The 115,343-nt window shown below is 57.9% G+C and carries 84 protein-coding genes, 2 pseudogenes and 1 riboswitch (1 of these 87 running past the window's edge); of the genes and pseudogenes, 31 read left to right on the plus strand and 55 right to left on the minus strand.

The annotated features are described in order from the left end of the window. Together ACYVHC_RS20160 and ACYVHC_RS20165 are read left to right on the plus strand one after the other, a co-directional pair. Positions 1–811: sodium:solute symporter family transporter (locus ACYVHC_RS20160; RefSeq protein ID WP_460615535.1), on the plus strand; the 811-nt coding region annotated here is incomplete at its 5' end. 408 nt (positions 812–1,219) lie between these two features. Next, entirely contained in the window at positions 1,220–1,444 is a 225-nt protein-coding gene (locus ACYVHC_RS20165) for a hypothetical protein (RefSeq protein WP_460615536.1), read from the plus strand. Between the two features lie 155 nt (positions 1,445–1,599). On the opposite strand, the gene ACYVHC_RS20170 is transcribed toward ACYVHC_RS20165, so the two are convergent. From ACYVHC_RS20170 to ACYVHC_RS20200, 7 genes are all read right to left on the minus strand, one after another. Then, the gene (locus tag ACYVHC_RS20170; protein ID WP_460615537.1) at positions 1,600–2,292 is read right to left on the minus strand and encodes a ferritin-like domain-containing protein; all 693 of its coding nucleotides are present in this window, start codon (positions 2,290–2,292) and stop codon (positions 1,600–1,602) included. Positions 2,293–2,565: 273 nt separating this feature from the next. Further along, positions 2,566–2,781 (minus strand): hypothetical protein, encoded by a 216-nt coding sequence (locus ACYVHC_RS20175; RefSeq protein WP_460615538.1) that lies wholly within the window; start codon positions 2,779–2,781, stop codon positions 2,566–2,568. 260 nt (positions 2,782–3,041) lie between these two features. Next, positions 3,042–4,919 (minus strand): pyruvate kinase, encoded by a 1,878-nt coding sequence (locus tag ACYVHC_RS20180; protein WP_460615539.1) that lies wholly within the window; start codon positions 4,917–4,919, stop codon positions 3,042–3,044. Positions 4,920–5,020: 101 nt separating this feature from the next. Then, the gene (locus ACYVHC_RS20185; RefSeq protein ID WP_460615540.1) at positions 5,021–6,013 is read right to left on the minus strand and encodes a 2-hydroxyacid dehydrogenase; all 993 of its coding nucleotides are present in this window, start codon (positions 6,011–6,013) and stop codon (positions 5,021–5,023) included. Between the two features lie 143 nt (positions 6,014–6,156). Next, positions 6,157–6,978, minus strand: coding sequence for a universal stress protein (locus ACYVHC_RS20190; protein ID WP_460615541.1), 822 nt, complete (start codon positions 6,976–6,978; stop codon positions 6,157–6,159). Between the two features lie 480 nt (positions 6,979–7,458). Then, positions 7,459–10,026, minus strand: a complete 2,568-nt coding sequence (locus ACYVHC_RS20195) for an ABC transporter permease (protein ID WP_460615542.1) — start codon at positions 10,024–10,026, stop codon at positions 7,459–7,461. After that, a complete protein-coding gene (locus tag ACYVHC_RS20200; RefSeq protein ID WP_460615543.1) occupies positions 10,023–10,724 on the minus strand; it encodes an ABC transporter ATP-binding protein in 702 nt (233 codons plus the stop codon). Before ACYVHC_RS20200 ends, ACYVHC_RS20195 begins: the two co-directional genes overlap by 4 nt. A gap of 145 nt (positions 10,725–10,869) precedes the next feature. On the opposite strand from ACYVHC_RS20200, the gene ACYVHC_RS20205 reads away from it, so the two are divergent. Beyond that, the gene (locus ACYVHC_RS20205; RefSeq protein WP_460615544.1) at positions 10,870–11,577 is read left to right on the plus strand and encodes an arylesterase; all 708 of its coding nucleotides are present in this window, start codon (positions 10,870–10,872) and stop codon (positions 11,575–11,577) included. A gap of 58 nt (positions 11,578–11,635) precedes the next feature. Here ACYVHC_RS20205 and ACYVHC_RS20210 read toward each other — a convergent pair whose 3' ends face one another. From ACYVHC_RS20210 to ACYVHC_RS20235, 6 genes are all read right to left on the minus strand, one after another. Then, positions 11,636–14,674 carry a PAS domain-containing protein gene (locus ACYVHC_RS20210; protein WP_460615545.1) on the minus strand — a complete coding sequence of 1,013 codons (3,039 nt, stop codon included), beginning with the start codon at positions 14,672–14,674 and terminating at the stop codon, positions 11,636–11,638. A gap of 354 nt (positions 14,675–15,028) precedes the next feature. Further along, the gene (locus tag ACYVHC_RS20215) at positions 15,029–15,457 is read right to left on the minus strand and encodes a hypothetical protein (protein ID WP_460615546.1); all 429 of its coding nucleotides are present in this window, start codon (positions 15,455–15,457) and stop codon (positions 15,029–15,031) included. A 93-nt stretch (positions 15,458–15,550) separates the two neighbouring features. Next, positions 15,551–15,850 carry a hypothetical protein gene (locus ACYVHC_RS20220; protein WP_460615547.1) on the minus strand — a complete coding sequence of 100 codons (300 nt, stop codon included), beginning with the start codon at positions 15,848–15,850 and terminating at the stop codon, positions 15,551–15,553. 370 nt (positions 15,851–16,220) lie between these two features. Further along, positions 16,221–17,219, minus strand: coding sequence for a type IV toxin-antitoxin system AbiEi family antitoxin (locus ACYVHC_RS20225; protein WP_460615548.1), 999 nt, complete (start codon positions 17,217–17,219; stop codon positions 16,221–16,223). A 120-nt stretch (positions 17,220–17,339) separates the two neighbouring features. Beyond that, positions 17,340–18,767 carry an IPT/TIG domain-containing protein gene (locus ACYVHC_RS20230; protein ID WP_460615549.1) on the minus strand — a complete coding sequence of 476 codons (1,428 nt, stop codon included), beginning with the start codon at positions 18,765–18,767 and terminating at the stop codon, positions 17,340–17,342. Positions 18,768–18,835: 68 nt separating this feature from the next. Beyond that, positions 18,836–21,718: a TonB-dependent receptor gene (locus ACYVHC_RS20235; protein ID WP_460615550.1), complete on the minus strand. Its 2,883-nt coding sequence runs from the start codon at positions 21,716–21,718 to the stop codon at positions 18,836–18,838. Positions 21,719–22,362: 644 nt separating this feature from the next. On the opposite strand from ACYVHC_RS20235, the gene ACYVHC_RS20240 reads away from it, so the two are divergent. After that, positions 22,363–22,563: a hypothetical protein gene (locus ACYVHC_RS20240; RefSeq protein ID WP_460615551.1), complete on the plus strand. Its 201-nt coding sequence runs from the start codon at positions 22,363–22,365 to the stop codon at positions 22,561–22,563. Here the strand turns inward: ACYVHC_RS20240 and ACYVHC_RS20245 are convergent, their stop codons facing one another. The 4 genes and pseudogenes from ACYVHC_RS20245 to ACYVHC_RS20260 form a co-directional block, all read right to left on the minus strand. Then, positions 22,564–23,889, minus strand: coding sequence for a chloride channel protein (locus ACYVHC_RS20245; protein WP_460615552.1), 1,326 nt, complete (start codon positions 23,887–23,889; stop codon positions 22,564–22,566). It abuts the gene before it with no gap. 58 nt (positions 23,890–23,947) lie between these two features. Then, positions 23,948–24,020: riboswitch (Fluoride riboswitch) on the minus strand. A gap of 103 nt (positions 24,021–24,123) precedes the next feature. Further along, a pseudogene (locus ACYVHC_RS20250) lies at positions 24,124–25,059 on the minus strand (MFS transporter); the annotation flags it as partial. A 15-nt stretch (positions 25,060–25,074) separates the two neighbouring features. Further along, entirely contained in the window at positions 25,075–25,320 is a 246-nt protein-coding gene (locus tag ACYVHC_RS20255; RefSeq protein ID WP_460615553.1) for a hypothetical protein, read from the minus strand. A 344-nt stretch (positions 25,321–25,664) separates the two neighbouring features. Then, the gene (locus tag ACYVHC_RS20260; RefSeq protein WP_460615554.1) at positions 25,665–26,576 is read right to left on the minus strand and encodes a bestrophin family protein; all 912 of its coding nucleotides are present in this window, start codon (positions 26,574–26,576) and stop codon (positions 25,665–25,667) included. Between the two features lie 497 nt (positions 26,577–27,073). Between ACYVHC_RS20260 and ACYVHC_RS20265 the strand changes: the two genes are divergently transcribed. Then, positions 27,074–27,472, plus strand: coding sequence for a hypothetical protein (locus ACYVHC_RS20265; protein WP_460615555.1), 399 nt, complete (start codon positions 27,074–27,076; stop codon positions 27,470–27,472). 384 nt (positions 27,473–27,856) lie between these two features. Next, positions 27,857–30,172 (plus strand): PAS domain-containing sensor histidine kinase, encoded by a 2,316-nt coding sequence (locus tag ACYVHC_RS20270; protein ID WP_460615556.1) that lies wholly within the window; start codon positions 27,857–27,859, stop codon positions 30,170–30,172. A gap of 98 nt (positions 30,173–30,270) precedes the next feature. On the opposite strand, the gene ACYVHC_RS20275 is transcribed toward ACYVHC_RS20270, so the two are convergent. After that, positions 30,271–31,503: an NADP-dependent isocitrate dehydrogenase gene (locus ACYVHC_RS20275; RefSeq protein WP_460615557.1), complete on the minus strand. Its 1,233-nt coding sequence runs from the start codon at positions 31,501–31,503 to the stop codon at positions 30,271–30,273. 530 nt (positions 31,504–32,033) lie between these two features. Between ACYVHC_RS20275 and ACYVHC_RS20280 the strand changes: the two genes are divergently transcribed. From ACYVHC_RS20280 to mobV, 3 genes are all read left to right on the plus strand, one after another. Then, positions 32,034–32,996, plus strand: coding sequence for a site-specific integrase (locus tag ACYVHC_RS20280; RefSeq protein ID WP_460615558.1), 963 nt, complete (start codon positions 32,034–32,036; stop codon positions 32,994–32,996). Between the two features lie 11 nt (positions 32,997–33,007). Continuing rightward, entirely contained in the window at positions 33,008–33,478 is a 471-nt protein-coding gene (locus ACYVHC_RS20285) for a sensor histidine kinase (protein WP_460615559.1), read from the plus strand. A gap of 602 nt (positions 33,479–34,080) precedes the next feature. Continuing rightward, positions 34,081–35,724 (plus strand): MobV family relaxase, encoded by a 1,644-nt coding sequence (gene mobV / locus ACYVHC_RS20290; protein WP_460615560.1) that lies wholly within the window; start codon positions 34,081–34,083, stop codon positions 35,722–35,724. 66 nt (positions 35,725–35,790) lie between these two features. Here mobV and ACYVHC_RS20295 read toward each other — a convergent pair whose 3' ends face one another. From ACYVHC_RS20295 to ACYVHC_RS20315, 5 genes are all read right to left on the minus strand, one after another. Next, the gene (locus ACYVHC_RS20295; protein WP_460615561.1) at positions 35,791–36,297 is read right to left on the minus strand and encodes a hypothetical protein; all 507 of its coding nucleotides are present in this window, start codon (positions 36,295–36,297) and stop codon (positions 35,791–35,793) included. Positions 36,298–36,711: 414 nt separating this feature from the next. Continuing rightward, positions 36,712–36,972 (minus strand): hypothetical protein, encoded by a 261-nt coding sequence (locus tag ACYVHC_RS20300; protein ID WP_460615562.1) that lies wholly within the window; start codon positions 36,970–36,972, stop codon positions 36,712–36,714. A gap of 496 nt (positions 36,973–37,468) precedes the next feature. Further along, a complete protein-coding gene (locus tag ACYVHC_RS20305; protein ID WP_460615563.1) occupies positions 37,469–38,791 on the minus strand; it encodes a serine hydrolase domain-containing protein in 1,323 nt (440 codons plus the stop codon). A 513-nt stretch (positions 38,792–39,304) separates the two neighbouring features. Continuing rightward, entirely contained in the window at positions 39,305–39,541 is a 237-nt protein-coding gene (locus ACYVHC_RS20310) for a response regulator (protein ID WP_460615622.1), read from the minus strand. Between the two features lie 195 nt (positions 39,542–39,736). Beyond that, positions 39,737–40,126: a RidA family protein gene (locus ACYVHC_RS20315; protein ID WP_460615564.1), complete on the minus strand. Its 390-nt coding sequence runs from the start codon at positions 40,124–40,126 to the stop codon at positions 39,737–39,739. Positions 40,127–40,562: 436 nt separating this feature from the next. On the opposite strand from ACYVHC_RS20315, the gene ACYVHC_RS20320 reads away from it, so the two are divergent. Beyond that, positions 40,563–40,718: a hypothetical protein gene (locus tag ACYVHC_RS20320; RefSeq protein ID WP_460615565.1), complete on the plus strand. Its 156-nt coding sequence runs from the start codon at positions 40,563–40,565 to the stop codon at positions 40,716–40,718. A gap of 153 nt (positions 40,719–40,871) precedes the next feature. After that, positions 40,872–41,468, plus strand: coding sequence for a Crp/Fnr family transcriptional regulator (locus ACYVHC_RS20325; protein WP_460615566.1), 597 nt, complete (start codon positions 40,872–40,874; stop codon positions 41,466–41,468). A gap of 142 nt (positions 41,469–41,610) precedes the next feature. On the opposite strand, the gene ACYVHC_RS20330 is transcribed toward ACYVHC_RS20325, so the two are convergent. The 5 genes from ACYVHC_RS20330 to ACYVHC_RS20350 all read right to left on the minus strand — a co-directional run bounded on the left by ACYVHC_RS20330 (position 41,611) and on the right by ACYVHC_RS20350 (position 47,782). Beyond that, complete coding sequence (locus ACYVHC_RS20330; RefSeq protein ID WP_460615567.1) at positions 41,611–42,372, minus strand: SDR family NAD(P)-dependent oxidoreductase; 762 nt, start codon at positions 42,370–42,372, stop codon at positions 41,611–41,613. A 171-nt stretch (positions 42,373–42,543) separates the two neighbouring features. Then, on the minus strand, positions 42,544–43,473 hold the full coding sequence (locus ACYVHC_RS20335) for a helix-turn-helix domain-containing protein (RefSeq protein WP_460615568.1): 930 nt from the start codon (positions 43,471–43,473) through the stop codon (positions 42,544–42,546). 80 nt (positions 43,474–43,553) lie between these two features. Further along, positions 43,554–43,967: a hypothetical protein gene (locus ACYVHC_RS20340; protein WP_460615569.1), complete on the minus strand. Its 414-nt coding sequence runs from the start codon at positions 43,965–43,967 to the stop codon at positions 43,554–43,556. Between the two features lie 545 nt (positions 43,968–44,512). After that, on the minus strand, positions 44,513–47,116 hold the full coding sequence (locus tag ACYVHC_RS20345) for a hypothetical protein (protein ID WP_460615570.1): 2,604 nt from the start codon (positions 47,114–47,116) through the stop codon (positions 44,513–44,515). A 27-nt stretch (positions 47,117–47,143) separates the two neighbouring features. Continuing rightward, entirely contained in the window at positions 47,144–47,782 is a 639-nt protein-coding gene (locus ACYVHC_RS20350; protein WP_460615571.1) for a T9SS type A sorting domain-containing protein, read from the minus strand. A gap of 362 nt (positions 47,783–48,144) precedes the next feature. On the opposite strand from ACYVHC_RS20350, the gene ACYVHC_RS20355 reads away from it, so the two are divergent. From ACYVHC_RS20355 to ACYVHC_RS20365, 3 genes are all read left to right on the plus strand, one after another. After that, the gene (locus tag ACYVHC_RS20355; protein ID WP_460615623.1) at positions 48,145–48,417 is read left to right on the plus strand and encodes a DNA/RNA non-specific endonuclease; all 273 of its coding nucleotides are present in this window, start codon (positions 48,145–48,147) and stop codon (positions 48,415–48,417) included. A gap of 204 nt (positions 48,418–48,621) precedes the next feature. After that, on the plus strand, positions 48,622–48,927 hold the full coding sequence (locus ACYVHC_RS20360) for a hypothetical protein (RefSeq protein ID WP_460615572.1): 306 nt from the start codon (positions 48,622–48,624) through the stop codon (positions 48,925–48,927). Positions 48,928–49,058: 131 nt separating this feature from the next. Then, positions 49,059–49,586: a GAF domain-containing protein gene (locus ACYVHC_RS20365; protein ID WP_460615573.1), complete on the plus strand. Its 528-nt coding sequence runs from the start codon at positions 49,059–49,061 to the stop codon at positions 49,584–49,586. Here the strand turns inward: ACYVHC_RS20365 and ACYVHC_RS20370 are convergent. The 11 genes from ACYVHC_RS20370 to ACYVHC_RS20420 form a co-directional block, all read right to left on the minus strand. Next, positions 49,519–50,073, minus strand: a complete 555-nt coding sequence (locus ACYVHC_RS20370; RefSeq protein WP_460615574.1) for a hypothetical protein — start codon at positions 50,071–50,073, stop codon at positions 49,519–49,521. The two genes, ACYVHC_RS20365 and ACYVHC_RS20370, sit on opposite strands and share 68 nt — an antisense overlap. Positions 50,074–50,233: 160 nt before the next feature. Beyond that, positions 50,234–50,881: an alpha/beta hydrolase gene (locus ACYVHC_RS20375; RefSeq protein ID WP_460615575.1), complete on the minus strand. Its 648-nt coding sequence runs from the start codon at positions 50,879–50,881 to the stop codon at positions 50,234–50,236. A gap of 21 nt (positions 50,882–50,902) precedes the next feature. Further along, a complete protein-coding gene (locus ACYVHC_RS20380) occupies positions 50,903–51,247 on the minus strand; it encodes a sensor histidine kinase (RefSeq protein WP_460615576.1) in 345 nt (114 codons plus the stop codon). Between the two features lie 162 nt (positions 51,248–51,409). After that, positions 51,410–51,697 (minus strand): DNA-binding transcriptional response regulator, encoded by a 288-nt coding sequence (locus tag ACYVHC_RS20385; protein WP_460615577.1) that lies wholly within the window; start codon positions 51,695–51,697, stop codon positions 51,410–51,412. Between the two features lie 41 nt (positions 51,698–51,738). After that, the gene (locus tag ACYVHC_RS20390; RefSeq protein WP_460615578.1) at positions 51,739–53,709 is read right to left on the minus strand and encodes a KUP/HAK/KT family potassium transporter; all 1,971 of its coding nucleotides are present in this window, start codon (positions 53,707–53,709) and stop codon (positions 51,739–51,741) included. Positions 53,710–53,757: 48 nt separating this feature from the next. Continuing rightward, complete coding sequence (locus ACYVHC_RS20395) at positions 53,758–55,527, minus strand: HAMP domain-containing sensor histidine kinase (protein ID WP_460615579.1); 1,770 nt, start codon at positions 55,525–55,527, stop codon at positions 53,758–53,760. 195 nt (positions 55,528–55,722) lie between these two features. Next, positions 55,723–57,069, minus strand: coding sequence for a sigma-54-dependent transcriptional regulator (locus tag ACYVHC_RS20400; protein ID WP_460615580.1), 1,347 nt, complete (start codon positions 57,067–57,069; stop codon positions 55,723–55,725). Positions 57,070–57,348: 279 nt separating this feature from the next. Beyond that, positions 57,349–58,629 carry a hemolysin family protein gene (locus ACYVHC_RS20405; RefSeq protein WP_460615581.1) on the minus strand — a complete coding sequence of 427 codons (1,281 nt, stop codon included), beginning with the start codon at positions 58,627–58,629 and terminating at the stop codon, positions 57,349–57,351. 175 nt (positions 58,630–58,804) lie between these two features. Then, positions 58,805–61,057, minus strand: a complete 2,253-nt coding sequence (locus ACYVHC_RS20410) for a xanthine dehydrogenase family protein molybdopterin-binding subunit (protein ID WP_460615582.1) — start codon at positions 61,055–61,057, stop codon at positions 58,805–58,807. A 32-nt stretch (positions 61,058–61,089) separates the two neighbouring features. Next, on the minus strand, positions 61,090–62,142 hold the full coding sequence (locus ACYVHC_RS20415; RefSeq protein WP_460615583.1) for an FAD binding domain-containing protein: 1,053 nt from the start codon (positions 62,140–62,142) through the stop codon (positions 61,090–61,092). A gap of 15 nt (positions 62,143–62,157) precedes the next feature. Continuing rightward, positions 62,158–63,189, minus strand: a complete 1,032-nt coding sequence (locus tag ACYVHC_RS20420) for a 2Fe-2S iron-sulfur cluster-binding protein (RefSeq protein ID WP_460615584.1) — start codon at positions 63,187–63,189, stop codon at positions 62,158–62,160. 1,720 nt (positions 63,190–64,909) lie between these two features. Between ACYVHC_RS20420 and ACYVHC_RS20425 the strand changes: the two genes are divergently transcribed. Next, positions 64,910–66,478 carry an OmpA family protein gene (locus tag ACYVHC_RS20425; RefSeq protein WP_460615585.1) on the plus strand — a complete coding sequence of 523 codons (1,569 nt, stop codon included), beginning with the start codon at positions 64,910–64,912 and terminating at the stop codon, positions 66,476–66,478. A 689-nt stretch (positions 66,479–67,167) separates the two neighbouring features. Next, positions 67,168–67,812: a class I SAM-dependent methyltransferase gene (locus tag ACYVHC_RS20430; protein WP_460615586.1), complete on the plus strand. Its 645-nt coding sequence runs from the start codon at positions 67,168–67,170 to the stop codon at positions 67,810–67,812. A gap of 2 nt (positions 67,813–67,814) precedes the next feature. Here ACYVHC_RS20430 and ACYVHC_RS20435 read toward each other — a convergent pair whose 3' ends face one another. The 3 genes from ACYVHC_RS20435 to ACYVHC_RS20445 all read right to left on the minus strand — a co-directional run bounded on the left by ACYVHC_RS20435 (position 67,815) and on the right by ACYVHC_RS20445 (position 72,091). Continuing rightward, positions 67,815–69,554, minus strand: a complete 1,740-nt coding sequence (locus ACYVHC_RS20435) for an APC family permease (protein ID WP_460615587.1) — start codon at positions 69,552–69,554, stop codon at positions 67,815–67,817. 323 nt (positions 69,555–69,877) lie between these two features. Further along, positions 69,878–70,264 (minus strand): response regulator, encoded by a 387-nt coding sequence (locus ACYVHC_RS20440; RefSeq protein WP_460615588.1) that lies wholly within the window; start codon positions 70,262–70,264, stop codon positions 69,878–69,880. Positions 70,265–70,270: 6 nt separating this feature from the next. Next, complete coding sequence (locus ACYVHC_RS20445) at positions 70,271–72,091, minus strand: sensor histidine kinase (protein ID WP_460615589.1); 1,821 nt, start codon at positions 72,089–72,091, stop codon at positions 70,271–70,273. A 570-nt stretch (positions 72,092–72,661) separates the two neighbouring features. On the opposite strand from ACYVHC_RS20445, the gene ACYVHC_RS20450 reads away from it, so the two are divergent. Further along, the gene (locus tag ACYVHC_RS20450) at positions 72,662–74,605 is read left to right on the plus strand and encodes an LTA synthase family protein (RefSeq protein WP_460615590.1); all 1,944 of its coding nucleotides are present in this window, start codon (positions 72,662–72,664) and stop codon (positions 74,603–74,605) included. 56 nt (positions 74,606–74,661) lie between these two features. Here ACYVHC_RS20450 and ACYVHC_RS20455 read toward each other — a convergent pair whose 3' ends face one another. The 10 genes from ACYVHC_RS20455 to ACYVHC_RS20500 all read right to left on the minus strand — a co-directional run bounded on the left by ACYVHC_RS20455 (position 74,662) and on the right by ACYVHC_RS20500 (position 86,619). Further along, positions 74,662–75,093: a hypothetical protein gene (locus ACYVHC_RS20455; protein WP_460615591.1), complete on the minus strand. Its 432-nt coding sequence runs from the start codon at positions 75,091–75,093 to the stop codon at positions 74,662–74,664. Between the two features lie 241 nt (positions 75,094–75,334). After that, entirely contained in the window at positions 75,335–76,405 is a 1,071-nt protein-coding gene (locus tag ACYVHC_RS20460) for a 3-oxoacyl-ACP synthase III family protein (RefSeq protein WP_460615592.1), read from the minus strand. 224 nt (positions 76,406–76,629) lie between these two features. Continuing rightward, on the minus strand, positions 76,630–78,201 hold the full coding sequence (locus ACYVHC_RS20465) for an OmpA family protein (protein WP_460615593.1): 1,572 nt from the start codon (positions 78,199–78,201) through the stop codon (positions 76,630–76,632). Positions 78,202–78,463: 262 nt separating this feature from the next. Next, positions 78,464–79,696, minus strand: a complete 1,233-nt coding sequence (locus tag ACYVHC_RS20470; RefSeq protein ID WP_460615594.1) for a replication initiation protein — start codon at positions 79,694–79,696, stop codon at positions 78,464–78,466. A 1,087-nt stretch (positions 79,697–80,783) separates the two neighbouring features. After that, positions 80,784–81,485 carry a hypothetical protein gene (locus ACYVHC_RS20475; RefSeq protein WP_460615595.1) on the minus strand — a complete coding sequence of 234 codons (702 nt, stop codon included), beginning with the start codon at positions 81,483–81,485 and terminating at the stop codon, positions 80,784–80,786. A gap of 187 nt (positions 81,486–81,672) precedes the next feature. Then, positions 81,673–82,785, minus strand: a complete 1,113-nt coding sequence (locus ACYVHC_RS20480) for an efflux RND transporter periplasmic adaptor subunit (protein WP_460615596.1) — start codon at positions 82,783–82,785, stop codon at positions 81,673–81,675. 49 nt (positions 82,786–82,834) lie between these two features. Continuing rightward, on the minus strand, positions 82,835–84,076 hold the full coding sequence (locus ACYVHC_RS20485; protein ID WP_460615597.1) for an ABC transporter permease: 1,242 nt from the start codon (positions 84,074–84,076) through the stop codon (positions 82,835–82,837). 11 nt (positions 84,077–84,087) lie between these two features. Then, entirely contained in the window at positions 84,088–85,329 is a 1,242-nt protein-coding gene (locus ACYVHC_RS20490; RefSeq protein ID WP_460615598.1) for an ABC transporter permease, read from the minus strand. Positions 85,330–85,403: 74 nt separating this feature from the next. After that, a complete protein-coding gene (locus tag ACYVHC_RS20495) occupies positions 85,404–85,910 on the minus strand; it encodes a hypothetical protein (protein ID WP_460615599.1) in 507 nt (168 codons plus the stop codon). 40 nt (positions 85,911–85,950) lie between these two features. After that, a complete protein-coding gene (locus tag ACYVHC_RS20500) occupies positions 85,951–86,619 on the minus strand; it encodes an ABC transporter ATP-binding protein (protein WP_460615600.1) in 669 nt (222 codons plus the stop codon). Between the two features lie 457 nt (positions 86,620–87,076). On the opposite strand from ACYVHC_RS20500, the gene ACYVHC_RS20505 reads away from it, so the two are divergent. The 14 genes and pseudogenes from ACYVHC_RS20505 to ACYVHC_RS20570 all read left to right on the plus strand — a co-directional run bounded on the left by ACYVHC_RS20505 (position 87,077) and on the right by ACYVHC_RS20570 (position 107,574). Further along, a complete protein-coding gene (locus tag ACYVHC_RS20505) occupies positions 87,077–89,875 on the plus strand; it encodes a substrate-binding domain-containing protein (protein WP_460615601.1) in 2,799 nt (932 codons plus the stop codon). Positions 89,876–90,273: 398 nt separating this feature from the next. Continuing rightward, positions 90,274–93,441 (plus strand): SusC/RagA family TonB-linked outer membrane protein, encoded by a 3,168-nt coding sequence (locus ACYVHC_RS20510; protein WP_460615602.1) that lies wholly within the window; start codon positions 90,274–90,276, stop codon positions 93,439–93,441. A 21-nt stretch (positions 93,442–93,462) separates the two neighbouring features. Then, positions 93,463–95,184, plus strand: coding sequence for a RagB/SusD family nutrient uptake outer membrane protein (locus tag ACYVHC_RS20515; RefSeq protein ID WP_460615603.1), 1,722 nt, complete (start codon positions 93,463–93,465; stop codon positions 95,182–95,184). A gap of 318 nt (positions 95,185–95,502) precedes the next feature. Next, positions 95,503–96,828, plus strand: coding sequence for a sugar porter family MFS transporter (locus ACYVHC_RS20520; RefSeq protein ID WP_460615605.1), 1,326 nt, complete (start codon positions 95,503–95,505; stop codon positions 96,826–96,828). Between the two features lie 85 nt (positions 96,829–96,913). Beyond that, positions 96,914–97,828, plus strand: coding sequence for a carbohydrate kinase family protein (locus ACYVHC_RS20525; protein WP_460615607.1), 915 nt, complete (start codon positions 96,914–96,916; stop codon positions 97,826–97,828). Positions 97,829–97,922: 94 nt separating this feature from the next. Continuing rightward, a complete protein-coding gene (locus ACYVHC_RS20530) occupies positions 97,923–99,455 on the plus strand; it encodes a glycoside hydrolase family 32 protein (RefSeq protein WP_460615608.1) in 1,533 nt (510 codons plus the stop codon). A 272-nt stretch (positions 99,456–99,727) separates the two neighbouring features. Beyond that, a complete protein-coding gene (locus ACYVHC_RS20535; RefSeq protein ID WP_460615609.1) occupies positions 99,728–100,078 on the plus strand; it encodes an ArsR/SmtB family transcription factor in 351 nt (116 codons plus the stop codon). Between the two features lie 31 nt (positions 100,079–100,109). Next, positions 100,110–100,577, plus strand: a complete 468-nt coding sequence (locus tag ACYVHC_RS20540; RefSeq protein ID WP_460615610.1) for a DUF6428 family protein — start codon at positions 100,110–100,112, stop codon at positions 100,575–100,577. 85 nt (positions 100,578–100,662) lie between these two features. Beyond that, positions 100,663–101,436 (plus strand): metallophosphoesterase family protein, encoded by a 774-nt coding sequence (locus ACYVHC_RS20545; protein WP_460615611.1) that lies wholly within the window; start codon positions 100,663–100,665, stop codon positions 101,434–101,436. Between the two features lie 39 nt (positions 101,437–101,475). Further along, entirely contained in the window at positions 101,476–102,027 is a 552-nt protein-coding gene (locus ACYVHC_RS20550) for a GNAT family N-acetyltransferase (RefSeq protein WP_460615612.1), read from the plus strand. Then, positions 102,014–103,087: pseudogene (arsB, locus tag ACYVHC_RS20555) on the plus strand (ACR3 family arsenite efflux transporter). Before ACYVHC_RS20550 ends, arsB begins: the two are co-directional and overlap by 14 nt. A 642-nt stretch (positions 103,088–103,729) precedes the next feature. Next, positions 103,730–104,494, plus strand: a complete 765-nt coding sequence (locus ACYVHC_RS20560) for a ParA family protein (RefSeq protein WP_460615613.1) — start codon at positions 103,730–103,732, stop codon at positions 104,492–104,494. Then, positions 104,487–105,071 carry a hypothetical protein gene (locus ACYVHC_RS20565; protein WP_460615614.1) on the plus strand — a complete coding sequence of 195 codons (585 nt, stop codon included), beginning with the start codon at positions 104,487–104,489 and terminating at the stop codon, positions 105,069–105,071. Before ACYVHC_RS20560 ends, ACYVHC_RS20565 begins: the two co-directional genes overlap by 8 nt. Before the next feature lie 352 nt (positions 105,072–105,423). Beyond that, positions 105,424–107,574, plus strand: coding sequence for a glycoside hydrolase family 97 protein (locus ACYVHC_RS20570; protein WP_460615615.1), 2,151 nt, complete (start codon positions 105,424–105,426; stop codon positions 107,572–107,574). Positions 107,575–107,832: 258 nt separating this feature from the next. On the opposite strand, the gene ACYVHC_RS20575 is transcribed toward ACYVHC_RS20570, so the two are convergent. The 3 genes from ACYVHC_RS20575 to ACYVHC_RS20585 form a co-directional block, all read right to left on the minus strand. Beyond that, positions 107,833–109,506, minus strand: a complete 1,674-nt coding sequence (locus ACYVHC_RS20575) for an alpha-N-arabinofuranosidase (RefSeq protein WP_460615616.1) — start codon at positions 109,504–109,506, stop codon at positions 107,833–107,835. Between the two features lie 414 nt (positions 109,507–109,920). Then, positions 109,921–114,465 (minus strand): PKD domain-containing protein, encoded by a 4,545-nt coding sequence (locus ACYVHC_RS20580; RefSeq protein WP_460615617.1) that lies wholly within the window; start codon positions 114,463–114,465, stop codon positions 109,921–109,923. Between the two features lie 53 nt (positions 114,466–114,518). After that, on the minus strand, positions 114,519–115,343 hold the 3' portion of the coding sequence (locus ACYVHC_RS20585; RefSeq protein WP_460615618.1) for a DNA/RNA non-specific endonuclease. Its footprint extends 480 nt past the window's final position; the window shows 825 of its 1,305 coding nt (coding positions 481–1,305); its start codon lies off the right edge, out of view; its stop codon occupies positions 114,519–114,521.

A 115,343-nucleotide genomic window follows, 5' to 3' on the forward strand; every position in this document is an offset into this window, starting at 1 on the left:
TGCCGGCATGCTCAAGCTGCTGATGCCCGTGATTGTGATGCTGCCCGGTATTGCCGCCTATGTGCTGCACAAAAATGGCTCGTTGCAAGCAGAAATGGCCTCCACCGGCGCCTTCAACGCTGATAACGCCTATTCGGCCATCCTTACCTTTTTGCCCAACGGCCTTAAAGGCCTTTCGTTGGCGGCCCTTACGGCCGCCATTGTAGCCTCGCTGGCGGGTAAAGCCAACTCCATCTCCACCATCTTCACGCTTGATATTTACAAGCGCTACCTTAAGCCCGGCTCCGATGAAAAGCAGCTGGTGTGGGTGGGCCGCCTCACGGTGCTGGCTGCCATGGTTATGGCCATTCTGCTTACCTGGAAAGACTTGCTGGGCATTGGTGGCGAGGGCGGCTTTACCTACATCCAGAAGTACACCGGCTTCATCTCGCCCGGCATTGTGGCTGTGTTTGTCCTAGGGCTGTTCTGGAAGCGAACCACGGCCCAGGCCGCCATTGCCGGTATTCTGTCCGGCTTTATTTTGTCGGTGTTCTTCAATAACTACGCGCCTTCCGTTTTCGGCAACGAAACGCTGTTTTACACGGCCTTCCCGAACGGAAAAGGCGGCTACGAAATCCCGTTCCTGATTTGTATGGGCTTGTCTTTTGCCTTCACCTTTGTGCTGATGGTAGCCATGAGTCTGGCCGGACCTAAGGTAAACCCACGCTCTATTCCCATTGAGCCCGGCATGTTTAAAGTCAGCCCGCAAACTCTCACGCTTATTGTCCTGACGCTGCTGATGATTACGGCGCTGTACGTCAAGTTCTGGTAGCCGCTCCGCGAGAGGCTAATTTTTACGGGAAAAGCCTGACATCCAGCACTGGGGGTCGGGCTTTTTTTAATGTAGAAGCTGAGCAGCCATGCTTTTTTAGAAATAACGCTTACGTGCCGGACACGGCACCACGCCACCCAGGTTTGTTAGGTGAGGCAAGCAGACACCCTAGGGCGCAGGCGTTTTACGACTCTGGGCCACCTAGCAGGCGGCTTGTCCTGCGCCGAGCTGAGTTTACTTCGGGTATTTCTCAGGCTTAAATTTTGTTCTTTGTTAATAATTAAATAGATTATCGGAAGTAAGCTCCTAAGGTTTTGTGGCGATTATGCCGTAACAACAACCTCGAGCTTAGCGCAACGTTGTATACGGCGAAAGCAGGCTGCTGCTTTCGGCATTACCTCTTGTACTATGGCCAGCCCCTACTTTCCTACCCCACCTGCTTCCCTTCCCGTCTCTGACCAGCAAGGTTGGTTTTCACGCCTGCAGCACGCCGAAAAACTGGTCGGCATTACGGAGGCGGGCATACCACAGGTTAGCATGGAAACCTTGTCGTTGATGCAGCGCTACGTCCTCGGTGAGCTGACGCTTGATCAGGTCCTGATTCTGCAGTGCCGCCGCTTACAGGTGCGTTAGCGTAAGGCCGCGTTTCACTTAATACTACTACCCCTGCTAAGGCCTCAAACCCATAGAGAAGGGCGCGTTGCTAGCCAACGGAACACAAACAAAAATCCCCTCGGGTTGGCCAATAAGGCTTTCCCGAGGGGATTTTAAAGCTCTATAGCTACCGGTTATTGCTGTTGGGCCTGCAGGCTTTTCAGCTTATCGTAGGTTTTTTGCGACAGAGCATACTGCCGCTCCACGGCCTCCAGAATATCGCCGGAAAGCTGGCCTTTGGTGAGGGCATCCTGGTAGGCTTTCAGGGCCCACTCTTCGCCGAAAATGTTGGAACCCAGAATGGCTTTTTCATCCTGGCCGGTTACGGCTGCTTTGGCATCCATCCAGCGACGGTAAAGCTTGCCCTTGAGGGTAGTACCGGTCTGGCGGGATCCGCCTTCTTCGCGCAGAGCAGCATTCAGCTCATTGGAAAACTGCTGGCTCTGGCTTACCAGCTGCTTGTAGTAGCCGCGCAGCTCCGCATCGGTGCTTTCGGCTACCGCCCGCTGATACCCTTCAATGCGGTCGTTGATAAACAGGAGCAGCTCCTGCAGGGTGTTTGCTTGTCCGTCGGAGCTAGTAGTAGCGCTGGCTTTACCGCGGGTTGAGAAATAGCCTACCCCCAGTACTAACAAGGCACCGCCCACAATTTTTTGGGTGGTGCTGAGCTTGTTAAACTGAGCGGTTGCCTGCGTGCCTACATTTTTAAGGGCCGGCGACAAGCCGCTGAGCAAATCAGATACACTGCTTTGCGACAGCCACTGCTGAGCCTGGTCAGAAAGAGAATCGTTCGAGTTCGAGGAGGAAGTTGTGGAATAGCGCGTCATGACAAAAAGCGTAGTAGTGAAATATGCCTTGTGATACGGCAGTACGCTTCATTCGTTTGGCACAGCTAGTAAACAGCTTCCGTCAAGCACAAGAATAGATTAATGTAACTAGTTGATTTACTGAGGTAAATAGTAGTTGCTTTTCTTTTGTCTATCGCGCGAGTTACTCAGCCCCTGAGTGCGCCAAGTGCCTGTGCAAACGAAAGTAACCCTGGTAACACCATGTTACCTCTTATGCGGAAATGGGGCCGCTGCCAGCGGGCGCCTTGTCTATTAGGCTTGTTCGTTCTCGCGCAGATAGGCGAGCATGTGGCCGAGGGTAATCTCCTGATGCGCCACCATATTCAGTAGGCTTCGCTCGTAAGGCGGTAGCGCACTGTCTACATCCAGGGAAAGCGCTAAGGCCGCGGCTATCACCTGTTGCGTCCCTTCGTCAGTTGCTAGCAGAGAAGGGTTCTGACTCAGCCATAAAAGAAGAAAGAAGTTCATTCCTAAAAATCGGAATATGGCAGTCCGCATCCAAGTCGCCAACCAGAGTCCTATCCGAATGGCTGCCTATACCCCACGAACAGCTTAAAATCATCGACCTACGTGGTTACCACAACGGTACCTGCGCAAGAAAACGATGACGGTAACCTTGGGTGGCTGTGGTGTAAACGGTAGGTGACCCTAGTCCTGGATGCCTCAGGTGATAGTACCTTATCATCCTGGTTAGTTTGGAGCAGCTGCAGGGCTAGTAAATGCCGGGCCTAGCTCCAGGAAGCAGATTGCGCTACGTGTAGGCGCCGGAGCTGGGCACTCTTTTTATGCTGGTGGGCCTGCATGCGCTTCAGAATTCCTCCTAAAATCTGGACGGCTTCCAGCACCCGCGGCCCTTTGTTGAGCATCACGCACTCGGCCCGGTCGCCCATGGCAGCGTCCGTAATTTCGGCTCGGGACGGCATACCGCCGCGGGCCAGGCTTTCCAGCACCTGAGTGGCCCAGATAACAGGCACGTGGGCCGCTTCACACAGCCACAGAATCTCTTCCTGCACTTCCGCCAACCGTTCAAACCCGCACTCTACGGCTAGGTCGCCGCGGGCAATCATTACCCCGCAGCTGCTGGCTTTCATGGCCGATAGCAGCAGGGCCGGCAGCTGCTCAAAGCCGCGGCGGGTTTCAATTTTAAGCAGTATCGGCAGTGGCCGGTCCGTAAGGTCGTGCAGGCGCTTTTGCAGCAACTCCACTTCCTCTACACTATTCACAAACGAGAGGGCCACCATATCGGCGTGTTTGGCCACAAACGCCAGATCGTGGCGGTCTTTTTCCGTGAGGGCCATTACGGGCAGGGCAGTATCGGGCAGGTTGATGCCTTTGTCGTTGCGCAGCTTTTCGCCCTGGGGCCGGGCCTGGGTAATCTGAATCAGCAGCGAATCGGGGCTGGCCTCCCGAACTACTCCGCCAATTTTGCCATCATCAAACCAGATTTTCTCGCCCGGGCGCACATACGCCAATACCTCCGGCAGCGTACACCCGATTTGAATTCGGGTGGGGGCTAGTGCGGGCCAGGAGTTGCTGACTCCGGACGTAAAGGGAACGGGCCTGATTAGCTCCACTTCATCGCCGGGGCGCAGCACCACATACGACTCCAGATGCGGGAGGTGGTGTGGGTTGGCGCCGCCCCCAGGAGCGATGAATAAGGTGGCCGGCGTCAGGTACGCCGTTTTGAAGAGGTGCGCCCAGCATCCGTGCGGGCTCGTGCTGAATACCTGCAGCAAGCGGGTAGAGCCTCGCGCATCCACTAGGGAAATGGTATCGCCGGAGTTCAGGCTTAGTAGCCATTCTGCGGGAAAAGGAAGGATTGCAAAGGCAGGGTTGGGCGGGGCCTGGGGTCGGTCCTGGCTAGTAAGCCACAGCCGGGCCGGCGCCAGCACCTGCCCGAACACATTGCGCTCCGGTTTTACCTTGAGCACGGCCGCGCCGGGCGGCAGGCCTGTAGTGCGCAGCTTGGGACCCGCCAGGTCCATGCTCACCCGGCATGATTTGCCCAGTTTCTGCTCGGCTTGCCGGAGGTGCTGGATCATCTTGCGCCAAGCCCGTACGTCATCGTGGGCGCAGTTGATGCGCATGCAGTTCATGCCAGCCCGCAGCAGATCCTCTATCAGCGTATAGTTACGGGCACCTTCGCTGGAGATAGTAACCATGATCCGGACGTCATGCTCGGGCGGCTCAGGCCCCAGTACGGTTGCGCTGTGCTCGGCCAGCAGGCGGGCACCCGTCCGGAAGTCAGGCGCTAGTTCGGCGGGCGGGGTAGGCTGTGGCTCAGCCAGATCAGCTGCTTCGAGCACCCGCGCCAGCACGGCATCGAGCGTGGCCAAGGCATGTGCCTCCGCCCTTCCCAACGAGGAAAGGCCTAGCGAGGAGAGCTCCAGCTGCAAGGAGCGCAAATCGTGCTGCCGCAGGGCCAGATAGTGTAGTAGGTTGCGGGCGCTAAGCTGGAAAGTAGGATGCACTGCTTCCAGCCGGGTTGCCGCCTGCGCCGCTGCACTCAGCATATCCTGCCGGATAGCCATAAGGCGGTCGAAAAGCGCTCGGATTTCCACTTGACCCGACGCAACAGGCACAGGCAACTGGTTGAGCTTAGGCATACGTAAAAGCTGATCCGGTGCGATGTTGAGCGCCGCTGTGTCTAAGTATTAGAAAGATTAAGATACTAAACCTGTAATAAATTGTAAGGTATATATGCTGACTAAGGACGTACCTCGTTTACTAGGTTCTGCTGCTGCTCAAAGGCCGTGATGTTCTGGAGCGTGGTGTGGGCAATGTTGCGCAGCGCATCGGCCGTGAAAAAGGCCTGGTGCCCGGTTATCAGCACATTGTTGAACGACATCAGGCGCATAAACACGTCGTCCTGAATCACCTGCCCCGATAAATCCTCAAAGAACAGGTGGCTTTCTTCCTCATACACATCCAGCCCCAAGTACTTTATCTTTCCGGATTTCAACCCCTTAATAACCGCCTCGGCCTTAATAATGGCCCCGCGGCTGGTGTTAATCAGCATCACCCCGTCCTTCATCTTGGCAATGGATTCCTCGTTGATGAGGTGGAAGGTTTGGGGCGTGAGCGGACAGTGCAGGGAAATGATGTCGGATTGAGCGTAGAGAAAATCAAGGCCGGTTTGCTCCACGCCGATTTCGGTGGCCTCTGTACTAGGGTTAATGTCGTAGCCAAGTACCCGGCACCCAAACCCCTTCAGGATACGGGCAGTTACCAGCCCAATGGTGCCTAGCCCGATCAGGCCCACGGTGCGGCCGTGCAAGTCAAAGCCCATCAGGCCATTGAGCGCAAAGTTGCCTTCCCGTACCCGGTTGTAAGCCCGGTGCGTGTTGCGGTTCAGGGTCAGGATGAGGGCCAGGGTGTGCTCGGCCACGGCATACGGCGAGTAGGCGGGCACCCGCACCACTTTCAGGCCCAGCTCCGCGGCCGCCTTCAGGTCCACATTGTTGTAGCCCGCGCACCGCAGCGCCACTAGCTTCACGCCTTCCTGGGCCAGCGTCTGGAGCACGGGTGCGCTCACCACATCGTTAACGAACACGCACACGGCCTGCGCCCCCTGGGCCAGCGAGGCGGTGGTTTCGTTCAGGGGGACATCCAGAAACTGCAGCTGGTGCCCGCTCTCCTGGTTAGCTTCCGTAAAGAACTGCCGGTCGTAGGGCTTGGTGTTGAAAAAGCTGATGGTCATGGAGTTGCGATAATAAGAAGAGCCACACGCGAGTTACGCCGGCCGGCCCCACTTCCGGCCGTGCAGCTACACACGTGCAGCTACACAGCAACCGGCGTGGGGCCAGAGGAAACTGATGCGGTAAGCTAGCGAATCCGGGGCGGCTAATCCTCGGCAGGCAGCACCAGCACCGGCACTGGGCTTTCCTGAATAAGCTGGGCCGTAACGCTGCGGTGGAACATGCTGCCGAGCAGGCTGTGGCGCCGGGCCACCACCACCAGCATATCGGCCTCCTGGTGCGCAACTTCCTGCAGAATCCCGCCGGCCACATGCGGCTGATACACTTCATGCAGGTGTGCTTCGGAAGGTGCCGTCACGAGGTCGTTGGCAGTGATGGTCTGGAGGACAGCGGCCTTATCGGCCCGCGGGTGCTCATCATCGGTCACGTGTACCACCTCGAGGGTGCCCTGTACGGCCGTAAGTAGGCGGCGCAGCACATCCTGGTGCGGAAATAAAGTAAATGGCTGCCCATCTACGGCCATTAGTAGCCGGGTTGGGGCAGCAAGATCCCAGCCCACGGTGGGTACAATCAGCAAGGGGTACGGAGAGTGCCGCAGCAAATCCATGACGGTGCTGGTTACCACTTCATCGGGCATCGAGGCCGAACCGGGCCGCCCCAGTACCACCAGCAGCGGACGGTGCCGGGCTACGCTTTCCTGAATGGCCTCGGTCAGAAACTCATCCGATACATCCACTGCCGTGGGCACGGGTTGCTGGGCGGCCAGCTGCTGCAGCGAAGGCGAAGCGACGGGTTGGCTGGATTGCGCTTGCCGGCTGTAGTACTCCTCGGGCGAAAGCAACCCATCGTGGCGCAGGTGCAGGAGCACCAACTGGGCCTGAAGCGGTACTGCCAGCCCCGCCGCATACGAAATGGCGTGGTTGGATACGGCAAAGAAATTCGTGAGAACAACAAGGGAAGTATTCATAGCGAAGCGGAGAAGAGTACCGGTGAAATCACTAGGGTAAGCAGCGCGCCGAAACCACAGGAAGCCCAAAGCCCCCAGGTGCCTGAGGCTGGCGCCTGGATTGCGGGCGACCCTAGGTAGCACCGCAAACCGCTTAGGCACCTAAGGCAGCCTAGTAGCACTTAACAAAAGGCAGCCGCCAAACGGCGCTTACGTCCGCTGGGGCCGCCGTATACCACGCCGGTACACCCCGGACAGGGCCAGGGCGGTCAGCAGCAGAATCGGGAACAGAAAAGCAAAAGGTAGCACGGCATCAAGGGGAAAAAGTACAGACCAGGAACAAGTCAGATATTTATATGAATATCGGCATATTCCGGGAGTAAGCCCCTGACGATGATTAACTTATTTGCTGACGTTTGTCATGTTGGGCGGTTTGACTGCGTGTGTTAAGTGGCCCTGCGGCTTTACTACCCCACCCGCGGCAGTGAACCGATTGGTGCATCAGCCGGCCTCGTTGCGCAGTACTTCCAGGGGTGGGCGCGTGAGTACGTCGCGGCTGTTGAGCAGGCCAATGAGCACTGTGAGCACCATGGTAACCAGCGCCAACGCCAGCAGCGGGCCCGGGCTCGGGACAAATGCCACCTCAAACACCCAGATGGCCAGCGCCCACGCCGCTATACCCGCCAGCACCAGCCCGGCCAACGCGGCCAGAATCCCGAGCAGGGCATATTCTACCAGCGTGATAAACAAGATCTGGCGCCGACTGGCACCTAGCGTGCGGAGCAGCACACTTTCCTGCACCCGTTGGTACCGGCTCACCACCACCGAGCTAACCAGCACCAGCAAACCCGTAGCCATGCTGAATAAAGCCATAAACCGAATGACAAAGGAAATCTTGTCCAGAATGTCTTCCAGCGTTTTAAGAATCAGGCCCAGGTCAATGGCCGAGACGTTGGGAAAGCGCTGCACCAGCTCCCGTTGCACGGCGCCCAGCACGGTGTTGTTGGGTACGCGCGTGATAAGGGCAAAGAATTGCGGCGCGCCTTCCAGCACCCCCTGCGGAAACACCACCAAAAAGTTGGTTTGCACCTGGCTCCAGTCTACCAGGCGGGTGCCACTCACGATGGTGTTCATGGGCACGCCCTGCACATTGAAAGTAAGCGTGTCGCCCAGCGTTAGTTTCAGCCGCTTGAAATAGCCTTCCTCAATGGAAATGCGCGGAATGCCATCGGCCCCCAGCATGGGCAAGGTGCCGGTATCCTGCTTTTCTGAGCTGATGAGCTTATTACGGTAGGTTACGCGGTACTCGCGCCCAAAGGCCCACTTCGGTACGCCCCGGGTGCTATCCTGGCGGAAAGCGGCTGCCGTCCGGCCATTGATAGCCGCCAGCCGCATTGTTACTACGGGTACCTGCTGGATTACAGGCAGCTGCTGCCCCCGAATCAGCTGCTCCACCTGCTGGCGCTGCCCGGGCTGAATGTCAAACAGCACCAGGTTGGGCTGCTGGCCTCCGCCGGCCACCTCTACCCGGCCTAGCAGCAAGCCCTGCAGCATATACAAGGTTGCCAGCAGAAATACCCCTAGTCCAATGGAAATAGTTAGCGTGATGGTCTGGTTATTGGGCCGATACAAATTCGCCAGCCCCTGCCGCCATACGTAGCTCCAGGAGGAAGGAAAGTAGCGCCTCACCAGCAAGCGCAACAGGCTCCCTAGGCCCGCCAGCGCCGCAAAGGCCACCAGCAAACCCCCGCTAAACCCCAGGGTGAGAAGTACGTCGCGAGTCTGGAGGTACGCAAAGCCGGTGATGAAAAGCACGATCAGGGCATACACGGCCAGCCGGAGCGGATCAGGGCGGGTGGTGTCTTCCTCGTAGCTGGCGCGCAAAGTCCGAAGCGGCGAGATACGCCGGATTTTCAGCAGCGGCAGCAGGGCAAACAGCACGGCCACTAATACACCCGTCATGATGCCCTGCGCCACAGCGGGCCACGAAACGGCTACCTGCACATCGACGGGCAAAAACCCGGCAAAAACCCGGGGCAGCAGCACCTGCATGGCAGAGCCAAGCGCCGCGCCAACCACGGCTCCCACTAGCCCCATCAGGGCGGTCTGCAGCAGATAGATCAGGAGGGCCTGACGGCCGCTGGCCCCCAAACAGCGCAGCACGGCTACGGAGGCCACCTTTTCGCGCACATACAAGCTCACGGAGCTGGCTACGCCCACGCACCCCAGCAGCAAGGCCACAAACGCCACTAGGTTCAGGTAGCGGGTAAGGTCGTTGAAGGAGCGGCCGGTGCGCTTCTTGCGGCTGGCTACGGTATCGGTGTCAATATTGTCTTCATCGAAGCGCGCTTCCAGAGGCTTGATCAGGCTTTCTACATCGGTGCCAGAAGCCAGCTGGTAGTAGCGGCGGTACTGGATGCGGCTGCCGCGCTGCACTAGCCCGGTTTGGGGCAGGAAGGCACCCGGAATGAAAACGGTGGGCGCCACCGCGGCACTGAGCCCCGACTGGCCCGGCGTTTTACGCACCCGCCCGGCAATCCGGAAGGTGAGCTTACCTACTTTGATGGAGTCGCCGGGTTGGGCGTTGAACTGCAGGAGCAGGGCATCATCTACTAGGGCTACCTGCTGGCCCAACCCCGCGGCCTCCCGAAAAGTGGCCAGCGCACCTGCTGGTTCCAGCTCCCAGGTGCCGTAGTACGGGAAGTTGCCCGTGAGGGCGCGCACCTGCGCCAGCCGCACGCCCTGCCCGCGGGTAAACTGCACCAGCGAGCCAAACGACACCTCCTGGCTCCGCTCCGGACTCAGGGCATCAAGCCTGGCCTGAAGTTTGGCACCTAGCGGCTGCGTCGAGGATACTACCAAGTCGGCGCCCACCAGCTCCCGGGCCTGCTCATCGATGCTGCGGGAAAGGTTGTCGCCAAACCCATTGATGCCCACCAGTGCCGCTATGCCCAGCACAATGGTAGAAATAAACAGCACCAGGCGGGAGCGGCTGCGCCTTGAGTCGCGCCAGGCCATGCGCCACAGCCAACCCATACCGGGCCGGGCCTGCGGAATTTTAGTGCTCATGATAGGGGAGCGGCCGCTGCCGTACGGGAAGCCTGCGAATCAGAAATAACGGCCCCGCTCTTAATCCGGATGATGCGCTGGGTTTTGGCCGCCAGCTCCAGATCATGGGTAACTAACACCAGCGTGGTACCAGCTTCGCGGTTGAGCTCAAACAGCAGCTCCACAACCCGGGCGCTGGTGTCGGAGTCGAGGTTGCCGGTAGGCTCGTCGGCAAACAGTATTTTAGGCCGATTGGCAAAAGCCCGCGCCAGGGATACGCGCTGCTGCTCACCCCCGGAAAGCTGGGTAGGATAATGATGGCCGCGCCCGCCCAAACCTACGCGTTCAAGCAACGCCTTGGCAATGGGCTGGCCGTCCTTCACGCCGCGCAGCTCCAGGGGCACCAGCACATTTTCCAGGGCCGTGAGGGTGGGCAGCAGCTGAAAGTTCTGGAAGATAAACCCCACGTTTTCGTTGCGCACCGCCGCGCGCTGGTCTTCGCTGAGTTCATCCAGCCGGATGCCGTTCAGCCACACGCTGCCAGCCGTGGCCCGGTCGAGGCCGGCGCACAAACCCAATAGGGTGGTTTTGCCGCTGCCGGAAGGGCCAACAATGGAAAAGGTATCGGCGGGTTGCAGCTCGAAACTAACGGACTCCAGCACCGTGAGCGTCTGGCCGCCACTGGTGTATGATTTGGTGAGGTTTTCTACTTTCAGCATGAAATCAAAGCGTGTAACCAATTGGTTGGAAGGGCAGCCGCGTGCGCCACCGGGGTGGCGCACCGACTACGGCTATCGTAACAGACGCACTAGCCCCTGTGGTACTTTCTACCGTACGGCATAAAGCACAAAAAATAGATTCCGCATGAAAACAGTCTCGTTCCTACTAAGTTGCTGCCTGCTGCTAGGCCTGGGTGCCTGCGACTCCACCACCCCGCCCGCCACCGAAACGGCTGCCGCGGGCCCAGCCGTGGCTGAGGCACCAACGGCCCCGGCTGCAGCCAAGCCGGTACTGCTTTTTTTCGGGAACAGCCTCACGGCCGGCCTGGGTGTGGAGCCGGAAGAAGCGTTTCCGGCTCTGATTGGGCAGAAGCTGGACTCCGCGCGCCTCAACTACACCGTGGTGAATGCGGGGCTGAGCGGGGAAACCACGGCCGGTGGCCGCAGCCGGGTGGGGTGGGTGTTGCGCCAACCGGTAGCCGTATTTGTGCTGGAGCTGGGCGGCAACGACGGCCTGCGCGGCGTGCCCCTCTCCGATACCCGCCAGAACCTGCAAGCCATTATTGATACGGTGCGCCGGCGCAGCCCCCAGGCCCGGATTGTGCTGGCCGGCATGCAGCTGCCGCCTAACCTCGGGATTGAGTACGCCACGGAGTTCAAGCAGCTATACCAGGAGTTGGCCCAAAAAAACAACCTAGTCCTGATTCCGTTTCTGCTGGAAGGAGTGGGCGGCGTGGCGCGCTTCAATCAGCCCGATGGCATCCACCCAACGCCCGCCGGCCACCGCATAGTAGCCCGCACCGTGTGGAAAGTATTGCAGCCCGTGTTGCAAGAGGCAGTACCAGCCAGCTGACCCAGAGCACTGCTAGGGGCAGTGGTGCCACAAACCCCAACGCCCTAAAGGGGCTAGGTTAGCGCGGGAAGTAAACCGAGAAGGTGGAGCCGGTGCCTAGCTCGCTTTGCACCTGAATGTGGCCGCCCGCATTTTCTATCATACGCTTCACCATGTACAGGCCCACGCCGGAGCCCTCTACGTGGGTATGAAACCGCTGAAACATGCCAAACAGCTGCCGCTCACGAGATAAGTCCAGGCCCAGGCCATTGTCCTGCACCTCCAGCACATAAAAGTCCGGCTCCGCCCGGGCCCGCACCTGCACCCTGGTTGGCCGGTCAGGGTGGTGGTACTTGAGGGCATTGCTGAGCAGGTTATAGACTATTGAGCGCAAGTTTTTCTCCGGGAATAGGATCCGCGGTACCGCCAGCACATCCACGCTCATGCGCGCCCCCACTTCCTGCAGCAACGGGGCCAAATCCAGCCGCACTTCTTCAATTACGTGGGCCAGGGACACTTCATACGCCGGTTGGTCGTGCTCTTTTTGCAGCTTCGAGACGTCGGTGAGGTGGTCAATCGTTTTTTTGAACCGCTCCACCGAGTCCTGCATCAGATCCAGGATATAAGAAACCTCCCCGGCCTGACTTTGGGGCGGCATTTCGGCCTGCAGCGTGTGCAGCAGCCCCTCAATGTTGGTAATGGGGGCTTTCAGATCGTGGGAGGCGGTGTATATGAAGTTGTCGAGGTCGACGTTGGTGCGCGTAAGCTTTTCGTTGGTAGCACTTAAGGCGGTGGCCAGGGCGTGCGCCTGCTGGGCGCTGCTTTCGGCGGCGCGGCGGGCTTCTACCTGCTCGGTTACTTCAAAGGCAAACACCAGCACACCGTTTATTTGCTCCTGGTCGTCGTGGCGGGCCTGGTATACAAAGCTGAAATAGCGGTCTTCCAGCACGCCATCGATGGGCCGTGCTATGGGAACTAGCATGGCCTGCTCCTCGTGGGTTTGGCCGGTGTGGTACACCTTCTGCAGCAGCTGCTCAATGTGGGTGCCGGCTATTTCGGGCATGGCTTCCAGGATTGGCATCCCCAGAAATAAGCGGCCGGGAATCAGCTGCTGATAGCCTGGGTTCACAAATTCATACACCAGATCAGGCCCATCCAGAATGCAGATGCCGGCCGGGGCTTGCATAAATAGGCTGTGCAGGCGCTGCTGCTGGGTTTCGCGGTGCTGGCGGGCTAGTACCTGCTCCGTCACATCGTGGGCAAAGATGGAAACGCCGGCAATGTTGTTCTCTTCCCGATACGCTTGGTAAGTAAAGGTGAAGTACATATCCTGGGGCGGAAGCCCATTGGGCTGCTGTACCAGGAGTGGCAATTCCGTTCCGAAAAACGTTTCACCAGTATGATATACCCTATCGATGAAGGCGTCGAAGCCCTGTCCTACAATCTCGGGCAGCGCTACCGTCACGGGCAGGCCTAGCAGCTGGCGCCCGGGAAACAGCTGTTGATACGCCGCATTGATGTACTCAAATGTGTGCTCCGGACCGCGCAGCAAAGCAATACAGGCCGGCGTCTGCTCAAATACTTGGTAAAATGTTTCCCGCTCCCGGACCTGGCGTTGGGCCACTTCCAGCAACGCCTGCTGGGTTTGGGCCAGCTGCGCATGGTTAGCACGCAGTTCTTCGTTTGACGCCTGCAGTTCCTGGTTAAGCGTCTGTACTTGTTCGCGCGCCTCTACCTGATCCGTGATATCGGCTACCAAGCTGTAAAACCCTATCACAGCACCATCCCGAATATCAGGTACGTAGCTGGTTTGGATGGAGCGAATAAAATCCTGCCGATACGGCATCAGGGACGTGAAATCGAGCCGCTCCCCGGCCAGTGCCCGCTGCATATAGCCTTGCACCTTCTGGTACGCTGCCTCCCCAATAACCGCGCCCACCTGCTTACCGATTATCTGCTTGGCCGGAATATGAAACCAGGATTCATAGGCCCGGTTAGCAAACTGATAGGTTTCAGATTGGTCTATGTAGCTGATCAGCACGGGCAAGGCATCGGTAAGCAACTCCAAGCGGCGCGTGGAAGCCTCGCTTATCTGGCGGGCTTGATGCTGCTGCTGCTGGGCCACCACCTGTTCGGTTACCTCGAAGGCAAACACTAGAATGCCGTCTATCTGGCCCTGCTCATTGAAGCGCGCCTGCTGAATGTAGTTAAAGTACCGGTCCTCCAATACCCCATCTGCCGCCCTCATTAGCGGAATCAGCATGCTCAGCTCCTGGTGGGGAATACCCGTTTTGTACACCTGCCGGAACGTACGGTACACCTGATGGTTTTCCAGTTCTGGGAGGGCTTCGAGCAGTGGCTTGCCTAGTAATTTTCGCTCCGGAAACAGCTGTTGGTACCCCGGGTTCACCAGCTCAAATACCAGCGCAGGGCCATCAAGAATGCAGATAGCGGCCGGAGCCTGCAAAAACAGCTCTTCCAGCCGCTGCCGCTGCCGTTCCACCTGCTGCTGTACCTGCTCTAGCGCCAGCGTGCGCTCCCGGACTCTGGCGTCCAGACCTTGGTTAAGCTGCTGGAGCTGGTGCTGGGTGTCGAGCAGCTCGGTATTCAGTTCCTTGCGTTGCTCGTTGTTGGTGTTGAGGGTGCGGTTGGCCGTGTCCAACTCCTGGTTTAGTTGCTGCACTTGCTGCCGGGCCTGCACCTGCTCCGTCACATTCACCACGCAGTGCAGAACATGGTGCACCTGCCCCTGCTCATCACTAACCGGTATGTTGCGCGGCAGCCAGAATCGCTCTAAAAATAGTCCCGGGTTGTCTTGATCCCGAACGTCGTATCGCTGCAAGGGCATTTCGTGCGGCTGGCCCGTGCTCAGGACTTGCAGCAGAGAGCTGCGCAAATTATCCACGGCCTGGGCCTCCGGCGCCATGGGGTTGTCCGGAAACGCCTCAAACATAGGATGCCCCAGGAGCTGTTCGCGCCGGCTGGCAGTAGCAGCCAAGTACTCGTTGGAAACGGCCTGAATAATTAGTTCCGGCGAAAGCAGCAGGTAAGCCCCGGGCAACACAGTGAATACGGACAACAGTGCTGGCAAATCAGACCCCGGGAAAGCAGAAATCATACGTGTTTGGTACGCCGGAAATGGCTGGTATTGGACAATTATGCCTACAAACTGCATCAAGCGAAGATCCACCTGCGTGCCGGGAGGCTACCCCACCCACGAACCAGCTTTTAGACTGGGAAGATAGCAACACTTTTCGGCCCTGCCAGCATACTAGGGGCACACCTTGGCCTGTTATCTGGTAGCGGCAGGAAATAGTAAACTGGCAACTAGCCCATCCGTAAATCGGCAAGGTACGCTGTACTTTCGCCGCATTAGGGCTGTAAAAGGAGAGCCAATTGACAAGGCAAACCGGTAAGCTGCGGGGCTAGGTTGGCTGTGTTTTGTCCTTAGGGGTTTAGTTTCAGCAGCGGGCTAGGCATTGGTGGGAGCAGTGCGTTGCGCTACGCGCAGCCATTCCTGGGCACCTTCAATTTCGTTGAACATGCGCATGTACAGGCGGCCGCCTACGCCTAGGTGCATGGCCTCCGCAGACGGGGCCGCCATAGAAGCCGGGTTTACTACGTGCGCGAAATGCGTGAGGCCCAGCTTACTGGCCCGCGGTGCCCAGTCCTGCACAATCCAGCTTACGGCGTGGTCCCAGGGGCCAATCACCTGACGGTTGTCGTTCAGCAAGTACGGACAGGAGTGTTTTTGCACCAGCTCCAGGCACGCATCTGCGCCACTCACCACATCAGCGTAGGTTTGGTAGCCAATCCAGTTATTATACACCCAGTGATGCCGCACGTCGTATTCGGAAGTGAAATACACTTTGCCGAAGCTATTGGTTAGTTGCGTAGCCATGGAAGCGTAGGGAAAGAGTACAAGCAGTCCAAAAGCTGGGGAGCTTCGGCAAAAGTAGCGGCGCAGGCGGCCAGACGGTCGACCGCGCCTGAGTCAGGCTTTGTGGGCCAGGGTAATGGCGCAGGCCTGCCATAAGGAGGAGTGCACCAGCTGCCACATGTTGTCGCCTTCCAAAATATAGTCCTGGTCCCGGATGGACTGCTGCAACATCTTCAACTGTACTAGCCTAAACCGCTGGTTTAGGGAAAGGGGCTCTAGCAGCAACAGGCTCTCAATCGTGGAGGATAGGATATCTAACAAGCGCTTCTTGCTGGCCACTGAGTTTGAGCGTTGGCGTAAGCCAGCCAATAACTGCTGGTTGTGCGCAAAGCGTGTTAAAATCTCACGAGTCATACTGGCAGGAAAAATAAAATGGTTGCCGTAAGACGAGACGGTTACTTCACGTAAGCAAAGTAGTCATTTCACACGTGAAAAGCACCTGCACCCCAGGCAGCACGGGCACCCGCTTGGTCCCCGACCATATCAGAAGCTATGGTTTAGGACTTTAACTGACCAAGTAGGTTGTGGTTAAAATAAAATAAATAGTTGTATGTCAGATATATAAGTAGTTTGATGGCACTGGATCAGCACGCAACGTTCATCCGTTGCGGTATTGAAATACTTCTATCACCTGCCGCAAAATTCAATGCGTGCTGACTAGGCATACTGTGACCGCAAACCGACCGCCCGCACCGGTTTAGCATGACGCATTTGGTGCTACCGGCTACAGAAGTTTGGGTAGAAATTGCCTGCGGAGTGCTGTGGCCATAGCCTGGCTTACAGAGGACTCACTAAGCAAAAGGTCAGAGTGAATCAGAAACGGGTCCACGCATTGGCCGTACGCAGCCGACAATGGTACATCGGAAAAGAAGGGGTTCAGTACTTCCACGTTGCCCTTGCTGTGCGGAATAAGACCCATGCGCTCCGCCAGATTGGGGCGCGGCTGGCGAGTATAGAGGATGTAAGCGGTTGGCGACACGGGCTGCCCGAGCAACTGGCCGGCGGCCACTTCCCCGCTCCACCAGCTGCCGGCTGGCAAAGCCTGGGATTCCAGCATTTTGGTAGCCATGGCCGGGTCGCGCCAGCGGTAGCGTTGGGGGTTGAGGCGGTTGCGCAGGCTAGTAGCATATTGCTTTTGCCAAGCCTGCGCTAATTGCGGCAGCGAGTCCAGCCGGTGCTGGTCATCCAGGTGCCACAGCCCTTGGTGCTGTAAGTTTGAAATGAAGCGCTCCACCAGGGCCAGCTTGATGCCCGAAATGGATGATAAGGCCTCGGCGGTGTGGGCATAGGGTTGGGGGCCGGTAATAAGCTGGAAGGCAAACCGCATCTGGGTGGCTACAATAGAAGCACTAACCGGCGCCGTTGCGGCGCGGTGGGGCGGGTTGCCTTGCAGATGCACCAGTACCTGGGGCTGCGCGCAACACAACCAGGCATTGCCGGCACTGTCCGCATAGCAAATGCGGGCGGCCCGCAGTTGCTCGCCTATCTCTGCCGATACAAACTCTGTAACCAATAATTGCCGAGGGTGCTGGTGGGCGTAACGGGCTATCTGATGAGCCGACAGGCAGGAGCAGGCTCGCACATGAAAGGCTACGCTGGGCTCCCAGAACCAGTGCTGCTCTACCTCCGAAGCTACATCAGCCGCTTCCTGCACTCGGATGGGTACGCCTAAGGTGTGCGCTAGCTTCTCCCGAACCTGCGTCAGGAGGGAAACGGTAGCCATAGGTAAAACAGATGTTGCCAAAGCTGCTGCGCGGTATCACTACCGGATTATGATACAACAGAAAGGCCGGAGCTATCGCCAGCTCCGGCCTTTCCTCGAATAAGTGAGCTAGTAGGGAGCTTAGTACGCCGTGTTCTGGGGGTCGAAGTTGGTCCAGCCCTGGGCCCAGTTGTCGGTGCCGTTAAAGGCCCCGCGGTAGCTTACCTTATCAAAGAAGTTGTCGGCGGCTTTGCCCGTAAACACAGCGCCGGTGAGCAGGGGTGAGGAGCTAGAAAGCAGGAAGCCTGGCGTCCCCAAGGTGAAGGTGTTGGCGTTCAGCCCGAGGGTACCTAGCTCGGCATTGGGCACCACCAGGTTGTTTTTACCGGCGCCGTTAAACCAGGTTTCTACGTCGGCATCGGTGAAGGCGCCGGTGTTGTTGGCGGCCCGCAGCGGACGCGTGGTGTTGGCCAGCACTACTCCGTTCAAATCCAAGCCCCCGCCCTGCAGGTTGCTCCAGGTAGAGGCCCCGTCAAGGCGCAGCCCCTCAGGGTAGCCCACGAATACCGAGTTGTAAACGCTGGTAGACGTGTTGCGGCGCAAGTGCAGCGCCGACTGGAAGCTACCGCTACCCGACTGCTGGGAGGCAGGGGGCGTGCCGCCGGTAACCATAATACTAAAGTTGCTGAATACCGGTGCCGTCAGGGGCAGGCCGGCGTTATCGCCCGTGGCGGGCGTGCCGGGGTTGAAGTTGTCGGACTCAAACCCGTTCGAGCCCGATTGGTCAGCATACTGCGGGTCACGCAGGGAAAGCCCGTACTGGAGTTTACCCGTGAAGCCAAAGTCGGTGTCGAAGTCGTCATCGAAGCCGCGGTACGCTACCAGGTGCTTGGCATTCACGGTGCCACCAAACCACTCATAGGAGTCATCACCCGAGTACGATACCTGCACGTAGTCAACCTTAGTTCCGCTGCCCACGCCGTACATAGTCAGGCCATTGATTTCGCTGTTTGAGCCCGAGGAAAGCGGAATGCCAGCAAACTCAATGCGCACATACTTCAGGCTGCCCGAGTTATCTTCTTTGTTAGTGCCGCCAAAGGTGCCCCCGATGCCGCCTTCCGGCTGCGTGCTCAACGACTGGTTAATGGGGGCCGAGCCGATCAGTACTACCCCGCCCCAGTCGCCATACCCGCGGCTGCCCGCGGCCTTAGCTGACGTGAAAACGATGGGGTTGCTCTGGGTTCCTTCGGCCATGATCTTGCCGCCCTTGTCAATGATCAGCGTGCCCTTGGTGGCCTGGTCGCCGAAGATTTTGGTGCCTGGCTCAATGGTCAGCGTAACGCCATTGCGCACATACACAAACCCCTGCAGCAAGTACTTCTCATCGGCGCGCAGGGTCCGGTTGGCGGTGATGTCGCCGCTCAGAATAACCCGGCCCGCGTTGTCGGTAGGGCCGCTGGGCTGCTGAATTTCAGGTGCGTTGTCGTTGTTGTCTTCGCAGCTGCTCAGCGAGGTGGCGGAAGCGGTAGCCAGCAAAGCCAGCAAAAACAAGTTGGAAATGCGTTTCATGAAAAGGAGATAGGGTGAAATGAGCAAAGGTTGAGGGCCAGCAAGGGGGTAGTCTGAAAAGCGGTAGGCTACCAGGTGAAAGTCAGGCCCAGCGTGGTGTTGGAGCCGCGGCGGAACGTGCGCACCGTCTGGTCGCCCCCGGAGTACTTATCGTTGCGGTCCGTGTCCTGGACTAGCTTTACCGGCTGGTTAAACACGTCCTGCCAGGCGGCGCGCAGCTCCCAGTGCTTGGCCAGGCGTTTGGTGGCTACCAGGTCTACCACGTTGCGGGGCGCTTCGTACACCGTGGGATTTACTACCGTGCCCACCGCGTAGATACGCGGACCGGCCACGTTGTAGAGGGCGCTGATTTGGGTGCCTTTTTCCTCGTTGGCATAATAGGCGCCCAGGTTCACGAGGTAGGGCGACTGGTTTTGCAGGGGGCGACGGCGGGTTTGGGTGTCGCTTACATTCTGGGCTTCCACCCGGCCGCTGGCGTCGGGTACGTTCACCGTCTCGCCCAGGTCAATCTGACTAAAGATGTAGGAGGCGTTGCCGACCAGCGAGAAGCGGCGCAGGAAAGCCGACTCGGAAATAGAAGCCAGGCTTTTGCGGATTTCAATTTCGGCGCCGTAGTTCTGGGCTGACTGCGTGTTCACAAAAGCATAGCTCAGGCTGTTGGCGCCGGTCGCCGTGGTCAGCAGATAGTTTTCGATGGGGTTGGTGAAGTGCTTGTAGAAGGCGCCCACTGTAATCTGCTCCCCGCTGGTGGGGTACATTTCCCAGCGCAGATCCAGGTTTTGCACGGTGGCCGTTTGCAGGGCATAGTTGCCCTGGATATCCGCGTTCAGGTTGAAATCATAGAAGCGGAAGGGGGCCAGCTCCCGGAACTCGGGCCGGTTGATGGTGGAGGCGTAAGCCGCCCGCACCAGCATCTGGTCGGTCAGGTTATAGGAGACGTTCAGCGAAGGCATGGGGCTGAAGATCCGGCGTCCGCCGTTGGTCAGGCCGCCCCCGCGCAGCTCACTGGTTACCTGCTGGTCGTTGTATTCGCCGCGGAAGCCCAGGGTGCCCGTAAACTTGCCCAGGGGCAGGGTTAGGCTGGCGTACCCCGCGAGCAGCGTGTTGTTAGCCGCGTAGGAGTCGTTGGGGTCCGTGCCTTCCTCCAGGGTAAAGCTGCCGTCGCGGCCCGTCAGGTTCTCCGGGGCAAATACTTGCTCTACGGGCAAGGTGCGCGTGATGCTGGTGTTGCCTACGCTGCCGTAGCCAAAGAAGCGGGCGCTAAAGTCGCGGTCTTTGCGCTCAGCATAAAGGCCAGCCTTCAGCTTGATGCCGCCTTCTTTGTTGGTCGAGTCACGGGTAATTTGTTGCACCACGTTCAGGGCTACCGTTCCCACGCGCTCATTTAGCTTGGAGAAGTACCGGCCCGATTCCGTCAGACTTGGGTCGTTGGGCGTCGAAACTCCGAAAGGTGCCGGCTGCCCGTCGCCATTCATGGCTCCGATGGGGCGGATGTAGCGCACGCGGCGCCAGTCCGGCTCGGTACGGTGGGTGTTGGAGAAGCCGCCTACCCAGTTAATGGATGTTTTGTCGTTGGCTAGCTCGTGGTTACCCAGCAACTGGCCCGAGTAAATGCTGCGGCTCTCGAATCGTTGCGAGTAGGCCCGCACGTCGTTGCTGGTTTGGGTAATGTCCTGGCCTTCGCGCACCACCGTTTCGGCGGTGCCTAGCTGATTGAACAGGTTTTTGAATTCCAGGGTGCTCCGGCCGTTCAGCCGCAGCCAGAAGTTCTGCACCAGCCCGAGGCGAACCTCGTTGCCGTATACCCGGTCATTGTAGTAGGAGGCCAGCTGGTTGCGGTCGGCGCCGTTTTCGTAGAAACTCAGGCGGGCATCCGTAGCCTGCTTGTAGTTGCCATAGTTCACGCTAGTCAGGGTGCCTACCTGCTTTTCGCCCAGCTCAAAGCGACGGCCCATGTTAAAGGACAGGCGCAGATCAGGGGCAGCCTGCAGGGACTTTACGCCCCAGCGGTTGGGCAACTGGCGGGCATAGGCCGCCCGCATGGCGCTGGAATATTCATCACTCAGGCGGGCCGGCCAGTTGTTGGGGATGGTACGCTTGCCGCTGTCAAAGCCGAGCCAGTCGTACTTGCCGCCTTCGGCCTGCTGCACTTGCTGGCCCGTGGTGCCGCTGCGGTAGCCGCTGAGCACGCTTAGGTTGGTGAAGTTTTCCTCGGGAGCTCGCTTAGTGTATACTTTAATTACGCCGCCGGCAAAGTCGCCGGGCAGTTCCGCCGAGCCCGATTTGAAAATCAGCATCCGGTCGATGACGTTGCTCGGAATCATGTCGAAGGCAAAGGCCCGCGTGTCTACTTCCGAGCTGGGCGTGAGCACATCATTGAGCATCACGGCATTGTAGCGCTGGGTAAGGCCGCGCACCAGCACAAAGCGGTTGTCCTGAATGGAGACGCCGGGTACGCGCCGGGCAATTTGGGCTGCGTCGCGGTCCTGGGAGCGCACAATCTGCTCGGCCGATACTCCGACTGCTACCAGCTGGGCGTTGCGAACCTCCGATATAACGGCCACTTCGGTGTTGGTCCGGCGCTGGGCCGTAATGACTACCTCCCCCAGGGCGGCCGAAGCATCGGCCAGGCTGGTGTTGATGACAACTACTTTGCCGGCTTCTACCTGCAGGGCGGGCAGGCTTTTTGACTCGTAGGAAACCGAGCTGATGCGGAGCGTGTGGGTGCCGGTAGGTACTTTAACCAGGGCAAATGTGCCATCCAGGTCGGTGGAGGCGCCGATGGTGGTGCCCACTACCCCTACGCTGGCCCCAATAATGGGCTCTTTGGTTTTCTGATCGAGGACCGTACCGCGGATGGTGCCGGTGGCGGCTTGCCCGAGAGCGGTTAGGCTGCTCACGAGCCCTAGTAAAACCAGGAAAATCTGAAGCTGTAAACGTGCGACTGACATAGTAGAGAAGTATGCCGCAAAGCTCCGCTTCTACTATGTCCTCAAGTTGTAGGAATCATTATGTAATTGTTGCCTTCATATAAAAAGCGGTATACCAAGATATTTTCAACGGGTGAGAATACACACTTACCACTCCTCAGAAGCCTAGGGCCTGGAGGAGTATCAATCGGTACTGATGAGGCTGGCGGCCAAGCCCCCAGCTCTAACAACTGTAGGTAGCACACATCCAGGAGCTTAACCTTATCTATGCGGCCTTCAAACGGCGTTTCCAGCTCCAACGGGTGGGCTATAACAGCGAATTTATCCTAGCCATAGCTCTAGCTGTGACTGCCGGCGTCAGCGGGGCTCAGCCCGCGGGTAGAGTTAGCGTGGCGCGGTTGAAAAAGATCTGCGCGGCTTGATCAGTACCCGATTGCCAGCCGCAGATGCTCTAGCCTAGAAAGCAATAACGTTGCCCGATAGGTAGTCATATTCCTAGGAAAAACGCAGGTTACGCCTACCATAGTACGCTTGTCAGAAAGCTGGCGCGTGTAGCTTAATTCTGCGAGGTAGGGTGTATCATGAGCAAAGGCCGAAGTCAATACCTGATCAATGCGGTTAGTGGAAGCTGATGCGAAGTTGTTTATGCGCACAGTGGCTGAAACTTGCGTCACGCAATCCAGCGGCACATTCAGGATGATGGTCGGCGTGAAGTCAGTGAGCGTCTGGCTTTCCGGGCCACCTTCCACAGCACTGTGGTCACTATCCAGAGAGTAGTAACGCGACAGGATGGCAATTTCCGTTTTGTTGTGGTTGAGGAGATAGGAGCGGTAGTGTCGGGAGCCTCGAAAGCGTTAGTGCTGTAACTAGGTGGTTGGGCGGGTGCGGGAATTTTGGCGGCTAGTGGAAATATCGCCGAGGGTACGGCCCCGGTCCCGGCCAGAGCGCAAATGCTTGGCGTGACCTATTATCTGGGCGGAATATATGCCTGAGTGCCCCGAAAATAGGTACGCCGACACACAGGCCAGTCCCAGATATACGCCGACCTGCGCTCCAAACAATTCCATGCCCATCAGGGTGCACGCCAACGGCGTATTGGCGGCCCCCGCAAACACCGCTACAAAACCCATAGCCGCGAGCAGGGCCACCGGAAGTGGCAATACTAAAGCCAGGGCCGAGCCCAGAGCGGCGCCAATGAAAAAGAGGGGTGTAACTTCGCCGCCTTTAAAGCCGCAACCTAGCGTCAGGGCCGTGAGGGCCAGCTTTAGCAGGAAGTCTTGCGGGGGTAGCGGGGCTTGGAAGGCCGCTACAATGGTGGGCACCCCCAGCCCAATGTATTTGGTGGTGCCTAATGCAGCTACGGCCAAGGCTACGAGGGCCCCACCCAGCACGGGCCGAAGCGGTGGGTAGGATACGTGCTTGAACCACTGCGTAACCTGGTGGGTGAGGCCGGCGAAACTCCGCGCCGTGAGACCACACAGAATCCCAACCCCAACGGTAAGCAGCAACCCGAGGATGGTAATAGGTTCAGCATCTAGCTGGGGGTAGTGGGTGTGCCCCACACCCCAGCTTCGCGTTACCAAGTCGGCGCTGATGGCGGCCAGAAAGCTGGGCAGAATAGCATCGTAGCGAATAGCGCCGAGCAGAAAGACTTCCAACCCAAACACGGCACCAGCCAGCGGCGTCCCGAACACGGAGGCAAACCCAGCGCTGATACCGGCAATGAGCAGCAGTTTCCGGTCGCGGGGGCGCAAGCCCAACAGCCGGGTAAGCTGATCGGCCAGGGTGCCGCCCATCTGCACGGCCGTACCCTCGCGGCCCGCCGAGCCACCAAAGAGGTGAGTTGCTAGGGTAGTAAACAGCACTAAGGGTGCCATTTGGAGCGGAACTACCTTGCTGGGGTTATGAATCTCGTCTATCAGTAAGTTGTTGCCCTTTACCACCCTCTGGCCCAGGTAATGGTAACTGGCACCCACCACAAAGCCCGCCACCGGCAGCAGCCATATTATCCAGGCATGAGCTTCGCGCCAGGCCGTAACCCAGTCAAGGGCCAGCAGGAAGAAAGCGGAGGCCGAGCCTACCAGTACTCCAATAACGGCGCAAATCAGCAGCCAGCGGCTTAGAAACAGGAGGTGAGAGGTTTGCTCAAGGGCCATTACTGACCGGAATACGCGCGAAAATCGAGAAGCCACAAGCAGGAAAGTGTAAGCTCATAAAAAAACCTACGCGCCGCGGACTAGGAAGCCCGTAGGTTGCGTAGGAATCATCAGCTCAAAGCCAGGACTTTGGCGGTTACAGGTGGAAATCCATCACCTACTATGCAAGCAAATATAGAGAGTTTGCCCAGATGTCAAACCAGCGGATAGGCTTTGTTTGCGCTGGTCGTCAGGGCAACTGCATTGCGTTTGCTGATCACTTAGAATAGGTTATGCTGGCGCTTTATTAGCAGTAACCGGCACGCGGGCCAGGTAACCGGCCACACCCAACGCCACGGCGGCCGCCAGCCCAAACGTGAGGCCCGCGCCCTGCCACTGCCACAGCAGCCCCGCGCCCGCGCTGGCACCGAGCGCGGCCAGACTGCTCAAGCCCCCGAAGGTACCCAGGGCGGCGCCCGTGTCGGAAGGTGCGCACAGAGTGCTGATCCAGGCTTTGCCCACGCCTTCCGTGGCGGCCGCGTACAGTCCGTAACAGGCAAATAACAGCCCAAACATCCAACCATCCTGCGCCAGAGCCATGCCGCCATACACGCCCGCAAATACCACTAGTCCGCCGGTTAGCAGCTTGCGAGGCCCTAGGCGATCGGAGAGGTGGCCCAGCGGCCAGGCGCTAAGCACGTACACTATATTATACAGGATGTAGAGGGCAATAACCTGCGGACCGGAAAGGCCTCGTTGGCGGGCCAGCAGCAACAGAAAGGCATCGGAGCTATTGAAAAGGGCAAACAAAATCAGCCCGCCCACCACTCGTCGGTACGCGGGCGGGGCTTGGCGCCAGTAGCGAAACGAGGCCCAGAATGGCAGCACCGGCCGCCCCGAGGGTATTGCCCGCCGCTCACGCAACAGCAACGAAATGAGTACGGCCAGCACTCCCGGCACAAACGCCCACAGAAACAGCGGGCGATAGGCCCCTGGATGAGCTGTTAGCCACCCCAAGGCGGCCAATGGGCCCAGAACGGCTCCTAGCGTATCCATGGAGCGGTGGAAGCCAAACACTTTGCCGCGGTCCAGGGGGGTAGTTTCGTCCGAGAGCAGGGCATCCCGCGCGCCGGTGCGCAGGCCCTTGCCCAACCGATCCACGGTACGGGCCAGTAGTACCCAGGCCGGAGTGGCCAGCACCGCCAGCATCGGTTTTGACAAGGCACTTAGTCCGTAGCCCCATTACACAAACGGCACCCGGCGGCCCAGTCTGTCCGACCATTGTCCGAAATAGCCTTTGCTGAGCCCCGCCACCGCTTCCGCCACGCCTTCCAGCAGCCCGATATACACCACCGAAAAGCCAATGGACTGCAGATACAACGGCATAACCGGATACAGCATCTCGCTAGCCAGATCAGTGAACAGACTGATGAGCGAGAGCAGCCAGACGGCGCGGGTAAGGTAGCTCGGGAGGGGAAGGCGGCGCATCAGCGGGAGCAAAGCCGGAAACATGGGTATCAGATACACTACGTTTACCCCCAAGCCTTAATAGAATCAAGGCGGGCCGTGTCGCCGGCAATGTTTCCATACGGTTTAGGCAGCACCGAGGGCTAGTAATTCTAAGCCGGCAGTTTCCTAAAGGTACATGCCCTCCTTTTCCTCTATCTGATTAATTGCCTACAGGTTTTGCAAGGCTTGGCCCGAGCGAAGGGTATGGCATTTGAATGTGCGCCTGCTACCCAACGTAGTGTCAGGGTATTGCCAAACGGTGAAAACCTCAAGAGGCAAGCATTTCTGCTTGCCTCATGAGGTTCAACTGTATGCACTAGGGACTACATAATGTAAAAGGTGTCTGACTTTATGGGAGCTGGTATGTCAGACTCCTGCAGTAGTTGCTTTAAGTTAATCTCAACGGTGCGTGCAATGGACGTTACGGGCGTATCGGTGGGCTTGTCATTGAAGGGGTCTTGCATATACCGGGCGGTGCGCTCCAGCAGGAAGTAGGTGGAGGCCGTCACGAGCAACACCGGTATTTCCCACAGCCCAATAGTTTCCACCAACCCCAGGGAAAGTGTGAGCAGAAACAGGTAGATAAAAAAGTGCATCAGCTGGCGGTAGCTGACCGGAAAAACCGTGTTTTTAATGCGCTCGGCCCCACCCATGGAGTCGCACAGGCGCACCAGTGTAGAGTCTAGCTGCACATACTGAAAGGAGTCGAATGCCTGCTTCTGGTAGAGTTGCTTGAGCTGAGCGGTATGCAGGGCCAGTAGGGCCAGGGGCTTATTGGTGTGCGCCTGCACATAGTCCTGTTCATGCGCCGGCAGATATGCCTGCAGCGCAGCCGTGGAGTCCTGACCGCGCAGGCTGTGGCCCAGGCTGTAGCACCACGCAATCTGACGGTAGGCTACCGCTTGCAGTTCTGCCGCCAGACTAGCTGAGTCAAACATGCCAACCGGCAGAAAGCCCTGCACCTGCCGCAGCAGCGTGCGCGAGTCGTTCACGACGGCTCCCCAGAGCCTGCGTGCTTCCCACCACCGGTCATACGACTGGCTGATGTTGAAAGCCAGGAGCAAGGAAATCGAACTGCCCAGGATGGTGGGCAACTGCAGCGGAATCTGGGGCAGATAGTCGCTGAAATACAATTTAAGTAGCTGAAAAACACCGGAAATGACCAGCACTCGGATAATGTCAGGCCGGATGCGGGTGAAGATATAGCGGATGGGAAGTCGGGTGTCTAGCAGCATATATAAGCGATAGGGAGGCTGACTTTACAGGCCGGCTTAGTGGGGCAGCAAAGTATTTTGAATGTGCGGGGCCTCTGCTCCGGTTTCAACACCTGAGAGGGCTAGGGAGCTTCTACGTACGCACACTCCTGCTAGGTGCAGCAAGGGTGAAAAAGGTATCACTAACTCCTGCAGCTTTCTTATCGCCTTGCCCGCACTTACTCGGCACAAAGGTATGTCTCACTCCACCTGCCCTTATTAAAGGCCTATTATATGTGGATTATAATAGCGTTAAAATTAGATTATAATTTCATTAAAGTAGATCAGGCAATTCTCTAGCCTCGGGACATGAAATGATGCTTTGAGGCTCTCAGGCTATTTGCCGCTCTGTGTAGGTGCCTTGTGAGCAGTGCACTAGGTCTCCGGTTTGCCGGGACTGTTGTCCTTCATTAGCCAGCGCTGATGACATTTCCTGCTTAGATTTGTTGTTCGCTTCCCTACTAACACGCAGTACCACCTTGCGCCTTTACTTTGAAAACCCGGTTGGACGTATCCTGGAGCACCCCGATGGGTACGTTCTGATTCGTTACCACGCCGGCCCCCGCGACCTGTTTCACCTGCAGGCTTTCCTGACCCATACCGGCCGGCTTCTGCAGCTCCGGAAATGGAACAAGCTGTTCGGCGACCAGCGCCTGATGGAACCTTTCACGGATGAAGAAGGCCAATGGATTGTGGAGTATTGGCTTTCAGAATCCAACCAAAACTGGCCGGTTTACGGAGCTGTATTGGTGGCGCCCGAAGCGCTGGCTAGCCTGCCCGAAGCCCTACGCAGCCAGCCGGCTCACGCCGGGGCGCTCACGTACCGTCTTTTTGATGATGAACAGGCCGCTGCCACTTGGCTGCTGCAATGCTCCTGAACTCAACAGTGGGCACCTTACTGTTTAGGCGTTGATGCAGATGCTGCGCCATGGACAAGACCTAGTAACCCAGTAACAGGGGGCAACATTGAGCAGGCCCGCGCCGGCCTGGAGCAGATTGACGTGTATGCCGCTGAAATAGATGCTGTGCTGCTGCAGCTGGAGCAACGCAACCCCAGCTAGCCCTGTATCTTGTACAAAGTGTGGTATTAGGGCGCTTGAATAGGTAAAGTGACAAGCTGCCAGGTAGCCAGTTTAGCGTTCTGTTACATATTGCCTCATACAGTAACTTGCTCTGGTTATTTAGCTTACTTTGCTGATAAGTGCGGTCTTGTCACTTACTCGTAGTGGTGGTCACCGCGTTTCTGAAGTTGCTAAAAACGCATGGACCCCGTTGCTTCGTTTGCTGCCTTTTCCACGCCTGAGGATGTACTCCAGAGCCTGCTGGCCATTTCACCCAGCGGGGTGATATTCTGCACTCCCTTACATGGTAGCTCGGGTGAAATCTCTGACTTTCAGTTAGTGTACGTAAACCCGGCCGCCCAGCAGTTGCTAGGCCTGCCGGAACATCCCGTGCTTACTCTGCAACAGCACTGGTCACATGCTAGTAACAACGGAGTCTTCAATTTTCTAGTGGCGGCTTGGGCCTCATCGGAGCCTAATGATTTTGTATTTCGTTCGCACCCTGAGGGTTCCGGGCTGACGTATCGATTGGCAGCTCAGCGTTCTGGCAAGGGCGTGTTAGTTACTTTCAGTGAGGCCGCTGCTGGCATCTTTGCTTTCGATACGCCTTCCTCGCCGGGTGTCGTAAGCGGTGAACACGCGGTTTTACCATCTGAGGAGCCGGCACACGGTCACTTGCATCAGGTGTTACAGCAAGCTCCGGTCGGTATCTGCCTGCTCACAGGCCCTGAGCTGGTTTTCGAGCTCGTTAATCCGGTTTACCAAGCACTATTGCCTCCTACTGTGGGGCTGGGTCAGCCCTTCGCCGATGCGCTGCCTGATGAAATATATCAGTCGGAGTACAGCACCATACGCCGCGTTTTTGACACGGGCGAAACCTGCGAGATGTTAGGTCGGCGCATTTCCGTTGCGCACTTCAAAGGCGGGGAGGCTGCCGACCGCTACCTGAACTTTGTGTACCAGGCACTTCGGGAAACCAACGGACAGGTAAGCGGGGTACTCATCTGTGCTTTCGATGTTACGGAGCAGGTAGTGGCCGCTGAGCAATTAGCGAAAAGCCGCGAGAAGATGAAGCGGTTTAAATTCATGGTCGATCAGGCGCGCGACGCCTTTATGTTGATGCGTGAAGACGGCACGTTTGCGTATCTCAACCATAAAGCCCGTGAGGCCTGGGGCTATTCCGCGCAGGAAATTAAGGGGCTGCACGTGTCCGATGTTGATATGCTGCACCAGCATAACTCCTTCGAGCGCCTATTCGAGCAGGCTAAGCAAGGGACTGTTACGCAGTTTGAAACCCAGCATCGCCACAAAGACGGCCACAGTATTCCGGTGGAAGTAAGTATGGTGATGCTGCAGCTGGGTAGTAAGTCCCATCTGCTGGCCGTAGCCCGCGACATAACCGAGCAGAAACGCACGTTGGCGGCCTTGCGTGAAAGTGAGGAGCGCTTCCGTATTATGGCCGATGCGGCCCCTAACCAGGTGTGGGCCGTAAACCCGGACTCCAGCATCCGGTACGTGAACCAAGCCTTTCTGGACTTTGTGGGCGTGAGCCTGGACGAATACGTGGTGCAGGGCTGGTCGGCGTTTATGCACCCCGAGGAGTTGGCGCACGCCCAACACACCTTGGAGCAGGCTATTCAATCGCGCAGCGTTTACATGCTGGAGCACCGCATGCGGCGCCACGACGGTGAATTTCGCTGGCTTTTAGCCCAAGGCTCTCCTAGCTATTTTCCGAACGGTGACTTGTATGGCTACATAGGTTCGGCGATCGATATTACGGAACTGAAGCAAACCAACGAGCAGCTGGTACGCACTAATATTGACCTGGACACCTTTATCTATACTGCTTCTCACGATCTGCGCGAGCCCATTACCAATCTGTTAGGGCTGGTGCAGGCTTTGCAGGAACAGCTGCCAAGGGAGGCGTTTCAGGACCCGTTGGTGCCGCGTCTGCTCACCATGATGCAGGAATCGGTGGCCCGGTTTCAGCTCACTATTGCCCAGCTGACCGACCTGGCCCAGCTGCAGCAGGCCCAGTTGCAGCCCGCCGAAGCAGTTGATGTGGCAGCCCTGGTAGAGTCAGTCCGGATGGATTTGGCGCCCCGATTGGCCGCCGCCGGGGCTTCGCTCAACGTCGAAATGCCCAGCGGTTGTGCCGTCTCATTTGCCCCTAAGCATCTGCGCAGTATCATTTATAACCTGCTAAGTAACGCCATTAAGTACCGCTGCCCTAATCGGGCGCCCCACATCAGCTTACGTTGCCAACGCATGGGCTCTACTTTCAAGCTGGCAGTTCAGGACAACGGCCTGGGGCTAGATGAGGTGCAGCAGGCCCGGTTGTTTGGGCTGTTTCAGCGCCTGCACCACCACGTAGAGGGCTCCGGTATTGGGTTGTATATGGTAAAGCGCATTACAGAAAATGCCGGCGGCACCATCTCAGTGCTGAGTGAGTTGGGCGTTGGCTCTACCTTTACAGTGCAGTTACCAGGCTATCGGGAGGTGCAATCTGCGTTGTAGAAATATGTCTCGTCAGGGGGTTGCGTTGAGTATTGCCCTAGCACGAAAAGGCCCATCCGAGAATCGGATGGGCCTTTTGTAGCTAAAACCAGCCGGACTTATTTGCCCAGTTTGATTTTCAGGTTTTCGTCGAGCGCCTCCAGGAATTCCTCCGTGTAGAGGTAGTCGCGGCCGTGCTCCACTTTGTTGCCATGAATGCACACCGCCAGGTCTTTGGTCATTTTGCCACTTTCCACAGTTTCAATGCACACGGCTTCCAGCGCCTTGCAGAAGTTGATTAGCTCCTGGTTGTTGTCCAGAATACCCCGGAATTCCAGGCCACGGGTCCAGGCAAAGATGGAGGCAATGGGGTTAGTGGAAGTGGGTTTGCCCTTCTGATGGTCGCGGTAGTGGCGGGTTACGGTACCATGCGCGGCCTCCGCCTCCATCGTTTTACCGTCTGGCGTTACCAGGGTTGAGGTCATCAGGCCCAGCGAGCCGAAGCCTTGGGCAACCGTGTCGCTTTGCACGTCGCCGTCGTAGTTTTTGCAGGCCCACACAAAGTTGCCATTCCACTTCAGCGCCGAGGCTACCATGTCGTCAATCAAGCGGTGCTCGTAGGTAATGCCCGCCGCCTGGAACTTGGCCAGGTAATCCTGCTCGTAAATCTCCTGGAAGATGTCCTTGAACCGGCCATCGTACTTTTTCAGGATGGTGTTTTTGGTGGAGAGGTACAACGGCCAGCCTTTCATCAGGGCCTGGTTGAAGCAAGCGTGCGCAAAACCCCGGATCGACTCATCGGTGTTGTACATGGCCAGGGCCACGCCGTCGCTCTTAAAGTTGTACACTTCAAACGACTGCTCCTCGCCGCCATCTTCGGGCGTGAAGGTGATGGTGAGCTTGCCTTTGCCTTTGGTTACGAAATCAGTAGCACGGTACTGGTCGCCGAAGGCATGGCGGCCGATGCAAATGGGAGCCGTCCAGTTGGGCACAAGGCGCGGCACGTTGCTCATCACAATAGGCTCGCGAAACACAGTGCCATCCAGAATATTGCGGATGGTGCCATTGGGCGACTTCCACATCTGTTGCAGGTTGAACTCCTTTACGCGCTCTTCGTCCGGGGTGATGGTTGCACATTTGATGCCTACACCGTACTGCTGGATAGCTTTGGCTGCGTCAATGGTTACCTGGTCGCCGGTTTGGTCGCGGTACTCAATTCCCAAGTCGTAGTACTTGATATCCAGCTCCAGATAGGGCAGAATCAGCTTGTCTTTGATGAATTTCCAGATGATGCGCGTCATCTCATCGCCATCCAACTCTACTACTGGGTTTGCTACTTTGATCTTTGACATTGCGTGGGGGGAATCTGATTTAAGGTGCAAGTTGAGGGGTTTCGGGCCCCAATAATACGGGTTCAGCAGTTGCTGGTCTATATGAACCTGGTAATTGCCTTCATCTTATTCAGGTGACAAGGCTGCTTCCACTGCTTGGTAGCCAAGGCCGGCGTATATATTCCGCCACAACTCACCACATCCGGGAGTTTCGGTAGCCAGCCATTCGGTTACTACAACCGAGGTATGAATGGTTTGGTGGTCCAGCATGCCTAGTAAACATAGTTTATTCTGCTGCCCTTATCCAGCTTAGCACAGTTTAGGGGCTAGTCTCATGCAGCAAGCAGTGCCGTAGAAATGCATAGCACCTTGAAACTAGGCTCAAGAAACCAGGACGTTTGCAATCTTGATATGAGAAGGCTATGAAGTATTGCACGGCAGATTGGGACATATCTTCGCCTTTGTAAGATCCGATAATTCACTTATCGGACCTTATCGTATCTTCGCTTTTCCAGCCCATTTTTAGTCCCGATACTCCATATATAGGCTCCATGGAAACGAAGTCCGGACTCGTCACCACCTCGTCGTCCTTGCCGTCTCTTTCCGAGTTGGCCGAGCACACCGCGCGCTACGTCGAAGCCGGCTTGTCCGGGGCCGCCAACACTGCCAAGGCGTACGCCGGGGATCTGAAGCGTTTCGGCGCCTGGTGCTCGGTCCACGGCCTGGAGCCGCTGCCGGCCTCCGTGGATACGCTCGCCGGCTTTGTCACCCACCTGGCGGAAACCGGCAAAAAGGTCACCACCATTCAGCGTCACTGCGCGGCCGTGAGCAAGGCTCATGCCTTGCGCGGCGTGGACTCGCCGACGGATGACAAGAAGTTCAAGGTGTTGCTGGAAGGCATCAGCCGCGTCAAAGGGGTGCGCCAAAAGCAGGCCCCGGCCTTTACCCTGGCTTCCTTTAAGCGCATCGTTAAAGGCATCGATAGCACGACGGTGGCCGGGCAGCGCGACAAGGTGATTTTGCTGCTGGGCTTTTCCGGGGCCTTTCGCCGCTCGGAGATGGCGGCCCTCAACATAGAAGACCTGGGCTTTTCCGAGGAAGGGTTGATTATCGACCTGAAAAAGAGCAAAACCAACCAGCTGGGCGAAAACGAGGAAAAAGCCATCTTCTACTCCCCGGAGCTGCCCCTCTGCCCCATCCGGTCCCTGCAAAGCTGGTTGAAAACCCTGGGCCGCAGCGAAGGCCCCTTACTGGTATCCCTGCGCAAGAATAGCCGGCTCACCGAGCGTCGCCTGACCGACAAGCATTTGAATCTGATTGTGCAGCGCTACTTAGGCCCCACCTTTTCGGCCCACTCCCTGCGGGCATCGTTTGTAACGGTGGCCAAGTTGGCCGGGGCCGACGACTCGGAGGTCATGAATCAAACCAAGCACAAGACCAGCGCCATGATTCGCCGCTACACCCGCCTGGACAACGTACGTCAGCACAATGCGGCCCAGAAGTTAGGGTTGTAAACCGGCGGTGGGTGCTGCTCGTCGATGATGATCGCACCACCAATTTTCTCAACAAACTCCTGCACCCGCTCAAGCGCGAACGGGCCGACCTGGTGGCTTGGCTGGCCACGATGATGGAGGAGTTTCACCGCTGGACCTACCATCCGCACCTGCACTTGAACTTCGACGCCACCACCGCGCTGCGGTACGTGGAGATGGCTATCAACAAACTGCAGCAGGTTTTCCACAACCTCATCTCTATTGCCATTAAGTTTACCCTGGATGGAGGCCACATCAACGTGGGGGTAGCTCGGCGCGGAGAGCAGGCGGTCGTCACGATATCGGATACGGGCATCGGTATTCCGCAGGAGCTGCCGGACGGGCCGGCGCGGGGAAAAGACCAACGGCCTGGGCGTGTCCAACATTTAGAGGGTGGTGGCCTTGCATCAGGGCCCGATTACCTGGGTGAGCGCGGAAGGCCACGGCAACACCTTTACGATTAAGCCACCTGCCCTGCCCCAGTAGAACGGGGTTTATTCTACCACAGAAATCGGCCACACTTATTAGTTGGTTATATATTCCTGTAGCCTATTTAGGAGGGAAATTCTCTAGGAGGGGAATTCTTTATGGCGCGCCTCATTCTAAGGTGAAAGTTATCCATCTAAATTTAGATTTTATTGCTAAGGCATGTCTGCCTGCTATTTCCTTATGCCTGTTACATCTTGTTCCCTTCCCCAGGAATAAGGCTTGCTATTCAACTTGCATCAAGCAGGGCAAATCATCGGCCCTATCGACCCAGGTAGCTCTCAAATATGGGCGGAGGTGTGCTCTCTACGGCAACGTTACGTGCCAGGAGAACTAACACCTAGAACAACATCTGATTCTACAGTATCACCGCTTACGAGTACAATCATAGCACCTACTAGCGCGACTCACCACTAGCATTAGCAGATTAGTAGTTTATACACTTCCTCCGGAAGTGAGTAGTAGTGGAGAGGGCATGTAGACCGTTAGCAGAACTAGGCGATTTCGTTCAATGTATAACCCACTACACATTGGCGCGTAGGGAAGGGTATTCGTGTAGACCTTACTTGTATCGTATCCTATGGCGTTTGCGATCATCCGCGTCACTAAAATCACTAGCCGCGAGCAGGCCATTAGCGTTGCTCACCACAACTACCGCACCCAGGAAACGCCGAATGCCGACCCGTCCCTGCGGCACCTGAATCAGGAATTAGTCAACCACGCGCAGCGCAGCTACTGGGACCTGGCCAACGAGCGCATCGCAGAGCTGCAGCTGCCGCGCCTGCGCAAGGATGCCGTGCGCGTCGTCGAGGTGCTGCTCACGGCCAGCGAGGAGAAGTTTCCCAAGGACCCTACGACGGGGCAACGGGCTGACATACGAGGCTCGCAGTGGGTACAGGACAATCTGGACTTTTTACAGAAGCGCTACGGGGCTCAGAACGTGATTGGGTGCTTGCTCCACCAGGATGAAAGCACCCCGCACCTGCATGCTCTCGTGGTCCCCGTCACCCAGGAGCCGCGCCTGCACCAGGGTGAAAGGAGGGGGCCAGCGGAGCGGCTCTCGGCCCGGGATCTGTTTAGTCCCGTCGCCCTGCGGCAGCTGCAAACGGACTACGCCCAGGCGATGGCCCCGTATGGCTTGCGGCGGGGCGTGGAATACAGTACGGCCATTCACGAGGACGTGCGCCGCTACTATGGGGCCCAGAAAACCAGCCAACAGGACCTGGCCGAGTTAACCAAGCCTTTGGTCCACGAACCCTTTCAACTGGCTGCTATGAAAGCCCTGGAGCGGGTCAGTCCGCAGGCGTATCTGGAGCGCGAGCAGGCGCGCCTGAATGAGCATCTGGCCCAGCAAGTAGCGGCCGTCAATGCCAAGTTGGAACAGGTGTCCGTCGTAGCGACCGCCAATGCCCTGGCTCAGGACCAGGCCCGCGTACTGGAAAAGCAACTGGCCACCAGTCAGCAGCGCGTACAGGAGTTACTGGCCGATGTGAAGCAGAAAACCCAGGAGTTGGCCACCAAGACGGAGGAACTGACTACCCTGCGCGGGCGCTTCCACCGGTTGATCGTACAAACGGCGCAGCAGCAGCCCCTGGCGCCCCACTTGGCCGAGTGGGCCAGCAAGCAGCAAGCCCACGGTCAGCAGCGCGCCGAGCAAGTCGTAGCCAACACCCTACAAGGACCAGTGACCAGCGCAGGTGACATCACCCAGGCGTTACAGCAGAATGGGTACTCTATTCACACTACGAAAGCAGGACAGTTGTTAGTCCGCGAGGCCCACTCGGCCGTGCAGTTCCCCCTCGCTGACCTGCAGCCAAATGGTAAGCCCTTGGTTCCCCAAGTACAGCAGGCAATTGAGCGCACCCGGGAAGAGCAGCAGCAAGCGCAGCGGTTGCTGGTCGCCCGTGATCCTCGCTCTCTCAACGCGACTATCACAGTAGCTGACCCGGAACGGGCTGCACGCATTCAGGCCGCCTTCGAGGAGGCTGGCGCGAGCGTGTGGCAGGTGCGCACGTTAGCGGATCAACGGACCTCTCTGAGCGTGGCCTATGGCTTCGATTGGAAGACGATCGAAAAGATCAGCACCGTCCTGAGCAAGGCCCAGCGCTCCCAGGGTGTGGCAGTAGAGGAAAGTTATAAAGACCAAGCTACGCGCACAGGAGCGGTGCAAACCATCGAGCGGGACCGGCAGCCTCGTGACCGGTCACAAGGATTGTCTATGTAGCAAATTAGACTAGGCAATAAGCTCCACAAAAGGATAACAAGCTTTCATACTTTATGGAGAGGGGGCTTATAGCGCTTGCTGGAGCCCCGCGCCCGCGGCTGGTTCCTCTACGAATATATCATAGGTAACCTCGCCTTCGTGGGCATCATTGATCACGAGGTGGGCGGAGGGCCGGGCGTACACGTCGTGGGGCAACGAAACGGCCACGAGCCGCTCCCAGTGGCTACCAGGTATAGTTTCCTGCCACCGCGCCCGGATATAGGCGTGCTCCTGCTCGGTAAACGGAGCCCAGTCGAGGAGCACGGCCGATAGGAATGCGCCCACTAGGAACAGAAAATAGAAGGCCAATTGGCCTTCTACATTGTGAAGGCCGCCGCCCCACAGTTTAAAGCCCAAGTCCTGTAAGACGAGCAGTGCCGCGCACACACCAGAGTTAAGCAAAGGATGCCGAAGATTTGAAAACACTACCAGCGCTGTGGAGAGCAGCGCCCCGAAAGGTATCAAATCCATGCCGGTGAGAGGCACGTAGTGGTCGCAGATGACATTGGTAGTGACTAAAAGAAACGCTATCAAGAATGCCAAAGATTTGGGCAATTGCATAGAAAGTGTCTAATAATGGCTAGATAGGGGGGAGATAGAGTGGCAGGATAGCCCGAGTTCTAATTGACTTTTACTGATATTACCCATGCTCTTAGTCGCCAGCTGTTTTCTTCGTATTGTCGCTTTACATAATGGGTGTTATAAACCCGACCTTGAAATAAGGGTGGTTTTTGCCCCTACTGCCCCCGCTCTCGAATTGTGGTACTTTGGCGGGGGGCAGGCGCTAGTGTAGCGTTCACGAAACTTAGATCCCTTCCGAATTAAATGAAACTTGATTAGTAAATGGGTTTCTTGAATTCAATCTGAACCGTAGGGCCACTTTGCCAGCCCGGCAAGCGCCGATGGGCAGCGGTTCACGCAAAGGAGCGGATGCTCGAACGACCTCCTCTAGTTTTTCTTTTTCGCTGGGATATTCCGGGCGCGGATTCGGATGGCGTCAACGGGGCGTCCGGAGCGACGAAAGGCCGCGGTGTCCATTTTCACGGCCGACATCGACGCCATGCGCGGTGGCGTGGCGGCCCTTTTGGGTTGAGGGACTCCTTTCGCCGGAGGGGTGCCAGGGGCTGTAGTTGGCGTTGTTTGTGCAGCAGCAGGACCGCTCAGGGCCACTAGCGTCAGGCCAAGTAGGAAAAGGGGGGCGGGTTTCATATCCAGAGAAAAGGTGATAGGGTGAAGATACTGACCATGAGCTGTATGGACGTTCACTTGAACGGTCCGAAGGTATACGCGCTCGGTTCAAATTAAGGAGCGTGGCTGTTGCAGAACTAAGCAGAGGGCTCTAAATTGACCTACTTCCGTCCAGGTGAAGGTGCAAATGGCTAATTTGAGCACCTGGCGGGCCCACGCTAAGCCCAAGGCCACCCGTCGGCAGAGTCAAATCGGAGTTCTGCAACAGCCACGGTGGTTCAAACAAGGGAGGGCTTTACCTGCTGACCCCACCACTGCGGCTGTGCGACTGCCCGGCCTGGTGGATGCGCTGCTGGTCCATTTGACGTTGGGCGTGACTTCTTTCAACCACATGCCACCGCCTCTGTGTAAGAAATTATAGGGACTGATAAGCGAGTCTTATCAGTCCCTATTATATGCTGGTAATAGGCTGTAAATGTTCGATTACAACTTGTAAAAGGATTTACCCTACCTGATATTAAAGCAGCCGTTTGGTTGGCAAAGTGAGCCCGTCACTAAGCACAATAAGTCGATAGGCTTGGGTGGTCGGGTCTAGCTCGAAGCGCAGGCCTTCGCTGGACTGGGGGTCGTCGAAGAACGTGGTATCGCTGTCAGGGTGGAAGGGGGCCGTCGAGCCGTCACTATCAATCAGCAGCAACTGCCCCTTTTCCACGCGCACCTCCAGCACCTGGGTAGGGTCGGCTTCGAGCACGAAGCGGCCGGTGTAGCGCTCGAGCACAGCCGCGGGCACGACTATTTCGCGGCGGTTTACAGCGACGGGCAGTTCGTAGGGCTCGCCCGCCACGATGTGGGGCACGTCATGCACGATCTTTTCGAAGGGCATGTCGGAGAAGTTGCTCACCAGCAGAAACGTGAGCTGCTGGGCCGGGTGGTGGTAAAAATAGGCGCGGTAGCCGGGACGGCCGCCGGCCTGCACCACGGCCCCCTCCGCATTCAGCAGGTGTTGCGCTGCATCAGCCGTGAGCACCTTACCGCTGAACAGGCCGGCCGCAAACCGGGCCAGGTCGTCAAGGGTGGCGTAGTAATTGCCCGTTTCGAAGCGGTTGATGGCCACCGCCGGCACGGGGCGGATGCGGTGGCGCTCGTCGGTGATAAAGCCGTAGGCGAAGCGGCGCACGCGGCCCGTGGCGTTGAACTCGCCGGTGTGCTTCATGCCGAAGGGCCGCAGGATGTCACGCTGCACAAAGGCAGCATACCCATGGGGGCTGGCCAGGTCCACGAGGCGGTGGAGCACGAAAAAGCCCACGCTCGAGTACTGGGTGCGGGTGCCAGGCTCGAACAGCAACGGCTCCTGCTTGGCTAGCTCGATGGTGCGCACCAGGCTCACCTGGTCGAGTTGCTTGTGGTTGCTCAGTTCCCGGGGCAGGCCCGACTGGTGGCTCAGCAGGTGGGCCACGGTGATGTCGCCGCCACGGGGAAAATCGGGAATAAACTTGCTGACCGGGTCCTGCAGGCCGAGCCGGCCCTGCTGGACGAGCACCAGCACGGCGTATTTGATCAGCAACTTCGACACCGAAGCAATGATGAAGCGGCTATCGGGGGCCACGCGCAGGCTGTCGCTCTGGCCGGCGATGTTATAGGTGTGGCGCAGCAGCGTCTGCCCCTGGCTGGCCACCAGCACGTTGCCGTTAAACTTCTGCTGGGCCGTAAAGGCGGTGAAGTACGCGTCGAGTTGGGCGCTGGGCGGGGCCGTTGATTGGGCGCGCAGGGTGCCGGAAAGGGGGAGCAGCAACAGGAGACCGCCGGCCAGGTGTTTTAAGGGGGTGGGAAGGTAGGGCATGGTAGCAGCGTATCTCGACCGCTAAGCTAACCAGTTTCAGAAGTGTGATCCCCAGCTTCAACATTTTAGCCCTAGGCAAAACTGGGTTTAAATGGATAATCAGCCGGAACTCCACCTGCCGGCGCAGCTCGCCCCGGGTTCATAAGCGCCGGCAAGCGGTCCGGAACGGGCAGTCGTCGGGATGAGTCCAGGCCAGCAAGCCGGGCAGTTGCTGGTTTACCCGGGCGGGGTTCTGCCCAGAACGGGCCTATACGCCTGGAGCTCAAAGTCCACGTGGTCAGCGGCGCGGTAGTAGATGAATGGGACATGGGCGCGGGTCTCCGCCTGGTCCAGAAAGAGGGTAGCCAAGTTGCTGACAGTGTTCAGCGTTACTTGCCTAAGTAAAAGGACACTTAAGCTCCGGGTTTACCGCACCGTGAGGAACAGCGGTACGATACGAGCAGAATGTAACCGCGAGCAGACTAGTTGATTTGCTGGCGATGGGTTGTGTGATAGAAGCCAACCAAGCGGGCATCAGCCCCGAAACCGGGGCTGAAAGTGCAGTTGCAGGATGGTATCGAGCTTTTCCTGGGTCAGGGGCTTGGACACAAAATCAGCCACGGGCAGGTGCGCAATGCAAGCCTGATAGCGCGGGCTGACGGAGGTAGTTAGCATCACGATGACGACGGGCGGTTGCGCGAGGGGCAGGTGCTGGTAAGCTTCCAGGAACTCCAAGCCGTCCATAATGGGCATGTTGATGTCCAGGAAGATGAGGACCGGGCAGCTGGGCGTGGACGGCCATTAATATGCTCCGCAGCAGCTTTATAACAAAGGGGTGGGTTAGGTTAGGTCCCCAAAGCCACTTCGTTCACCAGGCCTTTCTCCGCCGGCGCCCAGCAGTTGGCTTGCGCAGTTGCTTGCTGCTGAAAAGCAAATCGTCGTTTTAGGAGTGATATAGTCATGTCCCTACCTCACAACGGTAGCCTCTAACTCTACTTTCAGGGTTTCGAACAGGCTTTTCACTTCCAGCAGGGTGGTAGCCTGCTGCATGCCGTGCCGGGCCACCCAGGCCTGAAACAGGTCAAAGCATGGCCACAGCTCTGCCGTTGAAGTGGTATATATATTCAACCGCACAATGTTCTTCGGCTCGTAGCCCGCCTCGCGAATAACCAGTTCCAGGTTTTGCAGCGTCAACAGCAGCTGGGTTGGCATGTCGGCGGTGCTGGAGATTCCCTCCGCGTCGATGGCCGTCTGCCCGGAGCAGTACAGGGTGCCTGTCACTTGGCTTACGTCCACGGCTTGCGCGTAGCTGCGCTGGTCTTGCCACTGCCAGGGGTTGATGATGCGTTTTTCCATGTGCTTGGGGTTTAATCTGCGTCTAGGCGGACCGGAAGGCTGGCAGGACTGGATTCCCCGAAGAGCAGCCAGGTACCGCGTAAGCGCAGGTGGTAGATGGTTTTTTACAAAGGTCCAAGCTCCTACCCGCCCCAACGTGTGATCTAGCGCACTATTATGGCAAACCAGCGGGTAGCTGGTCCGTGAAAATCAGCAAGCAGCGCGCCATGTCGTACCGCTGAGTAGGGATCCGGCCGCCTAGTTAGCCCGGTGCGCCAACTTCCCCTGGCGGCGGCGGCCCATAAAGCGCCCGGGCCGCGCTGCTTCAACGTGAGCAGCACCAGGGCGTCGCTGACGACCTACGCCAATCTTAATAGTCACAAGTGCAACTACTGCCTTCCCGTGTACCAGTCATCGAAGACGGCTTTGAACGTATATATTGTCAACCTGGCCCCCCGTGCATGAAGGGGCCGATAGGCTACACGGGTTGCCCAAGTACCTGAGCAACCGGCTGCGGGTGCTGACCGGGCAAAACACCCAGCAGCACATCCCCCAGGCCCTGATTGAGAAAGCCAAGCGCCTGCTGCGCACTACCTTGCTTTTAGTGAGGTAAACGGCATTCCAAGTGGGGTTTGAGTACCTGCAGTACTTCTTCCGCCTCTTTAAAAGCAAAACCGGCCTTACGCCGGGCGCCTATCGCCAGTCGGCCAACTAAGCCCGGCATGGAATTAGGCGTAAGTTGCAACCAACTCATTCTTATTTACTGATGCAATCCCCGGAGGTCATAGTGCAACAAGCGGTGTATAAGTGCCTGCGGGCGCATCTGCAGCGGGTGGTTTCGCTTACGGAGCCGGAGCTGGCTGGGGTGCTGGCGCGCTTCACCCTCCAGCGGTTGAAAAAACACCAGTTTTTACTTCAGGTAGGCAAGCCGGTCAAGCACCAGTATTTTGTGGTGGCGGGGCTACTCAAACTGGTGTACACTGATGCAGCGGGCAAGGCCCACCTGCTGGCGTTTGCCCCGGAAGACTGGTGGGAAACCGACCTGCCGGCCTTCTACGCCCAAACGCCCGCCACCTGCTCGCTGCAGTGCCTGGAAGACACCACAGTACTCTGCCTCACGTTAACTGACTACCACGCGCTTTGCACCGAGTTGCCCGCGCTGGCGCGCTTTTTTTTGCATAAAGCCACGCGCGGGGCGATTGCGGCTCAGCAGCGGCTGTTGTCCCTGCTTACCACCTCGGCCCAGGAGCGCTACGAGCAGCTGCTAAGCCAGTACCCGGCCCTAAGTCAGCGGGTGTCCAAGACCTTGCTGGCTTCCTACCTGGGCGTGTCGCGCGAGACGCTGAGCCGGCTATCGGCCTAGCACGACTTAGCGCGACCTGAAGCTCGCGAAAATAGTGCGGTAGGTCACGCCCGGACCCCGAGGTCGGGCTGGACGGGTCGGCACGCCCGCACCGATGCCTGGCGTGCCGACCCATTTTGCGGTCGTGGGGGGGTAGTGCGGACTAGAGGTAGATGCCACCGGACACTTCCAGGCGCTGCCCGTTTACCCACTGGCCCGCGTCGCTGCACAGAAAGGCTACCACGCCGCCGATGTCGTCGGGCAGGCCCACGCGTCCCAGGGCAGTGGCCCCGGCCAGGTGGGCGTTAACGTCAGGGTTGTCGCGCACGGTGCCGCCGCCGAAGTCGGTTTCGATGGCGCCGGGGGCCACGGTGTTCACGGCAATGCCGCGGGCCCCGAGCTCCCTGGCCTGGTAGCGGGTGAGCACTTCCACGGCGCCCTTCATTGCCGCGTAGGCCGCGTAGCCGGGCATGCTGAAGCGGGCCAGCCCCGAAGAGACGTTGACGATGCGCCCGCCGTCGGCCAGCAGGGGCAGCGCCTTCTGGGTCAGGAAGAAGGTGCTCTTAAAGTGCACATTCACCATCTCGTCAAACTGTTCTTCCGTCGTGTCAGCGAAGGGCGCGTACACGCCGGTGCCCGCGTTGTTGACCAGGAAGTGAAACTGCTCGGCCTGGAAGGTGTCGCGTAGGGTAGTTTTCACCTGGTTCCAGAAGGCGTCAAAGCTTGTGCTATTTGCCACATCCAGCGGCAACGCCGCCGCCCGCCGGCCCAGGGCCTGAATTTCGGCCACTACGGCCTCGGCTTCGGTCTTTTTGGTGTGGTAGGTCAGCAGCACGTCGGTGCCCTGCTGGGCTAGGCACAGGGCCATGTTGTGGCCGAGGCCGCGGCTGCCGCCGGTGACCAGCGCAATTTTAGGAGTTGTCATGAGCAAGAAATGAGTGGAGTAAATGCTGGCGGCGGAAGGCTTTTAGGCCCGGCGGGCCGGTGCCCCGGCGGGTCTTTGATTTCTTTCCTACAGCGACTCAAAGGTGCGGCAAACACCCCAGGGCGTGGTTGCGACCGTCAATCTATTTGTTGCGCAATTCAAATCAGGTCCCTACGCCCGAAACGCAGCGGGCGAAAAGGTCGTTTGGCGTTTGAAGAAGTTGGAAAAGTGCGCTACCTCGGCAAATCCCAGGCTGTCAGAAATCTCGGAGATGTTCCAGCTGGTTTGCCGGAGCAGGATTTTGGCTTCCTGCGTCACCCGGCCGCCAATCAACTCGGTGGTCGTGCGACCAGTGTTTTCTTTCAGTACCTTGTTAAGGTGGTTGACGTGTACGGCCAGCCGGTCGGCGTAGTCCTTGGCCGTGCGCAGGGCCAGGCGCTGCTGCGGAGTTTCGATGGGGAACTGCCGCTCCAGCAGCTCCACGAACAGGGACGTGACCCGCGCCGCGGCCGTGTGGGCCGGGTAGAGCGCGGTGGCCGGCTGCAGCTTCTGGCCAAAGTGCACCAGTTCGAGCACGTAAGTGCGCAGCAGGTCGTACTTGTAGGCGTAGGCGGAGGTGATTTCCCGCTGCATTTTGTCAAACAAGGCATCCAACTCGGCTGCCTCTGCATCCGTGACGGTAAATACGGGATAGCCGCCGGGCTGGAACAGGGGCAGCTCGTCGAGCACGGTGCCGGTCTTGGCCGGCAGCATAAACTCCGGGGTGAACACGCAGAAGCGAGCGCCCTGCGCCGGGCCCTGGGGCAGCCAGTGGTAGGGCACCTTGGGCGAGGCAAAGAGCAGGGCACTGCGCTCGATGTCCACGACCTTGTCGGCGTACTCCACCCGGTTGCGCCCGCGAATAAGGCTGATTTTGTAGTACGTGCGCCGGTCATAGGGCATGGCCACCGTCTTGTCGCGGCCCGCCGGCAAATCCGCGAGGTTGAACACGTTGAAGTGCCCGATTTCCTTCTGCAGGCCGCTCGGCAGCAGCGCACTCAGCTCCGTGTCGGTGCCGGCCGCCATCTGGCCGTAAAACTCTTCCAGGGAAATAGGCTTCATAATGAACGAGCAGGTTGCGAAATTCAAAGGTAACGCACCTGCCCGTTCATTCCAGATTGTCTTAGAGGGGTGTTTCTGCTTTAAACCAATTCTTCGCAGCGAAACCCGTTGCGCATCAGCAAGTCAATGACGGGACGAGCATTTCCGGTATTGCTTTCCAGGCGCAGGACCCGGTCGCAGTCGTCCAGGTCGAAGCTCCAGCGCCCCAATGGGTTCAGGTCAGCCCGCACCAACAATACCTCGTGAGCACGGATGGTGTGCGTCTCGGCGCCGATGTGCATGGTGGCAGTGCCCGAAGTCAGGTAAAGGCAGGTATAGGCCGTAGCGCGCGCCGGTGGTAGTGCCTGCTTGAACAGCGGGTATAGGCGTTCCACCAGCACGATAAAAAATTGCTCAGCGGCGGCGGTCAGCAGCTGCGGCAAGGCTCCGGCATCGGATGTAAAATACCGCAGGTAGTCTTGCGGCTTGTAAATATTGATGGCGAAAGCAGGCACACCGACAAGAAACGGCTAAGAACGTTAAAAAGGTAGTCGCTCTTAAAGAAAGTGCCCAACTGATTTTTTTGGTGTGCTTTATTATTACTCCTGATATCGAAGCTGCAACCTCAGCCAACTACTTTCTCTAGATACGGCATGATACCACTTAGTTGTCATACCTCGCTAAGTGAGCCTCCCTGTTTCGGTGATAGGCTGGCATAACCTTTAAGCATTGGGATGCATTCTCTTAACGATACGATACATCTAACTTACCGTCCAGCAGTGACAAGGGAGTGCAAGCGGCGTTCAATCCAAGCACTACATAAATTTCACCCAGTAACTGCTGGCCAGGGACATTGATGGTAGGGGATGAACCGCGATACTTGCTTTCATCTGGTTAATAGATGCTACTACCAGCTCAGCAGCGGCTGGGGCGCAGGTAAGGCACCTTGGGTAAATCCTCGGCATATTATCACGCATAGAGAAGCAAGAGCGTAAAAACGAGGCCAGGTACCACTAGGAATTGGAATACGGTCGTCGGCCCGGTGAACGGACCTTACGATTTAAAAGGTGATCGGAGCAGATCTTTGATTGCATTTATTCATCAACTCTACCTGCCATTTATAGGTGGGGTACCCTGCTTCCAGAAATTCCCGGGGGGTCATGTTGGGGAAGCAGCTGCCAAAGAAGTGCCTGAAATTAATGCGGACCACCCCTTCGTTCACCGTGCCCGAGAGCAGGCTGGCGGAGTAGCTGTTCGCCGCAATTACCCAATCCGGTTCTATTCCTGGACGCATAAACGATAAGCGGACCGGATAACACAGTTGCTTCGGGTCACAACTGCCACTTCCACTATACGCTAGGATACCGGGGCCCTCTGCCTTGAAGGAAACGTCAATGAATATCCCACTACCACCACAGGATAACGCATAGCCAGTAATCACCGGTTTTTGGGGATTGGCGGGGTCACAGTCCGTGGTCTTAGCCGTAAAATAGAAGGGGTTACCCTTGATGACCCACGGTGTGCAGTTTTTGTTGACTATCGTCACCTTAAGCTGCTGTTCGCCGGCCTCTGGTCCTAGGACCCAATTCCTGCCCTGGGTAAACACGCTGTTCGTGTTGGGGTCAGTGCCCGGGGCCACCCGCCCGCCGCCTTTCACGACCTCCCAGGTAAGGTTGAACCGGTCTAGCTTAACGGGTAATCTATCCACCAGGTCCGTTAGGTTCACAATCACACTTTTATCCAGTACCTGATTGGGCTTGCCCGTTTGATTATTGCCACTAAATGCTTTCACCTCCAGCTGCGGAACCACCGAGGTAGTGGTAAACTTAGCCAACATCTCGGTGTCCAATAGATGGGCTTCGAGCACCTGCTGGGCGGGCCGGTTGCCTAACCGCCACGGCGTGCTTGATTTTCCCTGGGTATTGGTTTGCACTGGATTCACTACCCGGTCCGGTGGAGTGCCCAGGGCTCCGTTACCCGCTGTTACTAGCCACGTGATCTCCACGCCCGGAAGTGGATTGCCTTCATAGGGAAAGTAGGTGTCGTCTTCCTTGACCACTACCTGAGCGCTAAGATCATCGCATATATAGCTGGTCTCCCGGATCGTGGCGGGATCCGTAACGCCGGGGTTGACCTTCTCCAAAATGGCACAGTTCACAAGGCTTTTCAGCCGCTGGGGCCCCTTTTGGTGAATGAATTTACACGCGTCGATTGAGGAGGCCTTCGTGGGCCACTGAATAAAGAAATCTAGGGCCGGCAGCGCTTCGTTTACTTTTTTAAAGAGATTCAGGCTGCTATACAAAGATCTTAGGAACAGGCTGGCATCCACGCTCAGATTACAGCTCTCCACCGGGGTCTCACTAATAGTTGGAATCAGGATGTCAATGATTTCATTGCGCTTTAGGCCGGCTCCTTTGGCTAAGGCGGTTTGCAGGGTAGGCTTGCTGAATTTTACTTGATAGTCCAGCAGGTCATTCATACACTTAACCAGTTCCTTTGTATCCTCTGCCTTCCCATACCGCAGAAACTGAAGGGACAGGTTATCCAGTACGGCAATCAAGAGCTCACGCGTGTTCTCTGCCAGGGCCAGCGTATTTTCATCACTCCCATCGCCAGCAGCCCCGCTGCGTAGCTTGATGACATATTCCCCTGGGGCAAAGGTGGACTCACTGAAATTAACCGCGAAGGTTTTCTTGGCTTCCTTGGCGCCTAATATCCCCTTTAGTGAGGAGTTGTCCAGTAAAGATCCGGCGAGCAGAAAGGTCTTGAACGGTTCAGTGTCGCTCTTGCGGTACACTCCTGCTTCGAAGGAATATGGCCGGTGGTTCTCGAGCGTGGTTTGCAGGGTCTTGGAGTCAGAAATTGTCACCGAGCCGTCATCTACCAGGCGCAACCGGTCGTCATTGAAACTCTTTCCCACTAACGCCAGCAGGGTTCGGCGCAGCTCCTCGTTGGCTGGATCGAAGAGGGCGCGTCCTTGCTGCAGTAGCAGCGATACGTGTTGGAGCAACGCTTGAAACTCGGGTTCCCGTTGATAGGCCTGGCTCAGGACTCCCTTTCTAGCCGTACCCACGGGCTGAAGCCAGGGATAGAGCAAAAGCATGGCTACGGAAGTACTTTTCGCGGAGAGCTGGTAGGCCTCAGGCTGACCTGAAAACCAGCCCATCAGTTGCACCTCTCCCTGTTTGTTGGTGACCAGCAGCAGCTCTTCCGCCGTTGAATCGGCCACAAGCAGCTCGAAGCTGCCATCGGCCCGGATGGCCTGGTGGCTCAAAAACGATCGAACCGTGCACTCGCTGAGCTTTAGGGTAGAGGACGTGGGCAGCTCAACGGTGCCGTGCACCAGCTTGGCGGACAGCCGCGTGTTGCCCGAGATGTAGGCGGCTTTGACGTCGGAAAATACTGGCGTACAACCTGCTTCCGTGACGCGCGCCCGGTAGTAGGTGGTTTGTTTTGGATCTAGGCTTAGCTTAGCACCCACCCCATTTGGCACCGGGGTCCACGTCCGGTTATCCGGGGATTGTTCCCATTGGATGCTTCCGCGGTAGGTATCGAGTTCTAGCTTAAAGGGCTTGGCTTGCTGAGCGAAGGAAGGGGCTGTGAGCACGAGTAGCAGCAGAACAGCCAACGCCCAACGCAACAGATGGGGGTAGTGGTGGTGCATAAACCAGAAGTTGAAGGCGTGGAAGGGTTACTGCACCAACAGGGTGACCGTTTTATTCACTTGGCGTCCTGTGAGCCGCACCACGTATAGGCCTCGGGCCTGGGGTGGGAGCTGCAGCGGATGCGCCAGCTTCTGCCTACCGACCTTAATTGTTTCGCTATACACGCGCTGACCCAAGGGGCTATAGACCTCCAGCAGCAGGTCTCCCGGCGACGGAAGCTGCTCCGAGGTAATCGTGAACCGTCCTTGGTTCGGGTTGGGAAACAGGCGCAGACCCAGCGAATCTTGAGTAGTGCGGATGGCCGTTACGATATTGACCGTAACGGTAACCTGGGCGGTTGTACGGCATCCATTCGGGTCACTGACCGTCAGTTGATAGCGTGTGGTGACCTCAGGGGAGGCGACCGGGTTCGCCGTATCGGCCCGGTCCAGGCCCGTAGTGGGCGTCCAGGCATAAGTGTAGGTACCGCTCCCCCCCGAAGCAGTCCTGGTTCCCCCGAGCGTCACCTTGCCACCGTTCGAAATCGTCTTGTCTATCCCCGCATCCGCGACTAAGGGAGGAGGCTGGCGCAGGGTGAAATGGAGCGTCGATTGCCCCACTACGGGAAGACAGCCGGCTCCTAACACGAACGCAAGTACATAGAGGTAGCGCATAGGAACTGCCAATAAAGTGCTGAACGTTGGCTGCTTCCTTCTACCCTTACTGCATGATGGACTTCACAACCAAACTTGTAATATCAGTAAACATATATAATAATAATTCTAATAACAAATTGATCTTTAGTAAGTAAATTCAGTATGATTGACTTGTAATAATATTCATATGCAACTAGAGTGGGGGCGCCTTTAATAGATTTAGTGGGCCAAATGCCCAACCATTGAACGGCGGACAGCTGTGTTTCCAAGCAATACCCATCGGTAAGTAGCCGGCTAGACACTAAATAAAAAGAAGAGGGCGGTGTGGTGGTCGCTTTCCGCGGCGAGCGAAGCAGGTAGGGAAGCCAGCCCCCAACGGGTACGCGACCTCGATCGAACAGGACCGCGTCACAGTGTCGGCCCGCATCTGGAAAGTGGTCGTCGTGCTGCCCGTCAGAAACCAGGATGCCTCCCGGGTAAACGCCGGCACCCGCCTCATCGCCGTGGACACGCCCAACGAGAACACGGTCAGCAGCAACTGGGGGCAGTACCGCACCAGCGTAAAGGCTATAGAGGCGGCTACGGGCCTGGATTTGCTCTCAGCCGTGGCGCCTGCCATGCAGGCCACCGTGGAGGCGAAAGTGGATGCCGGGCCTACCACCTAGCACCCGGGCCGCTCAGGCGGCCACCGGCCCGGGTGCGGCTCCCCCGCGCTCCAAGGCATAGCGCACGTAGAAGGCCACCATGCCGCGGCCCACCCGCGCCAGCTCCGCATGATGCTCGAGCAGATAGCGGTCCACCACGAAGTCCACCGCCCGGGTGGGGCCCAGCAGAAGCCAAGCATGGCGTGAGATGGCGATCGACGCCGGATGGGTGCCCGCCTGGTCGCGCTGAAAGACGAAGAGGCCGTACAGGCCGCCATCCAGGCCAGCGGAGCCAAGGCCGGCGAGCTGCAAAGCACCATGGACGAGCCGGTCGTTCGGCACTCCGAACTGAAGGTGTTGTACCGTACTGACCAGCCCACGCTGACCCAGGTAAGCCAGTCTCTCGACAGCGTGGCACAGCAAAGCGGCAGCCAAGTCATTGAGCACAGTTCCGAGCGCAGCGAACGGCAACAGCTAGCCCGGGAGCTAACGCCGGCTGCCAGCGAAAGAACCGCGGAGCTTACCCGCTAGCTTACTGTGCGCAGAAGCGGTAAATCGTAAGGCGGCGCCCCAAAGGTTAGGATTTGCGTACCATTGACAGTACCCGGCCCAAGAAGTTAAGGCTACAGCAACCGGCAATCCCCTTACGGTAACAGGTTCCCATGATAACGCCCTTGAACGAGCTTGAAGACACGCTGGCTACCGGTCAGCCACCCGCCCAGGCCTTGCAAAGTGCCCTCGACCTAGTAGGCCCGTACCTGCGGGTTGACCGCTGCTTTCTCTACGTGCGTGACCCGGCGCAGGGCCGGGGCCGCATTGCCTTCGTCTGGCGACTTGACGAGGCCGTGCCCGACCCGCGCCACGACTGGCAGGACGATACCGGGGACTTGCCTCAGCAAGACCCGCTGTTTCGGGCGGCGCTGGCAGCCCGGCCCTCCGTGTTTGTCGACGACGTGACCGAGGCTGGCCCGGAGGTGCTAAACCAGGAGTTTGAGCGCAGCACCTTCGGCCACCGGGCTTTGGTGCACGCCCACATCACCGACCAAGCCCAGCTCTGGGGCATCCTGCAGCCGTGCGTCTTTGGCCACCCCAGCCACTGGACTCCGGCCGAGCGGGAGTACCTCAACCAAGCCGTTTCGTTGTTTCTGCCAGTCGTGCAACGGTACGTGCGCGGCCTCGGGCAATTGTAAGGGCACCCCCCCTTTTTCCATGGCTGCCCAGGATCTTTAACTGCTTTTCGGTGTAGATAATCATGGGGCTGGGCTTCTCCAGCGGCTCCACCTGAAAGTTGACCAGTTGCGGCTCCTTGGGCTCCAGGTCGTAGAGCGTCACAAACCGAAGGCTGTCGCCCTTGAGTAAATACTCGTAGATGTAGGCAATGCTGTTCCTGCCGTCGTAGGAGATGAAGAAGAAATCAACGAATTTACCCCGTCGGTTAGACCAATCACACATTGGGCCCACCGCGCTTATCATGGATTTCAGAGGCTCCATTTGAGAGGCCGGAAAGGAGGCCGCCGGGAAGTGAGTCACCGCCTCCGCTTGGTCCAAGTTGGCCATGATAAAGGCCGCGTCTTTCTCGGCTTTCGCAATCTTTTCCTGTTTTTCCTGCAGGCGGCAGTCGGCCGCCAGCCAGGACATAAAGAGAAAAATCAAGGAACGGGAGAATGAAAATTGCATGCGGGCGAATTCGGGAGTCTAATGTTTAGGAGAGTAGTATGGGATGAATGCGGTTGCCGGCAACAAGGCCCAGGCGGAAAAATAGCTGTTGGCCGGCTCACCCCATCGCTAGCCCAGGCAGTGGGTTTCGGGAAGTGGCGAAGCGGCCAGCTCTTTGGGCTCATCTTTCCCCTTGTTCAAGCGCTTGGCCTGCGGGGCTAAGAGCGGCTAGCGCTAACGGGCCCTGCTGCACGAGACGCAGATGCGCCGGCATTCCCGCCGCCCGCAACTCGCGGACCAGGGGCCTGCCGTCGTTTTGAGTGTGCAGTACACTTACCACCAGCACCGGAGAGCGGGGCAGGTCGGCAAAGAGCCGGTCCCGACGGATGGCGGCCGGAAACACGGCGGCACACAATACCAACTGCTCATACGGGAAGCGGTTGCCGGCCAGCCAGGTGGTGGCCGCGAGCGCCCCTTCTCCGTAGCCGAGCACGGTTAAGGGCGTACCGGCCGGGCATTGCACCAGCACCAAGGTAACCAGCTCATTAAGGTAGGCACGCACGAGCGCCAAATCCGGCCCCACGCTGCCCGGGCGAAACCACCGGGCCGGTCCCTCGGTCGCCGGGTCCAGTGCCAGGGCTTCGGGCAGAATCAGCAGGCGCTCGGCGGTGTCCAGGTTCACCAGCCGCGCGGCCAGTTCAGCCACGGGTTGCGCGTGCCCGTGCAGGCACAGCCACACGTGGCGAATCCCCGGGCTCGGCTTTCCAAGACTGTGGTAGCGGGCCTTGTGGGCAGGGCGGGAAGAAAACAGCTTTTTGAACGGAAGCATACGGCGGGAATCTGGGTAGACCTAAGCCACGGCGGGCAGGGTGAACCGAAAGGTGCTGCCGCTGCCCAGCTCGCTTTCCACCCACAAGCGTCCGCCCTGGGTGGTGATGAACTCGCGGGCGATGCTCAACCCTAGGCCCGAGCCACCGCGATAGCCGGCTTTGTCGGGAATCTGGGCGAAGCGCTGGAAGATTTTGTCGTGGTGCTCGGCCGCGATGCCCGGCCCCCGGTCCTGCACGCTCACGCGCACCGACTGGCCGGCGGCCTGGGCCCGGACGGTCAGGGTATCCCCGGCCGGGGAATAGCGGATGGCATTGGCCAGCAGGTTGATGAGCACCCAGGTAGTTTTCTCCACGTCGGTGCGCACCGGGGGCAGGCCAGGGGCAGCTGCATCTCCAGGCGCAGGCGCTTGTCATCGAGCTGGGGCTGCACTGTGGCGGCGGCGTAGCCAATCACGTCGGCCAAGCTTGTCGCCCGCACGTCCAGCTGGATGCCGGCCCCGGCGTCGAGGCGCGAGACGTCGAGCAGCTCAGGCCCGCACCCCGTCAGGAATGGTGCCGTAGGCGGTCATCAGAATCACCTCGGCCAACGGGGCCAGCGCTTTGTAACGAGGCAGCAGGTCCAGGCCACGGCCGTCGGGCAGCTTCACGTCGGAGAGCACAACGCCGATACTGTCGGCATGGTCGCGCAGGGTTTGCAGGCCGCGGTGGGCGTCGGGCGCCTGCAGCACGGTGTAGCCTTCCAGCTCCAGAGTCCGCGCCACGGCCTGGCGCAGCATAGCCTCATCGTCAATCAGCAGGATGGTGCCGGTGGGCATGATAAAGTGAATAAGGGACAGGAGCCAGCTAGGGAGGGCGGCTAGTTGATGCGTTTGAGCGAGATATCCTGGGCCGGGGTGATGACTAGCGGCACCTTCTCGATTTTCACCGAGGAGGTATCCAAGCCGAAATACTTGTCTTCCGAGGCGATGAACTGCTTAAGGTAGAAGTAGCCCTGCATGACCAGCTTTTCCACGAACGGGAAGTCATTCTCCACCGAGAGGTACTTTTCCAGCACGATAAAGCGGAAGTCGCCGGTCACGTGCTGCTTGCTCAAGGACTCGTAGCGGGAGGTGATGTCCACTTCTTTGTTGCGCACCATCTCCTCGATGACCTTGCGGAAGTATAGGTTGATGCGCTGCTCCACCCGAAAGCCCAGCCGGAAGGTGATGCGGTAGGCATCTTCAGCTGCCAGCTCGGTCACTTTGTACTCCATGGTGTAGGGCTGGTCGGTGGTGTCCACGTGCACAAACCAGTAAATGTCCGCCCGCTTGGGGCGCTTCTGGAAGATGGAGTAAATGATTTTCTGCTCAATCTCGTCTTTGCGCTCGGCCGAGGACATAAACACCAGGTGGGTTGAGTACTTGGGGATAGACTCGTCGTGGCTGAGCTCCTTAAGGTTTTCCAGGAAGGGGGCGATTTTCACGAATTCCGTCAGGCGGCGTTTGATGTAATAGGCCCGCAGCCAGACGTACATGACAGCCATCAGCACCCCGCCAATGGCCAACGACACCCAGCCACCGTGGGGAAATTTAATGAGGTTGGCGACCAAGAACGAGCCCTCAATGGCCCCGTACACCACCACGAACAGCGCAATCAAGCCCAGGTGCACCTTCTTCGAGCGTAACCACATCGTGAGCAGGATGGTCGTCATCAGCATGGTGATGGTAATGGCCAGGCCGTAGGCCGCTTCCATGTTGGTCGACTCGCGGAAGTAGAGCACCACCCCGATGCAGCCCAGCAAGAGCAGGCGGTTCATGCTCGGCACGTAGAGCTGTCCTTTCACATCCGTGGGGTAGTTGAGCCTCACCTTGGGCCACATGTTGAGGCGGATGGCCTCGGCCACTAGCGTGAAGGAGCCGGTAATCAGGGCCTGCGAAGCAATGATGGCGGCGACGGTGGCGATGCCAATGCCGACGAGCAGAAACCACTGCGGCATGAGGGCATAGAAGGGGTTGCGGCCGTCCAGGTTTTGCCCCTGGTGGGCCAGCAGCCAGGCCCCCTGCCCCAAGTAGTTGAGCACCAGAGTCGTTTTCACGAACACCCAACTGATGCGGATATTGCCCTTGCCGCAGTGGCCCAGGTCGGAGTAGAGCGCCTCGGCACCCGTGGTGCACAGAAATACCGAGCCCAGCAGCCAGAAGCCGCCCGGGTATTCCACGAGCAGCTCGTAGGCATAGTAGGGATTAAAGGCTTTGAGAATACTGGGGTTCTGCCCTATCCAGCTCACCCCGAGCACGGCCAGCATGGTAAACCACAGCAGCATGATGGGGCCGAAGGCCTTGCCCACGATTTGGGTGCCGAAGCTCTGCAGCAGGAACAAGCCGGCAATGATGCCAATGACGATGGGCACGGTGGGAAGGTCGGGGTACACCTGGCGCAAGCCCTCAATGGCGGACGACACCGAGATGGGCGGGGTAATCACGCCATCGGCCAGCAAGGCCGCCCCGCCGATGATGGCAATGGCCGAAAGCCAGGCCCCCCGCCGCCGCACCAGGGCGTAGAGCGAGAAAATGCCGCCCTCCCCGTTATTATCGGCGTTGAGGGTGATGATGACGTACTTGAGGGTAGTTTGCAGCGTGAGCGTCCAAATCACGCAGGAAATGGCGCCTAGAATCAGGGCCGGCTCAATCAGTCCGGGCACGCGGGCGCCTTTGAGAATGGCCGACATTACGTACAAAGGCGAGGTGCCGATGTCGCCGTAAATGATGCCCAGGGCAATGAGCAAGCCCGCCGTGGTAATGCGGCTGTTGTGGTGCGACGCCGCGTGGGCACTCTCGGGAGTTGACATAAGGAAGCAGGCGTAGTAGGGAAAGCGAAGAGAAAGGGGCTCCACGACCTAAGTGGTCAGGGGCAGGGTGAAAAAGAAGGTACTGCCGGCGCCTGGCGCGCTGAGCACGCCGAGCTGACCGCCCTGGGTGGTAATGAACTCGCGGGAGATGCTCAGCCCCAGCCCGCTGCTCTCGCGGACACTATCACCGTGGTCGGGCACCTGGGTAAAGCGGTGAAAGATGCGCTCCTGGTGCTCCAAGGCGATGCCGGGCCCGTAATCCTGCACGCTCACCTGCACGGCCTGGCGGTCGGCCAGATAGGCGGCACTCACCACAATGCGCCCGGCCACGGGCGAGTAGCGCACGGCATTGGCCAGCAGGTTGAGCAGCACCCAGGCCGTTTTCTCCAGGTCGGCTCGCACGGGGGGCAGCCCCTCGGGCAGGGCCACGTCGAGGGTGAGGTTTTTGGGAGCGAGCTGCAGCTGCAGCGGAGCCGTGGCCGCCGCTACCAGGGCGGCTACGGACGTGGGCTGGAGATTTAGGGGAATGGCGCCGGACTCCAGGCGCGAAACGTCGAGCAGGTGGCGCGTGAGCTTGAGCAGGCGCTGGTTTTCGTGCTGCAGCGTGACAACCAGCTGCTGCTGCTCGTCGTTCAGGGGGCCGACCCGCTGGTCGAGCAGCAGCTTGAGGTGGAAGTTAATGGTGGAGAGCGGCGTTTTCAGCTCGTGCGATACCGTGGCCAGGAAGTTTGACTTGGCCTGGTCCAGGCGCTTGAAGTCCGACACGTTGTGCAGGGCCACGATGGTGCCCAGAAACTCCATCTGGCGGCGCACGGGGTTGAACCACGTCTCGTTGTGCACCAGCAGGCGGTAGTGGTGGTCCATGCCCTCGCGACGCAAGGCAAAGGGCTGCGGCTCGGCCGGGCGCGAAGCCGGCCGGGTAAGCAGCTGGTGGAGCAGCGTGGCCATCACGGAATTGGTTAGGGCCACTTGGTCGGCGCGGTGGCCTACTACTTGATTTTCGGGCAAGCCCAGCAGGGCGCACGCGGGTGGGTTGGCCACCAGCACCGTGCGGCTTTCGTCGAAGAGGAACAGGGCCTCGTCTAGGGTCTGCACAATGCTGGCCACCCGGTTGCGCTCGGTCAGCACTTCGGCCAGGTTGGTGTTGCGAAACTCGTTGAGGTGGCCCAGCAGGCGGTTAAAAGCCAGCCCCACCTGCCCGAACTCGTCGCGGCTCTCGATGGGAATGGTGGCCGCGAAGTTGCCCTGGGCGGCGTGCTCGATGCTGGCCGAGAGCTTGCGCAGGCCGCCCACGGCCGCCTCGGGCACGCCCAATGCCAACCCCAGGGCCACCAGCAGGCTTAGGGAGATAAAGCCCAGCAGGTACTGGCTGGCCTGCTCCGCCGTGCGGTTGGCGCGCTCGTTGCGGCGGGTGAGCGCCTGCATGTTAAGCGCCACCAGGCGGTGGGTGAGTGCCCGCAGCTGGCCCAGGGCCGCGGGGCGCCCCGCGGCCCCGGGACCCAGGGCCAACACTGCGGAAAGGTTGCGGGCCAGGCTGTCGACCAGGGGCTGCTCGCCCGGCTCGGTCACGTTGCCGGCTTCGCGCCCCAGCTGCGCGCGGAAGTCAGCCAGGCCCTGGGGCCCTGGGGGCCGTGCTTCGGCCGCGTCCAGGGCCTGCAGCATGCGCTGCCCAAGCTGGACGGAGTAGAAGTTGTCCTGCAGGATGGTGCGGGAGCTGCGGTCGAGGCGCTGTACCGTGGCGTGGGCGTACCAGCCCATGCCCACCAACAGGGTCAGCATGGCCAGAAAGCCTAGGGTAATTTTGGTTTTGATGTTCATAAGCCGGAGCGGAAAGAGCCTAAGCCAACGGCAGGCCAGGGATTCGCCCACGGGCGACATTCCTGGCTAACTGCTTAGCCGGCAATACCCTATTCGTGTTTGCCAGGTCAACCGGCCACCCGGTTATTAGGCACGCCCTTGTCATTCTGACACGGTAGGTGGTCAAAAGGATAGGGTATTCCCACCGGGGACTATCTACAGGTCGTACTCCTGAATTTTGCGGTACAGGGTCTTGAGCCCAATGCCGAGCTGGCGAGCGGCTTCGGTTTTGTTGCCAGCGGTTTCGCGCAGTATAAGGCGAATCTGGCGTTTTTCAACCGCGCGCAGCGAGCGGCCGTCCTCGCCCTCGGCAGCAGTGGGCAGGTCCTGGAACTCGGGCGGCAACGTGTCGGCGGTCAACAATTCCTCGTCGGCCAGTATAACGGCGCGCTCCAGCACGTTTTTCAGCTCCCGCACATTGCCGCGCCAGTCGTAGCAGCGCAGCTGCTGCAGGAAGTCGGAGTCCATGCCGCGCAGGCGCTTGCGGAGCTTGGCGGCGTAGAACTGCAGAAAGTGGCGGGCCAGGGGCTCGATATCGTCGCGGCGGGCGCTGAGTGGCGGCACCGGCACAACAAACACCGAGAGGCGGTAGTACAGATCAGACCGAAAATGCCCCTGGTCGGCTTCCTGGCGCAGGTTGCGGTTGGTGGCGGCCACCAACCGCACGTTCACCCTGGTGGGCTTGCTGTCGCCCAGCTTGTTGAATTCCTGGCTTTCGAGCACCCGCAGCAGCTTGGCCTGCAAGCTGATGTCGAGCTCGCCGATTTCGTCTAGGAACAGGGTGCCGCCGTGGGCTTCCTCGAACAGACCCTTCTTGTCCGAAAGTGCGCCGGTGAAGGCGCCTTTCTTGTAGCCAAACAGCTCGGATTCCAGCAGGTCCTTGGGAAAGGCGCTGCAGTTAACGGCGACAAAAGCCTTGGCCTGACGGGGGCTGGCGTGGTGGATGGCGTGGGCAAACAGCTCCTTGCCGCTGCCGGTAGGTCCTTCCAGCAGCACCGCCGCTTCCGTGGGCGCCACCCGCTGGGCCAGGGCCTTGGCCTGGCCCAGCGCGGCCGAGTGGCCAATCATAGCGGCGAAGCTGTACTGGGCCCCGACCTGCTTTTCCAGGGCCGCCACCCGGCTTTGCAGGCGGGCTTTCTCCACGGCCCGCTCCACCACTACCAGCAGCTGGTCGTCGGAGTCGCCCTTGGTCAGGTAGTCAAAGGCCCCAAGCTTCATGGCCCGTACCCCGTCGGGCACCGTGCCGTAGGCCGTGAGCAGAATCACTTCAGTCTGGGGGGCCAGGGCTTTCAGGCGCCCGAGTAGCTCCACGCCGTGGGCATCAGGCAACTTGACGTCGCAGAGTACTACCAGGACGTCGGCGGCATGCTGCTGGAGCAGTTCCAGGCCGCGACGTGCGTCAGGGGCCTGCAGCACCGAGTAGCCTTCCAGGCCGAGCACCCGCGAGAGTATCTGCCGCAGGCTGGCTTCGTCGTCAATCAGCAGGATGGTACCGTCGGGCATTCGCGGAGGGTTAGGCAGTCTTTCTGCGCGGCAGGGGACGACAAACTTACTGGTTATGCCGAGCGGATACTACGCATTGGAATTTAGTCTCCACTTAGTAGCCGCGTAATCGGAATTGCCGCCGCTTCCTGGACTGACTTAAAATGGTGCACCACCAGGGCCTGGCCTCGCATTGGCTGGCATTGGGCTGCGTTGGGCCTGCAACTGCCCCCAAAAAAGGCGGCGGCATCACTAGCAAATAGGTGTAAACCGGACGGCGTGGCAAACTCGGCGCCCGCATCAGCTGCCCCGCGGGCGGTACAGGATTTTGTCGATGTGGCTGCGGTCCACGTCTACGATTTCAAAGTAATGGCCTTCCCACATGAAATGCTCGCCGGCCCGGGGCAGCACGCTCAGGATGTGCAGGGCAAAGCCGCCCAGGCTATGAAAGCCGCTCAGGCCCCGCCGCTGAGCGGCCGGGATGTGAAACCGCTCGGCAAACTCGGCAAAGGGCAGTTGTGCGTCAATGAGGAAGGTGCCGTCGCCACGCTCCACAATGGCCGGGTTCCCATCGGTGTCCGGTGAGACGTCGCCCACCAGCGCGTCGAGGATGTCGTCGATGGTGACCAGGCCAACTACCCCGCCGAATTCATCGACCACAATGCCTTGGTGCACGCGCCGCTGCCGGAACAGCTCCAGGGCGTGGTAGGCCTTGCTGGAGGCCGGCATGAACAGGGGCTCCTTTTGCAGCGCTTCCAGCTGCCCCAGCTGCGCGTCTAGATTTTCATCCACCAAATCCTTGAGGTACACCATGCCGCGCACTTCGTCCAGGCTACCTTGGCAAAGCGGGTAGGCCGACTGCTTGCGGGTGAGCACCGTCTGCTTGGTAATGGCCGGGTCCTCGTCCAAATCCAGCCACACGATGTCCTGGCGGCTGGTCATCAGCGAGCCCACGCGCCGGTCGCCCAGGCTGAATACGTTCTTAACGATGTCGTGCTCGATTTCCTGAATCGTGCCCTCGGAGGCGCCTTCCTTAATCATGGCTTTGATTTCCTCTTCCGTCACCGGGCTTTCCTGCGTTTTGATGCCCATCAGCTTGATGAGAAAGTCACTCGAGACAGTCAGTAGCCAGATGAAGGGCGAGGTAAAGCGCGAGAGCAGGGCCATGGGCGCGGCCATAAACTTGATGATGCCTTCGGGGTTGGTCAGGCCAATGCGCTTGGGCAGTAGCTCGCCGACGACCACGGAGAGGTAGGTGATGAAGATGACCATCAGCACCACGGCGATGTTGTCGGCAAAGGGGGCCAGCCCCGGCACGCGGGCAATGACTTCTTGCAGTTGGGTGGTCAGTCCCGCCCCGCTGAACACGCCCGTCAGGATGCTGATGAGCGTAATGCCGATTTGCACGGTAGACAGAAAGCGGGTCGGCTCCTGAGCCAGCTCCAGCGCCGCCTGGGCCGTGCCGCTGCCTTGCTTGGCTTGGGCTTCAAGCTTGGACTTGCGCGAGGAGATAAGGGCGATTTCCGACATGGAAAACACGCCGTTGAGCATTACCAGCAAAAGAATAATGAGTAGTTCCATCCGATAGGGTTAGACCAAGAGTACGGAAACCACGGCCTGATGGTCGCCAGCCATTTCTGTCAGGACGGTGTCTTGCGCGCCGGTTCGGGCCGGTAGTGAGGTGACCGGCCTCTGCATAGCTGTTCTTCGCAGCGGACCATCCACGGCCTAGTCCGGGCAGGGGTAGTGCCCCGCGTTAGGCCCGCAGTAGCTTGTCAGGGGTAAGCGGCAACGAGCGCAGCCGCTGGCCCGTGGCGTGAAACACGGCATTGGTGATGGCCGCGGCGGTGCCCACGCAGCCAATCTCGCCGATGCCGCGCGCGCCCAGCTCGCTGATGTGCGGGTCGGGGAGGTTGAGCCACTCCACCTGTATGTCGGGCGTGTCGGCCATGCTCGGCACGTGGTAGTCGGCCAGGTTACGGACCACGGCCCGGCCGGTGCGCGGGTCGTAGTGGGTGGCTTCCATCAGGGTGGCGCCCACGCCCATGGCCATGCCGCCGATTATCTGGGAGTGGGCCGTTTTGGGGTTCATCAGCCGGCCCACGTCGTAGACCCCGCACAAGCGGGCCACGCGAATCGAGCCGCTGGCTTCGTCCACCCGCACCTGGGCAAACACGGCCCCGAACGAGTAGAACGAGTATTTCTCCCGCTCTGGGCCCGGCTTGGCGCCGTCGGTAGCCACCACGGAGGGACGCTTGGCCCGGCGCAGAATTGCGCCGTAGTCTTCGCCTTTGCTGGGGGTAGCTTTCAGCACCAAACGCCCATCCCGCGCTTCAATGGCGTCGGCCGCCGCGCCAAACAGCGGCGACTGCGCATCGCGTACGGCCAGACTTTTGAGGGCCTCCACGGCGGCCCGCGCCGCTGCCTGCGCCGCCGGGCCCACGGTGGCCGTGGTGGTGGAGCCGCCCGAGGTGGGGGCGGACGGCAGCGCCGAGTCGCCCAGCTCAAAGCGCACCCGCTCCACCGGCAAAGCCAGCGCGTCGGCGCTGATTTGGCGGAAGATGGTGTAGGCCCCGTTGCCCAACTCGTGGGTGGCGCTCTGCACCAGGGCCCGCCCGTCGGCGAAGATGGTGGCGCGGGCCTTCGCCTCCCGCCGGCCGGCCGGGTACATGGTGGTGGCCATGCCGTAGCCGACGAGCTGCGTGCCCTCGCGCATGGAGCGGGGCTTAGGGTTGCGCTGGCCCCAGCCAATGAGTTGCTGGCCCCGGGCGTAGCACTCGCGCAGGTGCTTGCTGCTCCAGGGCTTGCCGGTTTCGGGGTTCTGCTCGGCGTAGTTGCGCAGGCGCAGCTCCACGGGGTCGAGGCTGAGTTCAGCGGCCAGCTCATCGATGGCGCATTCCAGGGCCCAGCCGCCCACGGTTTCGCCGGGCCCGCGCATGGGGCAGGGCGAGGGCAGGTGCAGGTGGGCCAGCTGGTGGGTAAAACGCATATTGGGCACGGCGTACAGCATGCGCGAGACGCGGGCGCAGGGCTCGGTGAAGCCACTGGACTGGGAGGCGTGCGTGAGCGTGTCGTGGCGCAGGGCCGTGATTTTTCCGTCGCGGGTGGCCCCCAGCGCCAGGGTTTGCCGGGTGGCGGCGCGGTGCCCGGCCACGGCAAACATGTCCTGCCGGCGCCACTCGATTTTCACCGGCCGGCCCACTGCCTTCGCGGCCATGGCCGTGAGCAGCGGCGGGGCGTAGAGCCAGCCCTTGGACCCGAACGCGCCGCCTACAAACGGGCAGATGACGTGCACGCTTTCCTGGGGCAAGCCCAGGGACGTGGCCATGATTTCCTGCAGGATTTCCAGGCCGCGCGTGGTGTCGTAGAGGGTAAGAAAGTCGGCGCCGTTGCGCTTTTCCCAGCGGGCGATGGTGGCCAGCGGCTCGATGGGGTTGTGGTGGGTAATGGCCGATTCGTAGACGTGCTCCAGCTTGACCGGGGCGGCCGCCAACGCGGTGGTGGGGTCCCCCACTGTCACCTGCAGCTTTTCTTTGTTATTACCCAGAAACGTTTCGGGCCGGGTTTTGCGGCTGGCGGTGGCCATGGCCAGCTCGGGATTCTGCTCGGCGTCGTAGGTGACGCGCACCAGCGTGGCCGCGTACCGGGCCCGCTCGTGGGTGTCGGCCACCACCACGGCCAGCGGCTGGCCGGCGTACTCGATGGTGGCATTCTGCAGGGGCTGGCGCGTTTCGGTGATGCCGCCTTCGCCCCGAAACTGGGTCTCGCCGATTTTGTCGGGGATAGGTTGCAGGCGGGGCGCGTTCTCGTGCGTGAGCACGGCCAGCACCCCGGGGGCTTGGCTGGCGGCCGCAACATCTAGTGCGTGGACGGTGCCGCGGGCCCGGGCGCTGTCCACCACGGCGCCGTACACCAGGCCGGGCACCTCCCACTCGGCGGTGTAGCGCGCCGCGCCGGTGACTTTGAGGCGCCCGTCTACGCGGTCGAGGGGTTTTCCAGTGGCTGGCATCGGCATTGGGAATAGGTAGGGAGGATAAGGAGTTAGCGGGGCACGGCGAGCTGACCGGCCACGCCGCCCACGCTGGCGGCGAAGGCGGTACCAGCTGGCCCCTGCAGGGCTTGCAGGCCGCTGGTTTCCAGCAGCGCGCGCACCAGCAGGTTGCGGCCCATGGGGATTTTGTAGGCGTTGTGCTTTAGCGGCTTGGCATCCGCAAAGGCCGCATCGGCCGCCGCCCGAAACAGCTTTTCGCTGGGCTGCTGGCCGGCCAGCATGGTTTCCACGTTGGGCAGGCGCCAGGGCTTGTGGGCTACACTGCCCAGCGCCACCCGCGCCCGCTGAATCTTGTTGCCGTCCATTTCCAGGGCCACGGCGCACGAGACCAGGGCGTAGGCGTAGGAGGCGCGCTCGCGCACTTTCAGGTAGTGGGAGCGGCCGGTAAAAGCGGGCAAATCAAGGCTGGTAATCAGCTCCCCGTGCTCGAGCACGGTGTCGAGGTGGGGCGTGTTGCCGGGCAGGCGGTGCAGCTCGGGGAAGGCAATGGTGCGCGGGCCGCGGGGCCCCAGCGTTTGCACCCGGGCATCGAGCGCGGACAGGGCCACGGCCAGGTCACTGGGGTGGGTGGCCACGCAGGCCTTCGAGGCCCCGAACAGCGCGTGCACGTGGTTGTAGCCGCCGAGGGCCGCGCAGCCACTGCCCGGTTCCCGCTTGTTGCAAGCCTGAGTGGGGTCGCGGAAGTACGGGCAGCGGGTGCGCTGCAGGGGGTTACCAGCCATGGAGGCCATGTTGCGAATCTGCACTGAAGCGCCCGCCAGCAGGGCTTCGCTCACGGCCGCGTACCGTTGCCGGATGTCGGGATGGTATGCGGCCGCGGTGTTGGAAACGCCGGCGCCGATGCGCATCCCGCCCTCGAAGGCGGCAATCTGCTGGAAGGGCAGGGCCGTCACGTCCATCAGCAAACTGGGCTGGTGCACGCCTTCCTTCATCAGGTCAACGTGCGAGGTGCCGCCGGCAATAAAGGTGGCATCCGGGTTTTTCGCCACGGTGGCCACGGCTTGGTCGGCAGTGTCGGTGCGCTGGTAGTGGAACGGGTGCATGGCAGGGTCGGGGGGTTAGGCGCGCTGGACGTCCTGAATGGCGGCGATGATGTTGGGGTAGGCCGCGCAGCGGCACAAGTTGCCGCTCATGGCTTCGCGGATTTCCACGGCCGAGCCGGCATCAATTGATTTGTTCTGCAGCAGCGCCGTGGCCGCCATCAGCTGACCCGGCGTGCAGTAGCCGCACTGAAAGGCGTCGTGCTTGAGAAAGGCGGCCTGCAGGGGGTGCAGCTCCTCCCCTTTCGCCAACCCTTCGATGGTGGTGATTTGCTTGCCCTGAGCCATGACGGCCAGCGTGAGGCAGGAAAGGGCGCTTTGCCCGTCTAGGTGCACGGTGCAGGCCCCGCACTGGCCGTGGTCGCAGCCTTTCTTGGTGCCGGTCAAATGCAGGTGTTCGCGCAGGGCGTCGAGCAGGGCCACGCGGGGGTCGAGTTGCAGGCGGTGGGTGTGCCCGTTGATGGTGAGCACCACGGGTAGGTCGCCGGCTTGCGTGGCGGCATCATCCCGGGCCGCGTCGGAAGAGTCTTGGTCGGCTCTGCTGCCGCAGCCCGGCAACAGCAGCAGAGCCGCCGCTGCTAACGTGGCCGTGACAAACGTGCGCCGCGAGAGCCCGCCGCCAAACGCCTGGCTGCTCTCGCCGGCGGCGGCCGGTGGAGGATTTAAGGCTTCCAGCGCCGCCAGCACTTGGCCCGGTCGCAGGTCCTGGCCGGGGGCCACGACTGTTTTCCAGCGCACTACGCCGTGCTCGTCGAGTAGGAACAGGGCGCGCTGACCGGTTACGCCAAACTGCGCGGCCAGCGCCCCGCGGCAGCTTAGCGAATGCCAGTCGTTGGTCGCCGTGTCGACAAAGGCCGCTCCGCCGCCAAATTCCCGCGATAAACGCGCAAAAAGGGCACTTTGGTGGGCCAGCGTCGGGTCCCACTCGTCGGGCGCAAATGCCAGAATGACGGGCTGGCCGCGCCATTCACTTAGGCGGGTGCCGTCGGGTAACCCGCCGTCTGGGGCGAGGTCCCCGTTTTGCAAGGCGCTGGCTACGGGTTGGCTCATGCGAAGGGTGATACAGGGTGTATCTCAACAGATACGCACTTGCGCCTGCCGCGTTCAGACCTGTCCCGATAAGCAGGAAGTGAACCGTCGCTCCAACTTTGGCAAACCGGGCCAGATTCCCCACTTCTGCGCGTTTAGCCGACCAGCAGCAAATACTCCAGCCGGGTGGTGTCCTGCCTGTTTGCGGGGCTACCAGGCGGATTTTGACTTATAAAATTTATTACTTCGCCAATCCATAAGCTCGACCATATTGGGTATAATAGGCTAAGAAACAGATTTTATAAGCCCTACCGGATGCTACAGAAGAAGAAATGGTGCTTCTAGCGGCCTCATGAGTTACTTTTAGATTTCTAATTCAGCAATGCAGAGCCTCTGCTGAGACTTATAAAAACTATTAATAAGCCTTCTGATTGCGCTGCGGGCGGGTTAGCAAAGGGGGTATAGTAGAAGAAGGTAAATTGACTTACACTGTCAGTAATTGATCAGTAATGCTCAGTGCTTGCATTGCTCACTTGATAAGGTCCGATAAATCTTACTTATCGGACCTTATCTTAACTTGGGTTTTCTAGTCCCTTTTTTGCTGGCTACTCCTTATTAATATGGGTACAGGAAGCGCACTGCTTAGCTGACGGTTTCTTCTGCGGCGTTACCTAGTATTTCTGAACTGGCTGAGCACACCGCACGCTATGTCGAAGCAGGCTTGTCAGGGGCAGAGAATACGGCGAAGGCCTACGCCGGCGATTCAAAACGATTTGGCGCGTGGTGCCGGCAGCACGTGCTGGTGGCGTTGCCGGCTTCCTTCGATTCTCTGGCCGGCTTCATCACGCAGCGGGACAAAGTGATTTTGCTGCTGGGTTTTACGAATGCATTTCGCCGGTCCGAGTTATCGGCACTTAACATCGAAGATTTGACATTTTTAGAGGTAGGTTTGAGTACCGATCTGTATAAAGCAAAATCAACCAGCTGAGTGAAAACTAGGAAAGGGCTATCTTATATTCTCCTGAGCTGCCGCTAGGTCCCAATCTCTCCTTACAGGCGTGGATTAATCAACTGAGTCGGCACACTGGCCCGCAGCTGGTATCCTTGCGCAAAGGGGGCTGCTTAAGCAACGCCGTCTGACTGACAATCACATCAACCTGATTGTGCAGCGTTATTTGGATAGTACCTTTTCAACTCACTTGTTACGCGCCTCTTTCGAAACCGTAACGAAACTGGCTGGGGACGATGATAGTGAAGGCGTGAATAGGACCAAACACAAAACTTCCGCCATGACAGGTGCTATACTCGCCCCGATACTATACGCCAGCACAACGCAGTACAAAAGCTAGGCTTGTAGCCTTTTTCTACGAAATTCATTACCGTACTTGCCTACAGCGTTTAGAGAACATTATATTTTCACTCAACCAAGAACGGATAAGTACAGTATGTAAACTTGCTGCTACATTTGGTTTGCAACAATTGAAATACAGTTGCACTTTGCTGATATGTATAGCCTTGTATAGCGAAGAGAAGCAACGATAATATCTTACGTAAAATCATAACTAAACATATTTAATATTATATTTAAATTATATCCAAAAGAAAAAGAATAACTTCCCGTTGAAAGAAAACGCACTCAAGTAACTACCCTATGACGAAGTGTATACCTACGACTCAGGTGCTGTTACTAGCCTGTTCTTTTATTGGAATCGTTTCATATTCTGCGTCGGCCCAAACGCCTGTGCGCCGAACCAGCCTAGGCATTAATGCCAGTACGCTCCAGTACCAAGGCAACTACGGCTCGGATTACTGGAAGTTTGATAATAGCAAAATCACTCCCGGCGTTGCTATTAACTTGTACCTTACGAAAGGTATTGATTTAACTTCCCAACTGTTTTACGGGCAGTTAACCGGGAGTCGTACCCCCGCAACCCACTTTACTACCACCCTGATCAATACCAACCTAGGGCTGAAGCTGAAGCTGAATAATGGCTGGGCACTAAAGGAAGGGGCCCGTATTCAGCCCTACCTATTGGCAGCTTCCGGCTGGACGTATGCTAGCCGGGAAGGTCAAACGGATGGCAAGCCGGTTGATGACATCCAGAACTATGTGGATGTTATGGGCGGGGCCGGTATCAGTTTTCGGATAAGTGATGGCGTAAGTTTCTTTATCCAGAGCAGCCAGCACTTGCCACTGAATGCGAATCTTGACGGCGAACCTGAAGCTAACACGCCGCGCTGGTCAGATCGGTTTTTGCAGCATACTGCCGGCCTGACGTTTAATTTAGGCCAGGCCAATGACGCAGATGAGGATGGTGTGCCGGACAACAAAGACATGTGTCCCGGGACCCCCTCTGATACCGAAGTAAATGAGCGCGGCTGCCCACCCGACGATGATCTGGACGGCGTGCCCAATTATAAGGATCAATGCCCAACCCAAGCTGGTACAGCCGAGCTTTCTGGCTGCCCTGATACGGACAACGATGGCGTGGATGATACGGACGACAAATGTCCCGATGTAGCAGGCACGGCCGAGCTAAACGGCTGTCCGGACACGGATAAGGATGGCATTACAGACCAGGAAGACAAATGTCCTGATACCCCAGCCAGCGCGACTGTGGATGCTACTGGTTGTTCAGAACCAGCTGCTCCTGCCCCGGTTAGCTCCACTGATACTGACGGCGACGGCGTACCCAACGACCAGGACCGTTGCCCCACCAGTGTGGGTCCGGCGTCCAATAAAGGATGTCCGGAAATACAGCCGGCAGTGCGTCAGCGCTTGCAAGAGGCAACGAAACTAATTGGCTTTGAGCTTAATAAAGCTACGTTGCTCGCTTCTTCCTATCCAACCCTCGATACCATTGCCAAGCTACTAGGCCAGTACCCCGACTATTCCTTAAGCATCGCCGGCCATACTGATAGCCGGGGACCGGCACTATTTAATCAGCAGCTTTCACGACAACGAGCCGCGGCCGCCCGCACCTATTTGCTTGGCAAAGGCATTCCTGAAAACCGAGTTGAGCTTCGCGGCTATGGCCCTCGCCATCCGGTAGCCAGCAACGATACCGAGGCCGGCCGCACGCAAAACCGCCGCGTGGAGTTCGACCTATTCCTGACGGGTGACGTGAATGCGGCCCAGAAAAAGTACGGCGCTGAGCCACAGGCATCCACTGCAAAGCCCTCAAAGCCAGTAAAAAAGGCCGCTGCAAAAAAGCGCACCCCGGCGAAAGCGCCGGTAAAAAAACGTCCGGCAGCCGGCAAGAAAACGAAGCGTGTAATAGCGACTCCTACCACTACTAGGCGTAAATAATGAAGGACAGCTAGTTTACTAGCTCACAATAACCAGAAAAGCCGCAGCTACTTAAGCTGCGGCTTTTCTGGTTATTCGGAATGTAGTTGACTAGGGTCCAGCCAGTGTCAAACCGATATAAAGCAATGGGTGCTCGCTATTCCGATTGTGTTAAGCAGTGCGAAGTAGCTAGCGGCCTGACTTATCTAGCGGACAAAAAAGCCCTTGGCTTCCCAAACTTTTACGTTTTGGGTTCGCACAAAGCGCGTTTCGATATGACCCCAGGCGTCCTGCTTGTACATTACAGTTTTACCTTCCTCGCGGGCGTGTAATGACTGCATCTGATCAGCATGAGACAAAGCAGGAGCCGCCGATTCCACACTCTTGCGTGGACGGGGGCGTTTAGTTGATGAAGTTGACATAGGTACGGAACAGCAGGCTAGCATAAAAAGGTCCACGCTCCAAACCCTGGATGGGTGAACGATCTGAAACCGCCAGAATCAAAATAGAAAAAAACAGCTCAATTCAGGATCGAAATCCTCAATTTGGACAAAGTATACATTTAAACTGAGCTTATTGTTATGGTAAAGAATTAATATCAACCACATAATATATAACTCCAGCCTTTTTGTGACCGTCAAACATTGTATTTATGCCGCTTAAGCACTTAAATGCGACTTTTCACCGGGAAGTAAAAAAATGAAGTATTGATGGAAAATAAACCTCTATCCGCTTCCGGTGCTGTAACACCTGAGCACATACTAGCTGCTGAGCGGGCTCGCTGGAACCGTTGTTTGCTTGATCCAGATTGGCGAAAAAACCGCTTCAACCCTCACCCCAACCAGCTATTGATCGAAACGATGGAGCGCCTGCTACCGGGCCGTGCGCTGGATGTTAATATGGGAGAAGGGCGCAATGCGCTATACCTGGCGCAGCGTGGCTGGCAGGTTACGGGAGTTGATATTGCGGAGCAGGCCCTAGCATATGTGCAGCAACGGGCCGAGGGGTTGGGAATATCCCTGACCCTGGTAAACCAAGATGTGCAAGCATTTAACTGGGGTAGCAACCAGTGGGATGCACTTCTTCTAATTTACGCCGATGATATAGCTCATGCGGAGCAAGCTCATGCCGCGTTGAGGCCAGGTGGGATTGTGGTTTTTGAGAACTTCCATGCCGAGGTAAACCAGGCGTGGCAAGGCGTGCTCCCGCACAAAGTGGGTTTCGAGACAGATGAGCTGAAAGCATGCTACATCCAACAGGGGTTCCGCATACTTCGTTATGAAGAGCCGGTTGCCGTAGCTGACTTCACGCTAGAAACTCACCGCTTGGTTAGAATGGTGGCGCAGAAACTGTAACCTCAGATAATAAGCCGTACCCCGCCCAACTCGGAAATCTGATACGGAAACCGGTCACCGGGAGAGCCGATAAACATAAAGTTTTTAGGGATCTGCCACTCCTTGGATAGTTGCTCGATGAGCTCCGGGCCGAAATGCCCTTCCATGGTCACAAAATCAACTTCTATTTTTTCATACGCGCGGTCCAGTACCCGGATATCGTTTAGCAGATCCTCCGGGTATTTTTCTCCTTCCCGCAGCAACGTGACAATCTTGAGCCGGTTGGTAAACTCATTCTCGACCACGTAGGCCATGACTTTGTTAAGGTTCGATACGTTGTCGCCTTTCGTGAAGAACACAAATTCCTGTTTGGCTAGCTCTCGCAGCTGGCGTTGTACCATAAGCCGGCCAATGCGCGAGGCCCGCGGCAAATGACGAGCCACCTGATCGGCCGCCGAAAGCAGCAGGTTGAGTATCGCAATGCGGTTAAGCATAATCGATACGATGGCCATGGTAGGCAGGAAATACTGCAGGAATACGATCAGATATTCCGGGTGCATTTTCACGTTGCCGTACAGCGCCGTCAGCACACCTAACATGGCCAGGGCAACCGTGATGACGCCCGCATACACCGGCCGGGGCAGCTTGGGCCGCTTGCCCTTCAGCAGGAAATTGCCGAGGGCAAAAAAGGCCATTACCGACAAAAACGAGATGGTATAAACGCCCGCCAAGGGTCCTAGCTGCCCGTTGGTGATGAACAGGACGGAGACGCAGAGCAGGAAGAAAGTAATCAGGATGACATAGTTGCTGCCACGCTTATTTTCTCGGAGGAAAAATTGGGGCAGAATGCGGTCCAGGGTCATGCGTTTCATCAGGCCGCTGACGCCCACAAAGGAGGTAAGCACGGCTCCACTCAGGACCGCTACAGCGTTAATGGAAATAAGGGTACCCAACCACGGCCCGCCCGTAACGGTGCCAATATGCGAGAGCAGGGTTTCGGTGTGCTGGCCCACCTCACCTAGGGGCAGTACGGCAATGGCCAGAAAGGCAATAAGCGGGTTAAACACCGTAACTACTACCCACATGTTGCGAAGCGTTTTTTGGAAAACTCCGCGGGCCTGCTCTTCTACAAAATTGGCTGAGCTTTCAAAGCCCGATATGCCGAGCATGGCAGCACTGAAGCCGAAAAACAAAGCCCCCATAATGCTGCCACCCTTAAGCGGAGCATGGAAGTTTGCCAACAGCGTGTCGAGGCCGTGCGTGGCTAAGTACCAGCCCGTAACTCCAACTAGCAACGTGAGGGAAAGCAAATGGGTAATGAAAATGAGCACAGCAACTTTCGCCGACTCCGAGATACCCAGGATGGTTAAGATCAGAAACAGCCCTAGCAGCCCAATGGTGGCGAGAATAATGGGAAGGCTATGTACGAGTGTATGCAGGTAGTGCATGGCCTCATTGGCGGAGAGCACCGCCGTGGCCATGTAGGAGAGAATGGTCAGGCATGCGGCCAAGGCCGCATTCCGTTTGCTGGTAGTGTTGAGCAGCACGTTGTACGCACCGCCATTCAGGGGCAGGGCGCCCACTACCTCTCCGTAGATCTTCCGAAATAAAAACAGCACAGCGCCTACCACCAGCAACGCCACCCAGGCATATTGCCCAGCATAGGAAATTGCCAGTGCCGACACATAGAGGCAGGACGAGGAAATGTCGTTGCCGCAAATGGCACTGGCTTCCAGCTCGTTAAGTTTTTTTTCGTGGCTCATAAAGGGCTGCGTAGGTAAGCAGGAGTAGCAAATAAACGCATTCGGCTTATCAAACGGAGAAATAGCTAAAAAGGCGAAAATGCGCCACGTGCTACCCGCTCCGTGCTGGCCTGAAATGCACTAACCCCGCAGTACCTGAGGTGGCAGACGTTGGTACTACCGGATACCTAGCAGCAGGAAAGCATCGGAAAGTAGCACTCAGAAACGTATCACTATTCTAGCGGAACCTTAAGCACTGTAGTGGGCAGCCTAACTTACGCTTTTGCCAGTATAAGCACCTAGCGAGGCTGGTAGAGCGGCCCGGCGTGATGGAGCATGCTCTCTTAGCCTTTGGAGGATAGCTGCTCCTGAATGGTCTGTATTTCCCATCTATCGATGGGTTTGTGAATCAGGCCCGTTACCAGTTCGTAGGTTAGGGCCTTCTGCATGTCGTCGGGGGCTAGCGACGAAGTAAGTACATAGATATGGCAACGGCCCCGCAATGCGCTGATTTGCGGTAGCAAGGCATCCAGGAACTGCCACCCACTCATAATGGGCATGTTCAGATCAAGGAAGATAACATCAGGGATACTGCCGGGCTTCTCAAGCTCTGCCAGGGCGTCAGCCGCCGACTCAAATGTGCTGATGGAGCTAGCGAAGCCTTCCATCCGGAGTAGGGCATCGGTTAAGTAATTCCCCAGGTTATCGTCATCTATCAGGAAAGTCTTCATACCTAATCAGCCAAAAGAGAGCGTAAAGCAGGTTCCCTGGTTTACCTGGCTGCTGATTTCAATCTTCCCGCCCATCGCTTCCACATGAGATTTTACCAGGAACAAACCTATTCCTCGCCCCGTCGGGACTTTGTGAAACCGCTTATAGAGCTGAAACACATCATTGCCCACCTGCTTCAGATCGAGCCCGGTTCCGTTGTCCTGTATTTGTACCTGCACCCCTTGCTGCGGCGAGTAGCTAGCTTTCACCTCAACCTGCAGTGGCCGCCTATCTGAGCGGTATTTGATGGCATTGGCCAGCAGGTTGAAGAAGATGCTGTTGAAATAAGCCCGGTACCCAACTACCTGGATGGTGTTGGGAATGGCGCACTCAATGGTGCCACCGCACTCTGCCAACGCTGGCCGGAAGGTTTCCATAACTTTCGCACACACCTGATCCAGAAAAACAGGTTCCGGGCGGCCCGCCTCAGTTTTATCCCGAATTGACAAAATGGTGTTTACGTCGGAAATAATAGTGTCGAGCTGGGCTAGACTGGTTTGCAGATGCTGCAACGACTTGTGGAATACCTCTCCGGTTTTATCTACCCGGGCCAGCAGGTCGGTAAAGCCAATTGCGTTGGCCAGAGGCGCGCGCAGGTTATGCGACACGATGTAAGTGAATTGCTGCAGGTCGGCGTTCTGCCGGTTGAGTTCCTGCATGAGTTGCCGCTGTTTCACTTCCGTTTGCCTGCGAAGGGTGATGTCTTGCATGGCGCCAATCATGCGAATGGCCGTGCCCGTCTCGTTGCGGATAATGCAGCTGCGGTCAAATACAATAGCCCAGGTGCCATCGGCCCGCCGGAATCGGTATTCCTGCTGCCAGGTATCGCCGGTGTCAGTGGCCGTGGCTTTCTGCAGGTCTAGCAGAATGTGGTCGGCATCATCCGGATGGATGCACGCAGCCCACTGCTGGAAGGTAGGCGGGTTTTGCACCACATCGTAGCCGAAGAGGGTAGTAAATCCCTCGCCCCACACTAGCTGATCAGACTGCATGTTCCAGTCATAGAGCGCATCCGTAGTGGCCTTCAGGGCATACGCAAACCGCTCATTGCTTACCCGCAAGTCTTCTTCCACGCGTTTTTGGGCGGTAAGATCATGCACCGTACCCACTAGCTGGATGCACGTGCCCTGGGAGTCGAACACGGGCGTTACTGAAACTTCGCCGATGAGCGTGCCGGTCGGATACTCAGTGGTTTCAAGCCAGCTTACCGTATGCCTGGTTTCGGCCGCCTGCTGGTACTTGGATCGAACCAGGCTGTAGGAGGGCTCCGGAATAATCTCCTGGACCGGCCGGCCCACTACCCTAGCGTAGGGCAAGCCGGTAACCGTTTCAAATGCTTTGTTGATGTAAGTAAATCGATAGGCATTACCGGGTTCTACCTGTAGCACAAATAGTACGTCGGCCACGCTGCTGAAGATAACAGAGAGCTGCTCCTCACGCTGCTTCAAGCTTTCCAACGAGGAATCTGGCTGATTATTCGGGCGCGCCTGCCCAGAGATGCCCGCCAGCTTTCCATCTAGTAGAAACGGCACGGTAGTCACCTCCAGTTCAAGCAGCTGGCTGGCTGAACTGGGTAGCGCAAGCTCCAGGGTCAGTACCTCGCCGCGCTGGCTGTGCTGGAGCAGCAGGTCAACGGCGTCCGGGTTCGTTGCGGACAGTAGTTCTGCTAGCGGGCGGCCTTGAAGCGCGGCTACATCGTGGTTAACCAGGCGGGCAAATGCCTCACTTAAGGATGTAAAGGTGCCTAGCGAATCAAGGTTGAAAACCGCCTCCCTGTGCTGTTGCACATAGGTACCCAAAGGGGTTACGCTGCGTACGCTCATCTTCTATTGGACCTGTGATTCCAGCACCAATTTTTTTGGTCACTGTATGCAATGCAGGGTGATAATACACTAGCCGGTTTTGCCTCCAGCACACTTCAGCGCTCTACAAACAGGAAAGCTCCCTGATAATTCGGTAAACTTAGTCTGAATTAATTCTGCTGCGGGCTTTTGAGCTGACTTTTCTGGAAGCTTCACGCTGCATAGTATTTCCTACTTACTAGCTCTACTTCAGGGAGATACTGCGGATCTATCCTGTATTTACTAATTTCTATGTATCATTTTTAAGCTCCGCAGTTTAGTTAGGCCTCTTCACGTTAAGATTCCTGAAATAATTTGCTTTATTATGTACTATTTATACTACATTTAATACAAATAAATTAACCCTGCTTGCATATCACAGAGCCAGCTTAGCATGATTTAGCTGCACTAATTTTTGCTTGCTATACCCATCAGCTTAACGCTCACTTTGTACCTAGCGCGCTGGTTCAGCTGGCTAGTTCTCTTTCTGCTCTTAACCCATCCAACCTCAGCACTATGGACTCAACAACTATTCGCCGGATCGGATGCTTTACGGTGAGCCTCCTGCTCATTTTGTTTCTGCTACGCGCGCATGTCGTTCGGATTCAGCACGCGGTTGTCTTTACTCAGCTAGAGGCATTTGAGGTTGTGTTGCTTGCCTGTTACTATGATTTCCTGCTGGCAATTGGCTTAGCGGCTGGGGCCCTGGCCCTGCACTTTTTGCTGGCGAAGTATCCGCGGGGGCAGCGGTTTGTAACCGGAGTTTTTATCGGCTGCACTCTGCTCATCATCTGGTTTGGCTTCAGCTACATTGAGGTCAGTGAGCTGTTGGGCGGGCCGCTTACCTATGCCTGGCTCTATTACTCCGACTTTCTGCAGAATAGCGACTCAAAATCGGCGTTGCTGGCCAATGTGTCGTGGGAATGGGCTGGCAAGCTGCTGAAATGGAGTGTGGCTTACCTAGCGGCGAGTTACGCCTTGTTTTTCCTGCTGAAGCGCCTTGATACATCCGGGCGGTTTGCCCAAGCCGCTACCCTCGTAATTTCGCTGGGGTTGCTGTTCTACTTCTGGCAAGCACCCGCGCAGGCTCAGAAACATGAACTAAGCTACAAGCAAATGGCCAGCCCGGTGCTGGCTTTCTCAAACTCCGTTTACCAATCCGTGGCTACTACGCCCGACCTGTTCTCGGTTCAGCTGCCACCCGACTTTGAGGCTTTTCCCCAGCCTTCGGTGGCTACCGGGCCTAGTAAAGCGCCTTCTGATGCCCGCATTCGCAACGTGGTGCTTTTTGTGCTGGAGTCAGTGCCGGCTGAGTACGTGCCCGGCTACCAGTCGCGGTTTAACGTAATGCCCAACCTAGCACGGCAGCTGCCAAACTCTCTGCTGGTCAGTGATATGTATGCTCAGATGCCCAGCACCAATAATGCGGTAGTGTCGCTTCTGGGTTCCTTGTACCCGAAGATATCCTACCAAAGCATTACGAAGGAGCACCCTGCCATTCCGGTTTCTTCCCTGAGCGGAGAGCTTAAGAAGGCTCGATTGCGCACTGGTTTCTTCTTCTCGGCCGATACTCGTTTTCAGAATATGCGGGGCTTTCTGGCAAACCGGAAGTTTGACGTACTCAACGATTTTCAGACCATTGCCTGCACCAAGCCCGTGCAGAAGGTTGATGAAAAAGAGGAGGACTACCTGGACAGTGCGGATGAGTCGTGCCTGCTGAACGCCTGCACCACCTGGCTGCCGGCTGATGCCTCCGGTGCACCTTTTTTCGCAACTATCTGGACTTCGCAAACCCACTACCCCTACTTTCCGCAAGGAGCCCAGGTTGACTACGGGGTAAAGGAGCGGTACCTGAATCAGTACCTGAACGCGCTACATTACTCTGACTCGCAGCTAGGGCTGCTGCTTGATGAGCTAAAGCGCCGGGGGCTGAGCGAATCAACGCTGGTAGTGGTAGTAGGCGACCATGGGGAGGCGTTTGGCCGGCACGTGCAGTACGGGCATGCCTCTAACATCTACGAGGAAAATGTGCGTATTCCGCTGCTGTTCATCAACCCACTCCTGTTTCATGGCGAAAAGCTGCAAGCTATTGGCGGACAGGTAGATATTGCTCCGAGCATCCTGGATATGCTACGCCTGCCAATTCCGGCCGAGTGGCAGGGAACCAGTCTGTTCAACCCCAACCGCACCGACCGGGCCTATTTCTTTAGCCCCTACTCTAACTATCTGTTTGGATATCGGGAGGGCCGCCACAAGGTTATCCTCAATGCCAACACCAGCAAAACGATGGTGTTCGACCTGCAGAAAGACCCTCACGAGCAGCAGAACTTGGCCGACGAGATGCCCGAGTTTGTGCAGCAAAGCCACCAGCGGCTGGCGCGCTGGGTTCAATACCAAAACGCGTATTTACAGCGCATTATAGATACCCAGCCTACGGCGCCGCCCGTTGCCAGCCAGTAACAGGCTGGTTAGTGTTTTTTCTGAAAGCAAAAGGAAAACGAAACAGCTCACTCCGGCTAGTTGGCACTTACCCCGTTGGTAAGCCACTGATAGGCTTTGGCTTCGTCGTCGAAGACGTGAGTAGAAAATTCCCGTTCCGGAGCCAGCATATACTCCACGTACTTCCGATGCGCCGGATCGTTGAGGAAGCGCTCATAGATATAAGCCGAGTTCAGAACAGCTAAGCATAGGCGCCGAGGCTTCAGGCGCGAGGCAGCCATAGGGTAAAAAACTTGGCTGGCCCAAGCACTCAGCTCAGGGTCAGTGCCTTCTCTGCGGCGTACATCCAACAGCCACTTAGCACAGTGGTACTGCTGAGCAGTGGCTAACGTGGCCAAGTAATCTTCCTGCAAAACCGCCAACGACGCATCCTGGTGCCACCGGACAATCAGTATATCCAGGTCAGGCCGGTATGAAATGGAGCGGGTCAGCGTCAGGTTTTCAGACATGGTGGGTTTGTTCGGGGCCGGGCGAAGGGTACGCTTCCGCCTTCGGGCAGGGCTAGCACTTGTTCTTGATGGGCATTAAACAGTTTAAGAAGCAAATGTTTTGAGCACAAGTAATCTCAGTAGCAGAAGAATGCGTGGGTGCTGCCCGAGGTAAGTTGCCCGCAGTCTCCTGCACACCCAAAAGCAACCCAAGCGGCAGTTAACCCGTGGAATGTTTCCTCTGCTGCGGCTCTGTGGCTGCTCAGAACTGGTACACCATGGCGTTGATATTCATGCCGGCGCCTACCGAGGCCAGCAGAACAGTGTCGCCGGGTTCAATCCGGTGGTCTTCCAGCTCACCTTTCAAGAGTAGGTCCAGCAGGGTAGGAATGGTTGCCACCGAACTGTTGCCTAGCCAGCCAATTGTCATTGGCATCAGCTCCATACCCGGACACACTTCGCCGTACAGCTTAAAGAGCCGCTCCAGAATGGCCACGTCCATTTTCTCGTTGGCCTGGTGAATCAGCACCTTCCGGATCTGCAGGAGTGGCACATTGGCCTTTTGCAGGGCGGCCTGTAACACCAAGGGCACATGCTGGAGGGCAAACTCGTAGAGTTTTCGGCCGTTCATTTTCATATAGCGGTCGGGTCCCGCAGCAGCTTCCGGATGATAGGAAGGCTCCATCCGCAGCAGGTTGGCGTACTCGTAGGCGTGGGTTTGGGTGTGGTGGGCCAGAATGCCCTGTTTGGTATCGGAACTGGCCTCCAGAATAATGGCTCCGCTGCCGTCGCTGAAGAGCATGGAGTCCCGGTCGTGGGGGTCAATTATCCGCGAAAGGGTTTCGGTGCCGATAACCATACACCGGTGGGCATCGCCGGAGCGGATAAAGTAGTTTGCCTGGATAACCGCTTCGAGCCAGCCCGGACAGCCAAAGGCCATGTCATAGGCCACGCAATCGGGGTTTTTGATGCCCAGCTGGGCCTTGATGCGGGACGCCAGTGAAGGAACCATGTCTACGCGGTTGCCTCCCAGCACCACATCACCGAAGTTATGGGCTACAATGATGTAGTCCAGCGTTTCCGGATCGATGCCACTTGTTAAAAGAGCCTGGGCCGCCGCCTGGTAGCCCAAATCAGAGGCTGTTTGCTCCGGTTGGGCATAACGCCTCTCCTTAATGCCGGTTATGGCCGTGAACTTATCAATGCCAGTGGCCGCATCAATGGTAATGGATACCCTTTCCTGAGAGAAAAAGCGGGTAGTTAGGAAATCCTGATTCCGAACAATGGTATCGGGGATGCAGCTGCCGGTAGCAGCAATGATAGATCGAATCATAAGGGAGCAAGCAGTAGAAAACAGCTACTGTAGCCGGCAAAATTGCAGCAAAATTCATTCTGATTCGTTGCCGAATGCCTTGCAAAATAGAAGTTCAGCTTGTGTGTACGCTACAACAAAAACAAAATAGTTTTGATTGGAATGAAATGCACTAGGCTAGGCAATGCCTCAAACTGGCTTCATTTGCGTTTAGTAGGGTATTAACGGTATTTTAATACAGTTAATTATCTCTCTCCCTTTACCCGTTTTACGAGGCGCTGAATCCATTTGCCGGTTTTGGTGCGGGGGCGCTTTTTCGCTCTTGTTGTTTTACCCGGCTGGCTGCTGTACTGGTTCCGACTTTCGGTGCGGGCAGAAGCGGCACGGGCTACCTTGCTGGCTACTGGCTTTGGCGGCCCCGTGATGCTAGTTACCGCTAAGGTAAGCCGGCGGTTCATCGACCGACCCACGGGCCCATCGTTGGGCGCCACCAGCATCTGGTCGCCGTAGCCGATAGCCTGCAGGCGGTTGCGCTCAATGCCTAGCCCTGCCAGCGCCACAAGGGCTGCTTCCGCTCGCTGCTTGCTGAGCTGCTGGCTCTGTTGTGGGTCGCCGGTGTTATCTGTATGGCCCCCAATCCGGATACAAGCCAGCGGAAAGGCTTTCAGGATGGCCGCTAGATTCTGCAGTTGCTCTTCCGACTCCGGCGTAAGGGTGGGCTCGCCGGGAGTAAAGAACACGCGGTCAACGGTTAGCCATTTGGGGTTACTTGCATCCTCTGATAGCTCAGGCGTCAGCTCGCCATCATTCAACAACCGGAAAAGTTTATACTCGGTGGAGTTAGCGCCTACTTTCTGGCTGCTCCCATCAGGCAGAATAAGGGCTAGGGGCTGCCCCGTGTTATAGATGTAGGTGTCCGTAACAGGATCGTAGCCACTTGTAGTCGAGGATGCGCCTGAGTACGGGGTATTGGGTTCAGCAGAAGGGTTTGTAGGCGGCGGAGGGGTAGTGACTTGCACAACCGGGGCCGTATTTCCCTTCGCTGAATGCGGTGTAGCTGACTTATCCGGAACAAGACGCATGTAGGCACCCACGCAAAGCAATATGATTAGCAGCGGGAGCACCATGGCCCATTTGCTTACAGGCAATTGAGCCGGGACTTTCGGCCCTGCCGTACCGGGGGTAAAGGTGATACCGCCGCCCACCTTTTCCCAGGTTCCGGCCCCCGATACTGTAAAGCGCTGTAAAACATCCCTTTCTGATATATTTGATGAAGTATTCGGTTGGCTGTCGGTTTCCGGCAGGGTTACCGGTGAGGGAGCGTCCGGGCTAAGAATGGTGTTGGCGCTTACTACTTGTTGTTCCTGTTGCAGCCACTGCACCAGCTCGTCGTTGGTTAGTTGGTTAGTAACGGTTTGGCGGCCCAACACCCCTAGTACTACCTGCACTGCTATTTCCAACACTAAGTCGCGAGTGGGGCCGGGCAGCTCTGGGTGAAGCCTGTGTACAGTTTGCTCATATCTAGCACCTAGTAATTCCTGGATCAGCTTTACGCCACGGCCGCTACTTGGGAGCAGGGTGCGCAGGGCCTCAGGTGCGCCTGCTTGTCGGGCCTGGTGCGCTAGGGTGGCAATTGCTTCTGGGCCGTTGGCGCGGACGGCGCGCTCCTGCAGCACGTGCACGACTAGGTGCATAAACTGGTTGAAGGTGCGCTTCAGCAACTCATGGCTTACATTCAAATGTGTGCCCAACTCCGTTAGGTACTCATCAGTAAGCCATTCCTGCGCAACTTCTACTACCGGTTTATTCTGTCGCATAGCCTCACCGCCTGGGTCTATTCTAATTTACAGACTTTTTTTAGGAAAAAATCGTCCGGTATGGCATACGATATTCTTCCAGCCGCGGTGAGCCTAGCTACAATAAGTTATAAATAGTACAAAATGTTACCCAGGTTTATACTTTTAAATACCTTCCCAAGTATTTACTATTATGCTCGATTTTAAATGGCGTACCTATTTTCTATATTCTGCAGCCACGCTTGTATTTTATACTCTTTAAGCGAATGATCCTGTTTTTGTGCTATTTTTTAATAAGCCACTCTGTGCCATTACTCTCCCGTATTAGCTCAAACCCCTGCTTAAGGTACACTCGCTCCTCGTGCAGCTCAAAGCTTGGTTCCTTGTTGAGCTTTTTCAGTACCAACGTGTCAAACATAGCCCGCACTTCATCACGCCGAAATTGCACTATTTCCTGGGGCTTTGCCTTTGCATCTGAACGCACGGGTAAAGCTTTCAACAACTCCGCTTTCCCCTGCTGGCGTGCCAATGCCTCCTGATATTCAGTTACCAAATGGCCTTTAGTAATAGCTGTGAACACGGATCCGGGCAGACTTTTGACTTTGCCTAGGCGGTACTTCTCCTGCTGCGCGCGTACGACAAACAAAATATACCCCGGCTCCACCTCGCCGCGGGTTACCAGTTCAGCTACCGTTGCCTGACTGCTCGCTGCTAGCCCTACTTTTTGCAAGGCGGCATCCCAGTCAGAAGTGGGGCCTAAAGGAAGCGCATCTAGCTCCCCCGCAAAAGGCGGAAAATGAAACCGGATCTGCGACACGGCTTTGCCATCGCGCAGAAGCTCATACTCGAAGGGCAAATCGGTTTTGCTCAGCTCCATCTGGGCCCTGTCCAGTACGCGCAGCTTAAACAATGGAAACTGCTTGTATTGACCTTCCAGGCTAAGCAGCGCCTTCAGTTCATCGACCTCCACGGTGCGGGTGCCAAAGGCAGCATACTCCTTCAGCAGCCAGTAGATGCGATACGAGTGCGGACTTTTTAGCTTGAGCAGCTGCACTACCTGTGCTTTGGTAAAATTGCGCTGCAGTTGCAGCAGGTAGGGCATTACCTCATCATTAAACCGCACGTGCAACGCGCCTTCCTCACCCCGATACTTGGCATACGCCATCAGCGGAATCTTATCAAAGTCCGGGGAGTGGCTGCGCCGCGACCCACGCCGGGTGGCACTAGGCCGCTCAATGTGCAGAATCCGGCTCACCAGCTGATCACACATACCAGCCACCTGCTGATAATCTTTACTACTGGGGCGGCGGCCCGACAACGCCACTACTTCAGTCAGTGGAATGCGCATCTCACGAAATTCGCTGTCGTCGCGCCCAATCCGGGAAAGCATGGCCATAAACAACCGCATTTCAACGGTAGACAAGTCAAACCGAGCATTTACCAGCGCATTGTGCTGAACAACTATCTTGCTGACTGGCTCTTCCAAGCCCGGCTGGTCGAATAAGGAAGGTTGCATACACTAGCAGTGCTGAATGGAATGGCTAAAGATGCAACATAGCGGCTGCTATTACAAACCTAATGCTTTGTAATAGCAGCCGCCAAGATGAGGCGTGTTTTCGTTGCTTCGTGCTTTTGTAATAGGTCGTCGTGGTTTTTGTAATAGGCCTTCGTGCTTTTGTAATAGGTCGTCGTGGTTTTTGTAATAGATAGGGCTTTGTTTGTCGTGGTTTCTGTAATAGCAGCGTCGTGGTTTTTGTAATAGCAATTCGTGCTTTTGTAATAGATCCTCGTGGTTTTTGTAATAGATGAGGCCTGTTATCAACTTGTAGTCAAGTATTTACAGACCCCCTAAACCTATAAACCTTATAAATAAGGTAACAACCAGGTTTAAACAGGGCGTTTTTTTGAAAATGAAATTTAGGGTGATGTTCGAATTGAACGGAAAAAACCAACCAACCCAACGCCAGGGAGGTCTGCTACAGGGCGCGGCCCGCGGCTGTCGTGGTTTTTGTAATAGGTAAGGCTCCTTGATTGGGCTGAATTGAACTTAATAACTGGAAACAGAATATAGTAAATCCCTCAATAACAAACGGTTAGCAAATGTTCTGACAGCATATCAGCTCTTCCCTGGCTTGATAGTATCCGGTTCGTATCTATTACAAAAACCACGAGAGAACAGAAGCTACCACTTACCCGCAATGCTAGGAGGCTGCTTATCGTAAAGCACGTATTACAAAAACCACGACAGCTGCCTCAGCCTTGCTAGCAGTTGCGAAAAAACGTGCCGTCTTACCCTGATAAGTGAGTTTCCCGCGGCCAAAACAACAGCCAGGCTCGTGGTTTTTGTAATGGAACCCTGCTTGCCTCCTTTCGCAATGCCACGCAGGAAGAACAACCACGTTCCAGAGCGCGCATCACATTAGCTACCCAGAATCGTCGTGGTTTTTGTAATAGATGGCCGAAACACTAGGGCACTACCAGTGGCAAAGTGCTAGACCAAAAGCCACAACCAGTGCCCTGGTCGGTTTTGTTTGTCAACAAGAAAGCAAGGCTGCTGCTTTACTGCCAGAAGCCGCGGGTCACAGCCTGAAACCAGACAGACACTAGGTTAGCTGCAGAAGCGTACTCTTGATAATGGCTTTTACTTCCTGCCATAATCCGGCACGTTGCTCATCGGTTTCTGCTTTGCGCAGGCGGTTGGTAGTAATACGCATGCGCATCAGGGGCAACAGCATAAGCTGCTCTACCTCAGTCCATAAGCTTTCCGGAGAATCGGGGGAGGCAGATGGCGGTTTAACTTCCATTTCAGTGGCCGCTTCGCGCAACTCCGTGAGCACCATAACCACCTGAGCCAGCAGATTGAGAATATCCCACTGTACGGGGCCAAATTCCCGCGGATGGTCGTCAAGCACGCACAATGTACCCAGGTATTTTCCTTCAGTAGTAGTCAGGTCCTGGCCCGCGTAAAATTGCAGCGGCAGGTGCCGAATAATTGACATGGAAAGAGCTTCTCCGGCGTCATGCGGAATTTGGTCCAGCAGACCTTCCCTATCATGCAGCAGGGCGGCAAAGCAGAGCTCCCGCTGCCGCTCCTTCTGTGTAAACCCTACCGGACTTCCAGCTTTACCAACCCAGGTAAAATCCGGATCAGCCAAGGATAAAAAAGCAAAGGGCATGTCAAACAGGCGGGCCGTAATGAGCACCAACTGCTCAAAGATTTTCTCCCGGCCACTGCTGATAACCCGGTAGCCGCGGTAACCCTCAAGCCGCTCAGGCGCATTATCTGATACCGTACCAGTAGGCATGAGCGAAGGGATTGAGGGTGAATTCAGAAGGGAATATAAAATATAATTATTAGTAAATAAATACTAGCCCCTAATTGAATGATAACTCAACAACGATCTAGTTACGAATAATTTATCCAGAAATTTGCTAGCCCGCAATCCAGCTTGAAGTGGATGTGGATTGCCCGAAAAAGTGCCGACTAGGCTACTAACTTTTCTTTTCTGCCTCCGCCGTTGGAGCCAGTACTTTCACTTTATCGGTCTTGCCTAGTCCCGAGGTTACTTCCACGTTGATGCCATCAGAAAGGCCGGTTTTTACCAGGCGTTTCTCGAACTGTTGCGGAGCCGTTTCCACTTCCACGAACACGCTGTCTTTGTTTACGCGGCCGAACTGCAACAGGCTTTCCCGAATGGCTAGTACCTTTTCCCGGCGGCCCAGCACAATGTCACCGTTGGCGGAGTAGTTGGCCCGCAGGAACTGACCGGGCTTCAGGTTGAGACGGGCGCGGACCTGAAACTTGATGGCGCCTTCCTCGGCTAGCCCTTTGGGCGCAATGTACTCCAGCGTTGCCGGGAAAATTTGGTTTTCCAGCGCCCCAATAGTCAGGTTCAGGTCCATGCCTTCGCGCACTTTACCCACTTCGCTCTCGTCAATTTTTCCCTCAAACACCAGGCTTTTCATGTCGGCAACGGCGGCAATGGTGGTACCCTCATTGAAGTTATTGCGCTCCACTACCGAGGAGCCCACCTTCACCGGCAGATCCAGTACCAACCCCGTGATGGTGGAGCGCACGAGGTTAAGCGAGCCGCCCGTGTTGCGGGAGGCCCCTTTCTGGGCAATTTGCAGGTTGCTTTCGGCGGCGCTCAGGGCTTGGCGCTTGGCTTTGTAGTCGGCCAGATAGTTGAGGTACTCCTGCTCGGCAATCACCTTTTGCTCATACAAGGACTTTTGCCGATCCAACGCAATTTTGCTGGTTTCCAGGGCAATGCGGGCTGCCTGAATTCCGGTTTGGGCGCTGTTTACGTTGCCAGCGTTGGCTACCGTACGGATGCGAGCAATCAGCTGCCCTTCCTTCACGGGCTGCCCGGCCTCGATGTAGAGCTCCTCTACAATACCTGACACCTGGGGCTTGATGAGCACTTCCCGACGCGGCACAATGCTGCCCGTCGCAACCGTTTTCTTGACGATATCCGTCACGAAGGGCGCCTCAGTGGTGTACGTGACGGGGTCGGTGTGCGCTTGTTTCCAGAAATAATAGCCCAGCCACCCAAACCCGGCCAGCAGCAAGAGCACCAGCACCGAAAGAAAAACGCGTTTCATAGAAAATCAGATAGGAAGTTGAGGTAATCAGCTGTTCCTGAGGAAAAAGTTATTCGTCTTTGAGGGCTACCACGGGCTGCACCTGAGCGGCTTTCAGAGCCGGCACCAGTCCGGCCACTGCCCCGGCCACAACGAGCAGCACCACGGCCGTAATGGCCACGCCCACATCTACCTGAGGGTTGGCGAAAAAGCCCACGTTCTGGCCCGCAATCATTTGGTTGATGCCGGCCATCAGGGCCGTGCCAAACAGCAGCCCCAGCAGTCCGGCGGCGGCGGTAATTACTATGCTTTCCTGCACAATCAGGCTCACGATGCTCCAGGGGGTAGCACCCAGGGCCTTCCGAATCCCGATTTCCTTGGTGCGCTCCTTCACTACAATGAGCATGATGTTGCTCACGCCGATAATGCCGGCCAAGATGGTCCCGATGCTGACCAGCCAACTGAACGCCGAAATACCGGTAAACAGCCCCTGTACCCGGGCGTACTCCTCTTCCACGTTCGCCGAGCCAAAGGCTCGTTCATCGGAAGGTGCCACCTTATGCTGACGGGCCAGCACCTGCTTGGCTTTGGTTTCCACCACTTTGGCCGGTACGCCAGGCCTCGGGATAAAGGCAAAGTAACCTACTTGGTTGGGCTGGTTAAAGGTTACTTGCAGGGAGGTGAGCGGAATGATAATAGTTTGGCTGTCCTGCTCCGCATTCTCGGGTTGGCCCTGAGCTTTAAACACACCAACCACTTGGAAAAACACTCCCTTGATGCGGATTTCCTGTCCTATAGGCGGCTGGTCGCCGAACAGCACCTCGGCCACCCGGTTGCCAATCACGGCAACTTTGCGACGCTCTTTTATATCGGGCTCGTTGATAAAGCGGCCGCCGGTCAGGTAAAGAGGTTTGATAGCCGGATAGCCCGGGTACTCGCCATTCACGGAGAACGAGGAGCTCTTGGTGCCATACTGTACGGTAAAGGTGCCATTCAGAGAGCTGCGGGGCAGAATCACCCCGGCCTCGGGTACTTCCTGCTCCAGGGCCCGCACGTCGTCGTTGGTCAGCTGAATAAAGCGGCCCACTTTCAGGCCGGCATAAGGCACACTGGTGCGCTGGGTCCAGAGAAACACGGCGTTCTTGGCCACGTCAAACTCTCCCTCCACGCCGTTGCGGAAGCCCTTGCCCGCTCCCAGCAGCACCACCAGCATAAATATGCCCCAGAACACGCCAAACGCCGTCAGGCCCGTGCGCAGCTTGTGCCGGCGCACCGTAGCCCAGATTTCACTCCATTTGTCGAGGTCGAACATGGCTGGGAAAGTTAGTCGGCCCGAAGTGCCTCGATGGGTTTGACGTTGGCGGCCTTCATGGCCGGAATCAGGCCCGCTATAGCACCAGAAATGACCAGCAATGCCGTGGCGGCCAGCGCAACCCCCACATCTACCTCAGGGTGGTCGAAGTAAGAAGAGGTGCCCCCGGCCTGCTCCAAGGCGTAGCGCACGGCGTCCAGCAGCGCTACCCCAGCCAGCAGCCCCAAGTAGCCCGCCAGGCTGGTAATCACCACCGACTCCTGCACAATCATGCTGATGATGCTCCAGGGCGTAGCCCCCAGGGCTTTGCGCACGCCAATTTCGCGGGTGCGCTCCTGCACAATAATGAGCATGATGTTGCTGACCCCTACTACCCCCGCTACCAGGGTCAAGACCCCAATTACGCTCACAAACAGCTTGATGCCCCGGAACAGCCCCTCAAAGCGGGCCACTTCTTCCTCGTTGTTATCCAGGTCCAGGGCCTGCTTGTCGGCGGGGTCAAACTGGTGGCGGCGGGCCAGGAGCTGCCGGACCTGCTCTTCCAGCACTTTTACCGGGGTGCCCTTGCGGCTGCTGATGCCGATGCGCTGCACCTGGTTGTACTGGTTGAACGTGGTTTGGAAGGTAGTGAAGGGCACGAAGGCGCGCTCCTCGTTGCGGCCGTTGTTGCCCGTATTGGTGAAGGTGCCCACCACCTTGAAAAACACGCCTTTCACTTGCACAAACTTCCCAATGCCGCTGCTGTCGCCGAACAGCACCTTGTGCACTTTCTCGCCCAGGATCATCACCTTGCGCTGCTCCAGGCCATCCAAAGGGTTCAGGAGGCGGCCCCGGGCCAGCTTTTCGCCGCTGAGTTGGAAGAACTCGGCATTGGCCCCGAACACTTGGTAAGAGCCGTTTTTGGTGCCGTTCATGATGGTGTACTCGCCAAACAGACGGTTGCGGGAAGCCATGAGCTCCACCCCATCTACCTGCTGCCGAATAGCCTCCAGGTCTTCGTTGGTGAATTTCAGCTCCCGGCCCGGCTTCAGACCCTGCCAGGGCAAGGAGGTTTTGCCGGCGCTCACAAACAGGCTGTTCATGGCCCCGCCCCCAAACTCCTTCCAGATGCCGTTTTCCATGCCCTTGCCGGCCCCCAGCAGCAGCACGAGCATGAAGATACCCCAGAACACGCCAAAGGCCGTCAGGAAGGTGCGAAGCTTATTGCGCCGCATCGTCCCAAGTATTTCCTGCCATTTGTCGAGGTCGAACATAATATGCGGAGTTAAGCCCTCCTGTTTACTAGCCCTGGTGGTAAGCCAAACCACCTGAGGGCTGATATCTAGCCTTATTTGCCCCCGCAGCTTTTGCGGATTTTCTCCAGGCGGCGTACCACATCTTTCACCGTGGCTTCGTTGGTGGTGTAAAGGGGCAGCTCGAAGTTGGAATGGTTGCCCTTCTTGTTGCGGTTAATGCTGATCTGGTAATGCTTCTGCTGCTGGTCGTCGGTGGTGGCCTGGTAGGTCAGCGGACTGACATCGGCCCACTCAAAGCCCATTTTCATTTCAAACACGCCATTATCCATCTTCATGGCCCAGCCGGAGTTGCCGCTGCCAAAGCTGACCGCCACCGGGTTGCTCATCTGCACGTCGGCGTCCCGGTCCCGGATCAGCTGCTCGGCGTGGCAGCCCTTTAGGGTCAGGTGCACGTCCTGCTTGGGCTTTTTGGGGTTGCGCATCAACTGGTCAAGCTGCTTGGTGAGAGCCTGCACTTCGGCAGTGGTGGCCTGGGCGTGGGCGCGGTGCCCGAGACCAGTGGCCGCCAGTAAAAGGGTGAGAAGGAAAATGGATTTCATGACAGGTTCAGGCTGAGTAGAGGGCTAGTGTTGGGCAGCGTTATTCCGACACAATCATGCCGTCGCGCACCCGAATCATGCGCTGGGTTTGGGCAGCAATGTCGTTTTCGTGGGTCACGATGACCACGGTCATGCCCTCGCGGTGCACCTGCTTAAAAATATCCATCACCTCCTGGGTGGTGTGGGTATCCAGGGCACCGGTGGGCTCATCGGCCAGAATAAGCTTGGGCTGGCTGATCAGGGCCCGGGCAATGGCCACCCGCTGTTTCTGCCCGCCCGAAAGCTCGCTGGGTAAGTGCTCGGCGCGGTCGGCCAGCCCTACCCTATCCAGGTACTCCAGGGCCAAACGGTTGCGCTCCCGCCGGCTTACTTTCTGGTAGTACAGGGGCAGGGCCACATTTTCCAGGGCGCTCTTGAAGCTCAGCAGGTTAAACGACTGGAATACAAACCCCAGAAACTGGTTGCGGTACTGCGCCGCTTTCGTCTGCGAAAGGTTCCGGTCGATGCGGGTGCCAGCCAGGGTGTAGTCGCCCTGGTCGTAGTCATCGAGAATGCCCAAGATGTTGAGCAGGGTACTTTTGCCGGAGCCCGAGGACCCCATAATGCTCACCAGCTCTCCTTCCCGAATGTGCAAGTCGATGCCCTTGAGCACCTCCAGCCGGTTGTGTCCTACCGCGTAGCTTTTCCGAACGTTGTGCAGTTTAATCATGCGTGGCAACGAGGAGTTTAAGAGCCAGAAAAATAAGCAGCGCCAACAGCGGAAGCCCTGGGCAAACTACTAGGCCTAGGGAGCCGGCAAAGCCCCGTAGGCTCATCTTTCTCATAGATGCCGACCAGGGTAGGTCAGTTGCCTCGCTGCGCAGATAAAGCACTGTTTTATATTTAGATTACCCTTGGCACCGCAAGTACAGCGTTAGGCTCTGCTCCGGTTGCGGTAAGCAAGGCACCTAGCCAGGTGCAGGGTAGCAGGCCGTGCGTTGCCTAACCAGAATCTAGCTCCACGGTACTGCAGCAGTCAAATATATAGAAAAACATATGGTGACAAAGGTGGATGGGCGTGCAGCAAGGCCGGGCCGTTCGGGTGTCATTTCTTCTTTCCATATTTGAGCAGCTGTCCATGGAGTTATTAGGCCAGCTCCTGCCCGCAACCGATTCCTTCCCCTCCCATGCTATTTCTGCTCACGTTGTGGAGCCACCTTGCTTTCCGGATGCGCCTGGCGGCCTTCCTGGGATTGGGCTGCCTGCTGGCGGGCGCGCTGGGGCTTACAAGCTGCACTTCCTCGGCGCCGGAGCCTACCTACACCATTGGCTTTTCGCAGTGCACCAACGGCGATGCCTGGCGCCAGGCCATGCTCACGGGTATGAAAAAGGAGCTAAGCTTCCACCCCGAAGTTAGCTTCCGCATGAAGGATGCCCGCTACAACAGCGCCCTGCAGGAGCAGCAGATCAAAGAGTTCTTGCGAGAGGGCATCGACTTGCTGATTGTATCCGCCAACGAAGCGGAGCCCATAACGCCGATTGTGGAAGAGGTGTACAACCGCGGTATTCCGGTCGTGATACTGGACCGGCGTACCACCTCCAAGCTGTACACGGCCTACGTGGGCGGCAACAACGTGGAAGTAGGCCAGACGGCGGCCAACTACGTGGCCAACCTGCTGGGGCGGCGGGGCAACGTGCTGGAAGTGCTGGGGGCGCCCGGCTCCTCCCCCGCCCGCGACCGGCACCAGGGGTTTGCCCAGGCCCTGGCCCAATACCCGGGGCTGCAGCTCGTGGCCCAGGTAAACAGCAACTGGGAGCGCCCCTCGGTACTGCAGAAGCTGCCGGCAGTTCTGCGGGCTCAGCCCGCTGTTGACCTGATTTTCGCCCACAACGACCGCCTGGCCCTGGGGGCGTATCAGGTGTGCAAGCAAGTGGGCCGGAAAATCAGGATTGTGGGCGTGGATGGGCTGCCGGGTGCCCACGGTGGCATTCAGCTGGTGCAGGATGGTATCATCGATGCCTCCCTGCTTTACTCGCCGGGCGGTGAGGAAGCCATCCGGACGGCCATGAAGATCCTGCGCAAAGAGCCCTTCGAGAAAGAAAACATCCTGTCCACGATGGTCATCGACTCGACCAACGTGCTGACTATGAAGCTGCAAACCGAAAAGCTGGCCAGCCAGCAGCAGGACATCCAGCGCCAGCAGCAGCTGCAGCGCCAACTGCTGGCCACCTATACCAGCCAGCAAACCGTGCTCTATACCCTGGCCGCGGCTTTGCTGGTGGCGGCCGTGCTGGGGTTGCTGGCCTGGCGCGCTTTTCAGGCCAACCGCCGTATCAACCGGCAGCTGGAAGAGCAGAACCAGGAAATCCTGTCGCAGCGCAACCAGATTCAGGAGTTTGCCGAGCGCGCCCGCGTTGAGACCGAGGCCAAGCTGCGCTTCTTCACCAACTTCTCGCATGAGTTGCGCACCCCGCTGACCCTCATTCTGGGGCCCGTGGAAGAAATGCTCACCAGCAACCCCGAGTTGCCCCCGGCCCAGCGCCACGACCTGGGGCTGATCCGGCGCAACGCCCAGCGCCTGCTCCAGCTCGTGAATCAGCTCATGGACTTCCGCAAGATTGATGTGGGCAAAATGCCGGTGCGCGCTACGGAGGGCAATTTGGTGGCGTTTGTGCGCGAAATCATGGATGTGTTTGAACGACCCGCCCGCCAGCGCGGCATCAGCCTACGGTTTCTGCCCGCCGAGCCCCTCATTCTGATTTGGTTTGATATAAACATCCTGGACAAGGTGTTTTTCAACCTGCTCAGCAACGCCCTTAAGTTCACCCCTGACCGTGGCCAGATTACCGTTTCTATTCAGCCTGTGCCCACCGAGGGCACGGTGCGGGTGAGCGTGGAAGACACGGGCCGCGGCATTTCTGACCAAGACAAAGCCCACATTTTTGAGTGGTTTTACCAGGGCAACCAAACGGTGGCCCGCGGCTCGGGCATGGGCCTAGCCCTTGCGCTGGGCTTAACCCGCCTGCACCAAGGGCAGCTGTCGTTTACCAGCCAGGCCGGGCAAGGCAGCACGTTTACCGTAACCCTACCCCTTGATCTGCCACAAACCCTGCGCTCAAGCGAGGCACCAGCACTGGCCTCGCCATCCTTTGCCCTGGAGGAAGGAATTACTGCCCCTACTCCGGCCGAAAACCCGGGGTTTGCCACCGGCGCGGGCAGTGAGGCGCTGGTGTTGGTGATTGAGGACAACCCCGAGGTGAATGCGTTTGTAGTGCAGAAGCTGCAGCCCCACTTCCAGGTTAGCGCCGCCACCGACGGGGCCACCGGCCTGCGGCTGGCCGCCGAAACCATTCCCGACCTGATTATCTGCGACGTGATGCTGCCCGAGCTGAGTGGCCTGGAGGTGGTAGCCCAGCTGAAAAGCGACTGGCGTACTTCCCATATACCGGTGGTGTTGCTCACGGCCCGCAATGCCCCGGAGCAGCAGGTGGAGGGCGTGCAGGCCGGCGCCGACCTGTACCTGACCAAGCCCTTCAACCCCACGTTTCTGCTCGAAAGCGTACGCACGCTGCTCGCCAACCGCGAAAAGCAGCGCGAGCATTTTCGCCGCGAGCTTTCGGTGGATACCGCTACCGTGGCGCCGCAGCGCGTAGACCAGAAGTTTCTGGCTGACCTTACGGCCATTGTAGAAGCCAACCTCTCCCGTTCCGATTTAAGCGTGGAGGATGTGGCCCGCAGCCTGGGCATTTCGCGGGTGCAGCTGTACCGCAAAGTGAAAGCGGTGCTCGGCACCGGCGTCACCGATTTCATCCAGGGTATCCGGCTAACCAAGGCCCGCCAGCTCCTGCTCGACGACGAGCTCAGCATTGCCGAAGTAGCCTACCAGCTGGGCTTCTCTTCGCCCTCCTATTTCTCCACCAGCTTCAAAGGCCGCTACCAGGTCTCGCCCTCCGAGTTCCGGGCCATGCACACCACTGCTGGCTAACGCTTCCTTCCCAACCCGTTCCTGACGGTCCCGTTCCTTGCTTCCCCTGAAGCCGGAGCGGGACCGTTCACTTTTGTGTCTATCCGGGGCTAGTCTCGTGTATCAAATTCGAAAATCAGGTATCAAAAATTAAGATTAAAGACTGTGAAATATATATAAATGCAAGATAAGGATCTTATTATCAATAAGTTATAAGTAAAGTGAGGAATGAGCTAATTGTGAAAGTCTTTGAGTGAATACAGCAAGCCCCTGGGATGGGTAAGGTGGATATTTGGAACAGTTAGCCGGCACCAAAGGGCTAGTACATCTGGCCATCCGGTGCGGCCGCAACTTTCCAGCCTGGGCTTCCCTAGCCCTCCTTGTTGCTGAAACCTCCCACCATTCTTTTCAATTCCCTCATGAAAAACGCTGTACCCACGCTGCGCCAAGCCGTCGGGCTGACGCTGCTCTCTACCTTGCCTCTGGCGGCTGCGGTGCCCGCGCAAGCAGCTTCTTCCGAGCCCGTACGTACCTCACCGGCGGCTTCCGTCGACAAGACCATTTCGGGCCGGGTAGTAGATGAAAAAGGTGCCGGCATGCCCGGCGTGACGGTGGTGGTAAAAGGTACGGCGCTGGGCACCAGCACGGGCCCCGATGGGGAGTTTTCCATTGCCGTGCCCGACAATGCCACCTCCCTGCTGTTCTCCTTCATTGGCTACAAGTCGCAGGAGGTGAGTATAGGCGCTACTACTACCTTCAACATCACGCTGGCCCCCGATGCGGCCGCCCTGGATGAAGTAGTGGTAACGGGCTACCAGACCCAGCGTAAAGCCGACCTGACCGGAGCCGTAGCCGTCGTGAAAACCGACGAAATCAAGGACATGGCTTCTAACGATGTCACGCGCAACCTGCAGGGCCGGGTAGCAGGCGTGAACATCACTACCGACGGGGCCCCCGGCAGCTCGGCCACCGTGCGTATCCGGGGCTTTGGTACCCTCGGCAACAACGACCCGCTCTACGTTATCGATGGTATCCCGACCAAGGAAGGCATCAACCAAATCAACCAGAACGATATCGAGTCGATTCAGGTCCTGAAGGATGCCTCGGCCGCCAGCATCTATGGCTCCCGGGCCGGCAATGGCGTCATCATCATCACCACCAAAAAAGCCAAGAAGGGCGACACCCGGGTTGACTTCTCCACCTTTTTCAGCTTACAGGAGCCCGGCCCGCACCTGAAAATGCTCAACACCCAGGACTACGGCCGGGTCTATTGGCGCGCCGCTACCAACGACGGCTCCACGCCCAATCTGCCGTACTACAGCTTCCAGTCGACAACCGGCCCGGATGGCCGCCCGGTGCTCAGCCAGGTAATTGTGCCGGAGTTTATTGATGCTGAGAAAACCCAGCGCTCGGCCGACACCGACTGGTTTAAGGAAACCCAGCAAAATGCCCTGATTCAGAGCTATAACCTGAACGTGAGCAGCGGCAGCGAGCGGGGCGGTGCCCTGTTTTCGCTGAACTACTACGACAACAGCGGCACGCTCAAACACACCAGCTTCGACCGCATCACGGCCCGCCTGAACTCCGACTACAACTTCCTGGGGGGCAAGCTGAAAATTGGGGAAAACCTGACCATTGTGAAGTCGCAGCGGGCCGAGTTTGACCTGGGCCTGGTGCGCGACCGCACCACCCAGCTGCCTTCCATTGTGCCCGTACGAACTGTAGATGGCATAGGCTGGGGCGGCCCCGTGGCCGGCATGAGCGACCGGGATAATCCCCTGCGCCTGCTCACCGATAACAAGCAGAACCGCTCGAACACCGGCCGCGCCTTCGGCAACCTGTTTGCCGATGCCGAGGTGCTGCCCGGCCTGCACCTGCGCACCAGCTTCGGTATCGACTACAGCCTCTACAAGTTTCGCCAGATTTATAAAACCTATAAGGCCGGATTCTTGTCGGAGGCCAATAACCGGGTTACCGACAACCAGCGGTTTTGGGGCAACTGGGTGTGGCAGAACACACTCAACTACGACATGACCCTGGCCGACAAGCACCAACTGGGCTTTGTAGTGGGCACGGAGCGCATCAGCTACTATGATGAGGGCTCTTATGCCTCGCGCACCAATTTTGCCAGCGAGGACCCCAACTACACCTTCCTCGATGCAGGTGCCGCCAACAAAGACAACGGCGGCTCAGGCACGGCTTACCGTTTGGCGTCTTACTTCGGCAAATTCAACTACTCCTTCGCCGACCGCTACCTGGCCTCGGTCACCCTGCGTCGCGACGGTTCCTCGCGCTTTGGCGAAGACAACCGCTTTGGGGTGTTCCCCGCCCTTTCCGTGGGCTGGCGCCTGAGCGAGGAAACGTTCCTGAAGAACACAGTACCGTTTATTTCTGACCTGAAGCTGCGCGCCGGCTGGGGACAGACCGGCAACCAGGACATTGCCAACTTCGCTTCCCGGGGCCTCTACCAGTCGCTCTTGGGTGTCATCGACCCCAACTTTGAGTACGACCGCGGCACGGCCTACGACATCTACGGCAACGATACCAACCTGCCCTCGGGTTACCGCCGGGTGCAGCGCGCCAACCCTAACCTGAAGTGGGAAACCACCACCCAAACCAACGTCGGGGTTGACTTCGGCTTCCTGGATAACCGTCTCTCGGGCTCCGTTGATTACTTCGTCAAGAAAAGCGAGGACATCTTGGTGAACCTGCCTTATTTGGCCGTGGTGGGCGAAGGCGGCGACCAGTTTGTAAACGGTGCTTCCATTGAGAATACCGGTTGGGAGTTTCTGCTCGGCTACCAAAACAAGCTAGATAACGGCCTGACCTACAACATCTCCGGCAACCTCTCCTCCTACCGCAACAAGCTTACCTACCTGCCCGATGAGGTAATCAACGCCTACGGCGGCAACGGCCAGGACGTGACGCGCCTGGGCCACTCCATCAATGCCGTGTACGGCTACGTGGCCGACGGGCTGTTTCAGAACGAAGGCGAGGTGGCCGGCCACGCCACGCAGGTGGGCGCTGCCCCGGGCCGCATTCGGTACCGCGACCTGAACGATGACGGCAAAGTCGACAACTTCGACCAGACCTGGATTACGGAAGGCGTGCCGGACTTCAGCTACGGCCTGAACCTAGGCACGGGCTACAAGGGCTTTGATGTGCAGGTGTTCTTCCAGGGCGTGCAAGGCCTGGATGCCTACAACAACGCCAAATTCCGCACCGACTTCTCCTCTCTGGCTTCCGGCGAAAACTGGGGCCAGCGCCTGCTCGACGCCTGGACGCCGACCAACTCGGGCTCCACTATTCCGGCCGCGACCCTCATCAACACCAACAACGAAGGCCGCGCCTCTACCTACTTCATCGAGAATGCCTCCTACCTGAAGCTGCGCAATCTGCAGGTAGGGTATTCGCTGCCCGAGGGGCTAGTAAGCAAGCTGCGTCTGCAGGGCGTGCGGGTGTATGTGCAGGGCCAGAACCTGTTCACCGTCAAGAGCAAGGAGTACACCGGGCCCGACCCCGAGGTAACCAACTACCAGTATCCGGTGCCCCGCATTTTCTCCACCGGCCTCAACGTTTCCTTCTAACCTCTCGCCCACGCAATTCCCATGAAACTAGTTAAAACCAGCGTGTTGGCCCTATCGCTACTCGCCTTTGCTTCCGGCTGCAACGACAACAAATTCCTCGATGTACAGCCCACCGGTGCCCTCTCCGACGACCAGCTGAACACGCCTGCCAACATCGAAAAGCAGGTAATTGCGGCCTACTCCCAGCTCGGCAACGACGTGTACCGTGCCCCCTATACCTCCATGTGGCCCTACGGCAACGTGCGCAGCGGCGACGCCTACAAGGGCGGCAACGGTACGGCCGACGTGGATGCTTTCCACTTCTACGAAACCTTCACCTTTAACCGGGTGGATGTGGGCAACACCGATGAGCTGTGGTTCCTGATTTACATCGGGATTTCCCGCACCAACGATGCCCTGCGCCGCCTCCAAACGGTTGACGCGGCCGCCATGCCTAGTAAAGCAGTGCGCCAGGGCGAGATGCGCTTTTTGCGCGGGCACTTCTACTTTCTGCTGAAAGAGCTATTCAAGCAGGTGCCCTACATTGATGAAACGGTGCCCACCGACAAGTACGCCGAGGTATCGAACGTGGCCCTGACCAGTGACGCGCTATGGAGCAAGATTGCCGACGACTTCCGGTTTGCCGCCGCCAACCTGCCTGATACGCAACCCGAGATTGGGCGCGCTACCAAGTCGGCCGCCCAGGCCTACCTGGCCAAAACCCTGCTTTTTCAGGCCTATGGGCAGAACGAAAACCACGCCGTGACCTCCATCGACCAGGCCAAGCTGCAGGAAGTGGTCACGCTCACGGACCAGGTCATCAGCTCCGGCAAGTACGCCCTGCACCCCGACTACGCTACTAATTTCCTGACCGCCGGCGACAACGGCGTTGAATCGGTGTTTGCCATTCAGTTCTCCCGCAACGATGGTACCCCCAAGGGCCGCACCGACCGGGGCAACCAGCTGAACTACCCCATGAACCCCGACTACGGCTGCTGCGGCTTCCACCAGCCCAGCCAGAACCTGGTGAACGCCTACAAAACCGACGCCCAGGGCCTCCCCTTGTTCACTACCTTCAATAACTCGGACCTGAGCACGCCGGCCGATTTCCAGACGAACACCGTGGATCCACGCCTCGACCACACCGTGGGCATCCCGTCGCACCCCTACAAGTACGCGCCCACCTTCGTGTTCGAAACCTCCTGGCTGCGCGACCAGAACACGTACGGGGTGTTTATGTCGATGAAGGAAAACGTGTTGCCTTCCGACCCCAGCTTCCAGAAGACGCCGCCTTTCATGAGCTCCTCGAAAAACTGGGCCATCATCCGCTATGCTGATGTGCTGCTATGGAAGGCTGAGGCGCTGATTGAGCTGAACCGCGCTTCCGAAGCCTTGCCTCTGATCAACCAGGTTCGCGAGCGGGCCCAGAACAGCACGGCCAAGCTGAAAAATGCCAGTGGCGGCAACATCTCGAACTACAAGATTGGCTTGTACAGCCCCGGGCAGTGGAGCCAGCAGTACGCCCGCGAAGCCCTGCGCTTCGAGCGCCGCCTGGAGTTTGCCCTGGAGGGCTACCGCTTCTTTGACCTGGTGCGCTGGGGCATTGCTGCCCCCTACCTGAACACCTACTTCGACAAGGAAAAAACCAAGCGCCAGTACCTGCAAACGGCCCGCTTCACGGCTGGCCGCGATGAGTACCTGCCCATTCCGCTCAACCAGATCAACTTCAGCAAGGGCTTGTACAAGCAAAACCCTGGCTGGTAAGGCCCGCTCTGAAAGGGAGAGGTTTGTGGTTGGGGTAGGATTAGTACTGCCCGCCAGCAAACTTCTTTCATTGACACCCGGTGCTCCGAGCGCCGCCAAAACCATCATGCTGGGTTAGGTTGGGTTGTGGGAATGGCGTGAGCTAGCACTGTGCCTGCCGGTTGTGCTGCCTGGTGAGTACCACGGCAGACCCTGCGGCGCGCGGTGCCCTAACCAGCTCAGTATGATGCGTTTTTTGCGTATCATTTGTAGTTAAAGTTTACCCTCTTCCAGAGGTCGTTCTCCCCCGCGGAGGCGCGCTCTACATTCTTCTCCGCCGTGAAAAACAGCAACGTCTTTTTCTGGTCCCTCGTCGTGGCGTTGGGGGGCTTTTTGTTCGGCTTTGATACCGCCGTGATATCCGGGGCCGAGAAGGCCATTCAGCAGCTTTGGGGGCTTAGCTCCGTGGAGCACGGCTTCACCATTGCGGTGGCCTTGATTGGCACCGTGTTCGGGGCCATTTTCGGCGGCATTCCGTCGGATAAGCTGGGGCGGCGGCAAACCCTGATTGGCATTGCGGTGCTCTACCTGGTTTCGGCGCTGGGCGCGGCCCTGACCAACAGCTGGGTGGCGTTTATGGTGTTCCGGTTTCTGGGCGGACTGGGGGTAGGCGCGTCTTCGGTAACGGCTCCGCTCTACATATCAGAGGTGGCGCCCGCCGCCAAGCGCGGCCAGATGGTGGCCATGTTTCAGTTCAACATCGTGTTCGGGATTCTGGCCGCCTACCTCTCCAACTACCTGCTAACCGGCAGCGGCGAGCAGGACTGGCGCTGGATGCTGGGCGTGCAGGCCGTGCCCGCCCTGGCGTTTTTCCTGCTCTTGTTCCGGGTGCCCGAAAGCCCGCGCTGGCTGCTGGGCAAAGGCCGCGTAGAGGAGGGCCGCGCCATCATGCACCGCATTGACCCCGCCGTGGCCGACCAGGAAGTAGCCAACATCCTGACGGCTAATGCGGCCGACGAAGCCGGCGGCGGCGAATCATTGTTTGCGCGTCAGTACCGCGGGCCGGTGATGCTGGCCATTCTGTTTGCCGTGTTCAACCAAGTGTCAGGCATTAACGCCATTATTTACTACGCCCCGCGCATTTTCGAAATGACGGGTTTAGGCAAGGGCTCGGCGCTGCTGTCCTCGGCGGGCATCGGGCTGGTAAACTTCCTGTTCACGCTGCTGGCCATGAACTTTATCGACCGCTTTGGCCGGCGCAAGCTCATGCTGATCGGCTCGTTTGGGTTGATTGCAACCCTAGGGCTGGTGGCGCGCGCCTTCTACACCCAGCAGTTTGGGGGTATGATGGTACCCGTGCTGCTGTTCGTATACATTGCCTTTTTTGCCTTCTCGCAGGGCGCCGTTATCTGGGTGTTTATTTCGGAAATCTTCCCCAACACGGTGCGGGCCAAAGGGCAGGCCCTCGGCTCCTCCACGCACTGGATTATGGCAGCCATCATTGCCTTCACCTTCCCGTATTTCGCTGAGAAGCTGGGCGGTGGCCACACCTTTCTGTTTTTCTCCGTCATGATGGTGCTCCAGCTACTATTTGTGTGGCGCATGATGCCCGAAACCAAAGGCACTTCCCTGGAGCAGCTGGAAAAAACGCTCGTCATCCACTAACCACGAGCCGGCTTTGAAAATCACTAGGGGTCCGGGGTGCGGTCAACCCTCCCCTACTCTACCACTTGCTTAGCGTATTATCACGATGACTCAGAATCGTAAAGACCCTAGTACCCCCGCCATTGTCTGCTTCGGAGAAGTGCTCTGGGATGTGCTGCCTACGGGCAAGCAGCCCGGGGGGGCGCCCTTTAACGTAGCGGTGCACCTGCACCAGCTGGGCCTTACGGCCGACCTGATCAGCCGCGTGGGCGATGACGACCTGGGCACCGAGCTGCTGGACTTTATTGAATCGAAGGGCTTACGCACCGACTTTGTGCAGCGCGGCAAAACCCACCTTACCGGCGTAGTAAAAGCCAACGTGGATGATGCCAATGAGGTAGTCTACAAGATTGTGCAGCCCGTGGCCTGGGACTATGTGCAGTACGACGCGGCGCTGGAAACGCTGGTGGAGCAGGCCGATATGTTTGTGTTTGGCAGCCTCTCGGCCCGGCAAGCGGCCACCCGCGAAACCCTATACCGCCTGCTGGCCCATGCCCGCTTCAAGGTGTTCGATGTGAACATGCGCCCGCCCCACTACACCAAAGAGGTAGTTAAATACCTGCTCGAAAAAGCCAACCTGGTGAAAATGAACCACCACGAGCTGGCCGAAATCATGGCGTGGTTTAGTGAGGAAACCGACGAGGCAACTGCCGTGCAGTGGCTGGCCAACCGGTTTGATCTGGAGGCCGTGTGCGTTACCAAAGGTGCCGAGGGCGCTATCCTGTGGGCCAACGGGCAGCTGTATCGGGCCGCGGGCGTGCCGGTGGCGGTGAAGGATACCATTGGCAGCGGCGACGCTTTTCTGGCCGCGCTGCTCAAAGGCTGGCTTCAAGGCCAGGAACCCAGTGAGGCCTTGCGCTTTGCTTGCGCTACCGGCGCGCTGGTAGCCACGCATTTGGGCGCTACCCCTACCATTTCAGAAACCGATGTGGCAGAGCTGCTGGAAGCCCGGACGGTGTAGCGCTACCCCTTCGCCTCTTCTAAACCGTGCTAAGCAGCAGGTTTTTATGTAGTGCTAACCCTCTCTCCTCTCCCACCTCCCACTTTCCATTTCTATGAAAAAAGCATTTGTATTGGCCGTGTCCCTGCTGGCGCTATCGGGCGTAAGTCAGGCCCAGACCCAACCGGCGGCGGTTATTCCGCCCGCTACCCCTCAATACCGTCCGGCTTACCATTTCAGCCCCGCCCGGATGTGGATGAACGACCCCAACGGCATGGTGTACTACAAGGGTACCTACCACCTGTTTTTCCAGCACTATCCCGAGGGCATGCAGTGGGGCCCCATGCACTGGGGTCACGCTACCAGCCCGGACATGGTAACCTGGAAGGAGGAGCCCATTGCCCTGTTTCCTGATAAGCTGGGCATGATTTTCTCGGGCAGCGCCGTAGTGGATGAAAACAATACCACGGGCTTCGGCAAAAACGGGAAGGTACCGCTGGTGGCCATCTTCACCCACCACAACCCCGAGGAAGAAAAGAAAGGCACCAACAAACACCAATACCAAAGCCTGGCCTACAGCCTCGACGAAGGTAAAACTTGGACGAAGTACGAAGGCAACCCCGTGCTCAGTAATCCCGGCATTCCGGACTTCCGCGACCCCAAGGTGAGCTGGCACGCCCCCAGCAAAAAGTGGGTGATGACTTTGGCGACCAAAGACCGCATCACGTTTTTTTCCTCGCCCAACCTCAAGGAGTGGACCAAGCTGAGCGAGTTTGGCGAGAAGCTAGGCGCCCACGGCGGCGTGTGGGAGTGCCCCGATCTGTTTCCGCTGACGCTGAACGGCAAAACCCACTGGGTGCTACTGGTCAGCATCAACCCGGGCGGGCCTAACAAGGGCTCGGCCACCCAGTACTTTGTGGGGCAGTTTGACGGCAAAACCTTCACGCCGAGCAGCACCCAGACCAAATGGATTGACTACGGCCCCGATAACTACGCCGGCGTAACCTGGGGTAACACGGGGGCCCGCAAGCTGTTTCTGGGCTGGATGAGCAACTGGGAGTACGCCAACCAAGTGCCAACCTCGCCCTGGCGCAACGCCATGACGGTGCCCCGGGAGCTCAGCTTAAAGCAGGTGGGTACCAACGTGTACCTGGCCTCAGAACCGGTAAAGGAGGTTAGCAAGCTGTTGCAGCCTAGTGGCGTAACGCTCCAGAAGCTGTCGGTGAAAAAGGAGCTGGACCTCACCAGCCGCCTGACAAATTTCGGAGACAAGTTTCAGCTCAAGCTCAGCACGGCCCAGCTGCAGGATTTTGCCTTAGTGCTGTCCAACAGCCGCGGCGAGGAGCTGCAGATCGGGTACGATAAGAAGGCCAATGAGTACTTCGTGAACCGCAGCAAATCGGGCAACATGAGCTTCAGCGACAAATTCGCGGGCAGGCATACCGCGCCGCGCCTGGCTACCTCCCCCGCCGCCAACCTGACCCTGCTTTTTGATGCCACTTCCGTGGAGCTGTTTGCTGATAACGGCCTCACTACGATGACAGAGCTGTTTTTCCCTTCAGAGCCTTTCACGAAAGTGAGGTTTACCTCCGAGCCAGGGCTAGTAATCAGCGAACTGCGCTACTCCGCACTTGCCGTCAAAATGTAGCACAGCTCCCGCCTTGCTTAAAGCTGGGACTAGATTCTAAAAGGCCACCCTGCATGCAGGGTGGCCTTTTTTGCGTGCTACCTACCTGGCATCTTACTAGCCCTTCTGTGAGAGTAAACTGGTAACAAGCAGGGCGTTGCTTGGCCCGATGCCCATAGGTTTAGGAGTGATTTAGGAACAGTCGAGAATGAGCGTTGAAAAAAATAAATGAAGTATGACGTAAACTTACGTCATATAATGTCGTATATTTGCGTCATACAATAGTACTAGTTATGACTTACGCTAAAACCGCTGCGTTCACCCCAGAGCAACAGCAGCTGGCCCGCGTGGCCAAAGCCCTGGCCCACCCGGCCCGGGTGGCCATTATCCAGTTCCTGGCCTCCAAGCAAACCTGCATTAGCGGTGACATTGCGGCCGAGCTACCGCTTTCCCGCACCACCGTTTCCCAGCACCTGCAGGAGCTCAAGGCCCTCGACCTGATTCGGGGCGAGATTGACGGGCTCACCGTCTGCTACTGCCTGAATACGGAGCTGCTGCAGCAAGTACACCAGCAGTTTACCGCCTTTTTCTTGGAGGCCACCACCAGCCCGGCCTGCGGACCCACTGATGCCTGCGCCTGCTAATTCCTTCACGTTCACTTTACCCTTTCCTGCTATGAAAATCTCTGAAATGAAGCAGTCCCTGTTGGGGCTCGACGCCGTTAGCTTCCGCTTGCCTTCCGGCGAGTACCTGCCCGCGCACTTCCACGTGACGGAAGTGGGTTTGGTAAGCAAGCATTTTATTGACTGCGGGGGCGTGGAGCGCCGCGAAACCGTAGCCAACTTCCAGCTGTGGGAAGCCGGCGACTACGACCACCGCCTGGCGCCCCAGAAGTTTCTGCACATCCTCAATCTGTCGGAAAAGATTCTGGGTTCCGAAGAACTGGACATTGAGGTAGAGTACCAGCAGACTACCATTGGCAAGTTTGGTCTCGCCTTCGATGGCAAAGATTTCATGCTGACTCTAAAGCAGACGGCTTGCCTGGCCCAGGATGCCTGCGGCATTCCGGCGGCCCAGCAGATTGCCTTGCCCCAGTTGCAAGTAGCTGGTTCCTGCTGCACCCCCGGCGGTGGCTGCTGCTAAGCTTTTTCTGCGGCGCTGCCTTTTTAGAGCAGTGCCGTTGGGCTTGTCTTAGCTTTCCCTTACCCAGGCTGACATCTGCTTTCTGATGACCATTGCTTTTTTCTCCGACGTGCACGGCAACCTGCCGGCCCTGGAAGCCGTGCTGGCCGATATAGAACAGCGCCGGCCCGACATGATTTTCTGCCTCGGCGACCTGGTAGGCTACGCCCCCTGGCCCAATGAAGTGGTGAACGAGGTGCGCCGCCGCGGCATTCCTACCCTGGCCGGCAACTACGACCAGGGCATTGGCCTGGCCAGCAACAACTGCGGCTGTGCCTACAAAACCGATTCAGACAAAGACCTGGGCGCCCAAAGCATTGCGTACACCAACCACGTTATTGGTTTGGAAGAGCGCCGCTACCTACGCTACCTGCCCAAACAGATACGTCTCGATTTTCAGGAGGAGCCCTGCACACTGAGCTTGCTGATGGTGCATGGCTCCCCCCGAAAAATCAACGAGTACCTGTTTGAGGATCGGCCGGAGGAAAGCTTTCTGCGGGTACTCTCCGATGCCCACGCCGATATCCTGCTGTTTGGGCACACGCATAAGCCCTATCATCGCACGTTTGCTTACGAGCACGAGGGCCAGACGCGCTACCGGCATGCCCTTAACATTGGCTCGGTGGGCAAGCCCAAGGACGGCGACCCGCGACCCGCGTACCAACTGCTGCACCTGAACGAGAACACCACGCTTAGTGACCCCAAGGGCGTGCATTCCGAGTTAATTCGGGTGGCCTATGACGTAGAAAAAGCGGCCCAAGCCGTGGAAGCGTCGCCGTTGCCCAATGAATTTGCCGCTATGCTGCGGGGGGCTTACTAGTCCTGCCTTTCTTTTCTCTTTATTTCAGCACGTTACGTTATGACCATTCAACCGTTTACTGCGGCCCACTGGCCCCAAGCAAAAGCTATTTACGAAGCGGGGCTGGCCACCGGCAATGCCACCTTCCAAACCAGCGCGCCCACCTGGGAAGAATGGGACACAGGCCACCTGGCGCACAGCCGCTTAGTAGCCCTCGATGATGAGGGACGCATGTTGGGTTGGGCGGCCCTTTCGCCCGTCTCGGGGCGCTGCGTGTACGGGGGCGTGGGCGAGGTAAGCGTGTATATAGCGCCGGAAGCCCGTGGTAAAGGCGTGGGGCAGCAGCTTTTGGCGGCCCTGATTGCTGCCTCAGAGGCCCACGGCATGTGGACGCTGCAAGCAGGAATTTTCCCTGAAAACACGGCTTCCGTTAAACTGCACGAAAGGGCTGGTTTCCGCCTGGTGGGTCGGCGGGAGAGAATTGGCCAGCTCCACGGCGTATGGCGCGACACGGTGTTGCTAGAGCGCCGTAGCCCGGTGGTAGGGGCCGCCTCTCCCCCACTCGCTGCTCCTAGTAACTCTACCACCGCTGCGGCCCATGCCCGTGCGTAACCAGGCGGCCCCGACGGCAGCAGTAGCTCAGAAAAAGCTTTCCGGACTGGACCGGGGCCTGACGCTGTGGATTTTCCTGGCTATGGCCTTGGGAGTGGCCCTGGGCTACTACGTGCCCGGAGTCGAGCAGGCTATTACGTATTTCTCAGTGGGCACCGTGAATGTGCCCCTGGCCGTTGGCCTGATTCTGATGATGTATCCGCCGCTGGCTAAGGTGAAATACGAGCAGCTGCCCCGCGTATTCCAGAACACCCGCATCATTGGCCTCTCGCTTTTCCTGAACTGGGTGCTGGGGCCGCTGCTGATGTTTCTGCTGGCTGTCTGGCTGCTTCCTGATAAGCCAGAATACATGATGGGGCTGATCCTGATTGGTATTGCCCGCTGCATTGCCATGGTGCTGGTCTGGAATGATCTGGCCGATGGCAGCCGGGAATACGCCGCTGGTTTGGTGGCGCTCAACTCTATTTTTCAGGTGCTGTTTTATTCCGTCCTGGCCTAGCTATTCATCACGGTGTTGCCGCCTTATTTTGGCCTGAAGGGTTACGCCGTGAGCGTCGGTATCCAGGAAATTGCGCACAGCGTACTGGTGTATCTGGGCATTCCGTTTGCGGCTGGCTACCTCTCCCGCTACCTGCTTCGCAAGGCCAAAGGCGACGAATGGTATGAGCACGTGTTTCTTCCGGCCATCAGCCCCATTACGTTGGTGGCGTTGCTGCTGACTATTGTGTTGATGTTTAGCCTTAAAGGCGAGCTTATCGTTCAGATTCCGCTGGATGTGTTGCGCATTGCCTTGCCCCTGGCGCTGTATTTCGGCCTGATGTTCGTGCTCAGCTTTGCGGCCGGCAAGTACCTAGGCGCCGATTACCCTGAAAACGCCTCCATTGCCTTTACGGCTACCGGCAACAACTTCGAATTAGCTATTGCGGTAGCTATCGGCGTATTCGGGCTGAACTCGGGTCAGGCCTTTGCCGGCGTTATTGGCCCTCTGATTGAGGTTCCGGCCCTGATTGCCCTGGTCAATGTCGCTTTCTGGTTCCGGCGGCGTTGGTACAAGGGATAGTCTTCAATCCCCTGCAACGGTGTTCTCTGATGGTATGCACCTGGGATAGATGAAGATAAAACTTTCCCGGTCCAGAATGAACCAAGCTTTCATGAGCGTCACTCTACTATTAGTAGGCTGAATATCTGAAGTTAAAGCAGCAACTACTATTACTCAGTAACACAGATAATACAGTGTTACTTAGTAATAGTAGTTAGTTAAAATGGAGGGTTTGTATTACCTAGTAACACCGATAATATGGAGTTACTAGGTAATACTGAATAAATATGGATGTGTTGGTAACAGGTCTGCTCTGCTTTGTCAGTCAACCGGTAACCAAGTGCAGGCCAGCTACTGGGGCAAAATGCTTAGATAGCTAGTTTACGATAAGCCCAATTCTGCAGGTACTAGGTGACAGAATGGAAAGGGTTGAATTCTTTGTTGCTGCTGGTATTTCAAGACAAGCAGCTCGTGACCTTAGAGGGACTTTATAACAACGCAGCAGCTTGGTTTAACAGTTAAGCCTAAGTATTGGTGCTACTTGTGTTATTAGTGTTACTAGGTAACACTAATAACACAAGTAGCACCAATAACAGAGATAATATTAGTAACAGGTGTGGTATGCATAACACCAATAACACAGATTTCTTCTAGTTTTGCTTTATGGGTAAAATCATCGCATTCACGAATCAGAAAGGGGGAGTTGGGAAGACGACTTCCACCGCTAACATTGGGGCCTGTCTGGCCCAGCAGGGGTACCGGGTACTTCTGGTCGACCTGGATCCGCAGTGCAACCTCACGCACGGGCTCGGACAGCGAGAACTGAAGCTCAACGTGTACGGCGCGCTGTTGCAGGAGTATCCCTTGAAAGTCTACGCCATCCAGGAGCGCTTGGGGCTGGTGCCGGGCTCAGCGGCTATTTCCAGCTTCGAGAAAGTGAAAGGCGATGAGCTGGACCGGGAGTTTCTGCTCAAGGATTTGCTGGAGCCCTTAAAGGAGCGGTGCGACTTTATTCTGTTGGACTGCCCGCCGGCCCTGGGCCTGATAACCCTGAACGCTTACGCCTGCGCCGACTCCTTGTACATTCCGCTGGAAGCCCAGTTGTACGCCACCGATGGACTGGAAAAAGTGTTGGAGATGGTGACTAGGGTGAAGCGGCGGCTAAACCCCACGCTTACCATTGGCGGCATTTTCTTTACCCGCTTTGATGCGCGCAAGATTCTGCTGCGCGAAACGGCAGAATCCATCCGGGAAAAGTACCCGGAACTGGTACTAACCAGCCGGATCCGCGAAACTATTGGTTTAGGTGAAGCGCCGCACCTTGGTCAGGATATTTTCAGCTACGCGCCCAACAGTGCCGGCGCAACCGATTACAGCGCCTTGGTTCAGGAAATTCTCACCCATACAGAAGCAACGCTCCATGGCTAAGTCGTTTAAACAAGTAGCCGCTAGCTCGCCAGCAGTGGCCAAGCCCGTCTCGGAGCGTGATTTCCTTGATTTCCTGGAAGCAGAGCATGGCGCTGAGCCCGAAGACAAATCAACCAAAGCGGCAGCCCCCTTTATACGTAACACGAGTAGCATCGGTAATACAGGTAACCTCAATAATACGGGTAACACCAGTAACACAAGTAATAAGAATAGCCCTGATAACAGCAGTAATACCGGTAACACTGGCGCTTCAAAAGTTAAAAAACCGGCGGTACCTATTGCGGTACCTACTGCTAAGCAGCCTCAGGAGCAACCGCTAGTCACTCCGTTAGCCGAGGAAGCCCCCGAGGTAGATGTGCGCCAGACGTTCATTATTAATGAGCACTACCTGGAAAAGCTGAAGAACTACGTGCATTCGCGGCGGGCCACCGGGGAATATAACTACACGCAAAAGCAGGCCCTGCACGAAGCCCTTGACAAGTTGTTTGCTGGTGTGAGTGTAGCGGAGCGCCCCGACCATATCCGCAAGCAGGAGGAGCAACGCAAGCAGAAAATCCGGCGGGGCAAGGAGCAGTAAGCGTAGAGTAACAAAGCTTAAACGTGCCCCGCACCACAGAGCCCTGGGTCCGCCTGCCTGGCAACTATTGCCAGGCCCCTAGGGTGTCCTCATGCCGCAACCGCCTTGACTTGAAAATAAGTTGGGGCGGTTGCGCTGTGTAAGGGGGCTAGTAAACCAATGCTAGGTTGCCACTAAATGATTCGGCAAATGACTTACTTTGTCAATCCAAGATTCTAGGTAGGCACTGGGTCGGACAGGGTTCCGCGCTTTTTCCAACCTAGTAATTGCTTGGGCCGCCTTATACCAAGGCGTGGTTACTTCGCCTTTGCTATTACCTTTTCACCCACTCCAACCGTTGCCAGCTTATTCTATGCTCCCTCTTTTCCGACGTTCTGGCGCATTTGCGCGCCGAAAAACTGCGCCTGTTTTGGCTTTCCTGTGGTGTTGCCTGCTGGTGCAGGTAGCCAACGCCGAAGACTTGGAGTCGCCGAACAAGCAGCTGCGGCTGCGCGTGCTGGTGCAGGAGGGAGGCGTGCCAACCTATCAGCTTACCTACAAAGGCCGCGACGTACTCAAGACCAGCCAGCTGGGCCTGGAGCTGAAAGGCACCACCAGCCTCACCGGCGGCTTCACCCAGACCAGCGCCGAGCGCCGCACCGCTGATGAAAGCTGGCAGCCCGTGTGGGGCGAGGTGAAAACTATTCGCAACCACTACAACGAACTAGCCCTCACGCTTACGCAAACCCAAACCAGCCGTGTGGTGCGCCTGCGCTTCCGCCTTTTCGATGATGGCCTGGGATTTCGCTACGAGTTTCCGCGCCAGCCCAAGCTCGACTACTTTACCATTAAGGAGGAGAAAACGCAGTTTGCCCTCGCCGGCGACCACAAAGCGTTCTGGCTGCCCGGCGACTACGACACGCAGGAGTATAGCACTGTTACGTCCAAGCTTTCGGAAGTACGCGGGCTGATGAAGTCGGCCGTCACGGGTAATGCCTCGCAGACGACTTTCTCGCCAACCGGCGTGCAAACCCCACTGATGCTCAAAAGCCAGGACGGGCTGTACATCAATATTCATGAGGCGGCGCTGATTGATTACTCGGCCATGCACCTAAACCTCGACGACAAGAGCTTCGTGTTGGAGTCGCACCTCACGCCCGACGCCGTGGGCGACAAGGGCTTGATTCAGACCCCGGCTAACTCGCCCTGGCGCACCGTGATTGTCAGCGACAAAGCCGCCGATATTCTGCTCTCAAAGCTGGTACTGAACCTGAACGAGCCTACCAAGTTCAAGGATGTTTCCTGGATTAAGCCCGTGAAGTATGTGGGCGTGTGGTGGGAAATGATTACGGGCAAAAGCACGTGGTCATATACCAACCAGGAAAACATCAAGCTCGACTCAATTGACTACACGAAAGTGAAGCCCAACGGCACCCACGGCGCCAACACGGCCCACGTGAAGGAATACATCGACTTCGCCGCCAAACACGGGTTTGATGCGGTGCTGGTAGAAGGGTGGAACACGGGCTGGGAAGACTGGTTCGGCAAGCACAAAGACTACGTGTTTGACTTCGTGACGCCTTACCCGGATTTTGATGTGGCGGAGCTGCAGCGCTACTCCCAGAGCAAGGGCGTGAAGATGATGATGCACCACGAAACCTCCGGCTCGGTACGCAACTACGAGCGCCACCTCGACTCAGCCTTCCAGTTTATGAACAAGTACGGCTACACCGCCGTGAAAACCGGCTACGTCGGCGACATTGTGCCCCTGGGCCACCACCACTACGATCAGTGGGTCAATAACCATTACCAGTACGTGCTGGAGAAGGCGGCGGAGCACAAGATCATGGTGAACGGCCACGAAGCCGTGCGCCCGACGGGCCTGGCACGTACCTTCCCCAACCTGATTGGCAACGAAGCCGCCCGCGGCACTGAGTACGAGTCGTTTGGGGGCAACAACGCCGACCACACCACCATTCTGCCCTTCACCCGCCTGATTGGCGGCCCCATGGACTATACGCCGGGCATTTTCCAAACCAAGGTCAGCGCTTATAATCCCAGCAACACCTCGTTTGTGCACACCACCCTGGCCCGGCAGCTGGCCCTGTACGTGACCATGTACTCGCCGCTGCAAATGGCCGCCGACTTGCCCGAAACCTACAACAAGCACCTCGATGCCTTCCAGTTCATTAAGGATGTGGCCGTGGACTGGGACGATACCAAAGTACTGGAAGCTGAGCCCGGCGACTACATCACGTACGCCCGCAAAGCCAAGGGCCAGAGCAGCTGGTTTGTTGGCAGCACAAACGATGAGAATGGCCGGACCTCGAAAATCTCGCTGAGCTTCCTGGAGCCCGGCAAAAAGTACGTGGCCACCATCTACGCCGACGCGAAGGACGCTCACTACGAGAAAAACCCGCAGGCCTACGCCATTCGCACGATGACGGTGAATAGCAAAACCAAGCTGAGCCAGTATTGCGCGCCCGGTGGCGGTTACGCTATCAGCCTGAAGCCAGCAAAATAGACTGGCGTTACTAGGTCCTGTATCAGCATAAAGCCCCGCTCTACCTGATAGAGCGGGGCTTTATGCTGATACAGGACCTAGTAAAACGTAGTAACCTGCGCCGGAAAACTCACGGCTATTTACCAGGTGTGTGCGCCCAGTAAAGGCCTAGAGTATGGCGTGCCAGCAAACCATGCACTAGGCCTCACTTCAGCATCAAACCCTTTGGGCGCTGCTAGCAACTGCCGGGGTGCGCAGCCCGTGGCGATGCTGAGGTTTCTACTTTAGCTCCAGTACTACCACCGATTGGGGCGGCAACTCCACGGCCAGCTTGTCGCCGCGTTTTTTTGCGCCTTTAAAGCCCGCCAGCTTTACCTTGTTGGGTTGGGTAAAGGAGTTGTAGTCGCTGACGCTGGCCGAGGTGAGGATGCGACCCGAAACGGTTTTCCAGTTTACGCCGGGTAGCGCCGTTTCCAGCTTCTGGGTTTTCTTGGTGTCGAGGTTCACCAGCGAGATATGCACGGTGCCGTTCTCGGTGCGCGAAGCGGAGGCGTTCAGGGCCGGAATTTTCTCGTTGCCCATCACGTAATCGGGGCTGGCAAACTGCAGGGGCAGCCATTGCGCATCCTGGTGCACCTTATAGAGGTCGAACACGTGGTAGGTAGGCGTGAGCAGCATCTTCTCCTTGTCCGTCAGAATCAGGGCCTGGAGTACGTTTACGGCCTGGGCCAAATTGGCGCCGCGCACCCGCTCGCAATGGTTGTTGAAGATGTTGAGGGTAGTGCCGGCCACCAGCGCGTCGCGCAGGGAGTTCTGCTGGAACAGAAAACCAGGGTTGGTGCCGGGCTCCACATCGGTCCACACGCCCCACTCATCCACCAGCAGCGCCACCTTCTTTTCCTTGTCGTACTTGTCCATGATGGCGGAGTGCCGGGTCACGATGTCTTCCATCTTCAGGCAATTGCGCAGGGTGTTGAAGTACTGTTGCTCATTGAAGCCCGTAGCCGCGCCTTTGCTCCCCGACCAGCTGCCCGTGGGCAGGGTGTAGTAGTGCAGCGTCAGGCCCCACATCTGGTGGGTCGGGATGTTCTTCATGCACACCTCCGTCCAATTGGCGTCGTCGCCGTTGGCTCCGCTCACTATCTTCTTGAGGGGGGGCGAGGCCGGATAGTTGTGGGCGAAGGTGGCGTAGCGCTTGTACACATCGGTGTAGTACTCGGCCGTCATGTTGCCGCCGCAGCCCCAGCTCTCGTTGCCAATGCCCCACCAGCTTACCTTGTACGGCTCGGGGTGGCCATTTTTGCGGCGCTCCTGCACCAATGGGGTGTTATCGTTGGAGTTGAGGTATTCCATCCAGCCGGCCATTTCCTGCACCGTGCCGCTGCCCACATTGGCTGCCAGGTAGGGCTCGGTGCCCAGCAGCTGGCACAGCTCCAGAAACTCGTGGGTGCCGAAGGAGTTGTCTTCCAAGTTGTTGCCCCACCACATGTTGAGCATGCTGGGCCGCTGGGCCGTGGGGCCGATGCCGTCGCGCCAGTGGTAGGTATCGGCAAAGCAGCCGCCGGGCCAGCGCAGGTTGGGCACCTTTATCTGGCGCAGGGCCTCCACAATATCCATCCGGATGCGGCCTTGCTTGGGCACGTTCAGCTTTTCATCCACCCAGAACCCGTCATAGATGCACCGGCCCAAGTGCTCAGCAAAATGCCCGTAAATGTGCTTGCTGATCACCACGTTGGGTTTGCCAGCCTGCACGGTAACAGGTATGGTTTGGGCCGTGGCCAGCAGGGGGGCAAAAGCCAGCGCCACAGCAGCCGGCCGCAGACTTTTGGTAAGCCAGTTCATCATCATGAAAACAGGGTTGGAAGAAAGAAGTAGGAGTAGAGCCAGGTGCCACAGCAACGGCTGGTTCAGGAACAGAGGGTAGATAGCAAATGACACGAAATCAGCCATCATCAGCAAGCCGCTCGGTTGCAGCCCGGCCGTGAGTGGTACTGTTCCAGCTAGCCTTTCAAGTGAAAGCAGGCAAGAGAACTAAGGAAGTTTTCCGCAAACCGTCGGGGGTACCTGAGCAAAAGTAACTAGCCTAGTTTGCAGCAAAGGGTGCGTTTTCGTCAAGAAGAGTGTGTGTTTTCGTCAGAAAGGTTCGCAGAATCGGGGGCCGATTCCTGGCTAGGCAGTGAGAGAAGGCGCAAAGCAAGCCGAAAGGAGTCTGAGCAGGTAGGCCGCAGTAGATTGTTGTTATGGTTATTGTTGTTTGTCTTGCTCTTTCAGCAGCAAAGTCACAAATAGAGCATGCGGACCAAAGGGGAACCCAACAAAAAAGGGACCCTAAGGTCCCTTTTTTGTTGGGTTAGCTTGTAAACGCGTTTACTTAATCAGCTGCAGGCGTAGGACGTGCAGCTTGCCATCAACAACCAGACGAGCGGTGTAGAGGCCGTTGGCCAGGCCTTGGCCTTCCACGCGGAACTCATACTGCTGGCCGGCTACCACTGGTCCATTCAGGTAGGTGTGCACCAGCTGTCCCAGCGAGTTGTAAAGCTGGATTACTGCCGCCCCGGAGTGGGCCGGGCGCAGGTGAATCAGGGCCTGTTGGGAGAAGGGGTTTGGAGAGGCTTCAAACACCAGATCTGCGGCGGGGCTGGCTGGTGACGTAGCCAGGCTCTGGCTGGCTGTAGTGGGCTTGGCCGCGGGTACGCAAGCGCCTAGCTGGTCGCCGTGGTTTAAGTGTTCCACTACGTCGCGGGCGTCCACGCACAGGGCTTTGCCGCCGTGGCAGACGCTTACTTTCTCGAGCTTATTGCCGCAGCGCACATCCAGCACCGTGAGGGTAACCTGCTGCGTAGCAGTGCAGCCTGTTTCGCTGGTGGCCGTAACCGTGTAGGTATACACGCCAGCCTTGGTAGGGGCAAAAACGGGGTTGGCCAGGGCTGCGTTGCTGAGCGCCGTAGCGGGGCTCCACTGGTAGCTTACCCCGCCCGTAGCCGTCAGCTGCAGGCGCTGGGCGCCGTAGCCGAGGTACACGGTTTGGGCCTGAGCCCCCGCAAACTGTGGGGTGGCGGGCGTAACGGCAATGGCGGGCGTCGGGATGGTACCCACCACCGTAACCTGGGCCATTTGCGTGGCCGTGTTGCCGTGGATGTCGGTTACGGTCAGGGTAACCTGATTATCACCGATGTTATCACACGTGAAGGTGCTGGGGCTTACCGCCATGGTGGCAATGCCACAAGCATCGAAGCTGCCGTTGTTTACTTGCGCTGCCGTGATGGTGGCCTGGCCGTTCCGGAGGGATACCGTCACAGGCTGGGCTAGTACGGTAGGTGCCTGCTGGTCCTGAACCGTAACGGCGAAGGTTTGGACATCCTGGCCGCAGCTGTTCTGGGACGTAACCGTTACCTGCGTAGTCCCAACCGGGAAAAAGTACGGCGAGCTGATCGGCACCATTACCCCGCCCTGCAGGATGGAATACGTCAGGGTGGGAGTAGGGGAGCCGGTGGCAGTAGCCGCAAATTCCACGCTGGCGCCGCACTGGTTGGCGTCAGCCTGCTTGGTAGCCATAACCGGCGGGGTAACAACCGGCGGCGAGGTAATCACCACCTGCTGCGTGTAGGTTTCGGAGCAGCTGCCCTGCGTGATGGTCAGCTTGACAGTGTATTCGCCGGCGTCCTGATAAGTGTGGGAAATGCTGCCCACAGTGGTGTAGTCCGTCTGGCCGTCGTTGTTGATATCCCAGGCGTAGGTGGCGTTCGGCTCGATGCTGGTAGAAGCGTCCGTGAACTGCACGGCCGTGCCCGTGCAGGCGTTGGCAGCGCTAAACAGGGCCGTTGGCTGCAGGCAGGTCAGGCCGGTTGCTACCACCCGGTAGGTGGTACCCACCCGAATGCCATCAACCACCACCGCCGGAGAGTTGGCTCCCTGACGCAGCGCTATGGAACCGATGTTGTCATTCGGGGCTGAAGGCGTGGTGCCGGTTTCCGAAGCGCGGGCGCTGGCCGTTGCGGGCTCAGCTGTCAGGGAAGGCGCAATGAACAGCTCGCTAACATTGCCGGCTTCGTCAAAGGTGTACTTCACTACCACCAGATACGTCTGGTTGAACTCATATTCCTGCGGGGCATACACCACCGTGCCGGTACCACTGCTGATACCGAGCTGCAGCTTGTTGGCTGCGTTCTTTCGGGCATACACCCGGCTGCGGAACGTGCCGCCAATGGCTTTCGGGCCCAGGTGGAAAAAGTAGTCGCCGGTGGTAGAGGCGTTGGAGAACTTCATCAGCGCCGAAACATACACCGGCGTGCGGGCATACACGGGCTCAAAGGTGCGGTTCACGTCTTCGCCACTGGTTACTACAGCAGCAGCATTGCCACTCTGAGCGCTATAGCCCGGGTAGGTAAGCCCAGCCCCAGTAACTGCTATGGAACGGCTGCCGGCTCCGCTGTGGGCCGACCAGTTGTTGGCCGTAAGCAGCGCGCCGGCCGTGTACTCGAAGTTTTCCTCCAGCAGCAGGCTAGCCGGCAGCGGAGTGGTTTCCTGGCGTAGGGTGCCAGGGTTAGTGGTCAGGTAGTTTTCTGCGTAGGCCGTGTTGTTGTCGCTGAAGGCGAAAACGGCGAAATGATACGGCGTGTTTGGGCGCAGGTTGGTGATGGTTACCTGGTCGGCGCTGCCGTTGGCAACTACCACGTTGCCGCCATTTAGCCGGGTGCCTGCCCCAAAGCTGGGGTCGGCCAGGTAGGTAGTGGCATCGGAGGGCAACACATCAACTGGGCTACCCAGGCGGGCAATCACCAGGCGCTTCTGCCCATCGCCACCACCTAGGTTTAGCTGGATGGTGGTGCCGGTTACCAGACCGGCCGTAAGCGATGCCTGAACGCTAGGCTCGGTCGCCAGCGGAACTTCTACGGTGGAGAAAACCTGCTCCTGGCCGTAGGTAGTGCCCTGAGCGTTGGTAGCGTAGGCGCGGGTATAGTAGGTGGTGCCGGGTAGCAGGCCGGTAAGGGCGCTGCTGAACGTGCCAGAGCCGGCGCCATCAACAGTTTTTGAGTTGCTCAGGGTTGGGTTGGCCGTGGAGGACCAGACAACTCCGCGGGCCGTAACCGGGCTGCCGCCATCTTCAAGGATGGTGCCGCCGGTTGTGGCGCTGGTAGGCGTTAGGTTGGTCAAGGCGGCTGATGTTAGCGTAGCTGGATACGTGGCGCTCGTGCCCGTTCCGGAAACAGCCACGGCCTGGGGGGCTTGCCCTCCGCTGGTTACCGGAATGGCGGCCTGGTAGGCCTCAGCACCAGTAGGAGCAAAGCGTACCTCAATGGTCGTGCTGGGTACGCTGCCACCATCGGGCTGCAGCGTAATCGCGCAGCAGGCAAAGGCAGTCGCGCCAGTTCTGATTTCAAAGCCGGCGGGCGGCGTGATGACTACGGCCGAGGTTAGGCCGTTGCCGCTGACCGTGAAGCTGCGGGCGGCCGAGGCAGCCCCGGCGGTTGCCGTGCCAAAATCGGGCAGGGTGTTGGCGGATACCTGAAGGGAGGGAACCGTAGGGGCGCTGGAAACCGTGATGGCCACCGGGGCGCTAACCCCCGAAACCGTTCCGCAGCTCGTGGCGGCCGTGGCCCGGGCTACCAGATAAAACGTGCCCGCCCCCGGAAAATCAGTACCCTGGGGCTGGTAGGCAGCTGCCGTGGCGCCGGCAATAGCCGTGAACGGGCCAGATGGAGAAGTGCTAAACTGCCAGCTGAACGTGGAGGCAGCCGTAGCGGAGGCCGTCAGGGTAGTACCGGTGCCGGTGCTAGGTATAGTTTGAGCCGAAGCCGGTGACACCGTAACGGGATTGCTGGCCGGCGTCAGGCCGATGGTGAGGTCCGTGCCGTTGTCGCGGCCGTAGGTCAGGGGGGTATCATTCAGCACCCGCACCCGGTACTTATTGCCGCTGGCCGTACCGGCCGGAATAGCAGCCAGGATGGGAGAGGCGCTGCCTGAACCAATAATGGAGGCATCCGTGAGGGTAGCAAATACGCCGTTGGCATCAGAAAGCTGTACGCGGTAGGTGCCCGTGAACGAGCCGGTGCCGGTAAAGCCCACACTGAAAGGCGCGCTGCCGGCCGCTGCCGTCACACAAAAGGAAGTGGGGCTAACCGAGGCCGTGGTTAGCGTGGCGGTCGGAGTAGGGGTTTGGCCGCCGGCTAGGGTGGGGGTAACCCGCAAGTTGTCGAGGCCGAGGGCTTGAGCATTGGTGCTGCCACCTACTCCCTGGTACGTCCAGCGCAGGTAGTAAGAGCTGCCATCAGCCAGGTTTACGCCCGCAACCTTTACCGTTTTGGGGGTAGACTGGGGCGGGTTGGCTTCGGAAAAGAAGTAGGTGTTTGAGGTGAGGTCGGCGGCAAAGCTCTGGCTGCCATCTTCCTGCAGGGTCCAGGTAATACCGTCGGCGCTGGTGAAAAACTTCCAGTCGTAGGCCCGCGTGCCGGTGCGGTATTTCTCAATATCAAACTGAACGCTTACATCCTGCACGGCGCCGCCCGTGCTGTTCTTCACTTCCAGCAGTATGTGGCGGGGCGAGAGGTAGCTGCCGCTGGAAACAAAGCCAATGGCTCGGTCAGAGAAGGTAGTGCCCGTGCTGGCCCCGAAGTTATAGGTGCCGCCCGAGGTAAAGTTGTTGCCGTTGGAGGCTTGGGTGGGGCTAGTGTAAGCTGAGGCGTTGCCGTAAGTGGGGGCAGCATCAGCGGAAAACTTAAAGCCCACTGGCGCGGCCGAAACCGTAGTGCCCATGCCATCGAAGTTTTCGGTGGCCGGAGCGGAGCCCGTCAGTACCAGCTGGGCACTTGCCGAGAAATTGCAGGCTAGCAAACCGGCCGTGAGCAAGCTCCCCGCAAGGGCTTGCAGATTTCGCCGGGTTGGAAAGCCGAAGAGATTAAACGTTTTGTTCATATAGTGACAGCCGGGCTGCAAAAACCAGAGAAAGAAACGAGAAAGGGCTAGCGCTAGAGTACCGGACCGGCATCTACCTTGGCTTCCAGGGTTGCCTGAACTTCCAGGGGTAGTGCCGAAAGCAGGTCGTAGCCGGTAGCCGCCTCAATGGCATCCACGCTGGTGCGGTGCGTGCCCCACGACTGGTTTAGCGTATTGGTGTTAGGCATATCCACGGCAATGACGCGCGTAGAAGTCGTGATTCGGGCCACGTCGTTGTCGCCGACGGGAAGCACCACAATCACCTTCCAGGTGCGGCTGGGCACGGTGATGCGGCCTTGGTCGAGGGTGGTGGTTACCCCGCCATTCAAGCCAGTGCCCCCCACGCCGTAGCTGCCACAGATGATGTACACTTCGTTGCCGGGCAGGAATGTGCGCGAGTAGTTCTCTAGATCAGCCCACGGGCCCTGGTTGTTTTGCGGGGCCTGGGGCATCATATTCGTCATCAGGAAGGTGGCCGAGTTGTCGGCCACGGTGGCGGTGCGGTCAGCGGAAGGGCAGTTGTGGCCCCGGTCAAACCCCGAGTTGGAGTAGCTGGTGCTTAGAGCCCGGTACCAGCCGTCGGGCAAATCCGTGTCCGGGCGAAAATCGTCTTGGCGGTCGATAGGGCCACGGTCAGCAATATCCAGGTGCCAGCTTACCCAGTTGGGTTTGCCCTCGTCGCGGTTGTAGCCAATGGCGAACTGGGGTTTTTCCAGCAGGTAGTTGTTCGGGAAGCTCACATCCTTGGTGGCGCCGCTGGGGTTGCCCAGGGCCAGGTGCGAGTTGTCCGCGGAAGGCAGCGCTACCCCGAAATCGGTAACGGTGAAGTCATCAATGTTAAGCTGACCGGCACCTCC

The sequence above is a fragment of the Hymenobacter seoulensis genome (assembly GCF_054780535.1).

Bases quoted from the DNA above. Each gene is read 5' to 3' on its own strand.
- ACYVHC_RS20255 (WP_460615553.1), bottom strand. From the start codon at position 25,320: ATGCGCCGCCTTCCCCTCCCGAGCTACCTTACCCGCGCCGTCTGGCTG.
- ACYVHC_RS20345 (WP_460615570.1), bottom strand. From the start codon at position 47,116: ATGCACCACCACTACCCCCATCTGTTGCGTTGGGCGTTGGCTGTTCTG.
- ACYVHC_RS20475 (WP_460615595.1), bottom strand. From the start codon at position 81,485: ATGCCTACTGGTACGGTATCAGATAATGCGCCTGAGCGGCTTGAGGGT.
- ACYVHC_RS20510 (WP_460615602.1), top strand. From the start codon at position 90,274: ATGAAAAACGCTGTACCCACGCTGCGCCAAGCCGTCGGGCTGACGCTG.
- ACYVHC_RS20220 (WP_460615547.1), bottom strand. From the start codon at position 15,850: ATGACTCGTGAGATTTTAACACGCTTTGCGCACAACCAGCAGTTATTG.
- ACYVHC_RS20405 (WP_460615581.1), bottom strand. From the start codon at position 58,629: ATGGAACTACTCATTATTCTTTTGCTGGTAATGCTCAACGGCGTGTTT.
- ACYVHC_RS20505 (WP_460615601.1), top strand. From the start codon at position 87,077: ATGCTATTTCTGCTCACGTTGTGGAGCCACCTTGCTTTCCGGATGCGC.
- ACYVHC_RS20550 (WP_460615612.1), top strand. From the start codon at position 101,476: ATGACCATTCAACCGTTTACTGCGGCCCACTGGCCCCAAGCAAAAGCT.
- ACYVHC_RS20180 (WP_460615539.1), bottom strand. From the start codon at position 4,919: ATGCCTAAGCTCAACCAGTTGCCTGTGCCTGTTGCGTCGGGTCAAGTG.
- ACYVHC_RS20515 (WP_460615603.1), top strand. From the start codon at position 93,463: ATGAAACTAGTTAAAACCAGCGTGTTGGCCCTATCGCTACTCGCCTTT.
- ACYVHC_RS20335 (WP_460615568.1), bottom strand. From the start codon at position 43,473: ATGAAGCCTATTTCCCTGGAAGAGTTTTACGGCCAGATGGCGGCCGGC.
- ACYVHC_RS20210 (WP_460615545.1), bottom strand. From the start codon at position 14,674: ATGATTTCTGCTTTCCCGGGGTCTGATTTGCCAGCACTGTTGTCCGTA.
- ACYVHC_RS20455 (WP_460615591.1), bottom strand. From the start codon at position 75,093: ATGTCTGAAAACCTGACGCTGACCCGCTCCATTTCATACCGGCCTGAC.
- ACYVHC_RS20540 (WP_460615610.1), top strand. From the start codon at position 100,110: ATGAAAATCTCTGAAATGAAGCAGTCCCTGTTGGGGCTCGACGCCGTT.
- ACYVHC_RS20560 (WP_460615613.1), top strand. From the start codon at position 103,730: ATGGGTAAAATCATCGCATTCACGAATCAGAAAGGGGGAGTTGGGAAG.
- ACYVHC_RS20200 (WP_460615543.1), bottom strand. From the start codon at position 10,724: ATGCTGAAAGTAGAAAACCTCACCAAATCATACACCAGTGGCGGCCAG.
- ACYVHC_RS20420 (WP_460615584.1), bottom strand. From the start codon at position 63,189: ATGAGCCAACCCGTAGCCAGCGCCTTGCAAAACGGGGACCTCGCCCCA.
- ACYVHC_RS20500 (WP_460615600.1), bottom strand. From the start codon at position 86,619: ATGATTAAACTGCACAACGTTCGGAAAAGCTACGCGGTAGGACACAAC.
- ACYVHC_RS20495 (WP_460615599.1), bottom strand. From the start codon at position 85,910: ATGAAATCCATTTTCCTTCTCACCCTTTTACTGGCGGCCACTGGTCTC.
- ACYVHC_RS20325 (WP_460615566.1), top strand. From the start codon at position 40,872: ATGCAATCCCCGGAGGTCATAGTGCAACAAGCGGTGTATAAGTGCCTG.
- ACYVHC_RS20280 (WP_460615558.1), top strand. From the start codon at position 32,034: ATGGAAACGAAGTCCGGACTCGTCACCACCTCGTCGTCCTTGCCGTCT.
- ACYVHC_RS20370 (WP_460615574.1), bottom strand. From the start codon at position 50,073: ATGCAATTTTCATTCTCCCGTTCCTTGATTTTTCTCTTTATGTCCTGG.
- ACYVHC_RS20185 (WP_460615540.1), bottom strand. From the start codon at position 6,013: ATGACCATCAGCTTTTTCAACACCAAGCCCTACGACCGGCAGTTCTTT.
- ACYVHC_RS20490 (WP_460615598.1), bottom strand. From the start codon at position 85,329: ATGTTCGACCTCGACAAATGGCAGGAAATACTTGGGACGATGCGGCGC.
- ACYVHC_RS20190 (WP_460615541.1), bottom strand. From the start codon at position 6,978: ATGAATACTTCCCTTGTTGTTCTCACGAATTTCTTTGCCGTATCCAAC.
- ACYVHC_RS20575 (WP_460615616.1), bottom strand. From the start codon at position 109,506: ATGATGGCTGATTTCGTGTCATTTGCTATCTACCCTCTGTTCCTGAAC.
- ACYVHC_RS20225 (WP_460615548.1), bottom strand. From the start codon at position 17,219: ATGGCTACCGTTTCCCTCCTGACGCAGGTTCGGGAGAAGCTAGCGCAC.
- ACYVHC_RS20195 (WP_460615542.1), bottom strand. From the start codon at position 10,026: ATGAGCACTAAAATTCCGCAGGCCCGGCCCGGTATGGGTTGGCTGTGG.
- ACYVHC_RS20260 (WP_460615554.1), bottom strand. From the start codon at position 26,576: ATGCTGCTAGACACCCGACTTCCCATCCGCTATATCTTCACCCGCATC.
- ACYVHC_RS20465 (WP_460615593.1), bottom strand. From the start codon at position 78,201: ATGCGACAGAATAAACCGGTAGTAGAAGTTGCGCAGGAATGGCTTACT.
- ACYVHC_RS20485 (WP_460615597.1), bottom strand. From the start codon at position 84,076: ATGTTCGACCTCGACAAATGGAGTGAAATCTGGGCTACGGTGCGCCGG.
- ACYVHC_RS20435 (WP_460615587.1), bottom strand. From the start codon at position 69,554: ATGAGCCACGAAAAAAAACTTAACGAGCTGGAAGCCAGTGCCATTTGC.
- ACYVHC_RS20235 (WP_460615550.1), bottom strand. From the start codon at position 21,718: ATGTCAGTCGCACGTTTACAGCTTCAGATTTTCCTGGTTTTACTAGGG.
- ACYVHC_RS20360 (WP_460615572.1), top strand. From the start codon at position 48,622: ATGGGTGCCCGCCTGGTCGCGCTGAAAGACGAAGAGGCCGTACAGGCC.
- ACYVHC_RS20205 (WP_460615544.1), top strand. From the start codon at position 10,870: ATGAAAACAGTCTCGTTCCTACTAAGTTGCTGCCTGCTGCTAGGCCTG.
- ACYVHC_RS20275 (WP_460615557.1), bottom strand. From the start codon at position 31,503: ATGTCAAAGATCAAAGTAGCAAACCCAGTAGTAGAGTTGGATGGCGAT.
- ACYVHC_RS20480 (WP_460615596.1), bottom strand. From the start codon at position 82,785: ATGAAACGCGTTTTTCTTTCGGTGCTGGTGCTCTTGCTGCTGGCCGGG.
- ACYVHC_RS20535 (WP_460615609.1), top strand. From the start codon at position 99,728: ATGACTTACGCTAAAACCGCTGCGTTCACCCCAGAGCAACAGCAGCTG.
- ACYVHC_RS20415 (WP_460615583.1), bottom strand. From the start codon at position 62,142: ATGCACCCGTTCCACTACCAGCGCACCGACACTGCCGACCAAGCCGTG.
- ACYVHC_RS20525 (WP_460615607.1), top strand. From the start codon at position 96,914: ATGACTCAGAATCGTAAAGACCCTAGTACCCCCGCCATTGTCTGCTTC.
- ACYVHC_RS20300 (WP_460615562.1), bottom strand. From the start codon at position 36,972: ATGAAACCCGCCCCCCTTTTCCTACTTGGCCTGACGCTAGTGGCCCTG.
- ACYVHC_RS20385 (WP_460615577.1), bottom strand. From the start codon at position 51,697: ATGCCCACCGGCACCATCCTGCTGATTGACGATGAGGCTATGCTGCGC.
- ACYVHC_RS20175 (WP_460615538.1), bottom strand. From the start codon at position 2,781: ATGAACTTCTTTCTTCTTTTATGGCTGAGTCAGAACCCTTCTCTGCTA.
- ACYVHC_RS20530 (WP_460615608.1), top strand. From the start codon at position 97,923: ATGAAAAAAGCATTTGTATTGGCCGTGTCCCTGCTGGCGCTATCGGGC.
- ACYVHC_RS20395 (WP_460615579.1), bottom strand. From the start codon at position 55,527: ATGAACATCAAAACCAAAATTACCCTAGGCTTTCTGGCCATGCTGACC.
- mobV (WP_460615560.1), top strand. From the start codon at position 34,081: ATGGCGTTTGCGATCATCCGCGTCACTAAAATCACTAGCCGCGAGCAG.
- ACYVHC_RS20390 (WP_460615578.1), bottom strand. From the start codon at position 53,709: ATGTCAACTCCCGAGAGTGCCCACGCGGCGTCGCACCACAACAGCCGC.
- ACYVHC_RS20270 (WP_460615556.1), top strand. From the start codon at position 27,857: ATGGACCCCGTTGCTTCGTTTGCTGCCTTTTCCACGCCTGAGGATGTA.
- ACYVHC_RS20305 (WP_460615563.1), bottom strand. From the start codon at position 38,791: ATGCCCTACCTTCCCACCCCCTTAAAACACCTGGCCGGCGGTCTCCTG.
- ACYVHC_RS20315 (WP_460615564.1), bottom strand. From the start codon at position 40,126: ATGGAAAAACGCATCATCAACCCCTGGCAGTGGCAAGACCAGCGCAGC.
- ACYVHC_RS20230 (WP_460615549.1), bottom strand. From the start codon at position 18,767: ATGAAACGCATTTCCAACTTGTTTTTGCTGGCTTTGCTGGCTACCGCT.
- ACYVHC_RS20460 (WP_460615592.1), bottom strand. From the start codon at position 76,405: ATGATTCGATCTATCATTGCTGCTACCGGCAGCTGCATCCCCGATACC.
- ACYVHC_RS20375 (WP_460615575.1), bottom strand. From the start codon at position 50,881: ATGCTTCCGTTCAAAAAGCTGTTTTCTTCCCGCCCTGCCCACAAGGCC.
- ACYVHC_RS20545 (WP_460615611.1), top strand. From the start codon at position 100,663: ATGACCATTGCTTTTTTCTCCGACGTGCACGGCAACCTGCCGGCCCTG.
- ACYVHC_RS20330 (WP_460615567.1), bottom strand. From the start codon at position 42,372: ATGACAACTCCTAAAATTGCGCTGGTCACCGGCGGCAGCCGCGGCCTC.
- ACYVHC_RS20430 (WP_460615586.1), top strand. From the start codon at position 67,168: ATGGAAAATAAACCTCTATCCGCTTCCGGTGCTGTAACACCTGAGCAC.
- ACYVHC_RS20365 (WP_460615573.1), top strand. From the start codon at position 49,059: ATGATAACGCCCTTGAACGAGCTTGAAGACACGCTGGCTACCGGTCAG.
- ACYVHC_RS20400 (WP_460615580.1), bottom strand. From the start codon at position 57,069: ATGCCCGACGGTACCATCCTGCTGATTGACGACGAAGCCAGCCTGCGG.
- ACYVHC_RS20565 (WP_460615614.1), top strand. From the start codon at position 104,487: ATGGCTAAGTCGTTTAAACAAGTAGCCGCTAGCTCGCCAGCAGTGGCC.
- ACYVHC_RS20470 (WP_460615594.1), bottom strand. From the start codon at position 79,696: ATGCAACCTTCCTTATTCGACCAGCCGGGCTTGGAAGAGCCAGTCAGC.
- ACYVHC_RS20440 (WP_460615588.1), bottom strand. From the start codon at position 70,264: ATGAAGACTTTCCTGATAGATGACGATAACCTGGGGAATTACTTAACC.
- ACYVHC_RS20215 (WP_460615546.1), bottom strand. From the start codon at position 15,457: ATGGCTACGCAACTAACCAATAGCTTCGGCAAAGTGTATTTCACTTCC.
- ACYVHC_RS20410 (WP_460615582.1), bottom strand. From the start codon at position 61,057: ATGCCAGCCACTGGAAAACCCCTCGACCGCGTAGACGGGCGCCTCAAA.
- ACYVHC_RS20450 (WP_460615590.1), top strand. From the start codon at position 72,662: ATGGACTCAACAACTATTCGCCGGATCGGATGCTTTACGGTGAGCCTC.
- ACYVHC_RS20580 (WP_460615617.1), bottom strand. From the start codon at position 114,465: ATGAACAAAACGTTTAATCTCTTCGGCTTTCCAACCCGGCGAAATCTG.
- ACYVHC_RS20570 (WP_460615615.1), top strand. From the start codon at position 105,424: ATGCTCCCTCTTTTCCGACGTTCTGGCGCATTTGCGCGCCGAAAAACT.
- ACYVHC_RS20165 (WP_460615536.1), top strand. From the start codon at position 1,220: ATGGCCAGCCCCTACTTTCCTACCCCACCTGCTTCCCTTCCCGTCTCT.
- ACYVHC_RS20170 (WP_460615537.1), bottom strand. From the start codon at position 2,292: ATGACGCGCTATTCCACAACTTCCTCCTCGAACTCGAACGATTCTCTT.